101 protein-coding genes (2 of these 101 only partly in view) are annotated in these 112,683 nt (G+C 71.1%); 47 read left to right on the top strand and 54 right to left on the bottom strand.

The features are described from left to right. A protein-coding gene (locus tag MUN74_RS11090) for an EamA family transporter (protein ID WP_244852139.1) crosses the window boundary here: on the bottom strand, window positions 1-726 show its 5' portion. The gene continues 180 nt to the left of window position 1, outside the view; only the first 726 of its 906 coding nucleotides appear in the window; it begins with the start codon at window positions 724-726; its stop codon lies off the left edge, out of view. Continuing rightward, window positions 723-1,328, bottom strand: coding sequence for a helix-turn-helix domain-containing protein (locus tag MUN74_RS11085; RefSeq protein WP_244852138.1), 606 nt, complete (start codon window positions 1,326-1,328; stop codon window positions 723-725). The genes MUN74_RS11090 and MUN74_RS11085 overlap by 4 nt, the downstream gene beginning before the upstream one ends. Before the next feature lie 162 nt (window positions 1,329-1,490). Here MUN74_RS11085 and MUN74_RS11080 point away from each other — a divergent pair, with 162 nt between their 5' ends. Beyond that, window positions 1,491-2,348: a VOC family protein gene (locus MUN74_RS11080; protein WP_244856430.1), complete on the top strand. Its 858-nt coding sequence runs from the start codon at window positions 1,491-1,493 to the stop codon at window positions 2,346-2,348. Window positions 2,349-2,881: 533 nt separating this feature from the next. Here the strand turns inward: MUN74_RS11080 and MUN74_RS11075 are convergent. From MUN74_RS11075 to MUN74_RS11065, 3 genes are all read right to left on the bottom strand, one after another. Then, window positions 2,882-3,400 (bottom strand): hypothetical protein, encoded by a 519-nt coding sequence (locus MUN74_RS11075; RefSeq protein WP_244852136.1) that lies wholly within the window; start codon window positions 3,398-3,400, stop codon window positions 2,882-2,884. A gap of 310 nt (window positions 3,401-3,710) precedes the next feature. Next, a complete protein-coding gene (locus tag MUN74_RS11070; RefSeq protein ID WP_244852134.1) occupies window positions 3,711-3,947 on the bottom strand; it encodes a hypothetical protein in 237 nt (78 codons plus the stop codon). 57 nt (window positions 3,948-4,004) lie between these two features. Next, complete coding sequence (locus MUN74_RS11065; protein WP_244852132.1) at window positions 4,005-4,394, bottom strand: DUF4190 domain-containing protein; 390 nt, start codon at window positions 4,392-4,394, stop codon at window positions 4,005-4,007. A 198-nt stretch (window positions 4,395-4,592) separates the two neighbouring features. Between MUN74_RS11065 and MUN74_RS11060 the strand changes: the two genes are divergently transcribed. Next, window positions 4,593-5,291 carry an MOSC domain-containing protein gene (locus MUN74_RS11060; protein ID WP_244852130.1) on the top strand — a complete coding sequence of 233 codons (699 nt, stop codon included), beginning with the start codon at window positions 4,593-4,595 and terminating at the stop codon, window positions 5,289-5,291. Window positions 5,292-5,387: 96 nt separating this feature from the next. On the opposite strand, the gene MUN74_RS11055 is transcribed toward MUN74_RS11060, so the two are convergent. Further along, window positions 5,388-6,029, bottom strand: a complete 642-nt coding sequence (locus MUN74_RS11055; RefSeq protein WP_244852128.1) for a TetR/AcrR family transcriptional regulator — start codon at window positions 6,027-6,029, stop codon at window positions 5,388-5,390. 310 nt (window positions 6,030-6,339) lie between these two features. On the opposite strand from MUN74_RS11055, the gene kynA reads away from it, so the two are divergent. Genes kynA through MUN74_RS11040 form a run of 3 tightly spaced genes read left to right on the top strand, consistent with a single transcriptional unit; the run spans window position 6,340 to window position 9,433 of the window. Then, entirely contained in the window at window positions 6,340-7,131 is a 792-nt protein-coding gene (kynA, locus tag MUN74_RS11050) for a tryptophan 2,3-dioxygenase (RefSeq protein WP_244856429.1), read from the top strand. Window positions 7,132-7,133: 2 nt separating this feature from the next. Beyond that, window positions 7,134-8,177: an amidohydrolase family protein gene (locus MUN74_RS11045; protein ID WP_244852127.1), complete on the top strand. Its 1,044-nt coding sequence runs from the start codon at window positions 7,134-7,136 to the stop codon at window positions 8,175-8,177. A 32-nt stretch (window positions 8,178-8,209) separates the two neighbouring features. Then, complete coding sequence (locus MUN74_RS11040; RefSeq protein WP_244856428.1) at window positions 8,210-9,433, top strand: kynureninase; 1,224 nt, start codon at window positions 8,210-8,212, stop codon at window positions 9,431-9,433. A 3-nt stretch (window positions 9,434-9,436) separates the two neighbouring features. On the opposite strand, the gene MUN74_RS11035 is transcribed toward MUN74_RS11040, so the two are convergent. Both MUN74_RS11035 and MUN74_RS11030 read right to left on the bottom strand, forming a co-directional pair. Further along, window positions 9,437-11,023 (bottom strand): DHA2 family efflux MFS transporter permease subunit, encoded by a 1,587-nt coding sequence (locus MUN74_RS11035; RefSeq protein WP_244852125.1) that lies wholly within the window; start codon window positions 11,021-11,023, stop codon window positions 9,437-9,439. Between the two features lie 31 nt (window positions 11,024-11,054). Then, complete coding sequence (locus MUN74_RS11030; RefSeq protein WP_244852123.1) at window positions 11,055-11,630, bottom strand: PadR family transcriptional regulator; 576 nt, start codon at window positions 11,628-11,630, stop codon at window positions 11,055-11,057. Between the two features lie 218 nt (window positions 11,631-11,848). Between MUN74_RS11030 and MUN74_RS11025 the strand changes: the two genes are divergently transcribed. The 4 genes from MUN74_RS11025 to MUN74_RS11010 all read left to right on the top strand — a co-directional run bounded on the left by MUN74_RS11025 (window position 11,849) and on the right by MUN74_RS11010 (window position 14,090). Continuing rightward, on the top strand, window positions 11,849-12,223 hold the full coding sequence (locus MUN74_RS11025; protein ID WP_244852121.1) for a hypothetical protein: 375 nt from the start codon (window positions 11,849-11,851) through the stop codon (window positions 12,221-12,223). A 110-nt stretch (window positions 12,224-12,333) separates the two neighbouring features. Further along, window positions 12,334-12,666 carry a phosphoribosylformylglycinamidine synthase subunit PurS gene (purS, locus tag MUN74_RS11020; RefSeq protein WP_244852119.1) on the top strand — a complete coding sequence of 111 codons (333 nt, stop codon included), beginning with the start codon at window positions 12,334-12,336 and terminating at the stop codon, window positions 12,664-12,666. A 14-nt stretch (window positions 12,667-12,680) separates the two neighbouring features. Next, window positions 12,681-13,379 carry a phosphoribosylformylglycinamidine synthase subunit PurQ gene (gene purQ / locus MUN74_RS11015; protein WP_244852117.1) on the top strand — a complete coding sequence of 233 codons (699 nt, stop codon included), beginning with the start codon at window positions 12,681-12,683 and terminating at the stop codon, window positions 13,377-13,379. Window positions 13,380-13,574: 195 nt separating this feature from the next. Further along, on the top strand, window positions 13,575-14,090 hold the full coding sequence (locus MUN74_RS11010) for a tetratricopeptide repeat protein (RefSeq protein WP_244852116.1): 516 nt from the start codon (window positions 13,575-13,577) through the stop codon (window positions 14,088-14,090). 123 nt (window positions 14,091-14,213) lie between these two features. On the opposite strand, the gene MUN74_RS11005 is transcribed toward MUN74_RS11010, so the two are convergent. The 5 genes from MUN74_RS11005 to MUN74_RS10985 all read right to left on the bottom strand — a co-directional run bounded on the left by MUN74_RS11005 (window position 14,214) and on the right by MUN74_RS10985 (window position 20,824). Beyond that, on the bottom strand, window positions 14,214-15,362 hold the full coding sequence (locus tag MUN74_RS11005) for a M14 family zinc carboxypeptidase (RefSeq protein WP_244852114.1): 1,149 nt from the start codon (window positions 15,360-15,362) through the stop codon (window positions 14,214-14,216). Window positions 15,363-15,614: 252 nt separating this feature from the next. Beyond that, a complete protein-coding gene (locus MUN74_RS11000) occupies window positions 15,615-16,349 on the bottom strand; it encodes a flavodoxin family protein (RefSeq protein WP_244852112.1) in 735 nt (244 codons plus the stop codon). A gap of 89 nt (window positions 16,350-16,438) precedes the next feature. Beyond that, window positions 16,439-18,079: a GMC oxidoreductase gene (locus MUN74_RS10995; RefSeq protein WP_244852110.1), complete on the bottom strand. Its 1,641-nt coding sequence runs from the start codon at window positions 18,077-18,079 to the stop codon at window positions 16,439-16,441. Then, window positions 18,076-19,041: a diacylglycerol kinase gene (locus MUN74_RS10990; protein WP_244852108.1), complete on the bottom strand. Its 966-nt coding sequence runs from the start codon at window positions 19,039-19,041 to the stop codon at window positions 18,076-18,078. Before MUN74_RS10990 ends, MUN74_RS10995 begins: the two co-directional genes overlap by 4 nt. A gap of 1 nt (window position 19,042) precedes the next feature. Beyond that, a complete protein-coding gene (locus MUN74_RS10985) occupies window positions 19,043-20,824 on the bottom strand; it encodes an FAD-binding oxidoreductase (RefSeq protein ID WP_244852107.1) in 1,782 nt (593 codons plus the stop codon). Between the two features lie 20 nt (window positions 20,825-20,844). On the opposite strand from MUN74_RS10985, the gene MUN74_RS10980 reads away from it, so the two are divergent. Beyond that, a complete protein-coding gene (locus tag MUN74_RS10980) occupies window positions 20,845-21,441 on the top strand; it encodes a TetR/AcrR family transcriptional regulator (protein WP_244852106.1) in 597 nt (198 codons plus the stop codon). Then, window positions 21,408-23,057, top strand: coding sequence for a glycerol-3-phosphate dehydrogenase/oxidase (locus tag MUN74_RS10975; protein WP_244852105.1), 1,650 nt, complete (start codon window positions 21,408-21,410; stop codon window positions 23,055-23,057). The genes MUN74_RS10980 and MUN74_RS10975 overlap by 34 nt, the downstream gene beginning before the upstream one ends. Window positions 23,058-23,119: 62 nt before the next feature. On the opposite strand, the gene MUN74_RS10970 is transcribed toward MUN74_RS10975, so the two are convergent. From MUN74_RS10970 to MUN74_RS10960, 3 genes are all read right to left on the bottom strand, one after another. Further along, complete coding sequence (locus MUN74_RS10970; RefSeq protein ID WP_244852104.1) at window positions 23,120-28,309, bottom strand: family 78 glycoside hydrolase catalytic domain; 5,190 nt, start codon at window positions 28,307-28,309, stop codon at window positions 23,120-23,122. A 183-nt stretch (window positions 28,310-28,492) separates the two neighbouring features. Continuing rightward, complete coding sequence (locus tag MUN74_RS10965) at window positions 28,493-29,962, bottom strand: catalase (protein ID WP_244852103.1); 1,470 nt, start codon at window positions 29,960-29,962, stop codon at window positions 28,493-28,495. Between the two features lie 131 nt (window positions 29,963-30,093). After that, window positions 30,094-30,522 carry a Fur family transcriptional regulator gene (locus MUN74_RS10960; protein ID WP_244852102.1) on the bottom strand — a complete coding sequence of 143 codons (429 nt, stop codon included), beginning with the start codon at window positions 30,520-30,522 and terminating at the stop codon, window positions 30,094-30,096. A 151-nt stretch (window positions 30,523-30,673) separates the two neighbouring features. On the opposite strand from MUN74_RS10960, the gene MUN74_RS10955 reads away from it, so the two are divergent. Further along, on the top strand, window positions 30,674-32,275 hold the full coding sequence (locus tag MUN74_RS10955; protein WP_244852101.1) for an AMP-binding protein: 1,602 nt from the start codon (window positions 30,674-30,676) through the stop codon (window positions 32,273-32,275). 39 nt (window positions 32,276-32,314) lie between these two features. On the opposite strand, the gene MUN74_RS10950 is transcribed toward MUN74_RS10955, so the two are convergent. Continuing rightward, window positions 32,315-32,848: an adenine phosphoribosyltransferase gene (locus MUN74_RS10950; protein ID WP_244852100.1), complete on the bottom strand. Its 534-nt coding sequence runs from the start codon at window positions 32,846-32,848 to the stop codon at window positions 32,315-32,317. Window positions 32,849-32,955: 107 nt separating this feature from the next. Here MUN74_RS10950 and MUN74_RS10945 point away from each other — a divergent pair, with 107 nt between their 5' ends. Continuing rightward, the gene (locus MUN74_RS10945) at window positions 32,956-33,468 is read left to right on the top strand and encodes a DUF3817 domain-containing protein (protein WP_244852098.1); all 513 of its coding nucleotides are present in this window, start codon (window positions 32,956-32,958) and stop codon (window positions 33,466-33,468) included. A 191-nt stretch (window positions 33,469-33,659) separates the two neighbouring features. Next, window positions 33,660-34,484, top strand: coding sequence for a shikimate 5-dehydrogenase (locus MUN74_RS10940; protein ID WP_244852096.1), 825 nt, complete (start codon window positions 33,660-33,662; stop codon window positions 34,482-34,484). 197 nt (window positions 34,485-34,681) lie between these two features. On the opposite strand, the gene MUN74_RS10935 is transcribed toward MUN74_RS10940, so the two are convergent. After that, a complete protein-coding gene (locus MUN74_RS10935; RefSeq protein ID WP_244852094.1) occupies window positions 34,682-35,881 on the bottom strand; it encodes an MFS transporter in 1,200 nt (399 codons plus the stop codon). 317 nt (window positions 35,882-36,198) lie between these two features. Continuing rightward, window positions 36,199-36,624: a hypothetical protein gene (locus tag MUN74_RS10930; RefSeq protein ID WP_244852093.1), complete on the bottom strand. Its 426-nt coding sequence runs from the start codon at window positions 36,622-36,624 to the stop codon at window positions 36,199-36,201. Between the two features lie 267 nt (window positions 36,625-36,891). On the opposite strand from MUN74_RS10930, the gene purL reads away from it, so the two are divergent. From purL to MUN74_RS10915, 3 genes are read left to right on the top strand one after another with little or no spacing between them, the layout of a single operon-like run. Beyond that, a complete protein-coding gene (purL, locus tag MUN74_RS10925; RefSeq protein WP_244852092.1) occupies window positions 36,892-39,225 on the top strand; it encodes a phosphoribosylformylglycinamidine synthase subunit PurL in 2,334 nt (777 codons plus the stop codon). Window positions 39,226-39,229: 4 nt separating this feature from the next. Next, window positions 39,230-39,760: an NUDIX hydrolase gene (locus tag MUN74_RS10920; RefSeq protein WP_244852091.1), complete on the top strand. Its 531-nt coding sequence runs from the start codon at window positions 39,230-39,232 to the stop codon at window positions 39,758-39,760. After that, window positions 39,747-40,151 (top strand): hypothetical protein, encoded by a 405-nt coding sequence (locus MUN74_RS10915; protein WP_244852090.1) that lies wholly within the window; start codon window positions 39,747-39,749, stop codon window positions 40,149-40,151. Before MUN74_RS10920 ends, MUN74_RS10915 begins: the two co-directional genes overlap by 14 nt. A gap of 54 nt (window positions 40,152-40,205) precedes the next feature. Here the strand turns inward: MUN74_RS10915 and MUN74_RS10910 are convergent, their stop codons facing one another. The 11 genes from MUN74_RS10910 to MUN74_RS10860 form a co-directional block, all read right to left on the bottom strand. Then, on the bottom strand, window positions 40,206-40,832 hold the full coding sequence (locus MUN74_RS10910; protein ID WP_244852088.1) for a VIT1/CCC1 transporter family protein: 627 nt from the start codon (window positions 40,830-40,832) through the stop codon (window positions 40,206-40,208). A gap of 81 nt (window positions 40,833-40,913) precedes the next feature. Beyond that, a complete protein-coding gene (locus tag MUN74_RS10905) occupies window positions 40,914-41,456 on the bottom strand; it encodes a hypothetical protein (RefSeq protein WP_244852086.1) in 543 nt (180 codons plus the stop codon). Between the two features lie 49 nt (window positions 41,457-41,505). Continuing rightward, on the bottom strand, window positions 41,506-42,684 hold the full coding sequence (locus tag MUN74_RS10900) for an alcohol dehydrogenase catalytic domain-containing protein (RefSeq protein WP_244852084.1): 1,179 nt from the start codon (window positions 42,682-42,684) through the stop codon (window positions 41,506-41,508). Window positions 42,685-42,693: 9 nt separating this feature from the next. Continuing rightward, entirely contained in the window at window positions 42,694-43,497 is an 804-nt protein-coding gene (locus tag MUN74_RS10895; protein WP_244852083.1) for a phosphonatase-like hydrolase, read from the bottom strand. After that, the gene (locus MUN74_RS10890) at window positions 43,494-44,726 is read right to left on the bottom strand and encodes a TIGR03364 family FAD-dependent oxidoreductase (protein WP_244852081.1); all 1,233 of its coding nucleotides are present in this window, start codon (window positions 44,724-44,726) and stop codon (window positions 43,494-43,496) included. Before MUN74_RS10890 ends, MUN74_RS10895 begins: the two co-directional genes overlap by 4 nt. Then, the gene (gene phnE, locus MUN74_RS10885) at window positions 44,723-46,399 is read right to left on the bottom strand and encodes a phosphonate ABC transporter, permease protein PhnE (RefSeq protein ID WP_244852080.1); all 1,677 of its coding nucleotides are present in this window, start codon (window positions 46,397-46,399) and stop codon (window positions 44,723-44,725) included. Before phnE ends, MUN74_RS10890 begins: the two co-directional genes overlap by 4 nt. Next, on the bottom strand, window positions 46,396-47,268 hold the full coding sequence (phnC, locus tag MUN74_RS10880) for a phosphonate ABC transporter ATP-binding protein (protein ID WP_370647380.1): 873 nt from the start codon (window positions 47,266-47,268) through the stop codon (window positions 46,396-46,398). Before phnC ends, phnE begins: the two co-directional genes overlap by 4 nt. 69 nt (window positions 47,269-47,337) lie before the next feature. Beyond that, the gene (locus MUN74_RS10875; protein ID WP_244852077.1) at window positions 47,338-48,273 is read right to left on the bottom strand and encodes a phosphate/phosphite/phosphonate ABC transporter substrate-binding protein; all 936 of its coding nucleotides are present in this window, start codon (window positions 48,271-48,273) and stop codon (window positions 47,338-47,340) included. A gap of 175 nt (window positions 48,274-48,448) precedes the next feature. Further along, a complete protein-coding gene (locus MUN74_RS10870; RefSeq protein ID WP_244852076.1) occupies window positions 48,449-48,649 on the bottom strand; it encodes a hypothetical protein in 201 nt (66 codons plus the stop codon). Then, complete coding sequence (locus MUN74_RS10865; protein WP_244852075.1) at window positions 48,646-49,584, bottom strand: SDR family NAD(P)-dependent oxidoreductase; 939 nt, start codon at window positions 49,582-49,584, stop codon at window positions 48,646-48,648. Before MUN74_RS10865 ends, MUN74_RS10870 begins: the two co-directional genes overlap by 4 nt. A 13-nt stretch (window positions 49,585-49,597) precedes the next feature. Beyond that, a complete protein-coding gene (locus MUN74_RS10860; protein WP_244852074.1) occupies window positions 49,598-49,933 on the bottom strand; it encodes a chorismate mutase in 336 nt (111 codons plus the stop codon). Window positions 49,934-50,045: 112 nt separating this feature from the next. On the opposite strand from MUN74_RS10860, the gene MUN74_RS10855 reads away from it, so the two are divergent. From MUN74_RS10855 to MUN74_RS10845, 3 genes are all read left to right on the top strand, one after another. Next, on the top strand, window positions 50,046-50,237 hold the full coding sequence (locus MUN74_RS10855; protein ID WP_244852073.1) for a hypothetical protein: 192 nt from the start codon (window positions 50,046-50,048) through the stop codon (window positions 50,235-50,237). Window positions 50,238-50,529: 292 nt separating this feature from the next. Further along, window positions 50,530-51,132 carry a hypothetical protein gene (locus MUN74_RS10850; RefSeq protein ID WP_244852072.1) on the top strand — a complete coding sequence of 201 codons (603 nt, stop codon included), beginning with the start codon at window positions 50,530-50,532 and terminating at the stop codon, window positions 51,130-51,132. After that, window positions 51,129-51,560 (top strand): hypothetical protein, encoded by a 432-nt coding sequence (locus MUN74_RS10845; RefSeq protein ID WP_244852071.1) that lies wholly within the window; start codon window positions 51,129-51,131, stop codon window positions 51,558-51,560. Before MUN74_RS10850 ends, MUN74_RS10845 begins: the two co-directional genes overlap by 4 nt. A gap of 10 nt (window positions 51,561-51,570) precedes the next feature. Here the strand turns inward: MUN74_RS10845 and MUN74_RS10840 are convergent, their stop codons facing one another. The 6 genes from MUN74_RS10840 to MUN74_RS10815 form a co-directional block, all read right to left on the bottom strand. After that, window positions 51,571-52,893 (bottom strand): FtsX-like permease family protein, encoded by a 1,323-nt coding sequence (locus tag MUN74_RS10840; protein ID WP_244852069.1) that lies wholly within the window; start codon window positions 52,891-52,893, stop codon window positions 51,571-51,573. Beyond that, window positions 52,890-53,654: an ABC transporter ATP-binding protein gene (locus tag MUN74_RS10835; protein ID WP_244852068.1), complete on the bottom strand. Its 765-nt coding sequence runs from the start codon at window positions 53,652-53,654 to the stop codon at window positions 52,890-52,892. The genes MUN74_RS10840 and MUN74_RS10835 overlap by 4 nt, the downstream gene beginning before the upstream one ends. A 157-nt stretch (window positions 53,655-53,811) precedes the next feature. Then, window positions 53,812-54,582 carry a hypothetical protein gene (locus tag MUN74_RS10830; RefSeq protein ID WP_244852067.1) on the bottom strand — a complete coding sequence of 257 codons (771 nt, stop codon included), beginning with the start codon at window positions 54,580-54,582 and terminating at the stop codon, window positions 53,812-53,814. Next, a complete protein-coding gene (locus MUN74_RS10825) occupies window positions 54,579-55,484 on the bottom strand; it encodes an ABC transporter ATP-binding protein (protein ID WP_244852066.1) in 906 nt (301 codons plus the stop codon). Before MUN74_RS10825 ends, MUN74_RS10830 begins: the two co-directional genes overlap by 4 nt. Beyond that, window positions 55,481-55,849 carry a GntR family transcriptional regulator gene (locus MUN74_RS10820; protein ID WP_244852065.1) on the bottom strand — a complete coding sequence of 123 codons (369 nt, stop codon included), beginning with the start codon at window positions 55,847-55,849 and terminating at the stop codon, window positions 55,481-55,483. Before MUN74_RS10820 ends, MUN74_RS10825 begins: the two co-directional genes overlap by 4 nt. Before the next feature lie 167 nt (window positions 55,850-56,016). After that, window positions 56,017-56,916 carry a DMT family transporter gene (locus tag MUN74_RS10815; protein ID WP_244856427.1) on the bottom strand — a complete coding sequence of 300 codons (900 nt, stop codon included), beginning with the start codon at window positions 56,914-56,916 and terminating at the stop codon, window positions 56,017-56,019. A gap of 237 nt (window positions 56,917-57,153) precedes the next feature. Here MUN74_RS10815 and lpdA point away from each other — a divergent pair, with 237 nt between their 5' ends. Next, entirely contained in the window at window positions 57,154-58,551 is a 1,398-nt protein-coding gene (gene lpdA, locus MUN74_RS10810; protein WP_244852064.1) for a dihydrolipoyl dehydrogenase, read from the top strand. Between the two features lie 69 nt (window positions 58,552-58,620). Further along, on the top strand, window positions 58,621-58,929 hold the full coding sequence (locus tag MUN74_RS10805) for a hypothetical protein (protein WP_244852063.1): 309 nt from the start codon (window positions 58,621-58,623) through the stop codon (window positions 58,927-58,929). 13 nt (window positions 58,930-58,942) lie between these two features. Here the strand turns inward: MUN74_RS10805 and MUN74_RS10800 are convergent, their stop codons facing one another. Then, the gene (locus MUN74_RS10800) at window positions 58,943-59,215 is read right to left on the bottom strand and encodes a hypothetical protein (protein WP_244852062.1); all 273 of its coding nucleotides are present in this window, start codon (window positions 59,213-59,215) and stop codon (window positions 58,943-58,945) included. 474 nt (window positions 59,216-59,689) lie between these two features. Here MUN74_RS10800 and MUN74_RS10795 point away from each other — a divergent pair, with 474 nt between their 5' ends. After that, window positions 59,690-59,887 carry a hypothetical protein gene (locus MUN74_RS10795; RefSeq protein WP_244852061.1) on the top strand — a complete coding sequence of 66 codons (198 nt, stop codon included), beginning with the start codon at window positions 59,690-59,692 and terminating at the stop codon, window positions 59,885-59,887. Window positions 59,888-60,014: 127 nt separating this feature from the next. On the opposite strand, the gene MUN74_RS10790 is transcribed toward MUN74_RS10795, so the two are convergent. After that, window positions 60,015-61,679, bottom strand: a complete 1,665-nt coding sequence (locus MUN74_RS10790) for a solute symporter family protein (protein WP_244852060.1) — start codon at window positions 61,677-61,679, stop codon at window positions 60,015-60,017. After that, window positions 61,676-62,056, bottom strand: coding sequence for a DUF485 domain-containing protein (locus MUN74_RS10785; RefSeq protein ID WP_244852059.1), 381 nt, complete (start codon window positions 62,054-62,056; stop codon window positions 61,676-61,678). The genes MUN74_RS10790 and MUN74_RS10785 overlap by 4 nt, the downstream gene beginning before the upstream one ends. A gap of 206 nt (window positions 62,057-62,262) precedes the next feature. Here MUN74_RS10785 and MUN74_RS10780 point away from each other — a divergent pair, with 206 nt between their 5' ends. From MUN74_RS10780 to MUN74_RS10760, 5 genes are all read left to right on the top strand, one after another. Beyond that, complete coding sequence (locus MUN74_RS10780) at window positions 62,263-63,453, top strand: sensor histidine kinase (RefSeq protein ID WP_244852058.1); 1,191 nt, start codon at window positions 62,263-62,265, stop codon at window positions 63,451-63,453. Then, entirely contained in the window at window positions 63,450-64,205 is a 756-nt protein-coding gene (locus MUN74_RS10775; protein WP_244852057.1) for a LytR/AlgR family response regulator transcription factor, read from the top strand. The genes MUN74_RS10780 and MUN74_RS10775 overlap by 4 nt, the downstream gene beginning before the upstream one ends. Beyond that, a complete protein-coding gene (locus MUN74_RS10770) occupies window positions 64,202-64,624 on the top strand; it encodes a DUF485 domain-containing protein (RefSeq protein WP_244852056.1) in 423 nt (140 codons plus the stop codon). The genes MUN74_RS10775 and MUN74_RS10770 overlap by 4 nt, the downstream gene beginning before the upstream one ends. Further along, a complete protein-coding gene (locus MUN74_RS10765; RefSeq protein WP_244852055.1) occupies window positions 64,621-66,099 on the top strand; it encodes a sodium/solute symporter in 1,479 nt (492 codons plus the stop codon). Before MUN74_RS10770 ends, MUN74_RS10765 begins: the two co-directional genes overlap by 4 nt. Before the next feature lie 70 nt (window positions 66,100-66,169). Continuing rightward, the gene (locus tag MUN74_RS10760) at window positions 66,170-66,910 is read left to right on the top strand and encodes a sulfite exporter TauE/SafE family protein (protein ID WP_244852054.1); all 741 of its coding nucleotides are present in this window, start codon (window positions 66,170-66,172) and stop codon (window positions 66,908-66,910) included. A gap of 35 nt (window positions 66,911-66,945) precedes the next feature. Here the strand turns inward: MUN74_RS10760 and MUN74_RS10755 are convergent, their stop codons facing one another. Continuing rightward, a complete protein-coding gene (locus MUN74_RS10755; RefSeq protein ID WP_244852053.1) occupies window positions 66,946-67,590 on the bottom strand; it encodes a TetR/AcrR family transcriptional regulator in 645 nt (214 codons plus the stop codon). Between the two features lie 260 nt (window positions 67,591-67,850). On the opposite strand from MUN74_RS10755, the gene MUN74_RS10750 reads away from it, so the two are divergent. The 6 genes from MUN74_RS10750 (at window position 67,851) to MUN74_RS10725 (ending at window position 75,772) form a co-directional block, all read left to right on the top strand. After that, window positions 67,851-69,509 carry an ABC transporter substrate-binding protein gene (locus tag MUN74_RS10750; RefSeq protein ID WP_244852052.1) on the top strand — a complete coding sequence of 553 codons (1,659 nt, stop codon included), beginning with the start codon at window positions 67,851-67,853 and terminating at the stop codon, window positions 69,507-69,509. 64 nt (window positions 69,510-69,573) lie between these two features. Continuing rightward, window positions 69,574-70,455: an ABC transporter ATP-binding protein gene (locus MUN74_RS10745; protein WP_244852051.1), complete on the top strand. Its 882-nt coding sequence runs from the start codon at window positions 69,574-69,576 to the stop codon at window positions 70,453-70,455. Next, complete coding sequence (locus MUN74_RS10740; RefSeq protein ID WP_244852050.1) at window positions 70,452-71,255, top strand: ABC transporter ATP-binding protein; 804 nt, start codon at window positions 70,452-70,454, stop codon at window positions 71,253-71,255. The genes MUN74_RS10745 and MUN74_RS10740 overlap by 4 nt, the downstream gene beginning before the upstream one ends. Further along, window positions 71,252-72,235 (top strand): ABC transporter permease, encoded by a 984-nt coding sequence (locus tag MUN74_RS10735; RefSeq protein ID WP_244852049.1) that lies wholly within the window; start codon window positions 71,252-71,254, stop codon window positions 72,233-72,235. Before MUN74_RS10740 ends, MUN74_RS10735 begins: the two co-directional genes overlap by 4 nt. Before the next feature lies 1 nt (window position 72,236). Then, window positions 72,237-73,412 (top strand): ABC transporter permease, encoded by a 1,176-nt coding sequence (locus MUN74_RS10730; RefSeq protein WP_370647291.1) that lies wholly within the window; start codon window positions 72,237-72,239, stop codon window positions 73,410-73,412. 56 nt (window positions 73,413-73,468) lie between these two features. Then, window positions 73,469-75,772 (top strand): exo-beta-d-1,3/1,6-glucosidase, encoded by a 2,304-nt coding sequence (locus MUN74_RS10725; RefSeq protein ID WP_244852048.1) that lies wholly within the window; start codon window positions 73,469-73,471, stop codon window positions 75,770-75,772. 37 nt (window positions 75,773-75,809) lie between these two features. Here the strand turns inward: MUN74_RS10725 and MUN74_RS10720 are convergent, their stop codons facing one another. Further along, window positions 75,810-76,436, bottom strand: coding sequence for a GNAT family N-acetyltransferase (locus MUN74_RS10720; protein WP_244852047.1), 627 nt, complete (start codon window positions 76,434-76,436; stop codon window positions 75,810-75,812). Between the two features lie 120 nt (window positions 76,437-76,556). Between MUN74_RS10720 and MUN74_RS10715 the strand changes: the two genes are divergently transcribed. After that, entirely contained in the window at window positions 76,557-76,775 is a 219-nt protein-coding gene (locus MUN74_RS10715; RefSeq protein ID WP_244852046.1) for an antitoxin, read from the top strand. Window positions 76,776-76,941: 166 nt separating this feature from the next. Continuing rightward, window positions 76,942-77,748, top strand: a complete 807-nt coding sequence (locus tag MUN74_RS10710) for a hypothetical protein (RefSeq protein WP_244852045.1) — start codon at window positions 76,942-76,944, stop codon at window positions 77,746-77,748. Between the two features lie 55 nt (window positions 77,749-77,803). Here the strand turns inward: MUN74_RS10710 and MUN74_RS10705 are convergent, their stop codons facing one another. From MUN74_RS10705 to MUN74_RS10690, 4 genes are all read right to left on the bottom strand, one after another. Then, a complete protein-coding gene (locus MUN74_RS10705; RefSeq protein WP_244852044.1) occupies window positions 77,804-87,232 on the bottom strand; it encodes a DUF5979 domain-containing protein in 9,429 nt (3,142 codons plus the stop codon). Window positions 87,233-87,358: 126 nt separating this feature from the next. After that, on the bottom strand, window positions 87,359-88,645 hold the full coding sequence (locus tag MUN74_RS10700; RefSeq protein WP_244852043.1) for an adenylosuccinate synthase: 1,287 nt from the start codon (window positions 88,643-88,645) through the stop codon (window positions 87,359-87,361). A gap of 1 nt (window position 88,646) precedes the next feature. Then, entirely contained in the window at window positions 88,647-89,126 is a 480-nt protein-coding gene (locus tag MUN74_RS10695) for a DUF3151 family protein (RefSeq protein WP_244852042.1), read from the bottom strand. 266 nt (window positions 89,127-89,392) lie between these two features. Further along, window positions 89,393-90,853, bottom strand: a complete 1,461-nt coding sequence (locus tag MUN74_RS10690; protein WP_244852041.1) for a S8 family peptidase — start codon at window positions 90,851-90,853, stop codon at window positions 89,393-89,395. Between the two features lie 279 nt (window positions 90,854-91,132). Here MUN74_RS10690 and argG point away from each other — a divergent pair, with 279 nt between their 5' ends. From argG to MUN74_RS10670, 4 genes are all read left to right on the top strand, one after another. Continuing rightward, window positions 91,133-92,557, top strand: coding sequence for an argininosuccinate synthase (gene argG / locus MUN74_RS10685; RefSeq protein WP_244852040.1), 1,425 nt, complete (start codon window positions 91,133-91,135; stop codon window positions 92,555-92,557). Window positions 92,558-92,705: 148 nt separating this feature from the next. Further along, the gene (locus tag MUN74_RS10680; RefSeq protein WP_244852039.1) at window positions 92,706-93,392 is read left to right on the top strand and encodes a TetR/AcrR family transcriptional regulator; all 687 of its coding nucleotides are present in this window, start codon (window positions 92,706-92,708) and stop codon (window positions 93,390-93,392) included. After that, window positions 93,389-94,066, top strand: a complete 678-nt coding sequence (locus MUN74_RS10675) for a P-loop NTPase family protein (protein ID WP_244852038.1) — start codon at window positions 93,389-93,391, stop codon at window positions 94,064-94,066. The genes MUN74_RS10680 and MUN74_RS10675 overlap by 4 nt, the downstream gene beginning before the upstream one ends. Further along, on the top strand, window positions 94,063-96,021 hold the full coding sequence (locus MUN74_RS10670; protein ID WP_244852037.1) for a YhgE/Pip domain-containing protein: 1,959 nt from the start codon (window positions 94,063-94,065) through the stop codon (window positions 96,019-96,021). Before MUN74_RS10675 ends, MUN74_RS10670 begins: the two co-directional genes overlap by 4 nt. A 62-nt stretch (window positions 96,022-96,083) precedes the next feature. Here the strand turns inward: MUN74_RS10670 and MUN74_RS10665 are convergent, their stop codons facing one another. The 6 genes from MUN74_RS10665 to MUN74_RS10640 all read right to left on the bottom strand — a co-directional run bounded on the left by MUN74_RS10665 (window position 96,084) and on the right by MUN74_RS10640 (window position 100,646). Then, window positions 96,084-96,428, bottom strand: coding sequence for a hypothetical protein (locus MUN74_RS10665; RefSeq protein WP_244852036.1), 345 nt, complete (start codon window positions 96,426-96,428; stop codon window positions 96,084-96,086). Between the two features lie 172 nt (window positions 96,429-96,600). Then, window positions 96,601-97,623 carry a magnesium and cobalt transport protein CorA gene (locus MUN74_RS10660; protein WP_244852035.1) on the bottom strand — a complete coding sequence of 341 codons (1,023 nt, stop codon included), beginning with the start codon at window positions 97,621-97,623 and terminating at the stop codon, window positions 96,601-96,603. A 3-nt stretch (window positions 97,624-97,626) separates the two neighbouring features. Next, window positions 97,627-98,259: an MSMEG_1061 family FMN-dependent PPOX-type flavoprotein gene (locus MUN74_RS10655; RefSeq protein WP_244852034.1), complete on the bottom strand. Its 633-nt coding sequence runs from the start codon at window positions 98,257-98,259 to the stop codon at window positions 97,627-97,629. 9 nt (window positions 98,260-98,268) lie between these two features. Continuing rightward, window positions 98,269-98,898, bottom strand: a complete 630-nt coding sequence (locus MUN74_RS10650; protein WP_244856425.1) for a TrmH family RNA methyltransferase — start codon at window positions 98,896-98,898, stop codon at window positions 98,269-98,271. Between the two features lie 74 nt (window positions 98,899-98,972). Continuing rightward, complete coding sequence (locus MUN74_RS10645) at window positions 98,973-99,734, bottom strand: SDR family oxidoreductase (protein WP_244852033.1); 762 nt, start codon at window positions 99,732-99,734, stop codon at window positions 98,973-98,975. Window positions 99,735-99,908: 174 nt separating this feature from the next. Further along, window positions 99,909-100,646, bottom strand: coding sequence for an alpha/beta fold hydrolase (locus MUN74_RS10640; RefSeq protein WP_244852032.1), 738 nt, complete (start codon window positions 100,644-100,646; stop codon window positions 99,909-99,911). A gap of 285 nt (window positions 100,647-100,931) precedes the next feature. Here MUN74_RS10640 and MUN74_RS10635 point away from each other — a divergent pair, with 285 nt between their 5' ends. Next, complete coding sequence (locus MUN74_RS10635) at window positions 100,932-101,390, top strand: GNAT family N-acetyltransferase (RefSeq protein WP_244852031.1); 459 nt, start codon at window positions 100,932-100,934, stop codon at window positions 101,388-101,390. Window positions 101,391-101,455: 65 nt separating this feature from the next. Here the strand turns inward: MUN74_RS10635 and MUN74_RS10630 are convergent, their stop codons facing one another. Further along, on the bottom strand, window positions 101,456-102,406 hold the full coding sequence (locus tag MUN74_RS10630) for an alpha/beta hydrolase (RefSeq protein ID WP_244852030.1): 951 nt from the start codon (window positions 102,404-102,406) through the stop codon (window positions 101,456-101,458). Window positions 102,407-102,646: 240 nt separating this feature from the next. On the opposite strand from MUN74_RS10630, the gene MUN74_RS10625 reads away from it, so the two are divergent. Then, window positions 102,647-103,600 (top strand): alpha/beta fold hydrolase, encoded by a 954-nt coding sequence (locus tag MUN74_RS10625; protein ID WP_244852029.1) that lies wholly within the window; start codon window positions 102,647-102,649, stop codon window positions 103,598-103,600. Here the strand turns inward: MUN74_RS10625 and MUN74_RS10620 are convergent. Then, entirely contained in the window at window positions 103,578-104,207 is a 630-nt protein-coding gene (locus MUN74_RS10620) for a sigma-70 family RNA polymerase sigma factor (RefSeq protein WP_244852028.1), read from the bottom strand. The two genes, MUN74_RS10625 and MUN74_RS10620, sit on opposite strands and share 23 nt — an antisense overlap. 77 nt (window positions 104,208-104,284) lie before the next feature. After that, the gene (locus tag MUN74_RS10615) at window positions 104,285-107,050 is read right to left on the bottom strand and encodes an AfsR/SARP family transcriptional regulator (RefSeq protein ID WP_244852027.1); all 2,766 of its coding nucleotides are present in this window, start codon (window positions 107,048-107,050) and stop codon (window positions 104,285-104,287) included. A 229-nt stretch (window positions 107,051-107,279) separates the two neighbouring features. Here MUN74_RS10615 and MUN74_RS10610 point away from each other — a divergent pair, with 229 nt between their 5' ends. From MUN74_RS10610 to MUN74_RS10590, 5 genes are all read left to right on the top strand, one after another. Continuing rightward, window positions 107,280-108,707, top strand: a complete 1,428-nt coding sequence (locus MUN74_RS10610) for an Nramp family divalent metal transporter (RefSeq protein ID WP_244852026.1) — start codon at window positions 107,280-107,282, stop codon at window positions 108,705-108,707. A 129-nt stretch (window positions 108,708-108,836) separates the two neighbouring features. Then, window positions 108,837-110,150: an ATP-binding protein gene (locus MUN74_RS10605; protein ID WP_244852025.1), complete on the top strand. Its 1,314-nt coding sequence runs from the start codon at window positions 108,837-108,839 to the stop codon at window positions 110,148-110,150. A 144-nt stretch (window positions 110,151-110,294) separates the two neighbouring features. Continuing rightward, a complete protein-coding gene (locus MUN74_RS10600; protein WP_244852024.1) occupies window positions 110,295-110,612 on the top strand; it encodes a hypothetical protein in 318 nt (105 codons plus the stop codon). A gap of 10 nt (window positions 110,613-110,622) precedes the next feature. After that, on the top strand, window positions 110,623-111,324 hold the full coding sequence (locus MUN74_RS10595; RefSeq protein WP_244852022.1) for a metal-dependent transcriptional regulator: 702 nt from the start codon (window positions 110,623-110,625) through the stop codon (window positions 111,322-111,324). Between the two features lie 144 nt (window positions 111,325-111,468). Then, on the top strand, window positions 111,469-112,683 hold the 5' portion of the coding sequence (locus tag MUN74_RS10590; protein WP_244852021.1) for a serine hydrolase domain-containing protein. Its footprint extends 147 nt past the window's final position; only the first 1,215 of its 1,362 coding nucleotides appear in the window; the start codon lies at window positions 111,469-111,471; its stop codon lies off the right edge, out of view.

Genomic DNA, 112,683 nt, shown 5'->3' with positions numbered 1-112,683 from the left:
CATGAGCGTGCCGAAGGCGGTGTGGGTCATGCGACGCAGGGCGAGCATCTCGAGCCCGAACGGGATGACCGGTGAGAGCAGCGCGAGCCCGGCGGCGACGAGCAGCACCCACCACTCGAAGTGGCCCGACACCTGCGGTACGCCGACGAAGGCCGTGACGATCGCGGCGATCGGGATCGTGATCGAGAGCCCGCTCACGCCCGAGAAGCGGTCGCCGACCTTCTGCGTGAGCAGGATGTAGACGCCCCAGCCGGTTCCGGCGAGCGCGGCGAACCCGACGCCGACGAGGTCGATGTCGCCGTGCCAGGGCTCCGTGAGCAGCACGACCCCGGCGAGCGCGAGCACCGGCCACACGAGCATGCGGCGGCTTCGGCTTCGGATCGCCGCCACGGTCAAGGGACCGAGGAACTCGATCGCGACGGCGGTGCCGAGCGGGATCCGCTCGACCGCCGAGAGGAACGACACCATCATGACGCCGGTGGCGATGCCGAGCCCCACGAGCGGCAGCACATCGACCCGGCGGATTCGGCGCAACGGCGGCCGCGCGATCAGGATGAAGAAGATCGCGCCGAAGGCGAGCCGCAGCCACGAGGTGCCGGCCGCGCCGAGTTGCTCGATGAGCGGCACCGACAGCGCGTTCGTCGCCTGGATCATGAGCATCGCGGCGACGGCCATCGTCCAGGGCGGCACCCGGTCGGTCGCACGCCGGTCGGTCGCGCCCGTCATGACGTGGCCTCCCGATGGGTCGTGCCGACGCCAGGTTCGAAGACCGCGAGCGAGAAGCGCGCCGGCCGGTCGCCCGGGTTCCCGTAGGCGTGGTCGACGTCGCCCGGAAAGGTCAGGGCGTCGCCGACGGCGAGTGCGTGGGTGGCGTCGCCCACCTCGATGACGAGCTCGCCGTCGAGCACCTGCAGCAGCTCACGCGTGCCCGTCGAGTGCGCCTCGCTCGCGTGCCGCTCGCCGGCCTCGAGCGTCCAGTCCCAGAGCTCGACGACGTCGGGCGACTCGGTGCCGGCGACGAGCACACCGCGGCCGCCGCGGCCGCCGGTCCAGAGCGCGGCGCCGGTGCCGTGGCGGGTCAGCTTGACGACGTCGGATGCCGCGGCCCGAGGGTCCACGAGGGCGGGCAGGCCGATGCCGAGCGCGTCGCTCAGCCGCAGCAGCGTGCCGACGCTCGGGTTCACGGCGCCCTGCTCGACGTTGACGATCATGCGACGGCTGACGCCGGCCTCGGCGGCGAGGCGGTCGAGCGTCCACTCGCGCGCCTGTCGCTCGTCGCGCACGCGCTGCCCGATCGCGAGCGCGAGCGTCTCCGTCTCGCCATCCATGAGTGCATGATAGTGCACTGGATGGCTCTCGCTGGTCGGGTGGCCCCCGACGCCGCGACTCGAGTGATCGGAATACATTCGTCGCGGCATCCGTTACCATTAGTTGTGCTTACAACTAACGGGGCGCCCGAAGGCGCCGGACTGCTGGCCGCCGACACCGGCATGGGCGCGGTGACGCTGCGCGTCGCCGACCTCGACGGCATGATCCGCTACTACCGCGACGGCGTGACGCTCGACCTGCTCAGCCACGACGGACCCGTCGCCGTGCTCGGCCGCGGCACCACGCCGATCGTGATCCTGCAGCACGCGCCCGAGCTCAAGCACGCGTCGCCGCGCGATGCGGGGCTCTTCCACACCGCGATCCTCTTCGATACCCGCGAGGCGCTCGCGACGGCGATCTACTCGGTCGCGTCGCGCTACCCCGGCACGTTCACGGGCAGCGCCGACCACCTCGTGAGCGAGGCGTTCTACTTCACCGATCCCGAGGGCAACGGCGTCGAGCTGTACTTCGACCGCGACCGCTCGCAGTGGAGCTGGGTGCACGGCACCGTCGAGATGGCGACCATCTACCTCGACCCCAACGGCTACCTGCGCGACCACCTCGGCGAGGCCGGTGCCGTCGCCGCGGCGATGACGGATGCGACGCCCGACGCCCGCCTCGGCTCGGCGATCGTCGGGCACGTGCACTTGTCGGTCGGCGACGTCGCGAGCGCCCGCGAGTTCTACGTCGACCGGCTCGGCTTCGAGACGACCGCCGAGATGGGCGACCAGGCGCTCTTCGTCTCGGCCGGCGGCTACCACCACCACATGGCGATGAACACCTGGAACAGCCGCGGCGCAGGCAAGCGCGGGCTCGCCCTCGGCCTCGGCAAGGTCGAGATCGTCGTGCCCACGGCCGACGACCTCGGCGAGCTCGGCGAGCGCATGGAGCACTTCAAGGTCGGCACCCGCGATGACGGCCGCACCCTGTCGTTCGACGACCCGTGGGCGAACCTCGTCGAGGTGCGGGCGGCGAGTTAGTCGGCCCGATCCAGACGGATCGCGACGGGAGAGTTCATCACTCCGATGGCCTCAACCCATCCGGAGCACGACCGCGAGCACCCACGACACGGCGCCGAGCACGACGGCGACGATGCCGATCGAGGTAGCTGAATGAGCGTCGAAAGCCAGAATCTCAGCCGGTACGAGAACCTAGCCCTGAGGCATCCCGACCGGTCGAGTCACGAACGCCGCCGTTGCGACCCCACGATTCGGAGGGCCCGGCGCCATGTGACCCCGCGCGGTGCTGCTGAGCACGAGGGCGAGGAAGCCCAGCGCGATCGCAACGATCAGGACGAACGCCGCGATCGCAGCCCCGCAGATGCCCACTTTGAGCGCGACGATACGGCCGCCGCCGGTCGCCCACTTTCTGCTCCGCCGGTTCGCCGTCGGGGCCGGTCAGCGGCGGCTGTCCGGCCAGGTTTCGCGCCGCGTCCCGTTACGCAGGGTGGACATGTTTGATTTCGTACGTACATTTGCCCGCTGAGCTCGCAGTCGCGCCGTCAGCACGCTCGTCACGCTCGTTCGGTGACGCGGCTCAGCCACTGCACGAACCGATCCGAGTCGATACCGGTAGATCTGTGGCTCGCGGCAACGGCATCGATGTCGATCGTCGTTCCTCGGATCTCCACCTTGCCGAGCGAAGCGACCGACCCTCGCGATTCGACGAGCTGGTGCCCATACGTCGCGACAAGCCGATCGATATCAATGTTGGTGCGGAGTTTCGGATCCTCGGTGCTGAACCCCATGATCACATGGCGCTGATAAGCAACGTTCGTCTTGCCCCAGACAAAGAACTCCCATCGAAGCGTCGGATGGCGCTCGATCATCACCTCCCCGAGAAACAACGCCACGTCGTGTGTCACCGAATACCACGCCGGCAGCAGGAAGCCCGGTCGCTCGGGATCAGCTTCGACACTCGCGAGAAACCAGTCGTTGAGGCGCTGAATCGCGGCATCATCTGTGGCGAGCATCACTCCGTTGCCCTCCACAAGGCGTCCGAGCGATTCGATACGCGCGCTCCGAGTTTCCATGCAACGCTCGAATTCTCGCCTTGCCGCAGCCCTCGTTAGCTCGTTCAGAGGTTCGCTTGCCACCGGTCGATACGACTCGTAGTCATGCCAGTCAGGACTCAATCTTCCAGCCTCCAAGGGATACCGTTGCGTTTCTGCTCAGCGGCGAGAGGCCCGGTGGGGCCGATCTTCCCACAGGGCGAATGCCTCCGGCTGCACCGACCGCGCTCGACCAGCTCGACTCCGACGAACGCGCTAGCATCAGCGCGCTCATCGGAAGCGCCCTCCTACGCCACCAAGGCCCGCCGCCTGGCGCAGACCAGCTGGCTTCCTACTCGGGCCGGTAGGTCACGCGCAGGACCTCATTGAGCCGGTCTCGCAGTTCTGTAGCCTGCGCTGGAGTCACGCCGAGCCGGAGGCCGAACTCCCACTTGTCGACGGCTTCCAGCGCCTCGTTGATCGCTCCGGCCATGGTCGCCAGCTCGCCACGAGTGGTGGCGACGACCAACTCGTCGTCGGCGACTTCTTCCTCGCCGATCCGCGATGAGTCTGGGTGCAGGATCTTCATCGGGTACCTCAGTGGAGATTCAGGAAATAAGCGATCGGGAGCGCGACGAGGATGCCATCAACCCATCCGGAGCACGACCGCGAGCACCCACGACACGGCGCCGAGCACGACGGCCACGATGCCGATCACGAACGCCGCCGTTGCGACCCCCCGACCCGGGCGGCCGGGAACCATATGACCCCGCGCGGTGCTGCCGAGCACGAGGGCGAGGAAGCCCAGCGCGATCGCGACGATCGGGACGAACGCCGCGATGACGACACCGAGGATGCCCGCGATGAGCGCGACGATGCGACCGCCGCCGGTCGCCCACTTCTGCTCCGCCGGCTTGCCGTCGGCCGCGATCAGCGGCGGCTGGCTTGCCATGTTGCGCGCCGCGTCTTCGAGCGGCCCGGATGCCTCGGGCTGAGGCGCCTCCCCGGGAGCCGCCGCGTTCGTGTCAGACGTCATTTCTTCCTCCGTTCGATCGCACGCCTTCGTGCGTCGTCGGCCGACCGTAAGGGATCCGAACCGACGCCGCCAATACCCCACAAATGGGGGTGGTCGATCGGGAACCGAATCACTGGTGCCGGACATATCACTCTGGTGGAGTCCGCCTGCGCTCGGCACCGCACAGCCGATCGGAAGTCGCCCCGATAGGCTGCCTCGATGAACTACCCGCTGCGCTCGATCCGTCGGTACCCCGTCAAGGCGATGGGCGGCGAAGCCCTCACCGAGGTGCCGCTCGACGCGCGCGGACTCGTCGGCGACCGCGGGTTCGCCGTCGTCGACGCCGACGGCAAGTTCGCGTCGGGCAAGAACACGCGCCGGTTCCGGCGGCGCGATGCGGTGTTCGAGTACTCGGCATCCACGACGGCGGATGCCTCGGTGCAGGTGCAGCGCGGCGATCACGGGCTGTGGCTCGTCGGTGAGTACGAGCTCGACACCGACCTCAGCGAGCGGATGGGCGCGGACGTGCGCGTCCTGCCCGAAGGCGATGTGCCGATGCAGGACGGCGGGCAGATCTCGATCATCGGCACGGCGTCGCTCGCTTGGTGCGCCGAGCACTTCGGCATCGATGCCGACCCGCGACGGTTGCGCGCCAACCTCGTCGTCGAGACCGACGAGCCGTTCGTCGAGGAGTCGTGGCTCGGACGTGAGCTCACGATCGGCCAGGCGCGGCTGCGGGTGGTCGAGCGCATCGAGCGCTGCCGCACCGTGGATGTCGCTCAGGACGGCACGAGCGCCGAAGGACGGCTGCTGAAGCCGCTGACGAAGGCGCGCGAGATGTCGCTCGCGGTGTACGCCGATGTCGTGGTGCCGGCGGTGCTGCGGGTGGGCGACGGGGTCGAGGTCGCGACGGACTGAGGTCGATCGGGGCGTGGTCTCGATACGCGCCCTCCTTCGTCGGGCGCTACTCGACCGACGGGTTTCGAGACGCTCCTTCGTCGCTCCTCAACCCGCTCAGCGCTTGGGGCCCTTCGCGTGCGACATGTCGTGGAAGGCGGCGAACTCCTGCGACGGGGCCGGCATGGGCGTCGTGCCCGGCCGGGCCCGCAACCCGTCGAGCACGATCGTGAGCTGACGGCGCCAGAACGGCAGGTACCCGCCACCGTACTGGCCGAGCGAGCCGAGCATGTCGACGAGGATGCTGAGGTCGACGGCCGTGACGTCGTCGCGCAGCGCGCCCTCGGCCTGGGCGCGCGCGATCATGCCGTTGACGAGCGGCTCGAACTCGATGCCCGGCTTGTGCGACGGGTCGAGTTCGGCGACGCGACGCATGACGGCGGGCAGGTAGGGCGAGTCCGCGACCCACCCGCCGAGCCGCTCGACGTACAGCTCGACCGAGCGCCAGCCGGTCTCGGCGCCGAGTATCTCGGGCGCGAAGTCGTGCAGCTCGGCGACCGCGTGGTCGTAGAGCTCGCGCACGAGCGCGTCGCGGTTCGGGAAGTGCCGGTACACCGTTCCGGCCCCGACGCCCGCGCGCACCGCGAGCTCGTCGAGCGGCGCGTCGATTCCCCGCTCGGCGAAGAGTCGCCGAGCTTCGGCGAGCAGGCGCTCGTGGTTGCGCCGTGCGTCGCGGCGTGACGATGCCGACGAGGTCATCGCTTCACTGTACGCGGTTCCTCACGTATGATTCGGAGGGTCGTCTCCGTTTACCCGAAGAACGGGACGCCGTTCCTTCACGGGGGAGTGGAGGACGCGACGCGGCGGGCATGATCCGGTCGATCCGGTGGGGGGCCCGTCGCGTCGGCTTCGGGTTGAGGCTGGTGGCCTCGATACGCTCCTTCGTCGCTACTCGACCGACCGTGCCGCATAGGCTGGTCTGGTGACACAACACGAAGGCGTGAGCGACGGCGTCGAGGCGAACACCCGAACGATCGAGTCGACGGTCGTCACCGACTTCAGCGATCGCATGAGCTACGGCGGCTATCTCGACCTGCCGACCCTGCTGAGCGCGCAGCGCCCGATCTCGCGGCCCGAGCACCACGACGAACTGCTGTTCATCATCCAGCACCAGACCACCGAACTCTGGCTGAAGCTCGTACTGCACGAGCTCGAGACCGCCCGCGACCTGCTGCGCGCCGACGAGCTCGGCCGGGCGCTCAAGTGCATCGCGCGCGTCAAGCACATCCAGAAGACCCTCACCGAGCAGTGGTCGGTGCTCGCGACCCTGACGCCGGCCGAGTACGCGCAGTTCCGCGGGGTGCTCGGCAATGCGAGCGGGTTCCAGTCGTACCAGTACCGCGCCGTCGAGTTCGTGCTGGGCAACAAGAACGCGAAGATGCTGCAGATCTTCGAGGCGGATGCCGCGGCCACCGCCCTCCTCCGCCATGCGCTCGAGTCGCCCAGCCTCTACGACGAGTTCCTCCGGTTGCTCGCGCGGGCGGGCTACCCGATCCCGGCGAGCGTGCTCGAGCGCGACGTAACCCTGGCGTGGACCTTCACGCCCGAGCTCGTGCCGGTGTTCGCCGAGATCTACGGCAACACCGACGAGCACTGGTCGGCGTACGAGACCTGCGAGGAGCTCGTCGACCTGGAAGACAACTTCCAGCTCTGGCGGTTCCGCCACCTGAAGACGGTCGAGCGCATCATCGGCTCGAAGACCGGCACGGGCGGGTCGAGCGGCGCGCCGTTCCTCAAGCGCGCGCTCGAACTCACCTTCTTCCCCGAGCTGTACGCCGTGCGCACCGAGATCCCCGGCTGACCATGACCGGCGCAACGCTCGACCTCGGACCGTCCGCCCGGGCGGCGCGCCGCTCGCTGGGCGGCGAGCACGCCGGCGAGACGGGCATCGCACTGCCGCCGTTCATCGACCACCACGTGCACCTCATGCTCGTGCCGAGGTCGTCGCTGCGCGACTCGGCACTCGCGGGCGTCGTCGACCTGGGCGCACCGCTCCCCCTCGTCGGCGCCGAACTGCGCCGCGACGGGATGCCGCGACTCGACGTCGCCGGCAACTTCCTCACCGCTCGCGGGGGCTACCCGATGGGTCGCGCCTGGGCCGCACCCGGATGCGCGCGCGAGCTCGACCCCGAGCCCGCCGACGGGCGGGCCTGGCTGCCCGGCGCCGCCGAGACCGCGGTGCGCGAGCAGCACTCGTTCGGGGCATCCGTCATCAAGGTCGCGCTCAACCGCGTCGCCGGACCGGTGCTCGATCGCCCCACCCTCGACGCCGTCGTGGGCACCGCGCACGACCTCGGACTGCCCGTCGTCGCGCACGTCGAGGGCGACGACATGACCCGGCTCGCGGTCGACGCCGGCGTCGACGTGCTCGCGCACACTCCGTTCACCGAGATCGTCGACGACGGGCTCATCGCCCGGGCGGTCGCGGCCGGGCAGCGCTGGATCTCGACGCTGTTCGTCGCCGGCTACGGCGAGGCGACCCCCGACGCCGTGCGCGCCGCCGACAACCTCGGCCGCTTCCATCGCGCCGGCGGGCGCGTGCTCTACGGCACCGACCTCGGCAACGGCGAGCAGCCCGCCGGCCTCAACCCCGCCGAGCTCGCGCTGCTGCTCGGCGCCGGCCTCGCGGCATCCGACGTCATCGACGCCCTCGCCGACCCGTGGCCGCGCGCAGAGCAGCCGCAGGGGGTGGCGACCTTCATCGCGGGCGAGCCGCCCGCCGATGCGGACCGCCTGCCCGACTGGCTGGCGAGCGCGCGCGTCGTGCCGGCCGAAGACCTGGAGTACCTCGCGGCCCCACCGCCCCTCGACGACCCCTCCCGCACCGACCGACTGGAAACGTTGTGACCCTCGACCCGAACCTCGCCTTCGCCCGCCGCATGGACCGCGCCGACGGGCTCGCCCACTACCGCAAGCGGTTCGTCGGCGCCGAGACCGACCTCGTCTACTTCGACGGCAACTCGCTGGGTCGGCCGCCGGTGTCGGCGGTCGAGCGGGTCGAGCGGTTCCTGCGCGAGGACTGGGGCGGGCGCCTCATCCGCGGCTGGGACGAGGCATGGCTGCAGTTGCCGACCGAGATCGGCGACCGGATCGGCCGCGCGGTCATCGAGGCGAAGGCCGGGCAGACGGTCATCGGCGACTCGACGACGGTGCTGCTGTACAAGCTCGCCCGCGCGGCCGTCGACGCGCAGTTCGCACGCGACCCCGCACGCCGCGAGATCGTGATCGACACCGACAACTTCCCGACCGACCGCTACGTCGTCGACGGCATCGCCCGCGAGCGCGGCATGCGGCTGCGGTGGATCGACGTCGACACGTCGTCGGGCGTGACCCCCGAGCAGCTCGCCGAGGCGGTCGGCCCCGAGACCGCGCTCGTCGTCGTCTCGCACGTCGCCTACCGGTCGGCGTACCTCGCCGACGCGCCCGAGCTCACCCGCATCGCGCACGACGCCGGCGCGCTCATCCTCTGGGACCTCTGCCACTCGGCCGGATCGGTGCCCGTTCGCGCCGACCACTGGGGCTTCGACCTCGCCGTCGGCTGCACCTACAAGTACCTCAACGGCGGGCCGGGCTCCCCCGCGTTCGCCTACGTGCGCGACGACCTGCAGGCGGTGCTCGAACAGCCGATCCAGGGCTGGTGGGGCAACGCCGAGATGTTCATGATGGGTCCCGACTATCAGCCGGTGCCCGACATCCGCCGATTCACGAGCGGCACCGCCCCGATCGTGGGCATGCTCGCGATGGAGGAGACCCTCGCCATGATCGAGGAGGCCGGGATGCCGGCGCTCCGCGCGAAGTCGGTCGCCCTCACCGAGTTCGCGATCTCGCTCGCCGACGAGTGGCTCGCCCCGCTCGGCGTGACCCTCGCCTCCCCCGCCGACGCCGAGGAGCGCGGCGGCCACGTCACCCTGCACCACGACGCGATGCGCGAGGTCACGGCCCGACTCTGGCAGCGCGACGTGATCCCCGACTACCGCGACCCGGGGGGCCTCCGCATCGGGCTCTCGCCGCTGTCGACGAGCTTCGAAGAGGTGCACCGCGGCCTGGATGCCACGCGCGAGGTCCTCCGCGAGGTGCTCGCCGAGCGGGCCGGGCTGGCGTAGCGGCTACTCGGCGCGAGCGGCCTCTGCCGCGGCATCCGCGTTGCTGCTCTTCGGCGCTGCGGCGGGCGCGCCCGGCGCACCGGACCCACCCGGCGCACCGCTCTCGGCGGAGTCGCCGTTGCCTCCCCAGGCGACCGTGACCTTGGGCTTCGCGAAGAAGAGCACGACGAGCGCGCCGACGCCGAAGCCGATCACCGACAGCCAGAGCGACTGGCTCATCGCGGCGGTGAAGCCCTCGGCGACCTGCGGCGGCAGCTCGCCGCCGCCGTGGGCGCCCTCGCCGCCGAAGCCCGCGCCGCCGCCGTAGCCGGGCAGCTCGGCCGCGAGCCGCGCGTTGAGCAGGGCCGTGATCGCGGCCGAGCCGAGCACCGAGCCGACCTGGCGGGTCATGTTGTAGACGCCCGATCCGGCGCCGGCCTGCGAGCGCGGCAGGTTGCGCGTCGCCGACGAGCCGAGCGGGGCGAAGACGCCCGTGATGCCGACGCCGAGCAGCGCGTTCGGCAGCAGCAGCAGCCACAGGTCGGTGTCGGGCGTAAGCCACAGCGATGTCCACGCGAGCGCGCTCGCGACGATCGTGAACCCGGCGAACGCGACCCACTTCGGGTTGACGCGGTCGGTGAGCTTGCCGATGAACGGCGCCATCACGCCCGAGACGACCGCCATCGGCAGCAGCATGAGCGCCGCCTGGGTCGGGTCGAGACCACGGCCGATCTGGTAGTAGAACGCGAGCGGCAGCGGCATCGCGGTGATCGCGAGGCCGACGAGCGAGATCGCGACGTTCGAGAGCGAGAAGTTGCGGTCGCGGAACAGCCCGAGCGGTAGCAGCGGCTCGGCCTTGTTCACCGCCTGCCACACGACGAAGCCCGCGAGCACGACGATGCCCGTGATGATGAGGCCCCACACCGTGATCGGCCCGGTGATCGTGCCCCAGTCGTAGGTCTCGCCCTCCTGGATGCCGAACACGACGAGGAACATGCCGACGCCGCTGAGCACGACGCCGAGCCAGTCGAAGCGGTGCTGGTGGGTCTCGAGGTTCGGCACGAGCCGCAGTGCGAGGAAGAACGCGACGATGCCGACGGGCACGTTGACGAAGAAGATCCACTCCCAGCCGAGGCCGTCGACGAGCACGCCGCCGAGGATCGGGCCGACGAGCATCGCGATGCCGGCGACCGCGCCCCAGAGACCCATCGCGGTGCCGCGCTGGTTGGGCGGGAAGATGCGCGTGATGACCGCCATCGTCTGCGGGGTCATGAGCGCGGCGCCGAAGCCCTGCACGGCGCGGGCCGCGATGAGCATGCCGATGTCGCCCGAGAATCCGCACCACAGCGACGCGAGCGTGAACACGACGAGACCCGTGAGGTAGATGCGCTTCGGCCCGAACCGGTCGCCGAGTCGCCCGGTGATCAGCAGCGGCACGGCGTAGGCGAGCAGGTACGCGCTCGTCACCCAGAGCACCGCGGTGATGTCGGTCTGCAGGTCTTCGAGGATCGCCGGGTTCGCGATCGACACGATCGTCGAGTCGACGAGGATCATGAAGAACCCGAAGACGAGGGCCCACAGCGCGGGCCAGGGCTTGAAGGTGCGTTCCATGGGTGGAACCTTCCGGTCGATGGTGGATGCCTCAGTGGCGGTGCTTCGCGGGCCAGGCGAGGGCGCCCGAGCCGAGGTCGTCGATGGTCTGCTCGAGCCAGGTCGCCTCGGCGGCGAGCAGGGCCCGGCTGTAGTGCAGGTCGAGCACGTACGCGGTCGGCAGCTCGCGCTCGGCGATGCGCTCGAGCGACCCGTCGATCGCGGCGAGCACCTCGCGGATGGAGTCGAGCCGCTCGCCGAGGAGCTCGACGACTTCGCCCGCGGGCAGGTTGTGCGCCTCGCCGATGGCGACGGGGAACTCGGGGAATTCGTTGACGTGCCGACGCAGCATCGCGGTGATCGTCTCGCGGAGCGCCTCGCGTCCGGTCTCGGTGATCGCGTAGACGGTGCGCTCGGGCCGGTTGCCCTGCCGTTCGACGACGACCTCGTCGATGAGCCCGTCGGCCGCGAACCGCTCGACGGCACGGTAGACCGAGCCGGGCGAGACCTTGACGACCTTGTCCTCTTTGCGTTCGAGCATGAGCTGGTACATCTCGTAGGCGTGCATGTCGCGCTCGACGAGCAACGCCAGCACCGTGACGCCGAGCGGCGAGAGCGTCGTGGTCATGTCGCTCCCTCCGCGGCATCCCGATCAAATATTCCGCTCGGAATAATACGCACGGAATTCCGCGCTGGCAATCCCCGCCGTAGGGACCTCCCCCCACCGCGATAGCAAGGCGCGCGGCCGGCGGCAACCCCCTCGCCCGAATCGGACCGCTCGGAGGTCGCGAGCGTACGATGGCGCACCTCGACGAGATTCGAGAATGCTCGAGAAGGGAGCCCCCGATGACCGGCACCGAGCGAGAATTCGACATCGACCCGCGCCTCACCGCCGAGCGGGCCGCGTACCGCGCCGCCGACCTGGCCGAGGATCTGGCCGAGGAGACCGGCGAGCGCGTCGACGACCTGACCGATCAGGTCGAGGACGCCGCCGACGCCGTCGGCGACGTGCTGCGCGACGTGCGCGAGACCGCGACCGACGCGATCGACGCGATCACGACCCAGGCGGGCGTCGCCGCCTCCGAGGCACGCGAGGTGCTCGACGACGGCGTCGCGTACGTCAAGGCGCGATACCGCGAGAACCCCGGCGTCGTCATCGCCGTGGGGGCGGCCGTGGTCGTCGGCGTGGTCCTCGTCGTCAAGGCGCTCACGCGGCGCTGACCGCGAGGCCGGATGCCTCGCGCGGGCGTCGCCCGCCCGGGGCATCCGTGGTCGCGCGCGCCCGGTAGAATCGAGGCATCCACACCCTCGACACCGGACGGAGAACCGCGGTGCCCACCATCGTCGTCGACGTGATGCCCAAGGCCGAACTGCTCGATCCCCAGGGGAAGGCCGTCGCCGGCGCCCTCGCCCGCACGGGCCACACCGGGTTCTCCGGGGTGCGCATCGGCAAGCGCTTCGAACTCACCGTCGACGGACCGGTCGACGACGCGCTGCGTGCGAACGTGCAGCAGATCGCGGAGGAGATCCTCTCCAACCAGGTCATCGAAGACGTGGTCGGCATCCACTACGAGGTCACCAACGCTGAGCTCGCCGAAGAAGCGGCCGAGGCCGGCACGGTCGCGGGCGACGGCTTCGGCGCCCCCGCGGGCGAGACCCACTGACGGGCGGCGTTCGCATGCGTATCGGCGTCATCACCTTCCCCGGCTCGCTCGACGACCGCGACGCGCAGCGCGCGGTGCGACTCGCGGGCGGCGAGCCCGTCGCGCTCTGGCACGGCTCGCACGACCTCGAGGGCGTCGACGCGCTCATCCTGCCCGGCGGCTTCAGCTACGGCGACTACCTGCGCTGCGGCGCGATCGCCTCGCTCTCGCCGATCATGACCGAGGTCGTCGCGGCTGCGAACGCCGGCATGCCGGTGCTCGGCATCTGCAACGGCTTCCAGATGCTCACCGAGGCGGGACTGCTCGAGGGCGGGCTCATCCGCAACGACCACGGCTCGTTCATCTGCCGCGACCAGGTGCTCACCGTCGAGAACCCGTCGACCGCCTGGACCGCCGACTTCGAGGTCGGCCAGCAGATCACGATCCCGCTCAAGAACGGCGAGGGCGGGTTCATCGCCTCTGACGAGACGCTCGACCGGCTCGAGGGCGAGGGCCGCGTGGTCTTCCGCTACGTCGACGTGAACCCGAACGGATCGCTGCGCGACATCGCCGGCATCACGAACGCCCGCGGCAACGTCGTCGGCCTCATGCCGCACCCCGAGCACGCGGTCGAGCCCGGCTTCGGCCCCGACACCGCCGCCGCGATGCGGTCGGGCGTCGACGGACTCGGCTTCTTCACGAGCGTCGTGAAGCGCGCGCTCGTCGACGCGTAGGCCGGGCACTCGCGGGCACGCCGCGGCACGTTCGGTGCGCGCCGCGGTCGCCTCGCAGCCTCGGCCCGCTCGCTTCTGGAGGAAGAACCGCTCGACACGCCGCATCCCGGTCACGACACGCCGCCGCGAGAGCGAAAGTTCCTACACAGGGTCAGCCCGAGTGCGTGCCGCGCACGCGTGAGCGATGATGGGCGGATGCCGCAGCCCACGCCGCCCGAACTGCACGCCCGACTCGCCGAGATCTTCGCGGCGCGCGACCGGGCGAACATGCAGCCCACGATCGAGGCGTTCCTCGCGGTGCTCGTAGAGCACCCCGACGAGCCCGAGGTGCTCTACGAAGTCGGCGGCGCGTACGACACCGCCGGTGAGGAAGAGACCGCGGCGGGCTACTACGAGCGCGCGATGGAGGCGGGCCTCGACGGGGATGCGCTGCGCCGCTGCCTGCTGCAGTACGGCAGCACGCTGCGCAACCTCGGTCGACTCGACGAGTCGCTCGCGGTGCTCGAACGCGCTCGTGCCGAGTTCCCCGACTCCGACTCGCTGAAGGTGTGGCACGCGACGAGCCTGCACGAAGCCGGCCGCCACGACGCCGCGTTCGCGATCATGCTCGGGCTCGTCGCCGACCGGGTGCGCACCGACGAGCTGCTCCGCTACGAGGCGGCGCTGCGCGGCAACGCGACGTTCCTCGCGGAGCGCGACGCGCGGAGCTGAACGAGCGGACGACCCCGCGCGACGGACGGGCCGTCGGGTCGCGCGGCTGCGGCCGGCCCCGATGTTCGGGACCGGCCGCCGCCGGAGCACGCATCGATCGCGCGCGCGTCAGATGTCCGGGCCTCAGAACGACGCGGGGATCACTCCGCTGTCGGTCTGGTACGCGGTCACCGGCGCGTGCGGGATCTCGTCCCAACGAGCCGGGTCCTCCTGCTGCACCTCGCCGGTCGCCATGCCGACGAGCAGCTCCTGCAGCGCGAGCACGTTCTGCTTGATCGACTTGCCGCGCGCCTTCTGGCCGAGGCTGCCGTCGGAGGTGTTGCCGCTCGTCTCGAAGAAGATCGCCGGGTTGCTGTGCCCCTCGGGGTTCAGCCCGTCGTGGTTCAGTCCGAGCATCATCGCCGAGACGACGCCGCCCTTGATGTCGATCTCGATGCCACGACCGACGTCGTATCGGTCGATGTTGACGAAGCCGTACTTCGAGAGCTCGTCGTACACGTGCACCTGCATCTGGCGGGTCAGCACGTCGTAGGCGCCGCCCTGGACGCCGGGGAGCGTCGGCCCGCCGGGGGCCAGTGAGACGCCGAGCGACAGGGTGACCTCGTCGCCGTCGCCGCGCTCGGTCTTGAGCCCCTGGTGGTGGACGTCGACGGCGAACGCCGGGTCGACCATGGTCCAGTACTCGTAGTACGCCTCCGACTCGGCGGCCTCGAACTTGCCGACGGCCCAGTCGCGGTTGAGGTCGATCCGCTTCTCGGTGCCGTCCTGCAGCACCGTGTGACGGATGTTGAGCTCCGAGCCGTCGGGGTTGTACATCGGGATGACGTGGAAGGTGTACGTGTCGCGCAGCAGCTGCCACTCGGGCGATCCGTTGGTGCCGAGCTCCTTCAGCACGGCGAGGAGCGAGTCGGTGCCGTAGGGCTCGTTGCCGTGGATGCGCCCTTGCAGCCAGACGGCCTCGGGGCCGTCGCCCACGGTCGCGACGTAGAGGTCGCGCCCCGATTCGGTCGTGCTCACCGCCGTTCCGGCCTCGGCGAGCGTGAAGGCATCGAGCCCGAAGCGCGACGTGGCCTCGAGCTTGCCGAGCTCGGCGACGAGGTCGTCGTAGTCGAGGATCGCGGAGGTGTTGGTGTTGCCGTTCGGCGACGGGAAGTTCGCGTCGGCGACGGCGGGCGACCCCGCGACGAGCGGGGCGCCGAGCGCGAGTGCTGCCGCTGCGGCGAGCGTGATCGAGCGTCGGTTGCGTGAGTGGGACTTCGGGCCGTTGGTCATGTGCTTCTCCTCATCGAGATGGCATGGCGCGTCTGCGACACGAATCCGAGGTTGGATCCGTCACGGACCGTCCCCCCAGACGTATGGGCAGCCTACGGAGCGGTGTTGGCACGTTTCAAGAGCCGGACGTCCAGATTGTTCAACGATCTTCGCCCCGATCGTCCCGTCGGTGATCCCAGGACCATCCGATGAGGGTCTGTCAGATCGTGACCCCCAGACGCCGGTCTGGCGCCGAGCGAGTCCGCGCCGCGGTCACCGGTACTCGGGGTTCTCGTCGTACGGGTTCACCTCGAACCCGTAGTGCTCCCCCGCGTTCCACTCGGCGCGGATGTTGCCCCCGACCGGGAACCCGCCCGCGTCCTTCAGCAGCCGCGCGAGGTGCAGCAGGTTGTACGTCATGAACGTCGTGTTGCGATTGGTGAAGTCGTTCTCGGGACCGCCCGAGCCGGGGTCGAGGTAGCTCGGGCCGGGGCCCGCCTCGCCGATCCAGCCGGCGTCGGCGCCCGGCGGGATCGTGTACCCGACGTGCTGCAGGCTGTACAGGATGTTCTGCGCGCAGTGCTTGATGCCGTCTTCGTTGCCGGTGATGACGGCGCCGCCGACCTTGCCGTAGAACACGTACTGGCCGCGGTCGTTGAAGAGCCCGCTCATCGCATAGATGCGCTCGATGAACTTCTTCGTGATCGACGAGTTGTCGCCGAGCCAGATCGGCCCGCCCACGACGAGGATGTCGGCCGCCTCGACGAGTGGCCACACCTCGTCGGGCCACGCGTCGGTCGCCCAGCCGTGCTCGCGCATGTCGGGGTAGACCCCGGTCGCGGCATCCACGTCGACGAACCGCAGGGTGTCGACCTGCACGTCGTGCTCGCGCATGAGTGCGATGCTCGCGTCCATGAGGCCCTGGGTGTTGCTCACCTCGGGACTTCGCTTGAGCGTGCAGTTGACGAAGAGGGCTCGCAGGTCGCTGAAATCCGGCAGCTCGGCCATGGGCGCGATGCTACTCGCGTGCCTGCGGCGCCGACAGGGGGTGAGGATGCCGCGGGCACGCCGCCCACGGCATCGAACCCGGCCGCGACTCAGCCGGCGAGCAGTTGCTCCTGCGAAGGCCGCTCATCGACGGCGCTCCGCCGCGGCCAGTGCGACAGCGCGCGCTCGGCCATGGCCGTGATCGTGAGCGACGGGTTCACGCCCGGGTTCGCAGGCACGGCCGCGCCGTCGACGACATGCAGGCCCGGATACCCCCACACGCGGTGGTACTGGTCGACCACACCGCGGTCGGGCGAGCCCGAGACGACCGCGCCACCGAGGAAGTGCGCCGTGAGCGGGATGCCGAAGACCTCGGGCCACGACCCCCGCGCCTCGGTGTGCAGGCCGCCCGCCGCCTCCATCTGCGCAGCGATCGCCTCGGCGGCACGGTGCGCCCCGGGCAGGTGACTCGGGTTCGGCTCGCCCTCGCCCTGCGCGCTCGTGAGCACCCGGCGGCCGAGGCGGCGCCGCAACGAGAGCGTGAGCGAGTTGTCGGCGGTCTGCATGACGAGCGCGATGATGCCGCGCTCGCTCCAACGGCGTAGCGACCCCAGCCGAAGGGCCGTGAGGGGATGCCGCAGCGCGCCACCCACGAGCGCACCGAGCCGTGCACCGAGCGATCGGTCGCCCGGCACCATGCCGGTCGCGAGCGCACCCATCAGGTTCGAGCCGGGCCCGTAGCGCACGTTCTCCACGTGGGTGCGCTCGTCGACGTGGAACGACGTCGTGATCGCGACGCCGCGCGCGAGGCCCAGCTCGCCGGGCACCGACACGGCGACGGCGCCGTCGAGCGCCTCGGAGTTCGTGCGGGTGAGGCGGCCGAGCGCGTCGGAGAGGCGGGGCAGCACCCCGGAGTCCTTCATGCGGTGCAGCAGCTGCTGCGTGCCCCACGTGCCGGCGGCGAACACGACCTGCTCGGCGCTCACGGTGCGGCGGCCGCGACCGAACCACGCACCGCTGCGGGCAGTCGTCACGTCGTACCCGCCGCCCGCGCGCGGCCGCACCTCGACGACGGTGCGGAGCGGTTCGATCGTCGCGCCGAGGCGTTCGGCGAGCGCGAGGTAGTTCTTCGCGAGCGTGTTCTTGGCACCCACCCGGCAGCCCACCATGCAGTTGCCGCAGAGCGTGCAGCCCGTGCGGTCGGGCCCCTCGCCGCCGAAGAACGGATCGGGCACCGTCTCGCCGGGGGCGCCGAAGAACACCCCGACCGGCGCACGCCGGAACGAGTCGCCCACGCCGAGGTCGTTCGCGGCGCCCTGCATGATCCGCTCGACGGGGCCCTCGTGCGGGTACTCCTCGACGACGCCGAGCATGCGCTTCGCGGTCGCGTAGTGCGGGGCGAGCTCGTCGTGCCAGTCGGCGAGGTCGGCCCATTGCCGGTCAGCGAAGAACGCGGGGCCCGGTTCGTAGAGCGTGTTCGCGTAGTTCAGCGAGCCGCCGCCGACGCCCGCACCGGCGAGGATCATCACGTGCGGCAGCTTGTGGATGCGCTGCACCCCGTAGCATCCGAGCGCCGGCGCCCACAGGTAGCGGCGCACGTTCCACGACGTCTTCGCGAAGTCGTCGTCGGCGAAGCGGCGCCCGGCTTCGTAGACGTGCACGCGATACCCCTTCGCCGAGAGCCTGAGCGCGGCGACCGAGCCGCCGAAGCCCGAGCCGACGATCACGACGTCGTGGTCGAAGGCGGTCATGCGGATGCCTCGGGGTCGGCGTGCACTTCGCCTGCGGAGGCCTCAAACGCTGGCGCTTCGTCGGCGGGCACGAGCACCGTGAGCGCACCGGACACGACGCGGATGCTCGCCCGGCCCGTGCCGACGCGCTCGCCGTCGGCGTAGACGATGAGCCCGGGGGCGTCGACGTCGACGGTCGCGACGCGGGACACCGTGACTTCGGGACGCTCGACGTGCGTGCCACGCAACAGCAGCGGGAAGAGCCGCACGAGCTTCGCCCGGCCGAGCGGTCCGACGTGGGTGACGTCGAGCAGGCCGTCGGCGGGGTCGGCGTCGGGACACACGGGCATGCCGCCGCCGTAGCTGCGGGTACTGCCCACGGCGATGAGGGTGCCGGGCGCCGGCTGTCGCGTGCCGCCGTCGAGGCCGACGTCGAACGCGGTGGGCTTCAGCCGCGCGAGCTCGATGAGCAGGGCGAGGTAGTACCGCGCCCGTCCGCGCGGCCAGCGCAGGCGGTTGGTGCGCTCCGCGACGTGGGCGTCGAATCCGATCGCCGCGACGGTGAGGAACCGCCGGATCCCGGCCGACGACTCGATCTCGCCGACGTCGATCGCGCGCGATCGTCCGTGCACGGCGAGCTCGGCGGCAGCGGCTGCCGCCCCGGCACCCTCGAACGGCAGCCCGAGCGCGCGGGCGAGGTCGTTGCCCGTGCCCGCCGGCACCAGCGCGATCGGCACGCCCGACCCGACGACCGCGTCGAGCACCGACGAGAGCGTGCCGTCGCCGCCGACGACGACGAGCGCGCGCGGCCGGCTCGCGACCGCCTCGTGCGCGAGCCGCTGCGTGTCCTCGACGGAGTCGCCGCGGTGCACCCGCACCTCCGTCGCGAGCTGCTCGAGCCGTTCGACCGCTCGCGCCGCGGCATCCGCCCCGCGCCCGCGACCCGAGGTCGGGTTGACCAGCACCGAGATGTGGCCGGCCACGTCAGGCGTTCCCGGTCGTCGTGGGGGCGGCGGCGGATGCGGCATCCCGCGTCTCGCCCGGCGGAGTGCCGACCGGCGCAACCGGCGGTGCCGACGCCGCACCCACGAGCAGCGCACCCGGGTTCATGATGCCCGCGGGGTCGAGCTCGGCCTTGACCGCGCGGAGGATGCGCAGGCCGACCGGCCCGACCTCACGCTCGAGCCACGGGGCGTGGTCGCGACCGACGCCGTGGTGGTGGCTGATGGTGCCGCCGCCCGCCATGATCGCGTCGTTGACGGCGGACTTCACCGGTTGCCAGCCGGCGAGCTGGTCGCCCTTCAGTACGGCGAGGATCGTGAAGTAGAGCGCGGCGCCCGTCGGGTAGACGTGCGAGACATGGCAGAGCACGAGCGACTTCGCGCCGAGCGCGGCGAAGCCGTCGGAGATCGCGGCGGTCACCTCGCGCTTCAGCCGCTCGAGGTTCGACCAGGTCGTCGCCGTCTCGAGCGTCTCGCAGAAGACGCCGTGGTCGAGCAGCGCGTCGCGCAGGTACGGGGCGTTGAACCGTCCGTGCACCCATTCCTCCGCGGCGGCGGGGCCGGTCGAGGTGCCTCCGGCCTCGCGGAGCACCTGCGCCGTGCGCACCTGCCGCTCGGCGGCGAGCTCGGCGTCGCCCTCGAAGACCGTGACCGCGCTCGCGCCCTTGGCGAGCGCCTTGCCGATGCGGCCGACCTGGGCGAGCGAGACACCCGTCTCGGCCTCGTCGGAGAGCCGGATGACGGTCGGCCCCGTGCCGAGCTGCGCGACCCGGCGCAACGCGTCGGCGCCGGTGGCGAAGTCGGGGAAGGTCCACGCCTCGGCGAGCCGCACCGCGGGCACTGGGCGCACGCGCAGTCGCACCTCGGTGATCACGCCGAACGCGCCTTCGGAGCCGAGGAAGAGCCGCAGCAGGTCGGGGCCGGCGGCCGATCCCGGCGCACGGCCGAGGGCGAGTTCGCCGGTCGGGGTGGCGACGCGGAGGCCAGTGACCATCGCGTCGAAGCGCCCGTTGCCGGCCGAGTTCTGGCCCGACGAGCGCGCGGCCGCGAACCCGCCGAGCGTCGCGTACCGGAAGCTCTGCGGGAAGTGCCCGAGCTCGAACCCGTGGTCGCCGAGCAGCCGCTCGGCCTCGGGGCCGGTCGTGCCGGCGAGGAGCACCGCCTCGCCGCTCGTCTCGTCGAGGGAGACGAGCCCCGTCAGCCGCCGCAGGTCGAGCGCGACGACCCCGCGATGCGCGCCGCGCTCGGGGTCGAGGCCGCCGACGACGCTCGTGCCGCCGCCGAAGGGCACGACCGCGAGGTCTCGCTCGCCCGCGACGCGCAGCACCGCGGCGACCTGGTCGTGGTCGGCGGGCGAGACGATCGCGTCGGGGGCGCCCTGTCGTCGGGCCCGTCGACGCAGCAGGTCGGGGGTCGAACGGCCGCCGGAGTGACGGATGCGCGACTCGTCGTCGATCGCGAGATGCCCGGCGCCGACGACCGCGGCGAGCGCGGCGAGGTCGTCGTCGTCGAGCCGAGTCGGAGCGAGCTCGACGTCGTCGAGCGCGACGGCGGGCTCGGGCTTCGGCACGCGACCGAGGACCATCGGCAGCAGGGCGCGCACCGCGAGCGGGAGCTCCTTCGCCTTGGCGGGATCTCCCCAGCCGTTCCAGCGCATGGGAGCGGGCTCCTCGCGGGCTCTCACAGCACCGGCCGACTGGCCGTTCCAGCGCATGGGGGGTTCACCGGCGGGCTTCACGGGCGCCCTGTCGTCACCATCGACCATGCGTTACAGTGTGACACATCATGGAAGATCGTCAAGTGCTCGAGCTCGACCGTCCGGTGTGGGACGAGACCGAGTCGCGCATGCTCGACGCCGCCGCCGAGCTGATCTCGGCACGTGGCGTCGGCGGAGTCACCGTGGCCGAGGTCGCGCGCAACGCCGGCGTCAGCCGGCCGACCGTGTACCGGCGCTGGGCGAGCGCCGACGAGATCGTGCGAGCGACCCTCGTGCGGGCGACCGTGGCGCTCATCGAGCGGTTCCCCGAACCCGCGACCTCGCGCGACGAGATCGTGCGCGACGTGCTGCGCTTCGCCGAGCTCTTCCGCGCCGACCCGCTCTTCGGCCGGCTGCTCGAGCGCGAGCCCGAGGTGTTCACCCGCTACACGCTGCAGCGCATCGGCACGAGCCAGCGCGTCATCCTGCAGTGGATCTCGGTCGCGATCGCCGAGGCCCAGCGCGGCGGCACCGTGCGCGAGGGCGCGCCGGGCGACCTCGCCGTCATGCTGCTGCTCGTCGCCCAGTCGGCGATCCTCTCCCACGACACCGTCTCCGCCCTCATCGACGAGCCGCATTGGAGCAACGAACTTTGGCACGCCCTCGACGGACACCTGCGTCCCTGACCTCCTCCCCCGCCCCGGCGCCGGCGCACTCGTCGACGCTCGACGCCGCACGGCGCCGCCGCGAGCTCGAAGCGCTCGCCGACCGCACGACGCCGGTCGACGTGCTCGTCATCGGCGGCGGCGTCACCGGCGCGGGCGTGGCCCTCGACGCCGCGAGCCGCGGCCTGTCGGTCGTGCTCGCCGAGGCGCACGACCTCGCGTTCGGCACGAGCCGGTGGAGCTCGAAGCTCGTGCACGGCGGCCTGCGCTACCTCGCCACCGGCGACGTCGCGGTCGCCCGCGAGAGCGCCGTCGAACGGCACGTCCTGATGACCCGGGTCGCGCCGCACCTCGTGCGCAGCCTCCCCCAGCTGCTGCCGTTCACCGCTTCGACGTCGTCGAAGCAGCGGGCGATGGGCCGCGTCGGGCTCGGACTCGGCGACGGGCTGCGCATGCTCGCGCGCACGCCCGCGAGCGTGCTCGCGCACCCACGACACGTCGGCACCGCCGAGGCGCTCGCGCTGGCGCCCGGGCTGCGACGCGAGGGCCTGCGGGGCGGCATGCTCTCGTTCGACGGGCAGCTCGTCGACGACGCCCGGCTCGTCGTCGCCCTCGCCCGCACCGCTGCGGCCCACGGCGCGACCGTGCTCACCAGAGTTCGCGTCTCGGATGCGACGGCCGACTCCGCGACGCTCACCGACACGGTCACGGGCGAATCCCTCACCCTCCGGGCCCGCGCGGTGGTGAACGCCGCGGGGGTCTGGGCCGGCGAACTCGACCCCGGCATCCGGATGCGCCCGAGTCGCGGCACGCACCTCGTGCTCGACGCCGCCGTGCTCGGACACCCGACGGTCGCGCTCACCGTGCCGCATCCCGGATCGGTCAGCCGGTTCGTGTTCGCCCTGCCGCAGCAGCTCGGTCGCGTCGTCGTCGGACTCACCGACGAGGAGGCGCCCGGGCCGATCCCCGACGTGCCGCAGCCCGAGGAGCAGGAGATCGACTTCCTGCTGCGGACCATCTCGTCGGCGCTCGCACGCTCCCTCGGGCGCAGCGACGTGCTCGGCGCGTTCGCCGGCCTGCGCCCGCTCATCGACACCGGCGGCAACGGCGGCGGCACGGCCGACATCTCCCGACGCCACCACGTCGCGGTCTCGGCGTCGGGACTCGTCAACGTGCTCGGCGGCAAGCTCACGACCTACCGCGCGATGGCGCGCGACGCGGTCGACCTCGCCTGCCGGCACGCCGGCCTCGATGATACGGGCTGCCGCACCGCCGAGCTCGCCCTCGTCGGTGCACCGGCGTCGGCCGTGCCGTTCGCCGGCGCCGACGCGGCGCCGGCCGGGCGATCGACGGCGGCTCACGACGGCGAAGCGCCCGCCTCGCTCGCGGCCCGCTTCGGCGCCGAGGCATCCACCGTGCTCGCCCTCGCCCGCTGCGACCGCCCTGCCGACCGCGTCGCGCCGGGCATCGATGTCACCCGCGCCGAGATCGAGTTCGCGGTGGGGGCAGAGGGCGCGCTCGACGTCGACGACGTGCTCGACCGCCGCACCCGCATCGGGCTCGTCGCCCCCGACCGCGAGCGCGCGCACGACGCGGTCGCGGAGTTGGTCGCGGAGGCGACGGCCCGGCTCAGCTGACACGACGACGGGCCGGACACCTCACCCGAGGCATCCGACCCGTCGTCCGACGAGCGCGATCGTCAGCCGAGCTCGAAGGCCTGCACCTCCGCGAGCTGCAGGCGGTAGTAGCCGAGTCGGCCCTCCTCGGCGGTCGGCCGGCCGAGCTCGGTGACCGCGAGCCGCACGTGGCGCGCCTGCACGGTGTCGAACCGGTAGGTCTGGGGCCGCGGGCCCGGGTCGGCCTGTCCGGTCACCTGCTTCACGGTCGTCCAGTTCACGCCGTCGTCGCTCACCTGCAACGCGAACGCCTTCGGGAAGTGCGCACCGTCGGTGCCGTCGGCCGCGGGGTCGTCGGCGGTGGCGGTGCGCGGGTAGACGACGACGGTGTTCACCGGCTTCGCCTCGCCGAGGTCGAACGCGACCCACTGGTCGACGCCCGTCTGCGAACGGTCGGGACCGTTCGACGTGTAGCCCTTCGCGCCACCCGCGACGCTCTCGCGCTTGCCGTCGACGAGGTTCGCCGTGCTCCACGCGGGCGCCGACTGCAGGCTCGTGCGGGCGGTCGCGACCGAGCCGGCGAGCACGTTCGCGGCGGCGTCGAGACCCGGCGTCGCCGGCAGCACCCAGACGTCGGCGATCGAGGGGTCGTAGCCGCCGTCGACGTCCTGGAAGCGCAGTCGCACCTTGCCGTCGGCCGTCGCCGCGGACGGCTCGACCAGGAACTGGTAGGCCATCGTTCCCGCGCCGCCAGCCGTTCGGGCGTAGCGCTGCTCGAACACCGTCGCACCGTCGGCCGACACGTCGTACGTCTTCTGACGCGCCCCGTCGAACGTCTCGACCGCGCGCACCACGAACGGTTCGCCCGCCGGCACCGCGACATCGAACTCGAACCAGCCGCCCGGATACGACGTGTGCGTGTAGCGGCGGGTGAGGCCCGCCTCGCTCGAGGTGCCCGAATGCTCGGAAGCCGTGAGGCCGTGCGAGCGCTCCGACTGCGCGAGGCCGAGGTCGACGTGGTCGACGACGATCGCCGGGGCGTTCGTCAGGCCGACCGCGAGCGTCGCCGAACCGCGCTCGTCGGTCGTCGAGCCGACCGACGCCGTGAGGGCGACATCGCCTGCGGTCACCGTGTACGGCACGCTGACCTCGACGGATGCGGCTGATGTCGCTCCGGCGGCGAGGTCGACCTCGGCCGTCGCCGCGCTCCAGCCCTCGGGGCCCTCGACGCGCAGGGCGCCCGTGCGAGCGTCGTCGCTCAGGTTCGCGAGGTCGACCGTCACCGCGACGACGTCACCGGGATGCGCCGCCGCCGGCTCGACCGTCACGGCCTGCACCACGACCGGGGCCGACACCACGAGCTCGGCATCGACCGGGATCTCGACGTCGGTGCCCTCGTATCGGTAGTTCAGCGAACCCGTCAGTCCGTAGCGACCGGGCTCGGTACCTGCCGGCACCGTCACGTCGAAGTCGAACGTCGAGGTCGCGCCCGGCGCGAGCTGCGGCAGGCGCCGCTCGTCGACGGCGGTGACCGTGAACCCGTCGTCCGAGACGAGCTCAGCCTCGACCTGACCCAGCTTCTTCTTTCCGGTCACCTCGACCGCGATGCTCGCGCGTGCCACGTCGCCCGGGAAGACCCCGTCGGCCGGAGTCGTGAGCGAGACCTCGGCGCCGGCGAGCGTCGCACAGGCCTGCGTGAGCTTCGCCGCCGCCGGTTCGAGGATCGCCTGCAGCGCGTCGGCCGTCTCGACGGCGAGCGCACCATGGTCGACCTCACGGTCGAGGTACGCGGAGATCGACTGGATCGCGCTCAGCGCCTTGTGCGCCGCCGCGGCGGTGCGCAGGTCGCGGTCGCGACCCTTCGCGTCGCCGACGTACGCGTCCCAGGCCCTGTCGGCGCGCTCGGCGAAGGTGTCGGCGTACTCGGTGAGCGCCTCCGCCTGCTCCGCCGAGAGCGAGCCGGCTTCGTCGAGTTCCTCGACCTTCGCGTCGAACGCGGCCGCCGAGTCACGGGTGTCGCCGAGGCGGCCGAGCGTCGCGTCCTGGCCGAACGCGTAGTCGCCCGATCCGACGGTGAACACGGCCGCGCCGTTCTCGTACCGCGAGAACTCGACGCCCTCCGCCGACGTGGCGGGCACGCCGCCCTCGGTGATCGCCCACCGGCTCGACGTCGGAATGCGGATCTCGGCCGTCGCGTTGGCAGGCACCGTCACGTCGAGGCGCATCGTGCCAGAGGCATCCGTTCGCCAGTCGGAGACGACGGTGCCGTACGGGGTCTCGAGCTCGTAGTCGACCGTGTCGACCCCCGCGCCCGGCTGCGGCGCCACGAGCACCTTGCGGTAGCCGGGCTCGAGCGCGGAGACGCCGGCCATCGTGCGGTACACCCACTCACCCACCGCGCCGTAGGCGTAGTGGTTGAACGAGTTCATCTCGACCGGTCCGAACGAACCGTCGGGCATGATCGAGTTCCAACGCTCCCAGATCGTCGTCGCGCCCTTGCCGATCTCGTAGCCCCACGACGGGTAGTCGGTGTTCTGCAGCAGCGTGTAGGCGATATCGGTGCGGCCGATCTTCGTGAGCGCCGGCAGCAGGCCGTCGACGCCGAGGAAGCCCGTCGAGAGGTGGTTGCCGCGTCGTGCGAGCGTCTCCTCGAACTGCGTGGCGACCGCATCCTCGAGCCCCTCGGGGATGAGGTCGTTCATGATCGTCAGGATGTAGGCGGTCTGCGAGTCGCCGCGCACGGTGCCGTCGGCCGAGACGAACGCCGCGACGTAGGCCGCCTTGATCGCCTCGTACCGCTCCGAGTACTCGGCGGCGACGTCGTCGTGCCCGAGCGCCTTCGCCATCTCGGCGAACTCGCGCGTGCCCTTGGCGAGGAACGCTGTGTCGATGACCGTGGCCGGGGTGTCGTCGTCGAGGTTCAGCCAGTCGTTGTACCCGCCGACGTTGCGGATGTGGCCGACGGCGCTCGCGTCGAGGTAGTCGACGTATCGCTTCATCGAGTCGTAGCTGTCGGCGAGCACCTGGGTGTCGCCGTACGCCTTCCAGATCGAGTACGGCACATGCACGCCGGCATCGGCCCAGCCCGCACGACCGTAGCCACCGTCGAACCGGCCCGGGATGATCGGCGCGACGCCGGGGAAGGAGCCTTCGGCGTTCTGCGTGTCGCGCAGGTCCTGCAGCCACTTCGTGAGGAACAGCTGCGAGTCCATGTTGTAGTTCGCGGTGTTCGCGAAGACGTTGATGTCGCCCGTCCAGCCCATGCGCTCGTCGCGCGCGGGGGTGTCGGTCGGGATCGAGAGGAAGTTGCCGCGCTGGCCCCAGAGGATGTTGCTCTGCAGCTGGTTGACGAGCGCCGAGTTCGTCTCGAGCGATGCGGTCTGCTCGTTGTCGCTGCCGACGACGACGCCCGTGATGGCGGACGCCGCCGGTGCCTCGTCGACGCCCGTGATCTCGACGTAGCGGAAGCCGTGGAACGTGAACTTCGGCTCCCACGTCGCCGTGCCGTCCTCGCCGAACGTGTAGTAGTCGGTCGCCTTCGCGCTGCGGAAGTTCGCGGTGTAGAGCGAGCCGTCGGGATTCAGCACTTCGGCGACCCGGATGCGGACCGTCTGCCCGGCCTCACCGGTGAGTTTCACGCGCACGTGCCCGACCATGTTCTGCTCGAGGTCGTAGACGTGCACGCCGTCGGCCGGGCTCGGCAGGGCCTTCGCGTCGAGCTCGTCGACGACCCGCACGGGCGGAGCGGTCTGCGGCTCGAGCTTCGCTGTGGCCGAGGGGCGCACGACCGCGTGCGACCAGTCACCGTCGTCGTAACCCGCCTCGGCCCAGTCGCCGACCTCGGCCGCACGCCGTGCGTCGTAGGCCTCGCCGTCGAGGAGGTCGGCCGACGTCGTCGGACCGTTCGTGGTGCGCCAGTCGTCGCCGGTCGCGACCACGTCCTCCGAGCCGTCGGTGTAGCGGATCCGGAGCTGGGCGATGAGCGACGTGTCGCTGCCGTAGATCGAGTCGCCGAACATGGCGACCCGGCCGGCGTACCAGCCGTTCGCGACCTCGGCCCCGAACGCGTTGTCGCCGTCCTCGACGAGGTCGGTGACGTCGTAGCTCTGGTACTGGATGCGCGTGTTGTAGTCGGTCCACCCGGGGGCGAGCTCCTGGTCGCCGACCGGCTCGCCGTTGAGCTGGAGTTCGTAGAGACCACGTGCGGCGGCGTAGACGCGGGCCGAGGCGACCTCCTTGTCGACGTCGAAGTCGGTGCGCAGCAGCGGCACGTCGGCGCCGTAGGCGTACCAGGCGTCGGTGTCGCCCGAGACGACGAGGTCGCCGCCCTTCAGCGTGCCGCCCGTGAACGTGCGGTCGTTCGCCGGGAAGTCCGTCTCGAGCAGCACGTCACCCGACTTCGAGGTGACCTTCGCCGCGGAGACCGTGCCGGTCTCGGCACCGCTCGTGCGGAACCCGACGAGGCCGGCCGCGGTGTGCGTGGAGACCGTGCGGGTGTCGAGCACGGCCCCGTCGACCTTCGTCGTGATCGTCGACCCGTCGACGGTGATCGAGTAGTCGTGCTTCGCAGCGAAGTCGAAGCCTGCGGGGAACGGCGTCGCCGAGAGCACCGTGTAGGCGCCGTTCGACTTCACGTGCGGGCGCAGCGACTTCGAGCTCTCGCTGAGCTGCCACATGTAGGCGTTCGATCCGTCGCGGCCGCGGAAGTAGACGCCGAGGGCGCCCGAGATCTTCGACGCGGTGAAGGTCAGCGTCGAGTTCGTCCATGCAGCCGGGATCGAGGTGTCAGCGCCGATCCAGGCGGCGCCGTTCCAGTCGTCGAGCGAGGCGAGGGCCGTCTCGAACGAGGCGGGCTTGCTCCAGTCGGTCGCGCGCCCGTCGCCGTCCCACACGCGAACCTGCCAGGCGTAGCGGGTGGCGCCCTCGAGGTCGGGGCCGCCGTAGGGCACCTCGACCGAGGTGCCCGACTCGACGCGGCCGCTGTCCCACACGTCGGGCGATTCGAGCGCGCCCGCGCTCGTGGCGACACGCACCTGGTACGCCGACTGGGTCACCCCCCGACCGGCCGAGGCGAGCTGCCAGCTCAGCTTCGGGGCCGCGAGCGGGATGCCCAGCGGCGATTTCGCGGAGTTGGTCTCGAGCCCGCTCACCGTCACCGCGGCGGCCTGCGTCGACGCCGCGAAGGCGGCCGTCGGTGCTGCCGAGATGACCGAAGCGAAGACCGTGCCGGCGACGAGCATGCCGGTCGCTGTACTGCGGAATTTGGATCGCACGCGTTTCTCCTCATTGATGAAACGTTTCAATCAGTTGCTGACAGTCGGAGCCTATCCAGCGCCCGGTGCGACGGTCAAGACCCGACCCCCGATGTCGTCGCCCTGCGCAGCGCCGCGCACACACGCCGACGGGCCGGACACCTCACCCAGAGGCATCCGGCCCGTCGTTGCAGATCGCGGCGACTACGCGGCCGCGCCGTCCTCGGCGGCCACCGCGTAGGCCGCGCGCAGCACCTGGCCGAGCCCGGCGTCGACGTTCGTCCAGTACTGGAAGAACCGCTCACGGATCTCGTCGATCGTGATCGCCCGCGCCTGGCCGAGCAGGGTCACCTGCAGGCGCTCCTTCGCCTCGGCCGAGTAGACGTCGCGGTAGAGCGTGCCGGCCTGGCCGAAGTCACTGTCGTCGGCGCGCAGGGTGTACGCGGTGCGCACGAGCTCGCCGTCGCCCTCCCACGAGCCCTCGCCGGCTGCATCGGCCGACGCGGCCGGTCCGCCGAACGAGTTCGGCGCGTACACCGGCACGCTCGGCGCGTTGTAGTGGTGGCGCTGCGCGCCGTCCTGCGAGTAGTTCGCGACGGGCGCCGCGTGCGGGGCGTTCACCGGCAGCTGGTTGTAGTTCGTGCCCACCCGGTAGCGCTGCGCGTCGGGGTAGCTGAATACGCGCGCCATCAGCATCTTGTCGGGGCTGATGCCGATGCCGGGCACCGTGTTCGCGGGCGAGAACGCCGCCTGCTCGATCTCGGCGAAGAAGTTCTGCGGGTTGCGGTCGAGGGTCAGCGTGCCGACCTCGATGAGCGGGTAGTCGGCATGCGGCCACACCTTCGTGAGGTCGAACGGGTTGAACCGGTAGGTCTTCGCATCCTCGTACGGCATGACCTGCACGAAGAGGTCCCACTGCGGGAAGTCGCCGCGCTCGATCGCCTCGTACAGGTCGCGACGGTAGTGGTCGGCGTCGGCCCCTGCGATCGCCTCGGCATCTGCGGGGTCGAGGTGCAGGTCGCCCTGGCGCGAACGGAAGTGGTACTTCACCCAGAACCGCTCGCCCTCGGCGTTCAGCCACTGGTAGGTGTGCGAGCCGAAACCGTGCATCTCGCGCCACGACTGCGGGAGGCCCCGGTCGCCCATGAGGTAGGTGACCTGGTGCGCCGACTCGGGCGAGAGGGTCCAGAAGTCCCACTGCATGTCGGCGTCGCGGAGGCCCGAGCCCGGCAGGCGCTTCTGCGAGTGGATGAAGTCGGGGAACTTGATGGCGTCGCGGATGAAGAACACCGGGGTGTTGTTGCCCACGAGGTCGTAGTTGCCCTCGGTCGTGTAGAACTTCAGCGAGAAGCCGCGCACGTCGCGCCACGTGTCGGGCGAGCCCTGCTCGCCCGCGACCGAGGAGAAGCGCAGCAGCGTCTCGACGCTCGAGCCCGGCTGGAAGAGCGCCGCCCGCGTGTACTGCGAGACGTCGGCCGTGACCTCGAAGCGGCCGAACGCACCGCCGCCCTTCGCGTGCACGATGCGCTCGGGGATGCGCTCGCGGTTGAACTGCGCGAGCTTCTCGACGAGGTAGCGGTCGTGCAGCACGGTCGCGCCGTCGGCGCCGACGGTGAGCGAGTGCGCATCGCTCGCGACCGGGGTGCCGGTCTGGGTGGTCGTGTGGTTCGTCATGCGTTCGTCCTTCGTTCGTTGGCGGGCGGGTGACGATGCCGTGCCGGGGCACGGCGACGAGCACGCCGGGAGGGCGCGCTCGTCTCCCGCCGGGCAGGGCCGGCGGAAGCGGTGGGTTCGGATGCCGCGGGCTAGGCCGCCGGCTCCGCTCGGCAGTTCGCGCAGAGGCCCCAGAACGTGACCTCTGCGGTGTGGATCGCGAAGCCGCCCGCGTCGCTCGGTTCGAGGCACGGCGGCTCGCCGACGACGCAGTCGACGTCGACGACGGTGTGGCACCTCGTGCACACGAGGTGGTGGTGGTTGTCGCCGGTACGGCCCTCGTAGAGCGCGGGTGACCCGGCGGGCTCGATGCGGCGCAGGAGGCCGGCGGCCGTGAGCGCGGCGAGCACGCCGTAGACGGCCTGCAGGGACGTCGTCGGCAGGGTGGGGCGCACCCGCTCGAGCACGGTCTCGGCGTCGAGGTGGCCGGGGCCCGACAGCGCCTCGAGCACCGCCGTGCGCGGTGCGGTGACCTTCAGGCCGGCCGCGCGCAGGCGCTCGGGGGCCGTGGTCGTGTGCATGCCTTCACGCTAGCAGTTGTTTTGAATCGCTCAAAACAACACGCGGGCACTTCCGCTCGGGCACTTCCGCTCGGACGCACCGTGAAGCAGGATGAGTCCCACGCCCGGTCGACGGCGATCGGCGCGCACGATCGTGATCGAAGGAGATCGCATGGCCGAGAGCCCCCGCCCCGCAATCGACATCCCGAACGTGTCGGTCTTCGACTTCCTGTTCGGCGACCTCGACGAGAGCCGGCTCGACGCGGTCGCGATCATCGACGGCACGAGCGGTGCGACCACGAGCTATCGCCAGCTCGTCACGCACATCGGGCTCTTCGCCGGGGCGCTCGCCGAACGCGGCATCCACGTCGGCGACGTCGTCGGAGTGCTGTGCCCGAACGTTCCCGCCTTCGCGACCGTGTTCCACGGCATCCTGCGCGCGGGCGCCACCGCCACGACCATCAACTCGCTCTACACGCCCGACGAGATCGAGAACCAGCTGCGCGATGCCGGAGCACGGTGGGTCGTCACCGTGAGCCCGCTGCTGCCGGGCGTGCTCACCGCGGCCGAACGCCTCGTCATCCCGAACGAGCAGATCATCGTGCTCGACGGAGCCCCGGGGCATCCCTCGCTCGCCGAACTCCTCGGCGAAGGCAGGCCGGCGCCCGAGGTGAGCTTCGACCCCGCCACGCACCTCGCCGTGCTGCCGTACTCATCGGGCACCACCGGGCGGCCGAAGGGCGTCATGCTCACCCACGGCAACCTCGTCTCGAACGTCGCGCAGTGCCAGGACTCGATCGGCCTGAACGACGACGACCGCGTGCTCGCCGTGCTGCCGTTCTTCCACATCTACGGCATGACCGTGCTGCTCAACTTCGCGCTGCGCCAGCGGGCCTCGCTCGTGACCATGCCGAAGTTCGACCTCGTCGACTTCCTGCGCGTCGTCAGCGAGCACCGCACGACGTGGGTGTTCATCGCCCCGCCGATCGCGGTCGCCCTCGCGAAGCATCCGCTCGTCGACCAGTACGACCTGTCGAGCGTGAAGGTCGTGTTCTCGGGGGCGGCGCCGCTCGACGGCGCCCTCGCCGAGCACGTCGCCGAACGCCTCGACTGCATCGTCTGCCAGGGGTACGGCATGACCGAGACGAGCCCGGTCACCCACGTCATCCCCGTCGACCGCCCCGACCTCGACCGGTCGACGATCGGCATGCTGCTCGCGAACACCGAGGCCCGGCTCCTCGACGTCGAGACCGGTGAGGATGTCGCGGTGCCGGCGTCGCCCGACGAGGCGAGCGCACCGGGCGAGCTGCTCATCCGCGGCCCGCAGGTGATGCAGGGGTACCTGAAACGACCCGACGCCACGGCCGAGATGCTCGACGCCGAGGGCTGGCTGCACACGGGCGACGTCGCGACCGTGACCGCCGAAGGGGTCTACCGCATCGTCGACCGGCTCAAGGAGCTCATCAAGTACAAGGGCTACCAGGTGGCACCGGCCGTGCTCGAGGCCGTGCTGCTCGAACACCCCGCGATCGCCGACGCCGCCGTCATCGGCGTGCTCGACGACGACGGGCAGGAGGTGCCGAAGGCGTTCGTCGTGCTGCAGCAGGGCGCGTCGCTCGACGCCGACGCGGTCATGCAGCACGTCGCGGCCCACGTCGCCCCCCACGAGAAGGTGCGGGTCGTCGAGTTCATCGAGCAGATCCCGAAGTCGGCCTCGGGCAAGATCCTGCGCAAGGACCTGCGGGCGCGCGAGGCGGCGGCGAACGCAGGCTGAGCGGCGCCGATGCGCCCGGTGGTCGAGTAGCGAGCGGGCTCAGTACTGCAGCAGGCTGTAGACCTCGAGGTCGGTAGGCAGCGCGGCGCGGCCACCGAGGCCGTCGAGCTCGATCGCGACCGAGACGCCGGCCACGCGCCATCCCGCCCGCTCGACGAGTCGCGCCGCGGCGCCCACCGTGCCGCCCGTCGCGAGCACGTCGTCGACGACGAGCACGCGGGTGCCGGGCGGCAGCTCGCCCTCGTGCACCTCGAGCGCAGCGGTGCCGTACTCGAGCGCGTACTCCTCGGTGAGCACGGCGCGCGGCAGTTTGCCCGCCTTGCGCACCGGCAGCACGCCGACCCCCGCGGCGACCGAGGCGGCCGCCGCGAGCAGGAACCCCCGCGCCTCGACGCCCGCGAGCACGTCGAACGTGCCGGCGAACGGGGCCGTGAGCGCCTCGGCGAGCGCGTGGAACGCCTCGCCGTCGGCGAAGACCGGGGTGAGGTCGCGGAACAGCACACCCGGCTCGGGGAAGTCGGGGATGACGGCGAGCCGGGACTCGACGAGGGCGCGGGTGTCTTGCTCGTTCACCGTGGCAGCCTACTCCGGCGTCGGCATTTCAAACCTTCGACGGATGCCGCGGGCCATGCGCCCTTGCGAACATGGAAGCATCCCCCGATGTCTGGAGACTCGACCGCATGACCACCTCCCCCGCCACGAGCGCCACCCCCGCCGTCGCCGCGCCGCGCAGCCCGCTCACGCCGAAGCGCCTCTACCGCTGGCTCGCGCTCGCCGAGGTCGTCACCTGGACGATCCTGATCGTCGCGATGATCCTGAAGTACGCGGCGGGCATCGAGTGGGCCGTGCTCATCGGCGGCTCGATCCACGGTTTCGTGTTCCTCGCGTACGCGTTCCAGTCGGTGCTCGTCGGCGTCAACCAGCGCTGGAACGTCGGCCGCATCGCCTTCGCCGTGCTGACCGCGATCGTGCCCTACGCCACCGTGCCGTTCGACCTGTGGCTCGTGCGCAAGGGGCACCTCGAGGGCGACTGGCGCTTCGAGGCGACCGACCACCCGGCCGACGGCAACTGGGTGAACCGCCTGCTGCGCTGGTTCCTCGCCCGGCCGCTGCTGCTCACGGTGGTCGCCGTCGCCGGCATCGCCGTGCTCTTCGCGGTGCTGCTCATGATCGGCCCGCCCAAGGTCGGCTGAGCCCGCCCGCAACCCCGGCCCAACCGCCCCACGCTTCTGCCCTGCCGCGCCCCGCCCTGCCCCACCCCGCCCGCCTCCGGCCGCGACTCGCCAAAAGGTGCTGTTCATTGCGCGATGAGCAGCATCTTCTGGCGACTCGCGCGGGCGCCACGCGGGCGCCACGCGGGCGTCGCGCGGAGGATGATGGACGCATGCCCATCCTCAACAAGGACATGCAGGTCTGCATCTCGCTCGCCGGCCGCCCGTCGAACCTCGGCACGCGATTCCACAACTTCCTCTACGACGAGCTCGGCCTGAACTTCATGTACAAGGCGTTCACGACCGACGACATCGAGGGTGCGGTGCGCGGCATCCGTGCGCTCGGGTTCCGGGGTGCGAGCATCTCGATGCCGTTCAAGGAGGCGGTGATCCCCCTCATCGACGTCGTCGAGCCGTCAGCCGCGGCGATCGAGTCGGTGAACACGATCGTCAACGACGGCGGCGTGCTGACGGGGTCGAACACCGATTTCGAGGCGATCGCGCAGCTCATCGCCGACAACGCGCTCGACCCGTCGTCGCGCGTGCTCGTGCGCGGATCGGGCGGCATGGCGAAGGCGGTCGTCGCGGCGTTCCGCGACGCGGGCTTCGCGCACCTCACGGTGCTCGCGCGCAACCCCGAGCTCGGCCCGGCGCTCGCCGCGCAGTACGGCTACGAATGGGTCGCCGACGACCCCGCGCCGGGCAGCGCCGACATCATCGTGAACGTCACCCCGCTCGGCATGCAGGGGGCGGATGCCTCGGCGCTGGCGTTCTCCGATGGGCACATCGCCGCGGCATCCGTGGTGTTCGACGTCGTCGCGTTCCCGGCGGAGACCCCGCTCATCCTCGCCGGGCGCGCCGCCGGCAAGACCGTGATCTCGGGCGCCGAGGTGCATGCGCTGCAGGCGGCGCGGCAGTTCGAGCGCTACACGGGCGTCGCGATCACGCGCGAGCAGATCGCCCGCGCAGCCGCCTTCTCCCGCGAAACGGCGGGTTGAGGAGCGCGCGCCTCGCCCCGGTGGTCGAGTAGCGCGCGACGAAGGAGCACGCGTATCGAGACCCCGTCACCGCGCACTCGCCCCAGCTTGTGTAGGAACTTCTCGCCGACACGCCGTGCGTCACCCACCGACTCGCCGCCGTCGAAGCAGAAGTTCCTCCACTGCGGATTCGGGCTCGCATGGGGTTTCGAGACGCGTCAGCGATGCACGCGGTTGACGAGCGCCGTCCAGACGAGCGCGATCGTCGAGCACGAGAGCAGCGCGACGAACACCCACGGCAGCGCGGGCAGGCCGAGCACGCCGTAGAGAGCCGCGCCGAGCAGCGCTCCGCCGCCGATGCCCGTGTTGAACGCGGTCGTGTAGAACGACGCCGCGGCGTCGCGGATCTTCGCCGACGCCGAGTGCAGCAACCGGGTGTTGAGCATCGTCGGCAGGGCGCCGAACGCCGTGCCCCAGAGCAGGAAGCTCGCGAGGCCGACGACGGGCACGTCCGGGAACGCCGCGAGCCCCGCGGCACCGAGCCCCGTCGCGACCATCGCGACCACGAGTCCGACGGTCGGACGGCGCCCGAGCACGGCGCCCGCGAGCACGAGGCCCACCGCACCGGCGATGCCGTAGGCGAGGAGCATCGGGCTGATGGCGCTCGACGGCAGCCCCATCACGTCGGTCATGTACGGCGCGATGTACGTGTAGAAGGTGTACATGCCGACCATCGCGACCGCCGTGATGAGGCACACCACGATGACGGGCACGAACGTCGGGTCTTTGCGGATGCGCACGGGAGCGGCATCCGCCTCGCCCGCATGGTGCCGCACCGGCGGCAGGAAGCGCTGTACGAGCAATGCGCCCACAAGGGTGAGCACGCCCACCGACGCGAACGCGAGGCGCCAGCCGAAGGCCTGGCCGAGCGCGGTGCCGAGCGGCACGCCGAGCACGAACGCCGCCGACCCGCCGGCCACGCTGATCGAGACCGCGCGGGCGAGCTGCTCCTTCGGCACGAGGTGGCCCGCGTACGCGCCGACGACCGACCAGAAGAGGCCGTGCGCCGCGCCGCCGATGACCCGGGTCGCGACGACCATCGGGTAGTTCGGCGCGACCGCCGTGAGCAGGCAGCTGAGTGCGAGCACGCTCAGCGTGATCACGATCAGCGTGCGGCGGGGCACCCGCTTCGTGAGCGCGGCGAGCGGCACGGTGAGCACGACGACGGTCGCCGCGAACACCGTGACCAGTACGCCGATGAGCGGCTCGCCGACCTGGAGGCCGCTGCTCATGTCGGGCAGGAGGCCCGTCGGCAGCATCTCGATCGTGACCGAGAGGAACACGGCCGCGGCGAGCACGACGAGCCCGAGCCACGGGAACGGCGGCGCGGGCGTGACGGAGGGAACCGATGACGTCATTGAGAGACCTGCAGCGGATGGCGTACCCGCGGGCGGCGGCGGCGGGGCTCCGCGAGATGCCGGCGGCGGGTCGACTGCGCGCCGATGTGCGCGCCCAGGGTCGACGAGGATGCGACGACCGCCGTCCATCTTACCGGCGAGTGCGCGGCGGCGTCCGAGACGGCCGACGAGGATGCGACGACCGCCGTCCATCTCACCGGCGGGTGCGCAGCGGCCTTCGAGACGGCCGATCGAGGCTGCGACCACCACCGCCCATCTCACCGGCGAGTGCGCGACGGCGTTCGCAGCCTCAGGGATAGAGGGCGGCCGCCCCGTGCTCAGCGCACGAGCGCGCTCAACCAGATGATGAGGAGCCCGAGGCTCGCCGTGACGACCGCGCTGACCAGGCGCAGGTACCAGGGGCTGCCGCGGCGGGCCGAGGCCGTGAAACCGATGACCGCGAGCACGGCGACGCCGACCCAGAGCGCCGCGTAGTAGGCGACGTACTCGTCGAGCACGCCCACGACGGCGAGCAGGAGGAAGATCACCGGCAGCACCATCGCGGCGATGAGCCCGGTGGTGTGGCGCATCGACCGGCGGGCCGCGGTGAACACGGCTCGGAGCCGGGGCTCCCGGTCGCCCTCGCGAGCGAGGATGCCCGAGTACACGTGCGCGAGCCAGAACACGCCGACCGAGCCGAGCACGAAGAGCAGCACCTCGAGGTCGGTGTCGTCGTTCCAGCCGACGGCGATGACGGCGCTCACGAGAACCGTGCCATGGATCGCGTGCTCGGTGCGGAAGGTCGAAAACACTCTCCGAACCGGCGTGCGGATGCTGCTCATCACGGCTCCCCTCGGCCAGACGAACGGGGTCGGTGCTCGGATCGGAGCCTACTCGCGGCTCGCCGACCCCACCATCATCGGGCCGCCGCACCGCCCGGCCTGCTCACCTGAGCACGGCCGGTAGACTGGCACGGTCAGGCATCCGCCCGCGGCATCCGCCTCGCCGCCGTTCTCTGGAGCTCGCCACTCGTGACCGCTGAATCCCCCGCCACCATCGCTGCCCCCACGACCCCGGTGCTCGACACCGTCGAGGTCGCGGCCGCGACGCCCGAGAAGGAGCAGCCGTACGCCGCGCTGGGCCTCAAGCCCGACGAGTACGAGCGCATCCGCAACATCCTCGGCCGCCGCCCGACGAGCGCCGAGCTCGCGATGTACTCCGTCATGTGGAGCGAGCACTGCTCGTACAAGTCGTCGAAGATCTACCTGCGCCAGTTCGGCAAGAAGGTCACGCCCGACATGAAGAAGAACCTCATGGTCGGCATGGGCGAGAACGCCGGCGTGCTCGACATCGGCGAGGGCTGGGCCGTCACCTTCAAGATCGAGTCGCACAACCACCCCTCGTACATCGAGCCGTTCCAGGGCGCCGCGACCGGCGTCGGCGGCATCGTGCGCGACATCATCTCGATGGGCGCCCGCCCCGTCGCCGTCATGGACGCGCTGCGCTTCGGTGACATCGAACACCCCGACACCGCGCGCGTCGTGCACGGCGTGGTGAGCGGCATCAGCTTCTACGGCAACTGCCTCGGCCTGCCGAACATCGGCGGGGAGACCTGGTTCGACCCGACGTACCAGGCGAACCCGCTCGTCAACGCCCTCGCGGTCGGCGTGCTGCGTCACGAAGACCTGCACCTCGCGAACGCCAAGGGTCAGGGCAACAAAGTCGTGCTCTTCGGCGCACGCACGGGCGGCGACGGCATCGGCGGCGCCTCGATCCTCGCCTCTGACACGTTCGCCGAGGGCGGCCCGACCAAGCGCCCCGCGGTGCAGGTCGGCGACCCGTTCGCCGAGAAGGTGCTCATCGAGTGCTGCCTCGAGCTGTTCCAGAACGACCTCGTCGAGGGCATCCAGGACCTCGGTGCGGCGGGCATCTCGTGCGCCACCTCCGAGCTCGCCTCCAACGGCGACGGCGGCATGGCCATCGTGCTCGACGACGTGCTGCTGCGCGACCCCACGCTCACGCCTGAGGAGATCCTCATGAGCGAGAGCCAGGAGCGCATGATGGCGATCGTGAAGCCCGAGAAGCTCGAGGGCTTCCTGAAGGTCGTCGAGAAGTGGGACGTCGAGACGAGCGTGCTCGGTGAGGTCACCGACACCGGTCGCCTCAGCATCATGTGGCACGGCCAGGAGATCGTGAACGTCGACCCGCGCACCGTCGCCGTCGACGGCCCCGTCTACGAGCGCCCGGTCGCCTACCCGACGTGGATCGACGCCCTGCAGGCCGACACGGCCGCGAAGCTCGATCGTCCGGCGACGCCCGACGAGATCCGCGAGCAGTTCCTGAAGCTCGTCGGCTCGGCCAACCAGGCGGATGCCGCGTGGGTCACGAACCAGTACGACAAGTACGTGCTCGGCAACACCGCGCTCTCCTACCCCGATGACGCCGGCATGGTGCGCGTCGACGAGGAGTCGGGTCTCGGCGTCTCGGTCGCGACCGACGCGAACGGCCGCTACTCGCAGCTCGACCCGCGCCAGGGCGCGAAGCTCGCCCTCGCCGAGGCGTACCGCAACGTCGCCGTCACCGGTGCCGTGCCGATGGGCGTCAGCGACTGCCTCAACTTCGGCTCGCCCGAGAACCCCGAGGTCATGTGGCAGTTCTCCGAGACCGTCGAGGGCCTGAGCGACGGCTGCCTCGAGCTCGGCATCCCGGTCACGGGCGGCAACGTGAGCTTCTACAACCAGACCGGCGACGTGCCGATCCACCCGACCCCGGTGATCGCGGTGCTCGGCGTGATCGACGACGTCGCCCGCCGCATCCCGAGCGGATGGCAGGACGACGGCCACAACATCTACCTGCTCGGCGACACGAAGGCTGAGCTCGACGGCTCGGCCTGGGCCGGCGTCGTGCACGGCCACCTCGGCGGTCGCCCGCCGGCGGTCGACCTCGCCGCCGAGAAGACGCTCGCCGAGCTGCTCTCGGCCGCGACCATCGAGGGCCTCATCGACTCGGCCCACGACCTCTCCGACGGCGGTCTCGCGATCGCCCTCGCCGAGGCCGTGTCGCGCTTCGGCGTCGGCGCCCGGGTGTTCCTCGGCGAGGTCACGGGCGACGCCGAGATCGACCTCGCGACCGCGCTGTTCAGCGAGTCGACGGGCCGCGTCATCGTCACGGTTCCCCGTGAGGACGACGTGAAGTTCCGCGGACTCTGCGAGGGTCGCGGCTACCCCGTGCGCCGCATCGGCGTGACCGACGCCGCATCGCAGTCGCTCGAGGTGCAGGACGCGTTCACCGTCTCGGTCGACGAGCTGCGCGGCATCAACCGCGCCCCGCTCGCCGACGCGTTCGGGCCGGTCGTCGGCTACTGACGCCATGACCGGCACCGATCACTACACCGACGCGTACGCGTCGACGCACGGCCGGTTCACCGTCGTGCCCGCCGCGTACGTGCTGCTGCGCCGCACCGGTGCCGGCGGCGACGAGGTGCTGCTGCAGCTGCGCCGCGGCACGGGCTACTACGACGAGCACTGGGCGTTCGGGGCAGCGGGCCACGTCGAGGCGGGCGAGTCGCTGCCGACGGGCGCTGCGCGCGAGGCGCTCGAAGAGCTCGGCGTCGAGGTCGCTCCGAGCGCGCTCGAGCTGCTCACGCTCATGCACCGCACCGACGGCTCCGGACGGCCGATCGAGCAGCGCTTCGACGTGTTCTTCCAGGTGTGCGAGTGGTCGGGCGAGCCCCGCATCGTCGAGACGCAGAAGGCCGCAGCCCTCGAGTGGTTCGCCCTCGACGCGCTGCCCGAACCGGTCGTGCCTCACGAGCGGCAGGTGCTCGAGGGCCTGCGCGACGGGCGGCTCGAGCCGGTCAGCGTCTTCGGGTTCACGGAGGCGTCGCATGCAGGGCAGTGACTACGTGCTCATGGGCTGGGTCGCGGGCGGCGCGATCGTCGTGTTCGCGATCATCATCCTCATCGGGGTGATCATGCGCGCCGTGAAGGCACCGCCCGGGCAGCGCATGCGCGAGGCGTTCGGCCCGTTCGCCGGTGCCGGTGAGAAGTACCAGGAGCTGCACACCGGCCAGGAGGGCCTGCGCGACTCGATGATGCGCACCATCCAGGAGCAGAGCCAGCAGGGCGGCGAGCGCGACGCCGACGGCGATCGCGATCCGGCCGCGGGCCGCGGCGCAGGTGAGGGCGAGAACGCCGGCGCAGGCGTCGATGAGTCCGCTCACGACGGCGAGAACGGCGCTGCGGATGTCTCCGGCGAGGCCGGCGAGCCGCCCGCCGAGCCGAGGCCCTGAGGCGTCCGGCGGTCGGTTCGGGCGCGGCCCGGGCTGCCGCGGAGCGGGTGCCGCTCAGAAGATGAGCACACCGGCGAGGTAGCTGAGCAGCATCGTCGCGGCACCGATGCCGATCGTCCTCGTGAGCGCACGGGGCACCGATGTCCTCGCGGAGACGGCGACGAGCATGCTCGTGACCGCGAGCGACACGAGGACGGCGACGAAGACCGCCCAGGACTCCCACGCGGCGGGATAGGCGAGCAGGATGAGCAACGGCAGTGCCGACCCGCTCGCGAGCGCCAGCGCGTTCATCGCCCCGCCCGCGAGGGGCTGGAGTGCGCGCATCGGTTCCGTGATCCCGTGCTCGGTCTCGAGGTGGGCCGCGAGCGGTTCGTGGCGGTGCATCTCGCTCGCGACCTCCTCCGCGAGCGGCCCGGGCACGCCCCGCTCCTCGAAGTGCTCGGCCAGGTCGGCGAGCTCATCGGCGTCGTCACTCGCGAGGTCGCTCGCCTCGTCCGCGATGAGTGCCTGCTGGGCGTCGCGCTCCGCCGCGAGCTCGGCGTACTTCGAACCGAAGCCGGCGACGGCGCCCGCGACCATCGCCGAGACGGAGGCGACGAGCAGGGTGGTGCTCGAGGCACCGGCTCCGGCGAAGCCCTGCAGCACGCCAGCGGTGCCGATGATGCCGTCGTTGGCGGCCACCACGAATTCACGTGCACCCTCGCTCCGGTACCACCTCACAAGCGCCACCCTAGCGACCGGCCGCAATCGGCGGCTGGGGCCTCAGGCTCCCGCGGGTGGTTCGACGAGCAGGCCGACCCGGTCGGCGAGGTACCGCTCGAGCTCGGCGAGCGCGTCGGGCTGGTTCGGGTTCCAGCGCACGAACGCGTCACCGTCGCGCACGACCAGCGGCCCCGAGACCCCGTCGCGACCGAGCGTATCGAGGTCGACGGGTGCGGCATCGAAGTCGACGGTCTCGCCCTCGGCGATGCCTCCGCGCACAGCGGCGGCCTGCCATGCGCGGTGCTCGGCGACGCTGTCGGCGAGCACGCTGCGTCGCGCGGGCAGCTCGGCACGTACGACGTGTCCGGTGGCGTACGCCGAGCCGTCGGACGCGACGAGCAGCACGCCGAGACGCCACACACGGCCGAGCTGCGCCATCCGCGGCGCCCTGGCGATGCCGAGCACGCGCTTCGGCTCGACGAGCTCGGCGAGCACTTCGGTGCGCGCGCCCGCTGCGGCGAGGCTCGCGGCGGCCGCGGCGAACGACGCCCGAACCCGCTCGATCACCGCTCCGGCCGACGCCGACCCCGTGGCATCCGTCATGCCACCATGGTGCCGCGTGCGCCGGGCGGAGCGGTAATCGATCGGCCCCTCAGCCGCGCTCGACCGGATGCGGCACGGTACGCCGCCCCGGCGCGACGCCGACCCGCACGTACTCACCCGTCGCCGCCTCGGCGAGGGCGCGATCGAGCTCGTCGAGCCCGTGGGTGATGCCGACGAGCTCGTCGAGCGGCAGCGACCGCCACGACCGCTCGAGGAAGGCGACCGCCCGCTCGAGCTGCGCGCCCGTGTAGTTGTGCACACCGGTGATCGTCACGAGCCCGCGCACGAGCCGTTCGGGGTCGAGCCGCAACTCGGTGCCGGGCGACACGCTGCCGACGAGCACGGCGACGCCGCCGACGCCGACCGCGTCGACGGCCGCACGCACGGCCGGGGCCGCACCCGACGCCTCGACGGCGACGAGCAGCTCGGGGATGCCGCGGGCTGCGAGGCGCTCGATCACCGTGTCGAGGTGCTCGGGTCCGCCGCGTGGCGCCCGCGGGTCGGCCACGAGCGCACCCAGTCGACGGGCGAACTCTCGCCGCGAGGCATCCGGTTCGGAGACGATCACCTCGGCACCGGCCTCGCGCGCGATCGCGGCGACGCTGAGCCCGATCATGCCGCCGCCCGTGACGAGCACGGCGTTGCCGGTGAGCGGCACGTGCGCCGAGGCCGCGTCGAGCGCGGCGACGGCGGTCGCGGTCGCGCACGAGACGGGCGCGGCGACGAGGGCCGGAAGCTCCTCGCTCACGCGCACCACGGCGGTGCCCGACTTGAGCTGCACGTGCGTGGCGAAGCCGCCCGAGAGCTCCCAGCCCCGGTGCACCCGCTCGTGGCCGTACTTGGCGAGCGCCCGGCACTTCTGCTCGAGTCCGCGCCGGCAGCGGTCGCAGTCGCCGCAGCTCACCGCGACCGACCACACCACGCGGTCGCCGAGCTCGAGCGCCGAGCCGTCGGCGCGCACCGCACCGTCGCCGACCGCGACGATGCGACCGACCTGCTCGTGGCCGAGCACGAGCGGCGCCGGCGCCGGCCGGTCGCCGCGCACGGTGTGCACGTCGGATCCGCAGACGGTCGCCAGCTCGACCTCGACGAGCGCCTCACCCGGCGACAGTCGCACGCCGGGCGCCGCGAGCGCCTCGTGCGCCCGGCCCGGTTCGTACCAGACCATCGCGACCGGGGCGGGTCGCAGCAGCAGGTCGGGCCCCGCGACGCGCACGACGGTGTGCATCGGCTCCCCCTACTCGCCGTGCAGGCCGAGCAGCGCCGGCAGTTCGGCGACGCTCGCGATGACGGCGTCGGCCCCGGCGGCCTCGAGCGAGTCGCGGTCGTGCGCGCCGGTCAGCACGCCGACGACGAGACCGGCGCCTGCAGCGACGCCCGACTCGATGTCGCTGACGGTGTCGCCGACGACGACCATCGCCTCCACCGAGCTCGTCTCGGTGCGCAGCAGCGCGGTGAGCGGCAGGTCGGGGTACGGACGTCCGCGCCCGGCGTCGGCGGGCGAGAGGGCAAGATCGGCGAGCCCGCGCCAGTCGAGCGCGTCGAGCAGGGCGTCGCGCGTGACGGGCGAGAACCCGGTCGTCAGCACGACGGAGGCACCGGCGTCGCGCAACCGCGTGATCACGCGCGCCGCACCTGGGATCTCGGCCACGCCCTCGCTCGCGACGAGCTCGGCGTAGGCGCCCTCGAACTCGGCGTTCGCGTGCTGGGCCGCATCCTCATCGCCGTCGGCGAGCACCCGGAAGACCTCGATCTTCGACTGCCCCATGGTGTCGCGCACGTACTGCAGCGCCTCATCGAAGTCGCCGCCCTCGGCGATGATGCCGCTGCGCTCGGCGGCAAGCGCGAACGCCCGCTCGACGACGCCGTCGTCGACGACGGTCGTGCCGGCCATGTCGAGCACGATGAGCTCGATCTCGCCGTCCTCGTCGTCGAGGTCGTCGGGGTCGGCGAGCTCCGCGGCCTCGTCGAGCTCTGCGAGCTCGTCGTCGGTCTCGAGCCCGAGCTCGGGGCGCGTCTCTTCGCGGGTGTCGATGGTCATGATCGGCCTTCCTGGGTGGTGGTCTGGGTGGCGGGATGCCCCGTCGCGAGCCCGTTCGACGCGGGTTCGCCGTCGAGGGCGCGGTGCACGACGTGCTCGGCGAGGCCGAGCCCGCAGGTCATGCCGATGCCGGTCGTCGCGGCGACGACGTGCACGCCCGGTTCGACGCGTTCGACGAGGAACTCGTCAGGCCCCGACGCGTAGACGCCCTGCCACCGTTCGATGACCCGGGGGCGCGCCACGCCGAAGAGCTCGGCGGTCACCTCGAGCAGCGCGTCGAACGCCGACTCCCCCTGGAACGGCTCGATCGCCTCGCCGCGGGAGTGGGTGTCACCCACGATGAGCGACCCGTCGGGCAGCTGCGTGTACATCTGGTTCAGGTCGAGCGCCGCGAGGTCGGGGCGTTCGGCGTGCAGGCGCTCGCGCAGCCGGGTCGCGGCATCCGTCGCGGCGAATGCGCCGTACCGCACGAGCGACCAGCCCGTGAGCAGCGGCGCCTCGAGCGGTGCCGACAGCCTGGCCGAGACGCGCAGCATGTCGAGCCCGCAACGCACGATGCCGTGCGCCTCGGCGAGCTCGGGGTAGAGCAGGTCGACGTCGTGGTTGACCGCGACGACGACCTCGCCGGCCTCGATCGGCCCGCGGCTCGTCTCGACGACAGCCGCGCCGCCGCCGACGGCACGTGAGCCCCGCACGCGGCCGACGGCACGTGAGCCCCGCACGCGGGCGACGTTCGTGCGGCGGTGGAACTCGACGCCCGACGCCTCGAGGCGCGCGGCGATCGCGCCGAGCGCCTGGCGCGGGTTGGCCTGCAGGTCGCGCGGCAGGTGCGCGCCGCCGGCGAGCGAGCCCGGTGCGGCCGGGATGCGGCGGGATGCCTCGGCGGCGTCGAGCAGCTCGACCTCGTCGCCGCGCAGCGCCGCGAGCTCTCCGAGCACCGCGAGCTCGTCGTCGGCACGGGCGGCGACGAGGGTGCCCGACTCGCGCAGCCAGACGCCCGCGTCGCGGGCGAGTCCGAGCCAGATCTCGCGCGAGGCGAGGGCGAGTTCGCGCGCACGACCGTGCTGGGGCGTAAAGCACAGGTGGCCGAAGTTGCGGATCGACGCGCCGGTCGGCTCCGACCCCCGTTCGATCACGACGACCCGCTGACCGCGACGGTGTGCGGCGAGCGCGGCGCCGAGGCCGACGACCCCCGACCCGACGACGGCGACATCGAACGTGCGGCTCATCGGAACACCCGCCGCATCCACATCGCGACCCCCTCCACGACGAGCACGGTCACGAGGATCATGAGCACAATCGCGGTGACGACCTGGTAGTTCGATCCCTGTCCGGCGTTGAGCAGGTAGTAGCCGATGCCGCCGCCGCCGACGATGCCGAGGATGGTCGCTGCGCGGACGTTCGTGTCGAGCAGGTAGAAGCCGTGCCCGATGAGCGCGGGCGTGCCCTGCGGCAGCGTCGCGGAGGCGTACACCTGGCCGCGACTCGCGCCGGTGGCGGCGAGCGCACGCTCGGGTCCGGCCTTCACCTCCTCGAACGAGTCGGCGATGAGCTTGCCCGCGAGGCCGATGCCGCCGAACGCGAGCGCGAGGGTGCCGGCCTGGGCGCCGAGCCCCGTGATGACGATGAGCACGATGGCGAGGATCACCTCGGGCACGCCGCGGATGGCGACGAGCAGGAACCGCATCGACGTGCGCGTCGTGCCGTTCGGCGCGACGTTGCGGGCCGCGAGCGAGCCCACGACGACCGAGACGACGAGTGCGAGCAGCGTCGCGGCGAGCGCGATGCCGATGGTCTGGCCCATCGCCCCGAACATGGTCTCCGCGTCGTAGCTGCCGAAGCCCGGCGGCCAGAACTGCACGGCGACCGCGGGGATCTTCGCCCACACGGTGACGAGGTCGCCCCACTGGATGTCGCAGATGGCGATGCTGCCGACGACGACCGCGGCGGCGATCCACCCCCAGACGACATTGCGCACGCGTGATCCGGTCCACGGACGTCGGATCGCGGCATCCGGAGTCGAGGCCGTGAGCGGCCCGCCCGAGGAGCGGCCGCCCGTGAGCATCGCCTTGCGCACCGCGCTCGAGATGATCTCCATGACGACGCAGAGGGCGAACATGACGATCGCGATGCCGATGCCCAGCGAGTAGTTCAGCGACTTGAAGGCGAACGACATCTCGAGGCCGAGCCCCGCGACGCCGACGTAGCCGAGCACGACCGACCCGCGCAGGTTGATGTCGTTGCGGTGCAGCACGGTCGCGACCCACGAGGGCAGCACCTGCGGCAGGATGCCGCTCGTGAACTCCTGCCACCTCGAGCCGCCCGCCGCGCGGATGGCGAGCCGCGGCCCCTCGTCGATCTGCTCGATGGCGTCGGCGAAGAGCTTCGAGATCATGCCGATCGAGTGGATGCCGATCGCGAGGATGCCGGGCAGCGTGCCGAGCGAGAACATGAGCACGAACACCATCGCGAGCACGACGTCGGGCACCGCCCGGGTGAGCACGCTGATGAAGCGTCCGAGGGCGCGCCAGCCGGGGCCGGGCGTCGTGTTCGCGGCCGAGAGGTAGGCGACGGGCACCGAGATCACGGCGGCGAGCAGGGTGCCGCAGAGCACGAGGCCGACGGTGAGCGCGGTGAGGTACGCGAGCTCGGCCGGCTCAGGGAAGGTGATGGGGCCGACGCGGGCGAAGAATCGCTCGGCGTTGTCCCAGCTGTCGATCATGCCCGAGATCGAGATGCCCGACTGCGCGACGGCGACGACCGCCAGGCCGACGATCACGACGAGCGTCAGCGCCGCTGCGATGCGCTCGGGCGAGACGACGCGGCGCGGCGCGCGCTCGGCGATCGAACCGCCCGGGGATGCCGCGGCCGGCCGTTGCTCCGGGGCGAGGAGTGCGGTCATCGTCCGGCGGGCTCCGGTTCGGCGGCGAGGTGCTCGCCATCGAACAGGTCGGGCACCGTGGTCAGCTCGCGCTCGATCGCCTCGAGCTCGGCGGTCGCGGTCGCGACCCGGCCGTAGATCTCCATGACCTCGGCCTTCGAGAGCCCCTCGGCCGGCGTGTCCAGCACGACCTCGCCGTGACGGAGACCGACGATGCGGTCGCCCCACGCGAGGGCGAGGTCGACCTGGTGCAGGCTGCAGACGACCGTGAGCCCGGCGTCCATCGCGATCTCGCGGATGAGCGCCATGACCTGCTCGCTCGACTCGGGGTCGAGCGAGGCGACGGGCTCGTCGGCGAGCAGGATCTCGGGGTCCTGCATGAGGGCGCGGGCGATCGCGACCCGCTGCTGCTGGCCGCCCGAGAGGGTGTCGGCGCGCTGGTAGGCGCGGTCGAGCAGGCCCACCCGGTCGAGGTGGGTGAGGGCCGCGAGCTTCAGTCGCCGCGGGTAGCTCCAGAGCCCGAGGCGCGGGCCGCGCACCTCGGCGAGGGCCCCGGTGAGCACGTTCTCGAGCACCGTGAGCGACGGCACCAGTTCGAACTGCTGGAACACGAAGCCGATGCGGCTGCGCAGGGCCCGGAGGCGCCGGCCCGACAGGCGCGGCACCTCCTGGCCGAGCACGCGCACGGAACCGGAGGTCGGGGTCTCGAGACCGTCGAGGTGACGCAGGAGCGTCGACTTGCCCGACCCCGAGAGGCCGAGGAGCACGACGATCTCGCCCTGGGAGACCTCCAGCGAGGCATCCCGGAGCGCGATCGTCGACCCGAACGCCTTGGTGACACCCGCCACCTCGATGACCGGTGCGCCCTGGCTGCCGGCGGTCTCGTTCATGTCCTCGTCCGTTCGTTGCATGTCCGTCTCCGTGTCCGTGCGCGCGCGTCGCGATTCAGCGGTCGGGCGTCAGCCCTGGCACTGCTCCGCTTCGGTCTTCTCGCAGATGTCGCGGATCGTGTCGTAGTACTCGTCGTCGACGGGCACCGTCGCGTAGAACACGCTGCGGAAGCCGTCGCTGTCGGCCGACTTCACGCCCGAGGCGATGATGTCGTCGATCGTGACCTCACCGAGGATGTCGGTGAGCTGCGACGTCAGCTCGTCGGGCAGGGTGTCGGAGACGACGATCGGGGCACCGGGGACCATGGTCTCGGCGACGACCTCGACCTTGTCGCTCTTGGCGACCTCGCTGTCCTCGGCGAAGCCGGCCTCGCACTCGACGCCCTCACCGGTCTTCGTGACCGAGACGTCGTGCTTTCCCGCGAACACCGGCGTGATGTCGGTCTCGGGGTCGATGCCCGCCTCGAGCAGGTTGTAGGTCGGGAACAGGTAGCCCGAGGTCGACGACGGGTCGACGAAGCAGACCTTCTTGCCCTTGAAGCCGGCGAGGTCGGTGATGTCGGAGCCCTTGGGCACGATGGCCTGCGAGTAGTAGCCGGGCTCCTGGCCCTCCGCGGTGACGATCGACGAGATCGGCGTGATCGCGGCGCCGTTGTTCGTCGCGGTGACGTAGGTGAAGCCCGAGAAGCTCGCGACGTCGATCTTGCCGGCGACGGCGGCCTCGATGAGGGCGGCGTAGTCGGTCGACTCGTGGTACTCGACCGTCTTGCCGGTCTCGGCGGCGATGTAGTCCATGAGCGGCTGGTAGTTGGTCTCGGTGTCGACCGAGTCGGGCACGACGCCGAAGACGAGCGTGTTCTCGTCGACCGCGAACTTCGCCTCGCTCGAGCTCGACGCGGTGTCGCCGGTGTCCTCGGCGGCGTTCGCCGAGGTGCAGGCCGCGAGGCCGACGGTGAGGAGGGCCGCTGCTGCGACGGCCGTCCAGCTCTTGGTGATGGTGTGCATCGGAGACCTTTCGTGTACGCCGGCCCGGCTCTCGGGCGCTGGCGGTGCGTGTCCGATGCCTCACGGTAGGCAGCAGGCGCCAACGCCCGGGGTCGCCGCGGTTACCGGTCGGTGAACCGGGCGCGGCGGGTCGGCGACGCGGTTCCGATCGGGATGCCGCGGCGACGCGTCGTGGTCAGCGGCGCAGTCGTGCCGGGCCGAGCGCGGCGCCGAGGCCGACCAGGATGACCGCCGCGAACAGCAGGCCGTAGCGCGCGCTCACGAGCGCGATGAGGGCGAGCACGATGCCGACGGCGATCACGATCCGGGAGAGGATGCGGCGCACCGTCGGCCGCGAGAAGAAGCCGCGACGCTCGTCGCTCTCGGGACCGCTCATCTGCCGAGTGCGAACGTCGTGCCCGTCGCCTGCTCGGCGAAGGCCCAGACGCGCGCAGCGATCTCGGCGTCGGTGGAGGTGCGGGTCGGATGCTGCAGCACGGGCCGCCCCTTCACGAGGTACCGCGGGCCCCAGAACTGGCCACCCTCGGCCTCGGGTGCGGTGAGCGCGTGCAGGGTGGCCTCGGCGCCGCGATGCTTGCCCTGCGCCCACGGGGCCTGCAGCGCATCGGCGAAGCGAGCGCCCGCGGTCGGCTCGTTGACCCCGGGCACGCGCGGGGTGCGTCCGCTGATCGAGTAGCCGGGGTGGGCGACGAGGCTCGCGATCGGCAGCCCCGATGCCCGCAGCCGCCGGTCGAGCTCGAACGCGAAGACCTGCGTCGCGATCTTCGACTGCGCGTAGGCCCGCCAGAAGTCGTAGCCCCGCTCGAGCTGCAGGTCGTCGATGCGGAACGTCGAGAGCTTGCTCGACAGCGACCCGAGCGACACGATGCGGGCCCCGTCGGCGAGATGCGGCACGAGGTCGGCGAGCAGGGCGAAGTGGCCGAGCACGTTGGTCGCGAGGACGAGCTCGTTGCCGTCGGGCGAGGTGAGCCGCGCGCCGGGTGTGTGCACCATGCCGGCGTTCGCGACGACCCCGTCGAGCGGCGGCCGGTGCCCGAGACGGCGGGCAGCGGTTCGCACGGAGTCGAGCGACGCGAGGTCGACGACGAGCGGTTCGAGGGCCCCCTCGACGCCGTTCGGCGTGCGCGCCATGGCGTCGGTGATCGCGGCCAGCGCAGCCTCGATGCGTTCGGGGCTGCGCCCTGCGAGCGTCACGTGGGCGCCGGCGCCCACGAGCCGGGCGGCGGTGAAGAAGCCGAGGCCCGCATTCGCCCCCGTGACGAGATACCGCTTGCCGACCTGCGACGGCAGCGGCGCCGGATACCAGTTCACCGTGCGCCGGTGCTCACAGCCCGCGCTCGGCGTTGCCGCCGTTCGCGAGCTCCTCGTGGTGCTGGATCACCTCGGCGACGACGAAGTTGAACCACTTCTCGGCGAAGGCCGGGTCGAGGTGGGCGTCTTCGGCGAGCGAGCGGAGTCGTGCGATCTGACGCTTCTCACGGTCGGGATCGCTCGGCGGCAGCCCGTGCACGGCCTTCAGCCGGCCGACCTGCTGGGTGAACTTGAACCGCTCGGCCAGCAGGTGGATGAGCGCGGCGTCGATGTTGTCGATGCTCGATCGGATGCCGAGCAGCTCGCTCATCGCGGCGTCGCGGTCGTCGAATGCGGCATCGTCAGTCATGCTTCGAGCGTACTTCGCACGGCAGGGGTCGCGCGAAGTCGCAGGACACCCGACGTCGCCGGTGGCGCGTCGGGGCGCTCGGGGCGTAGCGTCGGGCGCGGAGGTGGTCGCGATGGGTGAACGCAGCGGCGGCAACAGTGCGGTGGTCGGCGGGGGCGCGATCTACGGCCTCGGCATCTTCGGGGCGTGGTTCTACTTCTTCGGCCAGGCCGACGGGTTCTGGGAGGTCGTCTGGGCGTTCTTCCAGGGGCTCCTGTGGCCCGCGTTCATGGTCTTCGACCTGTTCACGACCCTGAACCGCTGACCGCGCATCGGGTGCGACGACCCGGCGGGACGGATCCGGAACCTTTCCGGGCGCTCCGGACATATACGTGTAGACGGCATGCCGCTGCAACGAAGGACGAGGACGCCCAATGCGCACAGACCGCACCGATGCGATCAGTTCATCGCCCCGCCCGCGGGGTCCACGAAGGACCACCGTCTGGCGCATCGCAATCCCTGTCGCATCCGTATTCGCGCTGACCGCGTGTACCGCGCAGCCCGCCGTCACCGACCCGACGCCGACCGATCCGGCCTCCGCCATCGTCGGCATCGAGATGCCCGACCTGGCGCCGTACCCCGAGCCCGACCCGCCGCTCAGCGAGGCGGAGTCGGAGGCGAAGCGGCTCGCGGACGCCGACGCGCGCTGGCAGGGCGTGCTCGCGACCTACCCCGATGCGGTGCGGCCGCAAGTCGCGTTCGAGGGCTACGTCACCGAGGAGAACCGCAACGACGTGCTGCGCGACTGTTACGAGGCGGCCGGCCTCGAGATCTCCGAAGGGCGGACGTCGGGCAACACCGACGGGCCGCCCGACTCCATCGGCTGGTCGGGCAGCGACGAGGACGACCTGATCGCGGGGTATGCGTGCGACACCGCCCACCCGACGAAGATCACGAACCCCGGCCCGAACGACCTGGAGCTCGGCTGGGTCTACGACTATCTCACCGAGTTCTACGGCCCGTGCCTCGCCGCGAACGGCATCGAGGTGGCCGAGCCGCCCGGACGCGAGGTCTGGGTCGACACGTATCCCGGGTTCGTCTGGTTCCCGTCGTCGGCCGATGACCAGCGATTCATGGACCGCGAGATGGATGCCGCGTTGCAGGAGGCCTGCCCCGATCCCGAAACCTACGTGCTGACGGTGCTGAGGCCGGCCGAATGACGACGGCCGAATCCCCCGACCCCGCACGGCGGACGACGATCCGGATCGTGGTCGCTGCCGTCGCCGTGGTCATCGTCGGCACGTGGCTCCTCTACGTGGCGGTGAGCCACCTGTTCGTGACCGAGGGCAGCGTGCCGCCCGCCTCGTTCGGCACCGAGCTGCCGGCGGGCGCGACGGTGCGCTCGAGCGAGAAGGACTGCGCGTCGGGCGGCTGCTGGCTCGTGGTGAACATCGATCCTCCGGAGGGCCGGTCGGCGCGACAGCTCGCCGCGGACATGGGCATCGAGGAGGAGCGGTGCACCCTCTCCCCGACCCTCAACCTCCTCTCCGTGTGCGTCACTCCCATGTTCGGCCCGGCACAGGACTCGCCGAACGCTCCGCTCCTGGTTCACCTCCGCTATTGGTCACCGGTCGGCTCGTCGCTCTAGACGGCAGCGCTCAGGATGCCGCGGCCGAGGTGCGTGCGAGCATCGGCCGGGTCGCCGCGAGTCCGAGCCAGACGACTCCGATGCCGGCCGCGAGCACGGCGGCCACGACGACGAGGGCGAGCGGCTGCACGATGAGCGCGGCACCGGTGAGCGGCAGCATCACGAACGCGGCGACGAGCGCCGAGCCGATCGCGGTGATGCGCAGCGGCGACATGACCGAGCGGCGACGGGCGGCGTCCATCGTCGACTCGGGCATGCCGAGCATGTCGAGCGAGCGGTAGAGGTCGCGGCGGTCGAGGATACCGGCCGCCTGGTTGACGCCCACCGAACAGGCCACCATGAGGAACGACCCGATCACGGTGATGAGGATGCCGGTGCGGATGTCGGCGAACAGCTCGAGCGACTCGCGGTCGGCGCTGGAACCTGCGAGGTCGACGATCGCGAGGCCGACGCCGGCGAAGACCGCCATGAAGCTCGTCATCGCGACGCCCGACACCTGCCGCCAGGCGGCCTTCGGCGATTCGAGCACGGTCCTGGCGGCGAGCAGCTGCGCGGGGCGCTTCGCCCGCCGGGCCTGCCCCTTCGCGACGAGTCGGATCACCCACGGCCCCACGAGGTTGAGCACGGCGAGCGTGCCGCCGAAGCCGACGGCGAGGATCGCGACGAGCACGATCGCCGAGCCGGCGACCTGCAGCATGCCCATGAGCGCGAACGACGCGAGCACCACGACCGCGCCGATCACGAACCGCAGCCACGAGAGCTTCGGCGCGTCCTGCCGGGTGCGCACGCCGAGCGGCGAGATGACGACCTTGCGCAGCCCGAGCACGGCGCTGACGGCGGCGAGCGCGACGACGCCCGCGACGACCCCGGCGAGCACGGGCCAGCCGAGCAGCACCCCGTCGACGCCGAGCGGCTCGCCGCGGAACGGCACGAGCGCGAGCAGCGGCACGATCACGAAGTAGAGCCCGACGCCCACCACGCCGCCGGCGAACGCGAACACCGCCGACTCGACGACGGCGAGCGTCGACACGGTCGAGGGCGTGGCGCCGAGCAGGCGCAACGTCGCGAGCCGGTCGTCGCGGCGGCGTGCCGACAGCCGGGCCGCGGCCCCGCCGAGCGAGGCGAGCGGCACGACGAGCAGCACGAGCGCGACCACGGCGAGCAGTTGGTAGGTGAAGGCGACGTCGTCGGTCCACGTCCAGAACGTCTGCGCGCCGCCGATGACGGTGAGCAGCAGCGCCGTCACGATCGCGAAGGCCGTGACGGGCAGCGCGAGCGTCGCGACGCCCGCCGACCCCGGGCGGGCGAGCAGCCAGGCGACCCGCGCGATCACGCCGGCACCCCCGATGCGGCGCCGGCTGCAGCATCCGCCCCGGTCGAAGCCGCCTGCGCCGCCGCGGCACCGGCGGGCACCCGCTCGCCGACGATGCGGCCGTCGCGCATGTCGACGATGCGCGAGCACCTGCCCGCGACATCCGCATCATGGGTGACGAGCACGAGCGTGCGGCCCTGGCCCGTGGTGGAGTCGAGGAGCGCCTGCATGACGTCGGCCGAGGTCGCCGAGTCGAGTGCGCCGGTCGGCTCGTCGGCGAACACCACGGGTGCGCCCGTGACCTGCGCGCGGGCGATCGCCACGCGCTGCGCCTGTCCGCCCGAGAGCTGGCCGATGCGGCGGTCCTCCATGCCGGCGAGCCCGAGGGCTGCGAGCCAGCCGCGCCCGTACTCCTCGGCTCTCGCCCGCGGCATCCCGTTCAGCATGAGGGCGAGCGAGACGTTCTCGACGGCGGTGAGCTCGGGGATCAGCAGGCCCTGCTGGAACACGAAGCCGAACGCCTCGCGGCGCAGTCGCGACCGCTCGCGCTCGCCGAGCGCGGTGACGTCGACGCGGCCGGCACCCGAGAGGAACGAGACGGCTCCGGAGTCGGGCGGCACGATGCCGGCGAGGCAGTGCAGCAGGGTCGTCTTGCCCGATCCCGAAGCACCCATGATCGCGAGCGATTCGCCGGTGCGCACGCGCAGGTCGACACCCGCGAGGGCCCGGGTCTGGCCATAGGTCTTGACGAGGCCGGATGCCTCGAGCACGAAGGAACTCATACCCTCGAGCCTGCCGGGGCCGGGCACTGAGGCGCGTCGGGCGCGAGTCGCATCTCGCGGCCGACGCGTCATCCCTGCGGATGATCCCGGGTCGTGCATGCGGCGCGGCATCCGTTCCCCCGATCGGATGCCGCGCCGCGGTCTCGAACGCGCTGGATCAGCGCGGCGTGGCCCGTCTGACCACGAAGTACCCGGCGAGCCCCGACACCACGGCGAGCGCGAGGACGATCCCGAAGACGCCGCCGATGCCGATCGTCGCGAGCCACGACGCCAGCTCGGGGCCCGACCCCGTCAGCATGACCGTCGCGACGAACACGAGCACGACCGCGAGCACGCTGAAGAGCAGGGTCATCATGCCGCGCATCCGCCAGCGCATGTACACCGTCGTGATGCCCGCACCGACGAAGAGCACGAACAGCTGCAACGAGAAGGTCGTGAAGAAGTCGAACCACCAGCCCGACTGGCCGTACCAGAGCGCGTCGAACATGCCGGCGCCGATGAACCAGCCGTCGGTCGCGATCTCGACCTGCACGAGCGTTGCGATCGCGACTGCCATCTCGGTGGAGACGAAGAGGAACATGAGGCTCATGCCGAGCCAGTAGTCGCGGCGCGTCGACCCGAAGCCCAACGCGAACGAGAGCGTGTACGCGACGGCCTGCACGCCGACGACGACGAGGTACCACTGCGGCGAGAGCACGGCCCAGCTGTATCGGAACCCGTCCTCGGCGTCGGAGATGCCGGACGCGCGGAGGATGAGGGCGATCAGCATGGTGATCACCCAGGCGCCGCCGAGGATCATCCACGGGATGCCGAAGAAGATGGTGGGGTTCACGGCGAGCAGGCGCACGATGCGCCAGATCTCGCCCGGCCGCACGCGGCCGGTCGGCATGGTCCCGCGTTCGGCGGGTGCGGTGGCGACGGCGGTCATGCTGCGGCCTCCTGTTCGGACGAACCGGCGAGATCGGTGCCGGTGAGGTGGACGATGAGCTGCTGGAGCGAGACCGGCGCGAGCTCGAGGCCGAGTTCGGCGGCGCGCACGCGTTCGGTCTGGTCGAGCCGGCCGTCGATCGTGACCGAGGCGAGTCCGCCGAGGCGTTCCCGCCCGATCACCGGGCGGTCGGCGACGAACTCCTCGACGACGGCGCTCGCTCCGGCGATCGTGGTCGCCGACCCGCGCACCTCCTCGGCGTCGCGGTCGAGCAGGATGCGGCCCTGGTCGATGAGGATGATGTGCTCGAGCAGGTTCGCGACCTCGTCGATCAGGTGCGTCGACAGCACGATCGTGCGGGGGTGCTCGGCGTAGTCCTCGAGGAGCCGGTCGTAGAAGATGTGCCGCGCGACGGCGTCGAGGCCGAGGTAGGGCTCGTCGAAGAAGGTGAGCGGCGCACGCGAGGCGAGCCCGACGATGACACCCACGGCCGACAGCTGCCCGCGGCTGAGCTTCTTGATCGGGCGGTTGAGCGGCAGCCGGAAGTCGGCGACCAGCCGGTCGGCGAACTCCTGGTCCCAGTTCTCGAAGAACCATGGGGCGGACTTGAAGACGTGCCGGGGCCGGAAGTCCTCGGGATAGCGCTGCGCCTCGGCGATGAAGCAGAGCCGGCGCAGCACGTCGGCGTGCTCGGCGGGGGTGCGCCCGAAGACTTCGAGCTCGCCCCCGTTCGGGAAGAGCTGCCCGGTGAGCAGCTGCATGATCGTGGTCTTGCCGGCGCCGTTGCGCCCGAGCAGGCCGTAGATGCGGTTCTCCTGGAGGGCGAAGTCGACGCCGTCGAGGGCGGTGAAATCGCCGTAGCGCTTGGTGAGCCCGGTGACGCGGGCCACGGTGGCCGTCATGATGCGGTCCTCTCGGATCGGAGTGCGGCGAGCATGCCCGCCAGGTCGTCGATGTCGATGCCGAGCTTCTCGGCCTCGACGAGGAGGGGTCTGAGGTACTGGGCGCTGAACTCGGCTCGCCGCCTGACGATGAGGCGCTCGCGGGCGCCCGTGGTCACGAACATGCCGATCCCCCGTCGCTTCTCCACGAATCCGTCGTCGACAAGGCGGCTCACTCCCTTCAGTGCAGTGGCCGGGTTCACCCGCAGGAAGGTCGCGAACTCGTTGATCGACGGGATCTGCGAGCCCTCGGGCAGCGATCCGTCGATGATGTCGTTCTCGAGCTGTTCGGCGATCTGGATGAAGATCGGACGCGAGTCGTCCATTCCGGCCCATCTGGTGCTGATGCGAACGGTGCGTTCGCATGTTGGTTAGTTACTACAGTAACTAACCAACCATCCTCGCCGGGATCTGTCAACCCTCGAGTCGGTCGAGTAGGCGCGCAGCGCCGTATCGAGACCACGCCACCGGTGGTCTCGATACGCGCTTCGCACTACTCGACCGACCTCCGGCGACCGAGCCGCAGCCGCCCCTGCGCCAGCAGAATGCCGAGCAGCACGAGCGCGGCGCCGAGCGGCTCGTGCCAGCTGAACCGCTCGCCGAGCAGGAGCACCCCGAGCGCGACCCCGACGACCGGGGTCACGTACGTCACCGTCGAAGTGCCCGTCGGCCCCCACGCGCGCAGCACGTTGATGTTCCAGATGTAGGCGAGCCCGGTCCCGAGCACGCCGAGCGCAGCCAGCGAGAGGCCGACCGTCCAGTCGAGCTCGATCGGCCCGATCGCGAGCCATGGGGTGAGCGCGAGCATGACGACGGCCGCCACGCCGATCGACAGGAACGCGAACGTCGCCGGCGCGATCGGCCGGTGGCTGAGGAACTTGCGCTGGTACGCGAACGTGAACCCGTAGCAGGCGGTCGCGACGAGGCAGGCGAGCTGGCCGGCGAGGCTGCCCGTGAGCGCGTGGTACTGCCACGGTCCGATCACGACGACGACGCCGAGGATGCCGATGCCGACGCCGATCCACTTGCTGAGTCCGAGCCGCTCGACCCTGAAGGCGAGGGTCGCCATGAGCGCCGTCATGATCGGCGTCGTCGCGTTGTAGATCGACGCGAGGCTCGACGACACGTACTGCTCGGCCCACGCGAAGCACAGGTAGGGGATCACGCACGTCGTGAACGAGACCACGAGGAAGTGCACCCACACGATCGGCTCGCGCGGCAGTACCGGACCGGGCGTGCCGTCTGCCGCAGGCACGCGCGGCCGGGTGACCGCGACGATCACGCCGAGCGCGAGCGCCCCGAGCACGACCCGCGACCAGGCGATCTGCCCGAACGAGACCCCGCCGAGCGCGACCTTCATGAAGAGGAAGCTGGCGCCCCACACGAGCCCCATCGCGAGGAACTGCACCCAGGTCGACAACCGCTTGGGCTTCGCCCCCTGAGCCTGTCGAAGGGGGGATGCCGCGGCCGGGGTGTCGGTCTGCTCGGTGGTGCTCACCCGTCGAGGCTACGGCGGTCCGCCGGGCACCGGAACGGCTGGCGAACTCCCTGTCCGGAATCCGCCGAAGAACGGCAGCCTGCGGCATCCGACCCCTCGAAACCGGCGGCGCGCGGGCATAGGCTGGCGGCCATGAGCGAATACGACGTCGTCCTGCTCGGTGCCGGCCCCGGCGGATACGTGGCCGCGATCCGAGCCGCCCAACTCGGCCTGAGCGTGGCCGTCATCGAAGAGAAGTACTGGGGCGGCGTGTGCCTCAACGTGGGCTGCATCCCGTCGAAGGCGCTCCTGCGCAACGCGGAGCTCGCCCACATCTTCCACGACCAGGCCGCCACGTTCGGCATCTCGGGCGACGTGCACTTCGACTTCGGCGCGGCCTTCGACCGCAGCCGCCAGGTGTCGGAGAAGCACGTCAAGGGCGTGCACTTCCTCATGAAGAAGAACGGCATCACCGAGATCGACGGGCGCGGCGTCTTCACCGGGCCGAACACGATCGACGTGACGAAGGCCGACGGGTCGGTCGAGCAGGTCTCGTTCCGCAACGCGATCATCGCGACGGGTTCGCAGGTGCGGCTGCTGCCGGGCGTTCAGCTCTCGCAGAACGTCGTCACGTACGAGACGCAGATCCTCACGCGCGAGCTTCCCCGCTCGATCGCGATCGTCGGCGCGGGCGCCATCGGCATGGAGTTCGCGTACGTGCTGCGAAACTACGGGGTGCAGGTCACGGTCATCGAGTTCCTCGACCGTGCGCTGCCCAACGAGGACGTCGAGGTCTCGAAGGAGATCACCCGGCAGTACCGCAACCTCGGCATCCCGATCCTCTCGTCGACCAAGGTCGAGACCGTCGTCGACGACGGCACATCGGTCACGGTCACGTACACCGGCGCCGATGGTCAGCCCGGCTCGCTCGTCGCCGACAAGGCGCTCATCTCGGTCGGGTTCGCCCCGAACGTCGACGGCATCGGGCTCGAGGCGGCGGGCGTGCAGCTCACCGAGCGCGGCGCGATCTCCATCGACGAGCGCATGCGCACCAACGTGCCGCACATCTACGCGATCGGCGACGTCACCGCGAAGCTCATGCTCGCCCACGTCGCCGAGGCGCAGGGTGTCGTCGCCGCCGAGACGATCGGCGACGCCGAGACGATGGAGCTCGGCGACTACCGCATGATGCCGCGTGCGACCTTCTGCTCGCCGCAGGTCGCCTCGTTCGGGCTGACCGAGCAGCAGGCCCGCGACGAGGGCTACGACGTGGTCGTGGCGAAGTTCCCGTTCTCGGCGAACGGCAAGGCGAACGGCCTCGGCGACCCGGTCGGGTTCGTGAAGCTCGTCGCCGACAAGCAGCACCTCGAGCTGCTCGGCGGGCACCTCATCGGCCCCGACGTCTCGGAGCTTCTGCCCGAGCTCACGCTCGCCCAGAAGTGGGACCTCGGCGCGCTCGAGCTCGCCCGCAACGTGCACACCCACCCGACGCTGTCGGAGGCGCTGCAGGAGGCGTTCCACGGCCTCGTCGGGCACATGATCAACATGTAGCGCGGCGCGACGTCGCCTCGCCCATTCGGGGGACTCGCCACGGGGCATCCCGCGACCTATGCTCGCGCCATGGACGATCAGAACCCGTGGGGTACCGCGCTCGGCCTCTTCGGATCGATCTGCCTCGTACTGGCGTTCATCCTGTTCGGGCTCTCGCAGACCTCGGACTCCTTGGCGACGTCCGGCCTCAGCGGAACGCAGCTCGGCATCGCCGCCTGGTTCGGCCAGGCGGGCGTGACCTGTCTCGTCGGATTCCTCGTCGTCCGCGCGTTCGGCTGGCAGGCCGCGCGACGAGGCGACCAGGCCGGGATCACCGCCGACGTGCCGGACACGACCCGCGACGACGCCACGTCGCACGCGCGGCCCGCAGCAGACTGACCCCCGAGAGCGGTCAACGCCCGGGTGCGCTCGATCGCTCGCGATTCCGGGTTCGGAACGCTCCGATGATCATCGCCGCACCTGCCCACAGAATCGCCACGCCGGTGAGGATCAACGCGAGCGCGGGGAGGCCGTCGATCCAGGGGTAGGGGCCCTCGATCCTCTCGTCGGGTGAGCCGGCGATCGCATCGGCCTGGTCGAAACCCAGGACCAACAGGACGAACGTGATAACGGCGAGCACCCCCGCGAGCACCCACGCGACGATGATTCCCTTTGTCTTGAACATAGTTAGCTCAGCCCCCTCGTTGCACGGCAGAATCGCCGCCCAGAATCGCCGGAATCGCCGTGTTCCGAGTCCACGAACCAGGGTTCGACGTCTTGCCTGTACTCACCGGACGCCAGTCATCGTGGCACAGGAAATCGACTCGTCGTGAGCGCTTGGGGGCGCGTGGCGGCGAAGCGCGGCGCGAATCGAGCCCCGAGGACCGCGGCGTATCCACGAAGAAGCAGACTGACCCTCGAATCCGCCACCTGGGCGGTCAACCGTAGCGGGTCTCTACTCCCGGACCGAGGGTCAGTCTGCCGTCGGAGTACGCCCCCAGCGTCCCGACTCCTTCATCACACACCGGGCGCACCACGCGGTACACCCCCTTGACAAGAAGAGGGACCGGCCCCGAAGCGGCTTCGGGACTCCGGCTCCTCCGTCCTTGCGGTTTCGCGGGCGCGATCCCATGATCGACGTGATGGAAAGGCGGTAACCATGAAGTGGCTGCTCATCATCGTCGGCGTGCTGCTCGCCCTGATCGGCGCGGTGTGGACCCTCCAAGGCGTCGGGATCCTGCCCGGCTCCGTCATGAGCGGGGTCACGCTGTGGGCGATCGTCGGCCCGATCGTCGCGGTCGTCGGGCTCGGCCTCGTCGGCTGGGGCATCGCCCGCCAGCGCCGCTCTCGCTCCTGACGTGAAGCGGGCGGATGCCGCGACCTGAGTCGCCGCATCCGCCCGATCGGTTCGACGCGGTTGGGACAGGCGAATGCCGCCGCGTCGAGTCTCGTCCGGCGGCGGGCCCCCACCCGCCGCCGGAACTCTAGTGCTGCGTCGCCTTCTCGGCGCCGACGCCCGTGAGCGAGCGCACCTCCATCTCGCTCTGCTTGAGCGGGTCTTCGGTGCCCTTGTCGAGCACGGTGCCGAGCCAGCCGAGGAAGAACGCGAGCGGGATCGAGATGATGCCCGGGTTCGACAGCGGGAAGAAGGCGAAGTTGATCTCCGCGGTCTTCAGCATCGAGGTCTCCGAGCCCGAGACGACGGGCGAGAAGATGATGAGGAGGATCGCCGACGCGAGGCCGCCGTACATGCTCCACAGGGCACCCTTCGTGGTGAAGCGCTTCCAGTAGAGCGAGTAGACGATCGTCGGCAGGTTCGCCGACGCGGCCACGGCGAACGCGAGCGCGACGAGGAACGCGACGTTCTGCCCGTTCGCCCCGATGCCGCCGATGATCGCGACGATGCCGATGATGACGACCGTGCGACGGGCGACCTTGACCTCGGCGCCCGGCTCGGGCTTGCCCTTCTTCACGACCGACGCGTAGATGTCGTGCGCGAACGACGCCGCCGCCGTGATCGTGAGGCCCGCGACGACCGCGAGGATCGTCGCGAACGCGATCGCCGAGATGAGACCGAGCAGCAGCGGTCCGCCGAGCTCGAACGCGAGCAGCGGGGCCGCCGAGTTCGGGCCGCCGGGCGCTGCGGCGATGGTCGCGGGGCCGACGAGGGCCGCGGCGCCGTAGCCGAGCACGAGCGTGAACACGTAGAAGATGCCGATGAGCCAGATCGCCCAGACGACCGACTTGCGGGCCTCCTTCGCGGTCGGCACCGTGTAGAAGCGCATGAGCACGTGCGGCAGGGCCGCGGTGCCGAGCACGAGCGCGAGGCCGAGCGAGATGAAGTCGACCTTCGACAGGTCGGAGACGCCGTACTTGAGGCCGGGGTCGAGGATCGCCGGGTTCTCGGCCACCTCGACCGCGTTCTCGAGCAGCGCCGAGAAGTCGAAGCCGTTGAGCGCGAGCACCCACACCGTCATGACGCCGGCGCCCGCGATCAGCAGGATCGCCTTGATGATCTGCACCCAGGTGGTGCCCTTCATGCCGCCGATGAGCACGTAGAGGATCATGAGCGCGCCCACGACCGTGATGACGACGGCCTGGCCGAGCTGGTCGCCGACGCCGAGCAGCAGCGAGACGAGCCCGCCGGCGCCGGCCATCTGGGCGAGCAGGTAGAAGAAGCAGACGACGAGCGTGGTCGTCGCGGCGGCGATGCGCACGGGCTTCTGCTTCAGCCGGAACGAGAGCACGTCGGCCATCGTGAACTTGCCCGTGTTGCGCAGCAGCTCGGCGACGAGCAGCAGCGCGACGAGCCACGCCACGAGGAACCCGATCGAGTAGAGGAACCCGTCGTAGCCCGTCATCGCGATCGCGCCGACGATGCCGAGGAACGACGCCGCCGACAGGTAGTCGCCCGCGATCGCCGAGCCGTTCTGCCCGCCCGTGAACGAGCGGCCGGCGGCGTAGTAGTCGGCCGCGGTCTTGTTGTTGCGGCTCGCACGGAACACGATCACCATCGTGATCGCGACGAACGCGGCGAAGATCGCGATGTTGAGCCAGGGCTCGCCGGGCGAGGCGGCGGGTGCGGCTTCGGCGATGACTCCGGTCGAGACGGATGCGGCGGCGGATGCCGCGACTGCGGTGAAGCTCATCGTGCGGCCTCCTCGGCTGCGGGGGCGACGAACTGCCCCGACTCGATCTCGTCGCGCAGCGTCTCGGCGCGCGGGTCGAGCTTGCGGTTGGCGTAGCTGACGTACCAGGTGGTGACCGCGAAGGTCGTGACCACCTGCGCGAGGCCGAGCAGCATCGCGACGTTCACGTGCCCCCAGACGGGCGTCGACATGAAGTCGTGCGCGTAGCTCGCGAGCAGCACGTAGCCGAAGTACCAGACGAGGCAGGCGCCGAGCACGGGGAAGACGAACTTCCGGTGCGTGTGGCGCAGCTCTTGGAACTCGGGGGATCGTTGGACTGCGGGGTAGTCGACGGGTGGGGCCGTCTGCTGCTCCGCGCTCAGGGCGTCGTTGCCCATGGCGTCTCCTTCATCGGGGGTTCGCTGTTCTCAGGAGGTCGACGGGCGGGCGCCCGTCGCGTTCGGTGTTGCCGTGGCCGAGTCTCGTCGCGCGGGCGGCCGGCGTGGGGCGAGCGCCGCTCGTCGTCGACGAACGGCGCCGTCGGTGCGACGAACGGCAGGGATGCCGCCGCCCGCCGTGCGGCGAGGCGATTACGCTGGCGTGCATGCCCGAGTCGATGCTGCTCGCCGCCGCCGTCGGCGTGGCCGCGGGTGCGCTCGCCGTCGGGCTCGTGATCTTCCTGCGACGCATCGTGCTCGCCTCGAAGGAGCTCGGCACCGACGCCGAGCAGGCGACCTACCAGACCCTGCACCTCGCCTCGCGGGCGGCCGAGCACCTGCGCGGCGGGCTCGAGGGCCCCGACGCGCAGCGCGCCGGCAAGCACCTGCGCGCGCTCCTCGGCTGCGACAGCCTCGCGCTCGCCGACCGCACGGGCGCGATCGCGATCGACGGCGACGACGCCGTGCGCCCGGTCGCCGAACGGCTCGCGGCCGAGGCGCTCGCGAGCGGGCGGGCGACGGTGCAGCGCCGCATCCCGATCGGGGCGTGGGAGACCGACGCGGTCGCCGCGCCCGTCGTCGGCGGCGCCGGCCCGGTCGGCGCGATCGTCGCGTTCGCCTCCCCCGTGCGGGCGGGCCTCGTGCGGGCGACCGGCGAGGTCGCCGACTGGGTCGCGGCCCAGGTCGAGCTGGGCGAACTGGATGCCTCGCGCGCGGCCCTCGCGGAGGCCGAGGTGAAGGCCCTGCGAGCCCAGATCAGCCCGCACTTCATCTACAACTCGCTCAACGCGATCGCCTCGTTCATCAACACGGACCCGCAGAAGGCCCGCGACCTCGTGCTCGAGTTCGCGGACTTCACGCGGTACTCGTTCCGCCGGCACGGCGACTTCACGACCATCGCCGAGGAGCTGCGCTCGATCGACGGCTACCTCAAGCTCGAGCGCGCCCGGTTCGGCGACCGGCTGAAGGTCACCCTGCAGATCGCTCCCGAGGTGCTCTCGACGGTCGTGCCGTTCCTCTCGATCCAGCCGCTCGTCGAGAACGCCGTGCGGCACGGGCTCGAGTCGAAGGAGGGCGGCGGTCGCATCACGATCGAGGCAGCCGACTCGGGCGCCTACGCCGAGGTCACCGTCGAGGACGACGGGGTCGGCATCGACCCCGAGGCGCTCGCGAGCGTGCTCGCGGGCGGCCCCGCCGACGGTGAGCACGTGGGCCTGCGCAACGTCGACGCCCGGCTGCGCCAGGTCTACGGCGACGAGCACGGCCTCGTCGTCGAGACGAACCTCGGCGCGGGTACCCTCGTGCGCATGCGCGTGCCCAAGGCCGGTCCGCGTCGTGATGGGAGGATCGCACCATGATCTCCGTGCTCATCGCCGACGACGAGCAGCCCGCGATCGACGAGCTCGCCTACCTCCTGCGGCAGGACCCGCGGATCGGCACGATCCACCAGGCCTCCTCGGGATCCGAGGCCATCCGGCTGCTCGCGCGCGAGCCCGTGGATGCCGCATTCCTCGACATCCACATGCCGGGCCTCACGGGGTTCGACCTCGCGCGGGCGCTCGCGCGCTTCGAGCAGCGCCCCGTGCTCGTGTTCGTGACCGCCGACGAGGAGGGCGCGCTCGAGGCGTTCGACCTCGAGGCCGTCGACTACCTGCTGAAGCCCGTGCGCACCGAGCGACTGCACCGCTCGGTCGGACGGGTCGTCGAGGCGATCACCGCGGCCGGCACCCGCGCCACGGGCCGCACCGCGCCCGAGGCATCCGCCCCGCCCGAGATGATCGCGGTGACGCTCGGCGGCACGACGCGCATGATCCGCCGCGACGACGTGCGCTACGTGCAGGCGCAGGGCGACTACGCGCGGCTGCACACCGAGGAGGCGAGCTACCTCGTGCGCGTGCCGATGGCCGACCTCGAACGGCAGTGGGCCGACGCGGGATTCGTGCGGGTGCACCGGTCGTACCTCGTGGCCCTCGCTCACGTGCGGCGGGTGCGGCTCGGCGCCGACCACCCGAGCGTGACGGTCGGGCAGGCCGAGCTGCCCGTGAGCCGGCGCCTCCTGCCGGGCCTGCGCGAACGGCTCGAGCAGGCGACCCTGCGAGCGCGGCCGTGAGCGACGAGGGTCTCGAGCCGGTCGCGGCGCCTCAGCCCGTCGAAGGGGCGCTCCCCACTCGACCAGCGGGCAGCAAGCGGGTGCGGGTGACCGCGCCGCAGGCGGGCGGGCCGCCACCGGCGCCGACCGTCGGCGGCGGCACGAGCGACGTGCAGGGGCTGTACGTGCGCTCGCTCATCCGGTCGCAGTTGCGCCTCGCGGTCGTCGTGGCCGTCGGGTTCATGGTCGCGACCGCGCTCTTCGTGGTCGCGATCGCACTCGTCCCCGACCTCGACCGCGCGTTCGTCTTCGGCGTGCCCGTCTCGTGGCTCCTGCTCGGCTTCGGGCTCTACCCCCTCGTCATCACGGTGGGCGTGCTCTACGTGCGTGCGGCCGCGCGCAACGAGGCCCGCTACCGCGCCCTCGCGGAGGACTCGTGAACCCCGCGATCGGCTACATCGCGATCGCCGCGGTCGCCCTCGTCTCGGCGCTCATCGGGTTCTACGGACTGCGCGTCTCGCGCACGACGAGCGACTTCTACGTCGCGAGCCGCACCGTGCGCCCGTGGTGGAACGCCTCGGCGATCGGCGGCGAGTACCTGTCTGCGGCGTCGTTCCTCGGCATCGCGGGGCTCATCCTGCTGACGGGCGCGTCGGCGCTGTGGTTCCCGATCGGCTACACGGCCGGGTACCTCATGCTGCTGCTCTTCGTCGCGGCGCCGCTCCGGCGCAGCGGCGCGTACACGATCCCCGACTTCACCGAGGCCCGGCTCGAGTCGCGGGGCGCACGACTCGTCACGAGCGTGCTCGTGATCGTGGTCGGCTGGTTCTACATCGTGCCGCAGCTGCAGGGCGCGGCGCTCACGGTGCGCATCACGACCGGCCTGCCGGCGTGGGCGGGATCGGTGGCGGTCGCGGTGATCGTCGCGGTCGTCGTCGCTGCGGGCGGCATGCGGGCGATCACGTTCGTGCAGGCGTTCCAGTTCTGGCTCAAGCTCACCGCGCTCGCCCTGCCCGTCGTCGTGCTGCTCATGGTGGTCGGCGGCGGCTCGCCGTCGGCCGAGCTCGCGGCCGCGATCACCCCCGCCGAAGCCTTCCCGGCGAGCGCGGGACCTGCCGACCTCGACGTCTACCGCACGATCTCGCTCATGGTCGCGCTGCTGTTCGGCACGCTCGGGCTGCCGCACGTGCTCGTGCGCTTCTACACGAACCCCGACGGCGTCGCCGCCCGGCGCACCACCGTGATCGTGCTCGTGCTGCTCAGCGTGTTCTACCTCTTCCCGACCACGTTCGGCCTGCTCGGCCGCGTGTTCGCGCCCGACCTCGCCGCACCGGGCAGCGCCGACGCACTCATCCTGCTGCTGCCCGACCGGCTCGTGCCCGGCATCGTCGGCGACCTGCTGACGGCGCTCGTCATCGCGGGCGCGTTCGGCGCGTTCCTCTCGACCTCGTCGGGGCTCGTCGTCTCACTCGCGGGCGTCATCAGCCAGGACCTGTTGGGCGGCCGGGTGCGCGGGTTCCGGATCGCCGCGATCGTGTCGACCGCGGTGCCGCTCGCGGTCGCACTCGCGACCGAGTCGAGCGGGCTCGCCGGCAGCGTGGGGCTCGTGTTCGCGTTCACGGCGTCGACCCTGTGCCCCATGCTCATCCTCGGCATCTGGTGGCGGGGCCTCACCGCCCGCGGGGCGATCGCGGGCATGCTCACGGGTGCCGTGCTGTCGGCCGCGGCGATCCTCGCGGGCGGCCCGCTCGGCGACGCCGTGCCCGCGCTGCGTCCCTTCCTCGAGCAGCCCGCCGCGTGGACCGTTCCACTCGCTGTCGTCGTGACCGTGTTCGCCTCGCGCGGCGATCGCCGCGGCATCCCGCGCGGTGTCGATGCGTACCTGACTCGGTTGCACGTGCCCGAGCGGGGCTGAGCCGGGGCCCGTCCAGGGGCCGCCGAGCCGGAACGACGGGATCCTGCCGAACGACGCCTAGACTTGCCCGGTGCTCCTGCCCGTCGCCCTCTCCGTGCTCGTCGGCGCGGCGTCGCAGCGCATCACCGGCATGGGGTTCGCGCTCATCGCGGCGCCCGCGCTCGTCATCCTGCTCGGGCCGTTCGACGGCGTCGTCGTCGTCAACCTGTGCGCCGTGCTCTCGTCACTGCTCATCCTGCCGCGCGTGTGGCGGCAGGTGGAGGGGCGCAGGCTGGCCTGGCTCCTGCCACCGGCGATCCTCGGCACCGTCGCCGGCGCGATCGTCGCCGCGAACGTGCCGGGGCCCGTGCTGCAGGTCGGGGTCGGGCTGCTCGTGGTCGTCGCCCTCACCGTGACCCTCGTCGTGACCCGCACCGCGCACACGGCGACCGGGCCGGCTCCCGCGATCATCGCGGGCGCCGCCTCGGGGTTCATGAACGCCTCGGCCGGTGTGGGCGGGCCGGCGCTCAGCGTCTACGCCGTCGCGACCCGCTGGCCGCAGGTCGGCTTCGCCGCCACCGCGCAGGTGTACTTCATCGTGATCGGCTCGGCGGCCCTGCTCGGCAAGTTCATCGCGACCGGGTGGACGTGGCCGTCGCTCGACCCCGCGGCCTGGCCGTTCGTGATCGGGGCGCTCCTCGTGGGTCTCCTGATCGGCGAGTGGCTCTCACCCCGGGTGAGCCATCGGGTCGCCCGGCTCGCGGTCATCGTGATCGCGTACCTCGGCGGCACCGCAGCGCTCGTCGACGGCGCACTCGAGCTGCTCGGGTGACGCGCCCGCCCGGCCCGCGGAGCGCTGCGAGCGGCTCAGACGTTCGTGCGCACGAACGGCGGGCGCGGGTCGAGCACGGCGGCGACGATCGCCTCGATCGCGAACTCGGTCGCCTCGGCGAGCTCGACCGCCTCGGGCTCGTGCAGCCACTGCACCTGCAGCCCGTCCATGACGGCGATGATCGCATTGGCGGCATGGGCGACGACATCGGCGGCCGGGTCGATGCCGCGCTCGGCGCAGACGACGCCGAAGGCCTCGATCACCTCACCGCGCAGCGTGCGGTAGCGCTCGGCGAAGTACCGCTGCGCGGGGTGCGCGTCGGTCACCGACTCACCCGAGAGCACGACGAACGCCTGCACGATGCCGGCCCGTTGTGCGTTGGCGAAGGCGGTCCGCACGAGGTGGCGGAAGAGCTCGATGCCGCCGGGGATGTGCTGCTCCTCGAGGTCGGCGACGTCGGTCTGGTCCCGGTAGGTCAGCACCTCCATGAGCAGCTGGTCCTTCGACCCGAAGTGGTGCAGGATGCCCGCGTGCGTCATGCCGACCTGGTCGGCGATGTCGGCGAGGGTGCCGTTCGTGAAGCCCTTGCTGCCGAACACCTCGGTCGCGGCGCGCAGGATCTCGCGCCGCTTCGCGAGCGTCTCGGGGCGCGACTTGGGGCGCTTGGCAGTCGTCGACACCTCGCCCCCTCTCGCTCTCGGCGACCGTCGTCGGTCGACCTTCCGACCGGTAAGTCTACGGGCCGCGACGGCGTCGACGGCGCACATCGGGCGCCGAACGGACTCGGGGTTTGCAAATTGCTTACTTGTCAGTAAGGTAATCGTCGAGCACCACGAACACTGCGACAGCGACGTCCACGAGCGCCCTCAGGCGCCCGGTTCTCGCCGAGCAATCACATCCCGATCCGGCACCGGCCGGACCGAACCCTGAGGAGACAGCAGTGAGGCTGAAGCCCGCATTGGTGGCCGCGAGTGTCGCGGCCGCGCTCGTGCTCACCGGATGCACGAGCGGAAACTCGAACGAAGGCGGCCCCGAGGCGGGCGCCGCCCTCACCATCGCCAAGCCCGACGGCCCCATCACGACCGAGGGCAACAACCCCTGGATCAGCGACTCGTCGGCCATGCGCCTCGGCTACGCGAACGCGATCTTCGAGCCCCTCGGCATCGTGAACCTCGTCGACCCGAGCGCCGACGTCGTGCCCTGGCTCGCGTCGGACATCGCCTGGTCCGACGACTACACGTCGGTGCAGCTGACGGCGCGCGACGGTGTGACGTGGAACGACGGCGAGGACTTCACCGCAGAAGACATCGCGTTCACGTTCGAGCTGATCAAGGGCAACCCGGCCCTCGACACGAAGGCGCTCGGCATCACCGACGTGTCGGTCGACGGCGACGTCGCCACGGTCACCTTCGCGAGCCCGATGTTCGTGAAGCAGGACAAGGTGCTGCACACGCTCATCCTCCCCGAGCACGTCTGGAAGGACGTCGACGACCCGACCACGTTCGTCAACGAGGACCCGGTCGGCACCGGGCCCTACGTGCTCGACACGTTCGACAGCCAGGCCGTCGAGCTCACCGCACGTGACGACTACTGGGGCGGCGAGCTCGCCGTGCCGACGCTGTACTACGTCTCGTACGCCGACAACACGGCCCTCACGACCGCGCTCGCGAACGGCGACGCCGACTGGGCGCAGGCGTTCATCCCGAACGTGCAGTCGGCCTACCTCGACAAGGACCCCGACCACAACGTCTACTGGGCGGCCGCGGGCCTCGGCACCGACTCGATGTTCGTGAACACCACGACGAAGCCGTTCGACGACGTCGCGTTCCGCCAGGCCGTCAACCTCGTGGTCGACCGCCAGAAGCACCAGGAGATCGCCCGCGAGGGCGGCGTGCCCGAGCTCACGAGCGTCACGGGCCTGCCCACCCCCGCCGGCGACGCGTACATCGCCGACGAGTTCCAGGGCGAGGACTACTCGGTCGACGTCGACGCCGCGAAGAAGATCCTCTCCGACGCGGGCTACACGTGGGACGGCGAGACGCTCGTCGACCCCGACGGCGAGCCGGTGACCTTCACGCTCACCGTGCCGCAGGGCTGGAACGACTACGTGACCGGCATCAGCCTCATCTCCGACTCCGTCAAGGAGCTCGGCGTCGAGGCCGCCGTCGACACGCCCGACGCCGACACCTGGTGGGCGGCGAAGAGCGAGGGCGACTTCCAGGCCATCCTGCACTGGACCGACTCGGGTGCCACGCCGTACGACCTCTACAGCGACCAGATGGACGGCCGGTTCCTGAAGCCGATCGGCGAGGCCGCCGACTTCAACTTCGGCCGCTTCGACAACGCAGAGGCCACCGCCGCGCTCGACGAGTACGCGACGGCGACCGACGACGCGACCCGCGCCGCCGCACTCGAGACGGTGCAGAAGATCTTCGTCGACCAGGTGCCGACGATCCCGATCGGCACCCGTCCCTTCATCGGCCAGTACAACACCCGCAACTACGTGGGCTGGCCCGGCGAGGACGACCCGTACGTGCCCGCAGACCCGACGCAGCCGACCTCGGTCCTCATCCTGACCAAGCTGCAGCCGGCCGACTGATCCACCCCATCGGGAGCCGGGCCGGGGACGGCCCGGCTCCCGCACCACGTGAGAGACACCTGACATGAGCGACGACGCCCTCCTCAGCATCACCGACTTCAGCGTCACGTACGAGAGCGATCCGCCCGTCGAGGCCGTGCGCGACGTGACCCTCGAGCTCCGCCGCGGCGAGATCCTCGGCCTCGCCGGCGAGTCGGGCTGCGGCAAGACCACCCTCGCCTACGGCGTGCAGCGGCTGCTGAAGCCCCCGGCCGTGATCACGGGCGGCGAGGTCGTCTTCCACGACGCATCGGGCGAGGACGTGTCGATCGGCGCCCTGACCGACGACGAGATGCGCCGGTTCCGCTGGAACAAGGCGTCGATGGTCTTCCAGGGCGCGATGAACGCACTCAACCCCGTGCTGCCGATCGGCCGGCAGCTCGCCGACGTCTTCACGACGCACCGGCCCGGCATGAGCCGGGCCGAGCGCACCCGCGAGTGCGGCGACCTGCTCGAGATCGTCGGTGTCGGCCGCGAGCGGCTGAAGTCGTTCGCCCACGAGCTCTCGGGCGGCATGCGCCAGCGCGTGATGATCGCGATGGCGCTCGCGCTGCGACCGCAGCTCATGATCATGGACGAGCCCACGACCGCCCTCGACGTGCTCGTGCAGCGCGACATCCTGCGCAAGATCTCCGAGCTGCGCCACGAGTTCGGGTTCTCGGTCGTCTTCATCACCCACGACCTGCCGCTCCTCCTCGAGATCTCCGACCGCATCGCCGTGATGCGCGAGGGCCGCATCGTCGAGCTCGGCGCCGCCGAGCGGCTCTACCGCGCCCCGCAGCATCCCTACACGCGAACCCTGCTGAGCTCGTTCCCCAGCCTGACCGGCGACCGCGGCGACTTCGTGCGCGCCACGACGAACGCACCGCTCACCACCTCCACCGCCGCCCAGGAGGTCACGGCATGACCGTCCTCGAATTCCGCCACGTCACGAAGCGCTACCGCGTACGCGGTGCCGGCCAGATGCTCGCCCTCGACGACGTCGACTTCACGCTGCGCAGCGGCCAGACGCTCGCGCTCGTCGGCCAGTCGGGCAGCGGCAAGTCGACCATCGCGAAGATCATCACCCAGCTCGAACGCCAGAGCGAGGGGCAGGTGCTGCTCGACGAGCAGCCGATCCCGCGCTCGGGGCGCGCACTGCGCCGGTACCGCGCGCAGGTGCGCATGGTCTTCCAGGACCCGTTCGCCTCATTGAACCCGTACCACACGATCCGCCACCACCTCGAGCGGCCGTTGCGGCTCGACCGTGTGGTGCCGCGCGACGAGGTCGACGCCGAGGTGCACCGCCTCCTCGACCGGGTGCGCCTCGACGCACGTGTCGTCGACCGCCGGCCCCACGAGCTGTCGGGCGGCCAGCGCCAGCGCGTCGCGATCGCCCGCGCCCTCGCGTCGCGGCCGAGCCTCCTCGTCGCCGACGAGCCCGTGTCGATGCTCGACGTGTCGATCCGCCTGGGCGTGCTCAACCTGCTCGCCGAGCTCCAGCGCGAGTCGCAGCTCGGCGTGCTCTACATCACCCACGACCTCGCCACCGCTCGTCACTTCAGCGACGAGATCATGGTGCTCCACCACGGCCGCGTGGTCGAGCGCGGCCCCGCCGATGACGTCATCCTGCGCCCGACGCAGGAGTACACGCGCGCCCTGCGCGACGCCTCCCCCGACCCCGACCGCCATTTCGCGGCCCCGAGCACCCAAGGAGCCCGAGCGTGAGGTTTATCGTCCGACGCGCCCTGTTCTACCTGTTCACCGCCTGGGCGGCGATCACGATCAACTTCTTCCTGCCACGCATGATGAAGGGCGACCCGGTCTCGGCCTTCCTCGCGAAGAACCAGGGCAAGATCAGCCCCGAGGCGGCAGCGGCGCTGCGCACGCTGTTCGGCCTCGACCAGGAGACGCCGCTCTGGCAGCAGTACCTCGACTACTGGCGCCTGCTGCTGTCGGGCGACCTCGGCCGCTCCTTCTCGCACGGCCTCTCCCCCGTGACCGACGTCATCGCGGTCGCCCTGCCCTGGACGATCGGTCTCGTCGGCCTCGCCACGATCATCTCGTTCATCCTCGGCACGGGACTCGGCGCGTTCATCGGCTGGCGGCGCGGCAGCCGGGCCGACGCCGTGCTGCCCATCGCGACGTTCTTCTCGACGGTGCCGTACTTCTGGATGGGCCTCATCGCGATCGCCGTCTTCTCGACGACGCTCGGCTGGTTCCCCGCCTCGCACGCCTACGACAAGGGCGTGACGCCCGGGTTCAACGCCGAGTTCATCGGCAGCGTCATCTACCACGGCATGCTGCCCGCGCTCACGATCGTCGTGGCCTCGCTCGGCGGCTGGATCCTCGGCATGCGCAACATGATGATCACGGTCCTCGACGAGGACTACATCACGGTCGCGCAGGCGAAGGGCCTGCCCGAGCGTCAGGTCGTCACGGGCTACGCCGCCCGCAACGCGATGCTGCCGCAGCTGTCGAGCTTCGCGCTCTCGCTCGGCTTCATCGTCGGCGGCACCCTCGTGATGGAGCTCGTCTTCTCGTACCCGGGCGTCGGCAAGCTGCTGCTCGACGCGACGAACGCCAAGGACTACCCGCTCATGCAGGGCCTGTTCCTGGTGATCACGCTCGCGGTGCTCGCGGCGAACATCCTCGCCGACATCGCCTACGCGATCCTCGACCCGCGCGCCCGCCAGCTGGAGGCCTGACATGACGATCCCCACCACGACCGCGCTGCGCGAGTCCGCCCCCGCGGGCTCGCGACCGGGCCGCAACATGTGGAAGCGCATGGGTGCCTCGTTCTCGATGTTCCGCAACGGCAAGTCGCTGACGGGCCTCGCGATCCTCGCCTTCTTCACCGTGCTCGCCGTCTTCGGCGACCTCATCGCCCCGTACGGCCCGCTCGAGAAGGACTACTCGGCGCTCAAGCAGCCGCCGTCGCCCGCGCACTGGCTCGGCACCACCCACATGGGCGAGGACGTGCTGAGCCAGATCATCTACGGCACCCGCGGCGTGCTCGTCGTCGGATTCCTGGCCGGCATCATCGCGACCCTCATCGCGATCGTCGTCGGCGTGACCTCGGGCATGCTGGCCGGCTGGCGCAGCGAGTCGCTGTCGATGCTCACGAACGTGTTCCTCGTCATCCCGGGCCTGCCGCTCATGATCATCATCGCCTCGCAGTACGAGAACCCGAGCCTGCTGCTCATCTCGGCCGTGCTCGCGATCACCGGGTGGGCGTGGGGCGGACGCGTGCTCCGGGCGCAGACGATGTCGCTGCGCAGCCGCGACTTCGTGCAGGCGGCGCGCGCCAATGGCGAGCCGCTCTGGCGGGTCATCGCGGTCGAGATGCTGCCCAACCTCATGGCGATCATCGCCTCGAGCTTCGTCGGCACGGTGACCGCCGCGGTGCTCGGCCTCACGACGCTCGCGTTCATCGGCGTCATCCCGATCACGAACCTCAACTGGGGCACGATCCTGTTCTGGGCGCAGCAGAACGGCGCCTTCCCCGACTACTGGTGGTGGTACGTGCCCGCGGGCCTCTGCATCGCCCTGCTCGGCACCGCCCTCGCCCTCATCAACTTCGGCATCGACGAGTACGTCAACCCGCGCCTGCGCTCGGCGGGCGAGCGCGCCCGGGCGATGCGCAAGCAGGGCCTCAGCGCGACGAGCGCGGTCACCGCGGTGCGCGCGCCGGCGGCCTCGGGCGACGCGGATGCCCCGGGCGAGGCGCCGTCCGCGGCCGCCACGCCGCCCGCTCGCGACGCGGGGCAGCACCCCGCGCCCGTCGCCGAGCCCGCCGCATCCGCGACCGCCGACACCACCGCACCCGCAGACGCGGCCGCAGCCGCCGCGCCCACCGCCGAGCAGGAGACCGCGAACGCATGACCGACATCGATCTCCGCGTCCAGCCGACCCCAGCACCTTCGAGGAGCATCCCACCCGTGACCGCCCTGCCGCTGCACGACGACGCCCCCGCCTTCCGCGATCCCGCACTGCCCATCGCCGAGCGGGTCGCCGACCTCCTCGCCCGCATGAGCGTCGAGGAGAAGGTCGGCCAGATGCTGCAGCTCGACGCCCGTGACGACATCGACGACCTCGTGCTCGGCAAGCACGTCGGCTCGATCCTGCACGCCTCACCCGAGCGGCTCGAGCGCGCCCACGAGCTCGTCGCGCAGACCCGGCTCGGCATCCCGCTGCTCGTCGGCGAGGACTGCATTCACGGGCACTCGTTCTGGGAGGGCGCCACGATCTTCCCGACGCAGCTCGGCATGGCCGGCAGCTGGAACGCCGACCTCGTCGAGCGCGCCGCCCGCGCCACGGCGGTCGAGGTCGCGGCCACCGGCATCCACTGGACCTTCTCGCCCGTGCTCTGCATCAGCCGCGACCTGCGCTGGGGCCGCGTCGACGAGACCTTCGGCGAGGACCCGCACCTCATCGGCGAGCTCGCCTCGGCGATGGTGCGCGGCTACCAGGGCGACGGGCTCGACGACCGCCGGGCGATCCTCGCGACGGCGAAGCACTTCGCGGGCTACTCCGAGACGCAGGGCGGACGCGACGCGAGCGAGGCCGACCTGTCGCGGCGCAAGCTGCGCTCGTGGTTCCTGCCGCCGTTCGAGCGGGTCGCGCGCGAGGGCTGCCGCACGTTCATGCTCGGCTACCAGACGACCGACGGCGTGCCGATCACGCTCAACGAGTGGCTGCTCACCGACGTGCTGCGCGGCGAGTGGGGCTATACGGGCTCGCTCATCACCGACTGGGACAACGTCGGCCGCATGGTGTGGGAGCAGCAGATCCAGCCCGACTACGCGCACGCCTCGGCGGCGACGGTCAAGGCCGGCAACGACATGATCATGACGACGCCCGGCTTCTACCGCGGCGCGCTCGACGCGATCGAGCAGGACCTCCTCGCCGAGCACGAGCTCGACGCGGCGGTCGCCCGCGTGCTCACCCTCAAGTTCGAGCTTGGCCTCTTCGAGGACCCGCGGCATCCCGACCGCGAGCGCATCGCCACCGAGATCGCGACGGCCCGGCACCGTGCGCTCAACCTCGAGCTCACGCGGCGGTCGCTCGTGCTGCTCGAGAACGACGGGCTGCTGCCGCTCGGCGGCGGCTTCGAGGCGGATGCCTCGGGGCGGGCGATCGCCGGCGACGAGGCATCCCGCACGATCGCGGTCGTGGGGCCGCTCGCCGACGACGCGCAGACCCAGCTCGGCGACTGGGCCGGCAGCTCGGGCCAGGCCGGCTGGCTCGACGGCCAGCCGCGCGAGATGATCACGACCGTGCTCGACGGGTTCCGCCGCTACGCGCCCGCCGACTGGACGATCACGCACGCCCGCGGCGCCGACGTGCTCACCCTCGAGCAGGACCCGGCGGGGGCGACCTTCCCCGACGGCCAGCCCCGCCCGCAGATCGTCGTGCCCTCACCGCCCGACGACACCCTGCTCGCCGACGCGGTCGCGCAGGCGGAGGCCGCCGACGTGGTCGTCGCCGTCGTGGGCGACGTCATCGAGCTCGTCGGCGAGGGTCGCTCGACCGCGACGCTCGAGCTCATCGGCGGCCAGATCGCGCTGCTCGACGCGGTCGCCGAGGCGGGCACGCCGTTCGTCGTCGTGCTGCTCGCGTCGAAGCCGCTCGTGCTGCCGCCCTCGGCGCACAAGGCCTCGGCGATCGTCTGGGCCGCCTCGCCCGGCATGGAGGGCGGACGAGCGATCGCCGAACTCGCACTCGGCCTCATCGAGCCGAGCGGCCGCCTGCCGATCTCGTTCGCCCGCCACGTCGGCCAGCAGCCGACGTACTACAACCAGATCCGCGGGCAGCACGGCGACCGCTACGCCGACCTCACCCAGTCGCCGGCGTGGGCGTTCGGCGAGGGCCGCTCGTTCACGACGGTCGAGTACGGCGCGCTTCGCCTCGAGGCCGACGAGCTCTCGGTCTCCGACACGGTGCGCGCGACGATCGAGCTGCGCAACACCGGCGATCGGCCGTCCCGCGAGACGGTGCAGGTCTATGTGAGCGACACCGTGACGTCGGTCAGCTGGGCCGGCAAGGAGCTCAAGGCCTTCACCCAGGTCGACCTCGCGGCCGGCGAGACGGCGATCGTCGAGCTCGAGTTGCCCGTCGCAGCGTGCTCGATCGTCGACGCGCGCGGCGAGCGCATCGTCGAGCCCGGTGCGTTCGAGTTGCTCGTCGGGCCGTCGTCACGCGACGCCGACCTGCTCCGCGCCCCGTTCACCGTGGTCGGGTAGCCGAGGGCCGCCCGCACCCCGCCCGCGTGCCCTCCCGTCAGTCGAAGGTCGCGAGCCGGGCCTCGAGCCCGGCTCGCACATCGGGCCATTCGTCGATGATCACCGAGTAGACGGCGCTCGACCGCCACGTGCCGTCGGCGCGGCGCTTGTCGCGACGCATGACGCCGTCGAGCTTGGCGCCGAGCTTCTCGATCGCGGCGCGCGAACGCTCGTTCACCGAGTCGGCCTGGATCTTCACGCGACCGAACCCGTGCGAGAACGCGAGGTCGAGCAGCAGCAGCTTCGTCTCGGGGTTGACGGCCGTGCCCCAGACCTTCGGGTGGTACGCCGTCCAGCCGATGTGCGTCGACTCGTTCGCGACGTCGAAGTCGGCGAGCTTCGTCGCGCCGACGATCTCCTCGTCGCCCGATCCGCCGACGAGGCGCACCGTGAAGGGCCGCGCCGCATCGTCGGCGAGGTAGTAGCGCCGCGCCCACTCGATGAACGCCGCGCTCCCCTGCGGCAGCCCGGCCGGTCCGCCGCCGAACCCGCCTGCGAACACCTCGGGACGCGCGAGCGGCCCGTGGAGCTCGGGCAGGTCGGCCTCGACGAGCGGGGTCAGGAGCACGAATCGCCCCCGCAGTTCGGTCGGAGCGGGAACGGTCGCGGTGGGAGCAGCGGTCACCCGTCCGAGTCTGCCACGGCGTCGTCAGCCCGCGGGGCGAGCAAGTCGGGGGCTTTCCACGAGGGCGCAAGGCGTGCAACGATGACGAGGCACACGACACCCGAACGAAAGGTGGGGGCGATGGGTTCGATCGACGATGTCACGAAGGCCGCGCAGGACTTCATCGAAGACAACAAGGAGAAGATCGGCGAGGCGCTGAAGAGCGAGCAGGCCGAGGGCGTGAGCGACAGCGTGCTCGACAGCGTCGCCGACCTCGCCAAGAAGGTCACGGGCGGCAAGTTCGACGAGCACATCGACGGTGCTCGCGACGCCGCCGACGGGGCCGTCGGCAACGAGTAACCGGCAGAGCCGGAACGCCGGTCGCTGGGCCGGCAGGACGAGGGGCGGATGCTGCGGCATCCGCCCCTCGTCGCACCTCGCCACAGGACGATTGGATCGACTGCGCTGCCGCCCGGCCGCGCGCGGCGGATGCTGGGTGGAGGGCTGCGCTCGGGATCGAGGCGAGATGGGTTCGAAGCAACGATCATCGACGTCCGTCGTCTTCGTGGCGAGCGTCGCGTTGCTGTCCGCCTGCACCGCGTCGCCCGCGGTGCCACCCCCGTCGACACCCCCAGCAGCGGCGACGGCGCTCCCCGTCGGCAGCGAACCCGTGACCCTCGACCCGGCCGACTTCACGAGCGACATCGACAACCCGTACTGGCCCATGAAGCCGGGCACGCAGTGGGTGTACCGCGAGACCGACCCCGACGGGGACCTCACCGTCCGGGTGACCGCGACCTCCGAGACGAAGGTCGTCGCGAACGGCGTCGAGGCGCGGGTCGTGCGCGACACCGTGAGCCGCGGGGTCGACATCGTGGAGGACACCTTCGACTGGTACGCGCAGGACCAGGCGGGCAACATCTGGTACCTCGGCGAGCAGACCGCCGAGTTCGAGCACGGCGAGGTCGCGTCGACCGAGGGCAGCTTCGAGGCCGGAGTCGACGGGGCGCAGGCCGGCGTCGCCCTGCCGGCCGACCCGCAGCCGGGCATGGCCTACCGACAGGAGTACCTCGAGGGCGAGGCGGAGGACGCCGGAGCCGTGCTCGGCGTCGACGAGCTGGTCGAGGTGCCGTACGGTGCGTTCACCGGTGCCCTGCTGACGAGAGACACGACGCCGCTCGAACCCGACGTCGAAGAGCTGAAGTTCTACGCCGCCGGAGTCGGACCCGTGCTGACGCTCGCGGTATCGGGCGGCGCGGGCCGCGAGGAGCTCCTCGACGTGCGCACCGTCGCCGCCGACACCGGCACCGGCCCGCTCGGCATCGCCTACTGACGACGAGGGGCGGATGCTTCGGCATCCGCCCCTCGGTCATGCCCGGGTGCTCGGACTAGGCCTGCCGCCGGCGACGCCGGATCACGACGAACGCGATGGCCGCGAGCCCGCCGCCGACGAGCAGCAGCGCGAGCGTCAGCCGCGCCTCGATCCCGTCGACGCCCGTCGACGGGATGTGCGCCTCGAACCGGTTGTCGATCGTGATCGTCACGACGTCGTCGGTGCCGACGACGACCGGGTTCGCCTCGGTCGCGCTCACCGTCACGGCGACGGCTCCGCCCGTGTCGGTCTCCTCGGCCCAGCAGTCCGCCCCGACGGGCAGGTCGCCGAACGTCTTCGTCTCGCCGGCCGTGATCGAGACCGTCTCGTCGAGCGCCACGACGTCGGGGTTGCCCTCGCCGCGGTCGAGCACGCACATGAGCGCGATCTCGAACGTCTTGCCGGCGGCCTGGTCGGTTGCGCCCGACACCGTCTTCTCGAGTTCGAGCGCGCCGTTGTCGAAGGTGTTCGTGGCGGTGAGCGTCAGCCGCTGCGCGGTCGGCGCCTCCACGACGATCGCCGCGTCGTCGTACGAGTCGAAGTCGACGCTCGAGGCGGTCGCGCCGCCCGTGTCGGTCTCGACCCCGAAGCAGTGCGTGCCGAGCGGCAGCTGCACGGCGACGCCCTCGGCATCGACGATCTCGACCGTCTCCCCCGCGGTCAGCTCGACCGGTGCGTCGTAGAGCGTGACGAGCGTGTCGTCGACCTCGACCTGGCAGGTCACCTGCACGGTGAACACCGTGTCGGCCACCCACGCGGCGTCGGCGGCGTCGCCGTCGACCTCCTTCGTGAGCTCGACCGTGCCGAGCGAGAACTCGTTGACGAAGCCCGCGGTGACGACGGTCTCGACGCCCTCCTCGGCCTGGTCGGCGATCGTGACGGTGACCGGCGCCGCCGGCTCGTCGGCGTGGCCCGGGTCGGTCTCGGTCACGACGCACTCGGCACCGACGGGGATGCCGGTGATCGTGTCGCTCGTGAACGGTCCCTCGCCACCGTCGCTCTCGACGACGAGCTCCTGGTCGACGACCGTCTGCTCCTCGTAGGTGCAGACGACCTGGAAGGTGAACTCGTCCTCCGAGAACGCCGGCGCCCCGGGGCCCGCGACGTGCTTGAGCACGTTGAGCGCACCGGTGCGGAAGTCGTTCACGATGTCGACCTGCACGGGCTCTGCGCCCTCGCCCGAGTCGTCGCCCACGACGAACGTCTCGGGCGTGACGGTCGACTCGGTGGCTCCGCCGTCGTCGATCTCCGACACCCGGCACTCGGCCCCGGTCGGCAGGTTCTCGACGAGCCACACGTCGCCCGGAGCATCCTTCGTCAGGGTGTGGGTGCCGTCGTAGACGGTGTCGGGGTCGGCCGCCGGCAGGGTGCAGACGAGTTCGACCTCGAAGTCGCCGAAGGTTCCGCCCCAGGCATCCGCCCCGGTGCCGGTGACCGTCTTCACGACCGATGCCGACCCGACCGTGTAGTGGTTCGTGACGGCGACGACGTTGACGAGCTGGTCGTCGACGTCGGGCTGCAGCGTGAACTCGGCGCTCGTGGCCGAACCGAGGTCGTCGTCGGCGCCGTTCTGCGTCACGACGATGGTCGTGTCGGCGGCGTCGCGCTGCTCGGTCTCCTCGACGGTGCAGTCGGCGCCCGCGGGCAGGCCCGTGTAGGTCTGCTCGCCGCCGTCGCGGAGCAGGAACTCGTCGTCGAGCACGGTCTCGCCCTCGAACACGCACGTCGCGGTGAAGCGGTAGATCGAGTCGTACTCGATCGGTTCGCCGTTCGCGTTCGCGGCGCCGCCGTTGTCGACCGTCTTCGTGACGACGAACCCGGCGTCGGGGAAGACGTTCGTCACCGTGATGGTGATGGGCGTCTCGCCGCCGTCGACGACCACGGGGTCGTCGGCCGTCGCGCTGATCTCGATCGTCCAGGCGCCCTGGCCGTCGGGCTCCTCGGCGTAGCAGTCTGAGCCGATCGGGATGCCGGTCAGCGTCGCCTGCTCGCCGCCCTCCAGCTCGACCGGCTCCTGGTCATACGTGACGATCGGGTCGTTGTCGGGCCCGCGGTCGAGCGTGCAGGTCACGAGGATCTCGAAGGTCTTGTCCTCGGCGTACGACGCGGCGTCGCCGTCGAGTGCCTTCTCGATCACGAGGTCGGCGAGATCGAAGGTGTTCGTCGCGGTGAGCCCGAGCGCCTGCGGCTCGTCGCCGTCGTCGGCCACCACGATCACGGCGTCGTCGAACGAGTCGTGGTCGACGCTCGAGTCGGTCGCGCCGGCATCGTCGGTCTCGTCGCCCCAGCAATGCGTGCCGATCGGCAGCAGCACCGGGTCGCCCGTCGCCGGGTCGGTCACCGTGACCGTCTGGCCGCCCGTCACCTGCACGTCGCCCTCGTAGACGGGCGTGCCGCCGTCGGTCACCGCGCAGGTCACGTGCACCGTGTAGGTCGCATCGACGACGTCGGGGTCGTCGGATGCCTCGCCCGCGAGTTCCTTCGTGACGGCGATCGTGCCCGCCGAGAAGTGGTTGTCGAGCTGGGCCGTGGCCACTTGCGCCGCGCCATCGACCTCGTCGGGGATGGTCACCATGACCGGCTCGGGCAGCGCATCGGCGCCGCCTGCGTCGGTCTCGGTGATCTCGCACTCGGTGCCGACGGGAAGACCCGTGACGGCCTCGCTCGTGAGCGGTCCGGCGCTGCCGTCACCCGTGATCGTGAGGTCGCCCTCGCCCACCGTCTCGCCCTCGTACGTGCAGACGTAGTGGAAGACGAAGTCGACGTCGCTGCTGAAGCCCGTGCCCGGGCCGGACACCGTCTTCGCGATGTCGAAGCCGCCGACCCGGTAGTCGTTCGTGACCGTGACCTCGATCGGGTCGCCCTCGGTGCCGCCGACCCCGATCACGACCGGCTGGTCGGGCGAGACGACGACCTCGGTCGCGCCGCCGTCATCGGGCTCGGTCACGGTGCACTCGGCACCCGTGGGCAGGTTCTCGACGGTCCACGTCTCGCCGTCGGCGATGGTGTGCGTGGCGTCGTAGACGGGGTTGGTGGTCGCCTGGTCCCACGTGCAGACGAGCCGCACGTCGAACGAGTCGGCCGCCCAGTCGTCGGCACCGGCACCGGTCACGTCCTTGGTGATCGCGATCGAGCCGACCGTGTAGGTGTTCGTGACCGCGAGCGCAGTGACGTGCTGCTCGCTCTCGTCGTCGGGCAGGATCGTGAAGTCCGCCGTCGTGCCGTCGACGGGCTCACCGGCCGTGCCATCCTCGGTCACCACGATCGACGTCGACGTCGAGCCGGCCGTGTCGGTCTCCTCGACGGTGCAGTCTGCCCCGACGGGCAGCGCGTCGAACGTCTCGGTGTCGCCGTCGTGCAGGGTGAACTCCTGCTGGTCGGCCGGCACGACCTCCTCGCCGAGGAAGGTGCAGCTCGCCGTGAACGTGAACTCGGGGTCGTACGCGATCGGATTGCCGTCCTGGTCGAGGGCGCCGCCGTCGACGACGCTCTTCGTGACCGAGAAGCCGCCGAGCGCGTAGGTGTTCGTGACCGTCACCTGCTCGAGCTCGCCCTCGTCGGGAGCCGGGTGGTGGATCGACGTGTTGCCCGTGAGGTCACGACGCGCGGTCACCTCGCCCGAGGTCGTCGCGTCGGCACCCGCCGGGTCGTAGGTGACCGTCGAACCCTGCGAGGGGACCTCCTGCACGATGCAGTCGGCGTACATCGGCAGGTTGGTGCCCGTGCCGTAGTCGACGACCGTGCCGTCGGCGGGCACCGTCACCGGGTTCGCCGGGCCGCCGGTCGGGTCGACGAGCGTCACCGCCTCCCCGCCAGAGGTGCACTGGACGCCGAAGTCGTAGGAACCGGGCAGCGGGGCCGTCCAGCCGTCGGGCACGTCGACGACCTTCTGCAGCGCGATCTCGCCCGTCGGCACCGCGACGCCCGAGCGCACCGGCTCGACCGGGCCCTGGTAGATCTCCTGCGCGTTGTAGTCCGCGCGCGATCCGGCGGCGACGGCGTTCCACGCGATCGGCAGGCCGTCCGCGGACGCGTTCGGCACGTTGTATGGGGTCCGCGTCTGGAAGGTGATGCCACCGGATCCCTGGGCCCGGAGGTTCTCCGGGCCGGGCCAGGTCACGACGAGCTTCAACGCCTTCGCCTGGGCGAGTTCGGCCTCGGGGGTGGCGTTCGTGAACGAGATCCACTGACGACTGCTGACGTCGGCGTAGCACGGGTCGGTCGTCGGGATGTCGCCCGCCCTCGCGCTCCACTCGATGTCCTTCGCGTTGCAGGTGCGATCGGGGACCGTCGTCAGGTAGTACAGGTCGAAGACCGCACCGTCGACCGGCGCCGAGACGTTCCCGATGAAGACCGGCGACCACTGCGACCCGCGGCTGGTGCCGACCGTCACGCCCGTGTCGCCGACCGCGGGGAGCACGTCGATGCCCGCGACCGCCTCGGCCGGGACGTTTCCGAGGTTGGTGAACCCGATGGTCCACGTCTCCACGCCGCCGGGTCGCGTGATCGGCACGCAGTTGTTGCGGTAGAAGCCCGCGATGACCGAGTTGGGCTCGGCGCAACCTGCAGCATCCCCGGTCGTGTTGAGCACGCCGAGATCATCGAAGTTCGGGTCGCCGGCGGCGGCACCGGGGACCCCGGCACCGCTGCCCTTGACGCTCTTGACGAGCGCGATCGGCGCGGCGGCGGTCGGGTTCACCGTGGTGTTCGACGAACATGCCTCGACGTCGGTGACCTGGGGGTTGACGACGGTCGCGTTCGACGTCGAGTCGCACGTGTCGAACTCCCGGTCGCTCGTCGCGGTGATCGTGTTGCCCACCGGGGTGCCGGGCGCGAGCCCCTGGCGGAACTGCAGCGCCGCCCCGATGACGAGCACGTCGCCGGGATCGAAGACGAAGCCGTCGGGCACCGTGATGGTGACGAGACCGGTCGCGGTGTCGAGGCTCCCCGCGAAGCCGGAGGCGTCGAGCACGGTGCCGTCGGCCGCGGTCAGCGTGAACGAGAACGTCGGGTCGACGTTCGGGCGCGGGATGAGCAGCGACCCCTGTGCGTCGGTCGCGACCTGGTCGGTGAGCTCGAGACCCGTGATCGGCCACTGCCCCGTATTCGTGATCCGCATCCGGTACGGGATGTTGCCCGACGGCGGGAACTGCTGGGAGGCCGAGCCGCCCTGGCCGTTGCCGGGCGTCTTCACGACCTTGATGCCGTTCGCCAGGTGCTTCAGCACCGTCGCATCCGTCGCGTCGTCGTCGGCCGACCAGTTGGACTGGCCGTTCGTCCACGAGCCCTCGCCGTGCACGTCGACGGTGTCGGTCGTCGTACCGGGCGCGGTCTCACCTGGAGCGATCGGCACCGGAATGCCGGGCTGGGTGGTCGGCACGGGGGTGTCGGTCTCGCCGTTCGGGCCGGAGCGCAGGTCGACCAGTTGGTTCGCCGTGAACGTGATCGGCACGACCGGGTTGATCGGGTTCTCCCAGTTCGACTCGGCGTCGTCGACGCGGAACTCGAACCGGAGGCCCACGACGTCGCCCGCGGCGACGCCGCTCGGCAGCACCGGGTCGACGAGACCGCTCGAGTCGGCGTCCTGCCATTCGCCGACCGTCCAGCAGTCGGTGAGGTCGGTGTCGCCGTCGCAGGTCTGGCTCAGCGTGTTCGTGCCGCTGTCGTACGCGTACTCGACTCCGGTGAGCGCGGAGACGCGGATCTGCCGGACGGGCGTCGGCAGGGTCGTCTGCGGGAACGACGCGAACTCGAACTGGTTCCAGAACGTCGGGTCGTCGTCGGTGATCGTGAGCACGGTCGTGCGCACATTGCCGGTCGGCTGGCCGGTGAGGCCGATCGTGTAGCCCTCGCGCGGCTCGTTCTCGACCCGGTCGTTGTTGTTCGCCGACGTGGGCGGCGTGTCGATGGTCTTCTGCGCCACCACACCGTAGCTCGCCGCCGCGAATGGGAGCGTGTCGGTTGCGGTGCCGGTCGCCGTGTCGATGGCGGGGTTGCCGCCCGGGCGGTCCACCTGGGCGCCCGCGACGTTGGTGACGAGGTCGGCCGTCGTCACGGGGTTGGCCGGGTTGCTGCGCTCGGTCTGGCGCAACTGGTAGGTCAGTACCACCGAGGCGATCGCCTTCGACTCGATCGCCACGTCGTCGGCGTCGGTGTGCACGACCGAGAAGGCGATGACGTCGGCGAGCTCGTCCGGCGTGAGCGCGAGTGCCTCGGCGATCGTGTAGTCGGTGGTCGCGCCACCCTCGCGCGTGAGCGTCACGGTCGACTCCGTCGCCGCGTCGGGCACCGTGATCGTGTCGATCGCGTAGAGGTTCAGGAACTCGTACGTGTTCGTCGGGCTGCCCGGCGCGGGGTCGGCGATCGCGAGGGTCTGCACCCCGGCCTCGGTCTCGTTGCGTGCGGTGATCGTCGCGTTGACGAGGGGGTAGCTGTCGGCCGGCGTCGTCTCCGGCGGGATCGGCAGGTTGTCCTGATCGAACTGCTTGGTGACCGAGACGTTCACCGTCGAGTCGAGGATCGTGATGAGGTCGGAGTCGGTCTGGTCGATTGGGTTCGGCCCCTCGCCCGAGATCTCGGCCGTGTTGTCGACGACGCCGGGCTGGCCGGAGTTGAAGTCCTCGGTGTGCAGCGTGCCGGTCACGGGACCGCCGTCGCTGCGCTTGAAGTCGCGCAGCTCGAACACGAGGTCGAGATCGCGGTCGTGCCCGTACGAGGGCGCGACGCCGGAACCCGCGGTCGGCTGGCCGGCACCGCCGCGGTGCGAGCCCTCCGCATACGTGAGACGGACGGCCCGCGTCGTCAGCTGCTCGTCGGCCGACAGTTCATACCCGGGGAACGCGCCGTCGCAGGCGGTGCCGTCGCCGCACGCCGCGGCCGTGACGTCCACCCACGCGCCCGTGCCGGTGCCCTCGTCGAACTCGAACAGCTCGACCTTCGATACCCGGTCGTACTGCATCGACGCATCGCTCGCCGAGTCGATCGGGGCGATCTCGACGAGGTTCCAGGCGTCGAACGCCGACTGGGCGATCGCCGTGTCGTCGTAGTCGGGGCCGGCGGTCGGGTCGTCGGTGATCGCGACGCTGTCGAACGGCACCCCCTCGGTCGACCAGGAGATGCGGGCGGTGCGCCGGTCCTCGCTGAACGCGAAGAGCGGATCCGAGGCGTCGACGATCCAGTGCTTCTCGAAGAGGTCGGGCCCCTCGCCGCCGTCGATCGGCTTGAGGTCGATCTCGTCGCCGTCGGTCGCGGTGTTGTCGTCGGGGGTGACGTCGTTGTCGTTGTGCACGTCGGAACGCGCCTCGTTCGGCACGGTCAGCGGGTCGGCCGCCGCCGCGGCATCCGCGACCGAACCGGAGCCGTCGCGGAACTGGTCGCGTGTCTCGACGGTGATCGACGGGGCTGCCTGGAAGCCCGGCGGCAGGAGCTCGCCCTCCTTCGGCGTGTAGACGAACTGGATGCCCTGGATCTGGTCCTGGGTGACGGGTGCGGTGCCACCGGGCACCGAGAGCACGAGCGTGCCCGCGCCGTCGAGCTGTCCGCCGGGCAGCGGCACCCATGCGGTGCCGTCCCAGTAGTTGACCTGCAGGTCGGCGTTCGCCGGCACGCCGGCGACGATCTGGGTGAGGTCGAAGGCGTTCCAGAACGGGTCGATCGCGCCCGACGGGTCGGCCGGATCGCTGATGACGAGGACATCCGAGCCGACCGTCGAGGCGTTGGGCCCCTGGTCGTTGACGTGCGCGATGAAGCTCACGTCGGTCGTCGAGCCCGGCACCGCCCACTGCTCGTCGCGCGCGATGTTCTTGTCGATCGTCGTCGAGACGCGACCGGGCTGGCGCGTCACGTCGTCGCTCGCCGAGTCGTCGCCGCTCTTGCCCGTCTGGTCGGTGACGATCGAGGTCGTCTCGTTGGTCGTCGTCACGTCCTCGCCGTCGACGGGCTGGGCGATGACGTCGAAGGGCACGGTGGCGGTCGCGTTCTGGATGATCGGACCGGTGAACGTCACCGTGAACCCGACGACCTCGGCGGTGTCCTCGAGCTCGGGGTCGGGGAGCGTGTTCGGGGTGTCCGCGGTGAGCGTCTCGGTCTGGCCGTCGGCGTACACGTACGTGATCGACGCACCGGTCGCGTTCGGCGGCCAGGTGACGCCGCTCGTGAAGCCGTCGAACACGAGCCCCTGATCGGCGAGGTCCGGCTGACCCGGAGTGGGCTCCTGGATCACCATCTGGGTCACCGGCCGGAAGCCGTTCGTCGCCTCGATCGTCGCGGTCGTCTGCTGACCGGCGAGGAGGTTCGGGTTGGCGAAGTTCTTCGTCACGTCCACGAAGGGACCGGTGTTCGAGATGACCACGTCGCCGGCCGCGGTCTTCGGCGTGCTCGAGTCGCCGTGCACCACGACGTTCGACGAGGCCGTGTTCGGAACGGTGACCGACTCGTCGAGGGGGAGGTCGAGCACCTGGTCGTTCGTCTCGGCCCCGATGCCGATGCTCGCGGGTTCGTCGCCCGACGGCGGCAGCTGGTCGCCGTTCGAGTTGCTGAAGGTGAACTTCAGGCCCTTCACGTCCGCCGGCGGAACGCCCGCCGGGATGCCCGACGGGTCGGCCGGGATCGGCCCGGGCCCGTACGCCGAGGTCCAGTTGCCGTCGGCGTCGAGCCACTCGATCTCGACCTGGTCGGCGCCGGCGGGCGGGGTGATCGAGGTGATGCCGGTGAAGTCGAAGTAGCCGTCGAACGGGCTCGCGACGCCCGCTGCCGGGTCCTGCACGACGATCTCGTCGACCGATCGGTTCGACGCGTTGCCGCCGCCGATCGTGTAGTCGACCGGCTGGTCGGGCAGCGCGGGCACACCGGGGGTGCCGTCGGGCTGGTGGTCGTCGACCGACTTCGTGACCGTCGAGTCGAGTACCTCGGGCACCGCGATGGTGATGGTCTCGCTCTCGGAGACCGGGAGCGCGTTGTCGGCGGTCGCGTTCGCCGTGTTCGTGATGTCGACCCCGTTGTAGTCGGCGCTGATGTCGGCCGGGATCTGCACGAACACCGTGATCGTGGCCTTCTGGCCGGCCGGCTGCCCGGTGCCGTCGCCGCCGAGCGAGGTGAAGTCGACCGTGAAGTTCGTACCGTCGACCGCGACGGTCGAATCGCCGCCGCCCGAGACCTCGACGGCCGGGTCGATGCTCTGATCGAAGACGAGCGGCGCGGGCAGGGTGTCGGAGAGTTCGGCGTTGATGCAGGTGTCGACCAGGTTGCTGTTGCAGGTCAGCTCGATCGTGTAGCTGAACTGGTCGCCCGGGTTGTACGGCGAGTTGTTCGGGTTCACCGACTTCTCGAGGATCAGTTCGGCGTCGTCCTCGGCGGCGAAGGCGGGTGCGAGCGCCGCCGGCGCCGTGAGCCCGACGGCCAGGAGCGCTGCCGCGAATCCTGCGAGTGTACGACGGACGATCGACATCTACTCCCCCTTGCCGCGGCTCGGGAAAGCCGCTTCGGGTGCGCGGTAGCGCGCGCGCCCGATTTCGACACTATCGGGGGCGGATGCCGCGGGGGAACCCTCCGGGAGGCCGAGTGGAGCGTCGCGTCAGCCGAGCAGATCGTGCAGCTGCACGATCTCGTCTCGGCCGGGCCCGACGCCGATCGCCGAGATGCGCGAGCCGCTCATCGCCTCGAGCGTGCGGACGTACGCCTGCGCGTTCGCGGGCAGGTCGGCGAACTCGCGGGCGCCCGAGATGTCCTCGGTCCAGCCGGGGAACTCCTCGTAGATCGGCTTCGCGTGGTGGAAGTCGCTCTGCGAAACGGGCACCTCGTCGAAGCGCTCACCGTCGACGTCGTAGGCGACGCACACTGGGATCTTCTCGATGCCGGTGAGCACGTCGAGCTTCGTGAGCACGAAGTCGGTGACGCCGTTGATGCGCGACGCGTAGCGGGCGATGGGGGCGTCGTACCAGCCGGTGCGGCGCTTGCGACCGGTGGTCGTGCCGAACTCGTGGCCCTGCTCGGTGAGGAAGTCGCCCCACTCGTCGAACAGCTCGGTCGGGAAGGGGCCCGCGCCCACGCGGGTCGTGTAGGCCTTGATGACCGCGATGACCCGGTCGATGCGATTCGGGGCGATGCCCGAGCCGGTGACGGCGCCGCCCGACGTCGCGTTCGACGAGGTGACGAACGGGTACGTGCCGTGGTCGACGTCGAGCATCGTGGCTTGGCCGCCCTCGAAGAGCACGGTCTCGCCGGCCTCGAGCGCGCGGTGCAGCAGCAGCGACGTGTCGGTGACCATCGGCCGCAGGCGGTCGACGTACGAGAGCAGCTCGTCGACGATCTCGTCGACGCCGATCGCCCGGCGATTGTAGACCTTCACGAGCAGGTGGTTCTTCTGGTCGAGGGCGCCCTCGACCTTCTGCCGCAGGATGTTCTCGTCGAAGAGGTCTTGCATGCGGATGCCGACGCGGTTGATCTTGTCGGCGTAGCTCGGGCCGATGCCGCGCCCCGTCGTGCCGATCTGACGCTTGCCGAGGAAGCGCTCGGTGACCTTGTCGAGCACGCGGTGGTACTGGGTGATGAGGTGGGCGTTGGCCGAGATTCGCAGCTTCGAGACGTCGACGCCACGGGCCTCGAGCCCCTCGAGCTCCTCGAAGAGGACCTCGACGTCGACCACGACGCCGTTGCCGATGACGGGGGTGACGCCCGGCGTCAGGATGCCCGACGGCAGCAGGTGCAGCGCGTACTTCTCTTCTCCGACGACCACGGTGTGACCCGCGTTGTTGCCGCCGTTGAACTTGACGACGTAGTCGAGGCGCGAGCCGAGCAGGTCGGTCGCCTTGCCCTTGCCCTCGTCGCCCCACTGTGCACCGATGAGTACGGCTGCGGGCATGTCAGCGCTCCCCTTCTGCCGGCTGCTCGGCCGGAACGATCGTGATGAGCTGGGTCGGCGTGAACTCGCTCGCGATGCGGGCGGGAGCCTCGGCATCGGCGCTGCGCAGCTCGTCGGCGAGCGCTGCGGCGCGGTCGGCGAGACCGAGCGACTCGGCGGCGCGGCGCTGCGTGTCGAGCGCGCGCAGGTAGGCCCGGTTGGGCTCGTCGGCCCACGGCACTGCGGTGCCGGGCTGCCAGCCGGCGGTCGCGAGCTGCTCGCGGGCGAGCTCGGCGGATGCCGCGGCGAAGGCGTACGCCTCGAGGGGGCGACCCTCGGAGTCGGCGAGGTCGGCGAGCTCGGCCCAGGCGAGGGGCGATGCGGGATGCTCCGAGACGATGCCGGCCACGGCGGCGCGATCGGCCTCGGCCAGCGCCTGACGGACCTCGGGTTCGTCGGCGAGCGCCGCGTCAGGCCCGGGTGCTGATTCTTCGGGAGTCACACTCCACCTTATCGCGGGCCCCATTTCACGCCGGTTACGCCGGGTCGGCCGAGGAGGGCGAAGCCCGTATCGAGACCTCCCCGGCCGGTCGGTCGAGTAGGGCGAAGCCCGTATCGAGACCTCCCCAGCCGGTCGGTCGAGTAGGGCGAAGCCCGTATCGAGACCACCACCCCGACGATACGCAACGAGGGGCCGGGCCTCACGGCCCGACCCCTCCCGCGGTCTCGATACGCTCCTTCGTGGCTACTCGACCACCGGGCGTCGCATCACTTCACGACGTTGAACGCGTTGACGTTGCCCGCGCCGTAGAACCCGTTGCGCGCACCGCCCGTGCAGGTCGCCTCGTAGCCCGGCAGGTTGGGAACCGGGTTGTAGACGCCGGGCGGGCAGGCGATCGGCGTCGCCGTGCGCTCGAGGAACGAGGCGAGCTGACCGGGGTTCATGCCGGGGTGGGCCGACACGGCGAGCGCCGCGACGCCGGCCGCGTGCGGCCCGGCCATCGAGGTGCCCTGCTTGTAACCCCAGCCGTTCGTCTTGGTCACCGTGTTGAAGGTGGTCGACAGCACGGCGTCGGCCGCGATCGACGGCGCCCCGCCGTTGCGGAACCGTGCGTCGCCGCCGGGAGCCGTCACGTCGACGACGCCTTGGCCGTACGACGAGTAGTAGGCCTTCTGCTCGGTCGGGCCGACGGCCGAGACCGTCACGACGCCGGCTGCCTCGGCCGGCAGGTCGCGGCACGCACCGTTGATCGTCCGGTCCTCGACGGGGTAGCTGCCGTCGTTGGGGCTGCCCGAGTCGACGAACTTGTGCTGCAGGTCGACGTTGCTGTTACCCGCCGACGCCACGGTCAGCGTGCCCTTCGACGCCGAGTAGCGCAGCGCGCGCTGCACGGCCTGCCAGACCGGGCGCTGCCGCGGGTCGTTCACGCAGTTGAACTCCCACGGGTCGATGAAGTAGCTGTTGTTGGTGACCGGCATGCCGTGGTCGGCCGCCCAGAGGTAGCCGCAGATGGCCGCTTCGGGGTAGATGAATCCGTCGTCGTTGACGACCTTGACCGAGGCGACCTTGACGCCCGGCGCGACGCCCGCGATGCCGACGCCGTTGATCGCGGCGGCGATCGTGCCCGCGACATGGGTGCCGTGGTCGGAGGTCGTCGGGTTCCACGCCGCCTCGCTCGTGTCGACGACGCCGCCGATGCACGAGGCGCTCTGGTCCTTGGCGATCTGCGAGGCGAGATCGGGGTGGGTCGACGAGATGCCCGAGTCGAGCACGCCGACGACCACCGACGAGTCACCGGTGGTCACGCCCTGCGCCTCGGCCACGTCGATCTGCTTCATGTCCCACTGCAGGCCCCACAGGGGCTCGCCCGTCGGGTCGCCCGCAGCCTCGACGCTCGCCGAGTCGACGGCAACGGTCTCCTCGTCGTCGACGAGAGTGGTGCCGAGCCCGTCGGTCATCGCGACCTCGAGGCCGCCGCCTACGCGCGATGTGAAGTCGCCGGCCGACGACCGCGCGAGCACGACGCCGATCTGGTCGTAAGCGGCGACCACGGTGCCGCCTGCGGCAACGACGCGCTTCTGCGCGTTCTTCGTGTCACCGCCCTGCGAGCCCACCACGAGGTAGCTGTGCTCCTGGCCGTCTGCCATGGCCGGGGTGCCGGCCGCGCCCAGAAGGCCGATGGCGAGGGCCGCGGTGCACACCGCGGCTCCGATCACCTTGCGATTCATTCCCTGTCTCCTTCGAAGGGTCTGGATGCACGATCGACGATGTCGACCGGGACCGGGCGGTTCGCGATCTGCGGGTGCACCGGCATCGTCGCCGGCGCCCGCCCGATCTCGCGAGCCTATCCACCGGCATCCCCCGACGGCAGTCCCCCGGAATCCCGGGCGCGTCCCCCGATGCCGGCCGATCCGGCTCCGCCGTCGCCACTCGCCCCGGTCGAGCGGCCCCGGCCGCGGCATCCGCCCCGATGTCACGCGCGCCGGCGCCCAAGTAGGCTGGAGGGCATGTCGAAGGTCCTCACGTCCCTCCCCGTCGGCGAGCGCGTCGGCATCGCCTTCTCCGGAGGTCTCGACACCTCCGTCGCCGTCGCGTGGATGCGCGAGAAGGGCGCGGTGCCGTGCACGTACACGGCCGACCTCGGCCAGCCCGACGAGCCCGACGTCGAGGCCGTGCCCGGCCGCGCGCTCGAGTACGGTGCCGAGCTCTCGCGCCTCGTCGACTGCCGCGCCGCCCTCGTCGAGGAGGGCCTCGTCGCCCTCGCGTGCGGTGCGTTCCACATCCGCTCGGGCGGCAAGACCTACTTCAACACGACCCCGCTCGGTCGCGCGGTCACGGGCACGTTGCTCGTGCGCGCCATGATGGAGGACGGCGTCGACATCTGGGGCGACGGGTCGACCTACAAGGGCAACGACATCGAGCGGTTCTACCGTTACGGCCTCATGGCCAACCCCCGCCTGCGCATCTACAAGCCGTGGCTCGACTCGGCGTTCGTGACCGAGCTCGGCGGCCGCCAGGAGATGAGCGAGTGGCTGCAGGAGCGCGACCTGCCCTACCGGGCGAGCGCCGAGAAGGCGTACTCGACCGACGCGAACATCTGGGGCGCGACGCACGAGGCGAAGGTGCTCGAAGAGCTCAACGCCGGCATCACGACCGTCGAGCCGATCATGGGCGTCAAGTTCTGGGACGACTCGGTCGAGATCGCTCCCGAAGACGTCACGGTGCGCTTCGAGGAGGGCCGCCCGGTCGCGATCAACGGCGTGCGCTTCGACGACGCCGTCGAGCTCGTGCTCGAGGCGAACCGCATCGGCGGCCGTCACGGCCTCGGCATGAGCGACCAGATCGAGAACCGCATCATCGAGGCGAAGTCGCGCGGCATCTACGAGGCGCCGGGCATGGCGCTGCTGCACCTCGTGTACGAGCGGCTGCTCAACGCGATCCACAACGAGGACACGATCGCGAACTACCACAACGAGGGCCGCCGCCTCGGCCGCCTCATGTACGAGGGCCGCTGGCTCGACCCGCAGTCGCTCATGCTGCGCGAGTCGATCGTGCGCTGGGTCGCCTCGGCCGTCACGGGCGAGGTCACGGTGCGCCTGCGCCGCGGCGACGACTACACGATCATGAACACCGAGGGCCCGGCGTTCAGCTACCAGCCCGAGAAGCTCTCGATGGAGCGCGTCGGCGACGCGGCCTTCGGCCCCGAAGACCGCATCGGCCAGCTCACGATGCGCAACCTCGACATCGCCGACTCGCGTTCGCGCCTCGAGCAGTACGCGCACCTCGGCATCGTCGGCGGCGCGACCGCCGCACTCGTGGGCGACCTCGCCGAGGGCCAGGCCTCGTCGATCGCCGCGGCCAGCGACGATGCCGCGGATGCCGCGACCGACGCCGCGATCGAGGCGGCCGCGTTCGACCTCGGCACCGACTGACGTTCGGCGGCTCTCTGAGCCGTTCGGTCTCGCGAGGCCCGACTCATCGACCTGCGCTTCCGCAGCGCAGACCGGCGAGTCGGGCCTCGTGCTGTGAACCCGCTGAACTAACTTGCACACCGTTGTGCAAGTTCGGTACCATCGACGCATGCCGTCCGTCACCGACGCGGAGCGCCGCGCGCCCCGCAGGGACGCGGCCGAGAACCGCGAATCCCTCCTCATCGCCGCCGCGACCACGCTCGCCGCGGCCCCCGACGCCCCGCTCGAGGCGATCGCCGCCGCCGCCGGCCTCAGCCGTCGCGCCGTCTACGGCCACTTCGCCGGGCGCGACGAGCTCGTGCTCGCCCTCATCGAGCGCGGTACCGCCCGCCTGAACGCCGTCGCCTCGACCGTCGAGCACGAGTCGACGCCCGTCGCGATCGCGTTGCTCGGCTCACGCCTGTGGGGCGTCGTCGAACACGTGCGACTGCTCGCCGGCATGGCGCTCTCCGCGCCCTACGTCGAGCGGGTCGCCAGCGCGCTCGCCCCGGTGCGCGAACGACTCGCGCTCCTCGTCGCCCGCGGCGTCGTCGACGGCACCGTACGCGACGACCTGCCCCAGCCGCTCGTCGCCCGCCTCATCGAGGAGTCGGCGCTCGCCGTGCTCGTCGAGTCGGGCCGCACCGGCATGCCGCAGGCCGAGGGCCGGCGCGCCGTGATGCTCTCGGTGCTCGGCACCGCGGGGCTCTCGTGGCACGAGGCGGGCACGCTCATCGACACCACCCCCGAGCTCAGTCGGCCGGCGACCGACGCCCCCGCGCTCACCGACCCCGCCACCTCCGAGGAGCCGGCATGAGAATCGAACTCCGCGACGTCTCGAAGGGCCGCGACGGGCAGGCGCTCGGCGCCACCACCGTCGGCTACGAGTCGGGGCGTGCGACGCTCGCCCGCGCCGAGACCGAGCAGCGCCCCACCGTGCTCGGCCTCATCGCCTCGGGTCGGATGCGGCCCGACTCGGGCGCCGTCACGATCGACGGCAAGGCGGATGCCTCGGCCATCCGCCGCCGCATCGCCCTCGTCGACGCCCCCGACGTCTGCGATCCCGCACCGAACGTGACCGTCGCCGGCGTCGCCGCCGAGGAGCTCATGTTCGCCGGCGTTCCCTCGAACCCGGTATCGGTCTCGCGCTGGCTCGCCCAGCTCGATCTCGAGCACGTCGCCCGCACGCCGATCGCCAACGTCGAGCCGCAGACGCGGCTACGGCTGCTCACCGAGCTCGCGCTCCTGCGCGAGGGCGTCGAGGGCCTCGTGATCGTGTCGCCCGACCGCCACGGCGGCGACCCGACCGAGTGGTGGGGCCTCGCCAAGCAGCTCGCCGACCGCGGCTTCGCGGTGCTCGTGATCGCGGGCGACGCGTCGGCGGCCGCCATCGGGGCGGCGGCGATGATCGCCCGCATGCACGGTCCCGACTCCCCCGAGGAGTTCGACGACGCCGACACCCTGCCGCTCGCCGAGGGAGGCATCGCGTGAAGATCCCTCAGATGATCGCCGCCGAGTTCCGGCGGCTGACCTCGACCAAGATGTCGGTGATCGCACTCATCGCGCTCATCGCCGTGCCCGTGCTCTACGGCGGGCTCTACCTCTGGGCGAACCAGGACCCGTACGCGAAGTTCGCCGAGGTGCCCGTCGCCCTCGTCGTCGAGGACGAGGGCGTGCCCGCCTCGACGAGCGCGACCGGCGACACGACCGAGGCGCGCAACGTCGGCGAGGAGATCGCCGACGAGCTCGTCGCCGACGGCGCCTTCGACTGGCAGCGCGTCTCAGCCGACGAGGCCGAAGCCGGGCTCGACGAGTCGCGCTACGACTTCGCGATCACCTTCCCCGCCGACTTCTCCGACGCGCTCGCCTCGGTGCAGACCGACGACCCGCGACAGGCCGAGATCGTGCTGTCGACGAACGACGCCAACAGCTACCTCGCGGGCACGATCGGCAAGCAGGCGGTCGAGAAGATCCGCGCGACGATCGCCGAGAAGGTCGGCGAAGAGGCGGCGTCGACGCTGCTCGACTCCATCTCGACGATCCGCGGCAAGCTCGTCGAGGCCGCCGACGGTGCTGCGCAGCTCGCCGACGGCGCCGGTCAGGCGGTCGACGGGGCGGCACAGCTCCAGACCGGCGCGACGAAGCTCGCCGACGGCAATGCGCAGCTCGCGACCGGGTCGGCGCAGCTCGCGACGGGCACGCAGCAGCTCGCCGACGGCACCGCGCAGCTCGCGACCGGGTCGGCGACCCTCGCCGACGGCGCCGCACAGGTGGCCGACGGCAACGCCCAGCTCGCGGCATCCGCCGACCGGGTGGGAGCGGCCGTCGCCGATGCCGCGGCCGCGGTGCCCGAAGCCCGTACCGACATCGAGGCCGCCCTCCAGGCGCAGGGGCTCGACCAGGCGACGATCGATGCCGTGCTCGCGCGCCTCGACGTCGTCGGCGACCGCATCACGACCGGCAACGAGAAGGTGCAGTCCGTCGTCGGCGACATCGACCGGCTCGCCGACGGCAGCCGCCAGGTCGCCGACGGTTCGGCCGAGCTCGCCGCCGGGGCGAGCACCGCGGCGACGGGCGCCGCACAGGCGGCGAGCGGCGCCGCACAGCTGTCCGACGGGGCGGCGCAGGCCGCGACCGGTTCGGCGCAGCTGCGCGACGGCGTCGGCACCCTGCAGACCGGACTCGGCAAGCTCGCCGACGGTTCGACCGAGCTGCGCGACGGCCTCGACGAGGGCGCGAAGCAGATCCCCGACTCGAGCCAGTCGACGCGCGACGCGCAGGCGTCGACGATCGCCGACCCGATCACCCTCGAGACGAGCTCGCTCGCGCAGGCGGGCAACTACGGCGCCGGGCTCGCCCCGTTCTTCGCCGCGCTCGCGGGCTGGATCGGCATCTACGCGCTCTTCCTCATCGTGAAGCCCATCTCGCGACGTGCGGTCACGGCGCTGCACTCGCCGATCCGCATCACGCTCGCGGGCTGGCTCACGCCGGGCCTGCTCGGCGCGGTGCAGATGGGCGCACTCTACCTCGTGCTCGCCTTCACGCTCGGCTTCCAGATGCACCACCCGTTGGGCGTGGTGGGCACGATGATCTTCGCGTCCGTGACGTACGCCGCGATCATCCTCGCGCTCAACGTCTGGCTCGGGTCGGTCGGCCAGTTCATCGGGCTTGTGCTCATGGTGCTGCAGCTCGTCACGGCGGGCGGCACGTTCCCGTGGCAGACGCTGCCCGAGCCGCTCGCGGCCCTGCACCACGTGCTGCCGATGGGCTACGTCGTCGACGCGATGCGGCAGTTCATGTACGGCGGCGACCTGTCGCGCGCGGCGGCCGACTTCGGCGTGCTCGCGATCTGGCTCGTCGGGGCGCTCGTGATCTCGGCGATCGGCGTGACCCGCATGACCCACTTCCGCACCCTGCGCGACCTGCAGCCGAGCCTCATCGGCTGAGTCGTTCCGATCGGGGATGCCCCGGGGCCGGCGCGGCCCCGGGGCATCTGCGACCGGCGCGATCACCCGCGCGGCGGGCCGCCCGCGACGCAACCGTTCTCGGCGAAGTCGGGATCCCCACGACCCTCGAACCACGTCGGCGTGCCATGGTCGTCGTACCAGAAGCCCGGGTAGACGTCCTCCTCGTCCTGGTGCTTCGCATGCGCCTTGACGACGGCGAGCTTGTCGGTCTCGATGTAGACGTACGGGTTCTTGGCGCTGTGCGTCGCGTGGCAGTACGGAACGCGGTGGTCCCCGTCGACGGGCGAGCTGGCGTTCGCCGCCGCCCCGGCGCCGAGCAACGTCACCGCGAGGAACGGTAGTGCGGCTGCACCGGCGACGAGCCGGCGCGTGAGTGCTGTTGACATTTCGGAGTCTCCCCTCGGACTCGGTATCCGCCCAGCGAACACCGCATCACGTGTCGCGGCAATCCCGAGAACGGGGTACAGCGCGCGCGTGACGGACCCGGGGAATCGGTCGACGTGTCACGTCCGGAGTTCGCCGACGGGGGACAATCCACGCGTCATGCGGAGCGCGAGCTCACAACCAGTGCCGGGACTTGAAGATCAGGTAGAGCACGAACCCGGCGACGAACATGAGCAGGAGCGCGAAAGGGTAGCCGAAGAACCAGCCGAGCTCGGGCATGTGCCGGAAGTTCATGCCGTAGATGCTCGCGACGAGCGACGGCGCGAAGAAGATCGCCGCCCAGCTCGAGATCTTCTTCGTCTGCTCGCTCTGCGCGATCGCGACCTCGTTCTGCCGCTGCGCGACGAGGGTCGCGTGCACGCTCAGCGCGTTCTGCAGCGTCTGCCGATACTCGTCGACGCGCTCGGTGATGCGGATGATGTGGTCGAGCACGTCGCGGAACGCGCGCCGCAGCTCGAGCTCGTCACCCTCGGGCTCGGACGCCGTGGCCGCGGCGTCGCCGAGCTCGTCGCGGATCGCCTCGACCATCTCGCGGAGCGGTTTCACCGCGCGCTGGAACTCCATGACCTCGCCCGAGAGGTCGTAGATGCGCCGCGCGACGGCGGCGTCGCCGCTGAAGAGCTGCTCCTCGATCTCGTCGATGTCGTTCTCGAGGCCCGCGACGACCGGCACGTACTCGTCGACGATCTGGTCGACGACGGCGTAGAGCACGCCGACCGGTCCGCGGGCGAGCAGCTCGGGTGCGGCCTCGAGGCGGGCACGCACGCTCGCGAGGTCGGGCTTCTCGGCGTGGCGGATCGCCACGACGAAGTCGGCACCGACGAACAGGTGCACCTCGCCGAACTCGACCCGCTCCTCGGCGTCGAGGTAGCGCGCGGGTCGCAGCACCACGAACCGGATGCCGCCGTAGCGCTCGAGCTTGGCCCGCTGGTGTCCGGCGAGCGCGTCCTCGACGGCGAGCTCGTGCAGGCCGAACTCGTCGGCCACCACCCCGAGCTCGGCCGCGTCGGGGCGGTACAGCCCGATCCACGCGAAGCCGTCGGGCTCCGCCTGCAGCGCCTCGAACGTGTCGGCGAGCGCGGTCGGCGAGGCGACGCGACGGCCGTCGACGTAGATCGCGTTGTCGATGACCGTCATGGTCTAACCGTAGATGCGCTCGGCGTAGCTCGGGCCGTAGTACTCGTCGAGTCGCTCGATCGACTCGTCGGGCCGCTCGAGCGTCTGGGCGATGACCGCACGTCGCGGCGCGGCATCCGGTGCCCAGGCGTCGGGCTGCCACGTCTTCGACCGCAGGAATGCCTTCGAGCAGTGGAAGAAGACCTCCTCGATGTCGACGACCGTCGCGAGCACGGGCCGGTTGCCGCGCACGACCATGTCGTCGAAGAACGGCGCGTCGCGCACGATCGTCGCGCGCCCGTTGATGCGCAGCGTGTCGCCGCGGCCGGGGATGGCGAACAGGAGCCCCACCCGCGGGTTGCGAAGCAGGTTGTGGAAGCCGTCGGCGCGGCGGTTGCCCGGGCGTTCGGGGATCGCGATGGTCGCGTCGTCGAGCACGAGCGCGAAGCCGGCCGGGTCGCCCTTCGGCGAGACGTCGAGCCGCCCCTCGTCGTCGCTCGTGGCCATGAACGCGAGCGGAGCGGCCGCGAGCCAGGCACGGTCGATCTCGTGCAGGCGCGGGCGCGTCTTGTTCGCCGCAGCCGGCAGCGGCGTGCCGACGATCGCCTCCAGCTCGTCGACGGTCGTGACGGCGATGCCTCGCGCGTGATCGGTCATGCCGCCACGCTACTCCGCGGCTGCGCCGGGTCCGAACGCGTGCGTGAGCACCCACGAGTGCATGGCGATCGCCGCGGCCGCGCTCGCGTTGAGCGAGCGGGTCGAGCCGAACTGCGTGATCTCGACGAGGGCGTCGGCCGCGGCGGCCGCCTCCTCCGAGAGGCCGGGTCCCTCCTGGCCGAAGAGCAGCACGCACCGCTCGGGCCAGGCGAAGGCCTCGATCGGCACGGCCCCCTCGAGGTTGTCGAGCGCGATCACGGGCAGCGACTCCGCCCGCGCCCACTCCGCGAACCCCGCGACATCGGGGTGGTACTGCACGTGCTGGTAGCGGTCGGTGACCATCGCGCCGCGCTTGTTCCAGCGACGTCGCCCGATGATGTGCACGGTGTCGGCCGCGAACGCGTTGGCGCTGCGCACGATCGAGCCGATGTTCATGTCGTGCTGCCAGTTCTCGATCGCGACGTGGAACGGGTGTCGACGTTCGTCGAGGTCGGCGACGATCGCCTCCATGCGCCAGTAGCGGTAGCGGTCGATGACGTTGCGCGTGTCGCCGGCCGCGAGCAGCTCGGGGTCGAAGCGGGGGTCGTCGGGCCACTCGGCCTCACCGCCGGGCCACGGGCCGACGCCGTGCTGCGGCATCGTCGCCTCGGGTTCGGATGCCTCGGGGCCGACCTCGTCACTCACACGTGCAACGCTATCCGGCTTCCGCAGCGTCAGTGCATCTGGTCGGTCGGGCGGACGAGGATCTCGTTCACTGAGACGTGCTCGGGCTGACCGAGTGCGTAGACGATCGCCGCGGCGATGTCGTCCGGACGGAGCGTGCGCATCGACGCGGCTATGTCGGCTGCGGCCGTCCGCATCGTCGGATCGGTGATGTGGCTCGTGAGCTCCGTGTCGACGAAGCCGGGTTGGATCACGATCACCCGGACGCCGCGACGGGTGACCTCCTGTCGCAACGATTCCGAGAAGGCGCTGATACCGAACTTCGTGGCAGCGTAGACCCCGCTGCCGAGCGAGGCGGAACGCGCCGCCGTCGACGATACCTGCACGACCGCCCCCTTCGTCTCGAGGAGGTGGGGCAGCGCGGCATGGACCGCGTACATCGACCCGAGCAGGTTCGTCTCGACCATGCGCTGCCACTCGCGCACGTCGGCCCCGAGGATCAGCCCGCTCTGCATGAGCCCAGCGTTGTTCACGAGCACGTCGAGGCGGCCGAATCGTTCGACGGTCTCGGCCACGGCATGCTCGACCGAGGTCGGGTCGGTGACGTCGAGCCGCATCGTCGTGACCTCGCCGGGCGCGGACTCGACGAGCGCCGCGAGGCGATCGACGCGGCGGGCGCCGATCGCGAGCCGCGCCCCGGCGCCCGACAGTGCCAGCGCCGTCTCGCGGCCGATGCCCGACGACGCTCCGGTGACGAGCACGACCTTCCCGGCGAGGGGGCGGCGGCCCTCGAACGAGGCTTCGGAGTTCATGCGGATCCTTTCCGCGGAGCAGGACTCCGCACTGTGCTGTTCCCGGTGCGCGGGTGCGCGAGGCGGGAGCCCCTCCGCGGAGCAGGACTCCGCACTGTGCTGTTCCCGGTGCGCGGGTGCGCGAGGCGGGAGCCCCCGCGCACCCTGCGCGATGGCGCGATCTCGGGCTGCGGACTACGCGACCGCTCGCTCGCCGGCCACGCCGCGAACCGCGTCGAGGATCGTCGCGGCCACGGCCTCGGGCTGCGAGACGCTGATGGCGTGCGAGGCCCCCGCGATCTCGTTCGTGCCTCGCGAACCCGCGCGATCCGCGCCGGCGCGGTGCACCGCGGCGGGGATGTTGCGGTCCTCGCTGCCGAAGACGTGCCAGGACGGGCGGTCCTTCCACCCGGGGTTCGACGCCTGCACGGCGTCGGTCAGGGCGGCTTCGGTCACCGGGCGCTGGGTCGCACCCATCAGGCCGGCGACCTGCACGGGGACATCTGCCGCGAACTGCTCGCGGAACACGGGGCGGCGGATGACGAACTCGATACCGCCGGTCGAGATCGGGTGGGCGTCGAGCGCGTCGCCCAGCGTGGAGCCGGGCTCGCTCGCCGACAGCGAGAAGGCACTGTCGCCGGGCTCCGGCACGAACGCGGCGGCGTACACGAGCCCCACGACCTGATCGTTGCCGGCCGACGCCTCGCTGATCACGAGACCGCCGTACGAGTGGCCGACGAGCACCACGGGCCCGTCGATCGAGGCGATCACGTCGCGCACGTAGGCCGCATCGCCCGCGAGGCTGCGAAGCGGATTGGCGACCGCGACGGAGGTGACCCCCTCGGCGTACAGCGCCGCGATGACGCCGTTCCAGCTGGCGGACTCCGCGAAGGCGCCGTGCACGAGCACGACGGTCGGATTCTGTTCTGACATGGCTGTTCCCTTCTCGTCCGCACCCGCCGACTGCGGACGCGATACCAGCTGAGACCGGGTGAGTCGGCGCGGTGTGACGCCCCCGCGGGTTCGACGGCTCTCGGTCACAACTCCCGTGTCCGCTCGGTCATCGCTCGTGACAGGGCTCGGCCGAGTCGTGGGAGAAGTGCGGGAGTACCGGGTTTCAGGCGGCCTTCCCAGGAGGCAGCGCCAAGCAGATCACGGCTGGTCCCACCCGCCGCCGAGCCCTGTCGAGACCAGTTGTCCGAAGGAAGTGAGGATGCGATGAACGCAGGCAACGACGTCAGGCCGGTCGAGTACCCCGATTCGGCCGGGTATCCCGATGGCAACGGCTTCCTCGACGAAGGCACCGTGGCCGTCGTCGACGAGGCGACCACCCGCGACGTCCGCGAGGTCGATCGGCCGTCGGCGGACGCCGACTCGGAGGTCAGGGTGCTCCATCACGCCGACCAGCAGGTCTACGCCGCGATCATCTCCGGCAGGCAGATCGCGACCTTCCGCTACGACGTCGTGGGCGACCGCATCATCGTGCTCACGACGACGGTCGCACCCGAGTTCCGCGGGCGCGGCATCGCAGCCGACCTCATCGCCGACGCGCTCGACGACCTCCGCGAACGAGGGCTGCCCCTCACCGTGCGGTGTCCCGTCGTCGCGGCGTTCATCGCCCGGAACCCCCAGTACGCGGATCTGGTCGTGACGGGGCGGGAGCATCTCGAGGTGTGAGCTCCACTGAAGTGGAACCGCTCGACCCGGTGGGCACGTTCGCCCACCGGGTCGACCGACCATGATCAGGCCCGGCCGAGGGCCTTCCGGAGCACGTGCACCGACTGCTCGACAGCCGCCGTGACGGCGGGCGACGTCCGGAGAGGGTTCAGCATCATGAAGTCGTGCAGGGTCCCGTTGTACCGCACGCTCGTCGTGCGGACACCGGCGTCCGAGAGGCGTCGCGCATAGGCCTCGCCCTCGTCGCGGAGCACGTCGTTCTCGTCGGTGATGAGGAACGCCTCCGGGAGGCCCGACAGCTGTTCGCGCGTCGCACGCAGCGGCGAGGCCGTGATCTCGCTCCGCTTCGCGACCTCCGGCAGGTAGTTGTCCCAGAACCAGGCCATGGCGGCCGCGGTCAGGTACGGGCCGTCGGCGAACTCGCGGTAGCTGTCGGTGTCCTGCGCGGCATCCGTCACGGGGTAGTAGAGCGACTGATGCACGAACGACACGTCGCCGCGCTGCTTCGCGAGGATCGTGACCGCCGCGGTCATGTTCCCGCCGACCGAGTCGCCCGCCACGGCGAGACGGGTCGCGTCGAGGCCGTTCTCGGCACCGGAGCTCGTGATCCACCGAGCGGTGGCATAGGCCTGCTCGACAGCGACCGGATACTTCGCCTCCGGAGAGCGGTCGTACTCGACGAAGACCACCGCGGCGTCGACTCCGACGGCGAGCTCGCGCACGAGCCGGTCGTGCGTTGCGGCGTTGCCGATGACCCAGCCGCCGCCGTGGATGTAGAGGATGGTCGGCAGCAGCCCGGTCGAGCCGATCGGCTTGACGATCCGCACCCGCACGTCACCGACGGCGGCCGGTAGGGTGATCCACTCCTCGTCGACGTCGGGCTTCGTGATCGGCGCCGACTGGAGGTCGTCGAGGACCTTCCGGGCGCCGTCCGGGCCGAGCTGGTAGAGGAACGGGGGTGTCGCGGTCGCATCGGCGATCGCCTGCGCCTCGCTGTCGAGGATGTGCGTATTCATGATCGGTACCTTTCATGTGGAGTCGTTCCGAGGGAGGGCATCCGACGGATGCTCCTGCCCTCTACGACCGGGCGGCATGTCGCACTGTGACGCCGTCCGCACCGGGGCAGCCCGACTCGGCCATCGGGCGTCACGACCGCGCGCCCTGCCCGGTCGAAGCTCGTGCGAGGTCCCGTCCGGGACCCGCGGGCCCGCCACGACCACCGAGGCCCGAATCTCGGAGCAACGAGGAGAACACCCATGGGCGCAACACGCCGGCTCGAGCCGCTGCGACACGTCGAGACGACGCACCTCGACGTCGCCTACTTCGAGGCTGGGCCGGTCGACGGCCCGCCGGTGCTGTTGTTGCACGGGTTCCCCTACGACGTCCACAGTTACGTCGAGGTGGCACCGGCTCTCGCCGACGTCGGCTTCCGCGTCATCGTGCCCTACCTGCGCGGCCACGGCGACACCCGGTTCCTCGACACCTCCGTGCCGCGCAGCGGGCAGCAGGCCGCGTTGGGGCAGGACGTGATCGAGCTCTTGGATGCCCTCCGCATCCCGCAGGCGATCCTCGCGGGATACGACTGGGGCGGGCGGGCCGCGTGCGTCGTCGCCGCGCTCCGACCAGAGCGTGTCACCGCACTCGTCTCCGTGAACGGCTACCTCATCCAGGACATCAACACGTCGATGCGACCCATTCGCCCGGACCTCGAAGCCGGGTTCTGGTACTTCTTCTACTTCCTCACCGAGCGCGGCCGTGCCGGGCTGACCGAGAACCGTGACGGCATCGCAGAGGTGATCTGGCGCCGGAACTCCCCCGAATGGCAGTTCAGCGACGCCGAGTTCGGTCGTGCTGCCGCATCATTCGACAACCCCGATTTCGTCGACGTCGTGATCCACTCCTATCGGCACCGGCTCTTCCACGCGCCCGGCGCACCGGAGTACGCCCGCATGGAGGCGCAACTGGCGCTGCTTCCCTCGATCGCCGTGCCGACGATCTCACTCGACGGGCTCGCCGACGGCAACTTCCCTGCGCGCGACGCCACGGCTGCAGGCGCGCGGTTCGTCGGCCCGTACGAGCATCGACAGGTCGCGCACGCCGGCCACAATCTCCCGCAGGAGGCGCCGCTCGAGTTCGTCGACGCGATCCGCAGCGCAGCGGCGCTCGCGGCAGGACGGCTCGGCCGGATCACGCAGGCGAGAGCCGGGTGAGCGCGACCTCGAGTGCGGTCGCGTCACCGCCGCGGGCGGCGTTCCGGAGGGCGCGGAGAAGTCGCCGATGGACTTCCGGATCGACGACGCATTCGCGGGCGACTGCGAGGTGCTTGCGAGCACGACTGACGAGTTGCCGCGCGGCGACCTCGGTCGTCTCGATGACGGCGGCGATGCGCGTGTAGGGGTAGTCGAACCCCACCCGCAGCACGAAGGCCGCACGCTCAGCCGGAGTGAGCCGCTCGAGCATGAGGTACGTCGCCAGTTCGAGCGCCTCCGCGTGCTCGACCGCGGCGCCGGGGTCGCCGGCTCTCGCCGCCTGCTCGACGGGCAACGGCTCCACGCATGTCTCGTGGCGGAACCGCGCGCTCTGCAGCACGTTGATCGCCGCGCGCGTCGTGGTGGTGGCCAGAAACGCCATCGGCTCGCGCACGCGGGCGCGGTCGCACAGCTGCCAGCGCAGCCACACGTCCTGCACGACGTCCTCGGCTTCGGCGGCGCTGCCGAGGATGCGGTACGCGATGCCGAAGAGCCGGCGTCGACCCTCGATGAAGACCGTCAGTCCGGAATCGGCGTCGAGCGCCGGGGCGAGTGCGGTTGATCCCATGGATCACACACAATCGGGAGGGCGTGCAGCACGAGTGCACTGCCAGTGCATGCGAAGCGCAGGCGGATGCACAAACCTCAGGAGGCCGGGCGGCGCTCCATCTCGGCGAGCGCGTCGCGGATCCAGGGCCGCAGGATCCCCGTCTCGTAGTCCTTCGTCATGAAGTCCTCGTGGTCGCGCACGAGGCGATCGAACCGTTCGCTCGCCTCGTATGCCTGATCTCGGTGGCCGGCTCCCGCGGCGGCGATCGCCGTCACCATCGCGCGGTACGCCTGGACCATCACGTCGAGCGAGTCACGCGTGGTCTCGACGAGTTCGAGGGCTTCGGCGAACTCTCGCCGCCTGGCGTGGACCATCGCCTGGTAGACCGCCACGTACGGAGCCAGGTAGTCCGACTTGGACGCGGCCACGTGCTGCCCCGCCTCGGCGGTGAGTGCGGCCAGTTCGTCGGTGGTGCCGAGGACCAGCACAGCGTAGGCGTGGGTGACGAGCGAGATCGCGAGGATGTCGGATCGTCCCGACCGGCGAGCAGCCGCAACGGACTCCCTGGTCAGCGCCAATCGGATCGACGGATCCGCCCGGATATGCCCGAGGTTACGGAGCGTGTTCGACTCGCCCACGTGGTCGCCCCAGGCGCGATAGGTCGCGAGCACCAACTCGAAGTGGCGCTCCGCTTCCGCTTCGTCCCCGCTCATCCCCAGGTTCACTGCGAGATCCCGTCGGAGCTCGACCTCGAGGCGCTCGTCTCCGCACCGCTCGGCCGCCTCGGTGGCCTGCGCGATCGCGTCGATCATCACGGACGGGGCGTCCACCGCCTGACGTATGGGTCGCCAATCCAGTGCGATCAGCGCAGCCTCGCGGTCGAGGCCGAGTTGAAGCGCGACGCCGAACGTCTCGAGCACGGCCTTCCGCTCCGCGAGGTACCATCGGACGGCGTCATCTGATGACTCGAAGCCGGTGATCGCCTCCGCCACCGGTGCTGGTGACTCCACATCGACGACGGCCGGCCTGCCGAAGGCCAGGTAGGCGCGTCGCGTCATGTGGACGTAATGTCCGACGAGTCGTCGTTGCGCGTCCACTCGTTCATCGGTGCCGGCAGCCAGCTCGTGGGCGTATGCGCGGAGCAGGTCGTGCACGGCGAACTCGCCCTTCGCGACGGCCACGAACATGTTCGCGCCGACGAGTTCGGCGAGCGTCGCCGAGGTGCGAGCAAGGTCGAATTCCGCGATACTCGCGAGCGCGGCGCGTGGGTGGGTGACGCCGGGGTGCACGGAGGCCAGCCGGAACAACCGGGCGGCGTCCTCCGACAGCTCGCGATACGACCATTCGAACGTCGATCTCAGGTCGTTGTCCGCGTCGAGCGAGAGGACGTCGAGCGCGGATGCCGCGGCCGAGAGCCCGTCGGCCACCTCCTGCATCGCCTCGCGAGAACCGGCCGCCGAGGCTGCGGCGAGGGCGAGCGCCAGGGGCAGGCCACCGCAGGATGCGACGATCGAATCGATCGACGCCGGATCCGACTGCATGCGGGTCTCCCCCAGCCTTCTGGCCAGGAGGCGCCTCGACTCCTCGTCGGTCAGCCGGCGCAACGGTACGGGCACCGCCCCGTCTTGGACCACCATGCCCAGGAGGTGCGTTCGACTCGTGATGATCACGAGGCACCCCGGGACCCCGGGCAGCAGTGATCGTGCCTGGTCGGCGTCAGCGGCATTGTCGATCACCAGGACCATCCGTCTTCCACCGATGGCGCGGCGATACGCCTCTCTCAACGGCGCGTCGCCGCCCTGGATGCCCGCGACGGACCCGCCGAGGTCGGCCAGCAACTGCCCGAGCGCCTCCGTGTCGGACAATGCCTCGCCCGGCGGCGCGTACCCCCGCAGGTTGATGAACAACTGCCCGTCGGGGAACCGGTCGGCGACCGCGTGGGCCCATTGCACCGCGAGCGTCGTCTTGCCGATTCCGGCCATGCCGCTGATCGCGAGGATGGCGGGCTCGCCGCGCAGCGCGGCCGCCGTGGTCTCCTCGAGCAGATCACGGATGCCAGGCCGGTCGACGACCGCAGCCGGCGCGAGCGGAAGCCTCCGCGGAACGTTCGCACCGGTCGCATCTCGTTCGTCGCCGCTCAGGACGTCGTCGACCGCGGCCTGCAGCTCGGCGCTCGGAGCGATGGACAGCTCCCGCCAGAGGCGCCGTCTGGCGACGTCGTACACCGCGATCGCGTCAGCGCGGCGGCCACTGCGGGCGAGCAGGGTGACGAGCCGGGCCTGCAGGCGCTCGTCGAGGGGCGCGTCGGTCGCGACCCGCTCGATCGCGGCCGTCAAGGCTGACGGATTGCGGAGCTCGAGCGCGCAGTCGGCTGCATCGATCGCGAGGGCGACCCGGTCCCGCTCGATCGCGGCGAACGCAGGTCGCGCCAGCGTCTCCCACCCGAGTCCGCTGAACGGCGATCCGGCGGCCAGCCCGAGCGCCTCGAGGTACCGGGACGACGCGTCGGCACCTTCACGTCGGCGGGCTTGTTCCCAGAGCCCGGCGACGAGATCGAGGTCCGACCGTACGACTGCGGTATCGAGCCGGTAGCCCTCGCCCGCCCCGAGCACCGCGGTGCCGGTTGCTCGAGGCGGCAGCTCCGGTTGGAGCAGACGTCGCAGCTCGCCCACGTGTCGCTGCACCTGGTTGACCGCGGTCGACGGCGGCGCGTCGCCCCACAGCGAGTCGACGAGATCGCCGATCGAAACCGTCCTGCCGCGGGCGGCGATGAGGCTCGCAAGGATCAGGCGTTCGCGGGGCGGTCGATGCGCGAGATCGGCCTCGGGGCGGCTGAGGCGCATACCGCCGAAGACCAGCACCGAGACCGTCTGTTCGGTGTGGCCTGAAGGAGTTGAAGATGAGGTCAACGCACCCGCCGATCGACCCACGAGGCGTGAGCGGCACCAGAGTATCGATCCGACAGAGATTTCGGAGCGTCCAGGCGCTTTGTGTCACAAAACCGCGCGCCGTTGTCGGACCGGCACCGGCCATCCCCGCGGATTCTCGATCACAGTTTTCGGTCCACCGAAATCTTGCTATCTTTTAGGTATGCCGAAAACGCTCGACGACGAGACCGAGCCCACGACCACCGTCCGCCCCGAGAACCCGAGTCGGGGCGGGCGGCGTCGTGGCGAGGCATCCCTGCCGCATGTCGCCTGGCTGATCGGGCCGGCCCTCGTCGCCGGTGTCGCCTACCTCGATCCCGGCAACGTCGCGAGCAACATGACCGCGGGCGCCCAGTACGGGTACCTGCTCGTCTGGGTCGTCGTGCTCGGCAACGTGATGGCGTGGCTCATCCAGTACCTGTCGGCGAAGCTCGGCATCGTCACGGGGCGCAGCCTCCCCGAGGTGCTCGGCGGCCGCATCCGCAACCGGTGGGGTCGGCGGGCGTACTGGCTGCAGGCCGAGATCGTCGCCATGGCGACCGATCTCGCCGAGGTGATCGGCGGCGCCGTGGCGCTCAACCTGCTCTTCGGCGTGCCACTCGTCTGGGGCGGGCTCATCACGGGCGCCGTGTCGATCGCGTTGCTCGTGCTGCAGTCGCGTCGCGGCCCGCGCACGTTCGAGTTCGTGATCATGGGGCTGCTCGCGATCATCACGATCGGGTTCACCGTCGGCGTCTTCGTCGCGCCGCCCGACCCCGCCGGACTCGTCGGCGGTCTCGTGCCGCGTTTCGCCGACGCAGGCTCGGTCCTCCTCGCTGCGTCGATCCTCGGCGCGACGATCATGCCGCACGCGATCTACGCGCACTCGGCGCTCTCGCGCGACCGCTTCGCGAAGCGGGTCGGTACGCAGGTCCCGCAGGGTCCGCGAGCCGCGCAGGTCCCGCAGGCCTCGCGGCCCCCGCGACCGGGCGGGTTCGGCATCCGGCACGGGGCGGATACCTCGCCCGAACTCCTCCCCGGCACCGCGACGCACGTGCCGACCGACCTGCTCGTGCGCGCGACCCGCTGGGACGTGTCGATCGCGATGGCGATCGCGGGCACCGTGAACCTCTGCATCCTGCTGCTCGCGGCCGTGAACCTCGCCGGGGTCGCCGGCACCGACAGCCTCGAGGGCGCGTACGCCGCGCTCGACACGGCACTCGGTCCCGCCATCGCGACGCTCTTCGCGGTGGGCCTGCTCGCCTCGGGGCTCGCCTCGACCTCGGTCGGCGCGTATGCCGGCGCCGAGATCATGCACGGGCTCCTGCACGTGCGGGTGCCGCTCATCGCACGGCGGCTCGTGACCCTCGTCCCCGCGTTGCTCATCCTCTGGCTCGGCTTCGACCCGACCCTCGCTCTCGTGCTCAGTCAGGTCGTGCTGTCGTTCGGCATCCCGTTCGCGCTCATCCCGCTCGTCTCGCTCACCGCAAGGACCGGCGTGCTCGGACGCTGGCGCAACCACTGGGCGACGACCGCGGCCGGCATCGCCTCGTCGGTGTTCCTCATCACGCTCAACGGCCTGCTGCTCTGGCTCGTCTTCACCGGGGCGTGACCCCAGAACTGCTGCAGAACTTTCCGTCGGCGCAACACTCCACGTTCTTTCCTCCGCGGGCGACGTCACACAACGATCCGGGCGCGAGCCGTCACCTACGCTGCTGGGACCCCACCGACGGAGGACATCATGCCGAGCTGGCGCCTGCGCGAATTCCACAACGACGACCTCGACGGCATCCTGCACCTCTGGGAGGCGCAACGGCAGTCGTCGCACGAGCCCGTCTACGACCTCAGCGAGGTCATCGCCTCATGCCAGATGGACCACGCCGTCGTCGCCGTGCACGCCGATGAGGTCATCGGCGCCGCCGTCGGCCGGGCCGCCCACGACCAGGGCTGGGTCGTCTTCTTCGCGATCGCCGACGACTGGCGACACCGCGGCATCGGTTCGGCGATGCTCGCCGCCCTCGAGAAGCGCATGGCCCCGCACGGGCTGACGAAGCTCTCGGCGCTCATCCCCGAGAACGAGAGCCGCGTCGACGCGTTCGCCAACCAGGGTTTCGAGCTCAAGCACCAGTTGCGGTACTTCGAGCGTCGCATCCCGGTGCAGCGGCAGGAGCTGAGCTCGCTCGCCGAGCTCGGCGGACGGCTCCTGCCGCGCACCCTGTGGGAGTCGGTCGCGGGCATGCGCCGCGAGAAGGAGATCCTCGAGCAGCGTCTGGTGCTGCCACTCGCCGAGCCCGACCTCGCCGAGCGCTACGGCGTCGTGCCGCCGCGGGCCGTCGTGCTGTTCGGCCCGCCCGGCACGGGCAAGACGACGTTCGCCAAGGCGATCGCCTCGCGGCTCGAGTGGTCGTTCGTCGAGGTGTTCCCGTCGCGGCTCGCCGCCGAACCGGGCGGACTCGCGGGCGCGCTGCGCGACACGTTCACGAAGATCGCCGAACTCGAGCACGCGGTCGTGTTCATCGACGAGGTCGAGGAGATCGCCGCCCAGCGGTCGGGCGAGCCGCCGTCGCCGCTGCAGGGCGTCACGAACGAACTGCTGAAGATCATCCCCGCGTTCCGCGAGCAGCCGGGGCGCCTGCTCGTGTGTGCGACGAACTTCATCCGGGCGCTCGACAGCGCGTTCCTCCGGCACGGCCGGTTCGACTACGTGATCCCGATCGGACTGCCCGACGACGCGGCCCGCCTCGCGATCTGGCAGCGCTACGTGCCCGAGCAGATCGCCCAGTCGGTCGACCTCGACCTCCTCGTCGAGCGCACGGCGGGCTTCTCCCCCGCCGACATCGAGTTCGCCGCGCGCAGCGCGTCCCAGCGGGCGTTCGAGACGGCGGTGCGCAACGGGGCGGGCGCGGATGCACCGGCGGGTGGCGACGCCCACGCCGAGCCCACCGGACCGACGACCGCCGACTACCTCGACGCGATCGCCGGCACGCGCACGACCGTCTCGCAGGAGACGGCCGACGCCTTCCTCGAGGACATCGAGCGGCTCGCGCGCGTCTGAGACCTCGCCCGCGGCATCCCCCGCCGCCGTGTCGAATCGGTCTGCTTCCCGTGCGCCGAGCACGGGATACTGGGGCGTGGACTCCGAGCTCCCCGAGCGCGGCTTCTCTGGATGTGTTTCGAACGGATGCGACGAGGAGCCGGAATGACACGAGCGCAGCAGACGACACTCGGCGTGCTCGGCGGGCTTGCACTCGTCGGCCTGAACATCGCCGTCGTCGCGTTCTACGCACTCTGGCAGATCGCGGACACCGCTGCGATCAACCGCACGGAGTCCACGTCCGGGTTCGACGCGTCGCAGCTACTGCCGAACTCCATCCTGTTCTGGCTGGCAGCCAATGCTTCGCTGATCCTGCTGCTGCTCCTGGACGTCGTGGTGATCGTCGTCGTTGCGATGCTCGTGAACGCGAATCGTAGGACTCCGGCTCTGGCGGTCGACGACCGGAGATGGGGCCGCGGCTAGGCTGGGGCCGATGCCGGCCAGCAAGAATCCCGCGATCGAGGACTACCTCAAGACGGTGTACGCGCACACCGAGTGGCAGCCCGACCCCATCACGCCCAAGGCGCTCGCCGACAAGCTCGGCGTCGCCCCGTCGAGCGTCACCGAGATGGTCAAGAAGATGGCGGCGCAGGGGCTCATCGCGCACGTGCCCTACGGCCCGCTGAGGCTCACCGACGAGGGACGGCTGCGCGCGCTCGCGGTCGTGCGGCGGCACCGGCTCATCGAGACCTGGCTCGTGCGCGAGATGGGCTACCAATGGGACGAGGTGCACGACGAGGCCGAGGTGCTCGAGCACGCGCTGAGCGATCGCCTGCTGGAGGCGATCGACCTGCGACTCGGCCGCCCGGCCCGCGACCCGCACGGCGACCCGATCCCCGCGGCCGACGGCACGATCGCGACCGAACCGTTCCTGCGCCTCGACGGTGCGCCGGCCGGCCACACCGGCCGGGTGCTGCGCATCAGCGACCGCGACCCAGACGTGCTCCGCTCGCTCGCCGCCGCGGGCGTGGCACCGGGCGTCGGCATCGAGATCACGACCGTGGATGCCGCGGGCGAACGGGTGCTCGTCACCGTGACCCCGATCGACGCCGACGACTCGACGGGGGCCACGGCCGAGGCATCCTCGATCGAACTGGCCGCTGAGGCGGCCGCCGAGATCTGGGTGACTGGCTGACACCGCCGCCACGATCCACATCGCTCCGGCTGCCATTCCGCCCTTCGGTCAGCGACGCACAATACCGCGCGCCGACGCGACTGACGGCCTGTGGAATCCCCAACCGATGGCGCCGGATGCCCGGGCTGCTGTTACCATCCCGCGGTGCGCATTCTCCGCCGGACACTGGTCGTCCTCCTCGTCATCGTGCTCCTTCTCGTGGCGGCGGCCGTCGCCGTCTATTGGTGGCAGCGACCGATGCTGCGCACGGGCACGGGCTACGCCGCGCACAACGCCTGCGCCGTGACCGAGGTCGCCGGGCGCGACGATCCGGCGAGCGACCTGCCCGACAACCCGCTCGTGCCGTATCTGAGCGTCGACGTCGACCGCGACGAGGCCGTCACGACGGGGTCGCTCCTCGGCGTGCTCGCCGCGCAGAAGGCATGGTTCACGCCCGGCTTCGGCTGCACCCTCGCGGGCGATCGACCCGACCTCGGCGAGGCGACCGAGATCACGAGCGAGGGCAACCCGTTCGCGGATGCCTCGGCGCCGGCGTCATCCCCCGAGCTCGATGCCGCGATCGCCAAGGCCTTCGGCGACGACCTGCCGGCCGCCGACGCGGACGCGCTCGGCACCCGCGCCGTCGTCGTCGCGAAGGGCGGCGAGCTCGTCGCCGAACGGTACGCAGGCGGCTTCGACGCCGAGACTCCGCAGCTCGGCTGGTCGATGTCGAAGAGCGCGACCGACCTGATGACGGGCATGCTCGTGCAGCAGGGCGACGTCTCGCTCGACGACGACCACCTGCGCCCCGAGTGGACCGACGGCCGCGCGGACATCACGATCGAGAACCTGCTCAGGATGACCAGCGGCCTCGAGTGGGACGAGACGTACGACCTCGGCACCCCGATCACGCAGATGCTCTACAACGAGGAGGACATGGGCGGCTACGTCGCGAGCCTCCCCCTCGAGCACGAGCCCGGCACGTTCCAGGAGTACTCGAGCGGCTCGACGACGCTCCTCTGCTCGGTGCTCACCGAGCGCACCGGAATCGGCGCCGACCTGCCCCGCCAGACCCTCCTCGGTGCGCTCGGCCTCTCGTCGGCGACGTTCGAGCCCGACGCCGTCGGCACGCCCGTCTGCTCGTCGTACCTCTGGGCGACCCCGCGCGACTGGGCGACGATCGGCCAGTTCGCCCTGCAGAACGGCAAGTGGAACGGCGAACAGCTGCTGCCGACCGACTGGATGGCGCGTTCGCTCGAGGTGAAGCCGGTCGACGAGACCGACGACCCCGGCTACGGCATGGGCTGGCGTGTGAACACGCTGCCCGACGGCAGCCTGCGCTGGCCCGGTCTGCCCGCCGACACCTACTACGCGTCGGGC

This window comes from Agromyces sp. H17E-10 (genome assembly GCF_022919715.1).
Lineage (GTDB): Bacteria > Actinomycetota > Actinomycetes > Actinomycetales > Microbacteriaceae > Agromyces.
This window is presented reverse-complemented; position numbering and strand designations above follow the sequence as displayed.

What these genes read in the sequence shown, in the direction of transcription:
- MUN74_RS10960 (WP_244852102.1), bottom strand. Translation starts at nt 30,522, where the DNA reads ATGCACACGACCACGGCCCCCGAGCGCCTGCGCGCGGCCGGCCTGAAG.
- MUN74_RS10780 (WP_244852058.1), top strand. Translation starts at nt 62,263, where the DNA reads ATGCCCGAGTCGATGCTGCTCGCCGCCGCCGTCGGCGTGGCCGCGGGT.
- MUN74_RS10650 (WP_244856425.1), bottom strand. Translation starts at nt 98,898, where the DNA reads ATGCCGCAGCACGGCGTCGGCCCGTGGCCCGGCGGTGAGGCCGAGTGG.
- MUN74_RS10855 (WP_244852073.1), top strand. Translation starts at nt 50,046, where the DNA reads ATGGGTGAACGCAGCGGCGGCAACAGTGCGGTGGTCGGCGGGGGCGCG.
- MUN74_RS10775 (WP_244852057.1), top strand. Translation starts at nt 63,450, where the DNA reads ATGATCTCCGTGCTCATCGCCGACGACGAGCAGCCCGCGATCGACGAG.
- MUN74_RS11010 (WP_244852116.1), top strand. Translation starts at nt 13,575, where the DNA reads ATGCCGCAGCCCACGCCGCCCGAACTGCACGCCCGACTCGCCGAGATC.
- MUN74_RS10995 (WP_244852110.1), bottom strand. Translation starts at nt 18,079, where the DNA reads ATGACCGCCTTCGACCACGACGTCGTGATCGTCGGCTCGGGCTTCGGC.
- argG (WP_244852040.1), top strand. Translation starts at nt 91,133, where the DNA reads ATGTCGAAGGTCCTCACGTCCCTCCCCGTCGGCGAGCGCGTCGGCATC.
- MUN74_RS10920 (WP_244852091.1), top strand. Translation starts at nt 39,230, where the DNA reads ATGACCGGCACCGATCACTACACCGACGCGTACGCGTCGACGCACGGC.
- MUN74_RS10640 (WP_244852032.1), bottom strand. Translation starts at nt 100,646, where the DNA reads ATGTCAGAACAGAATCCGACCGTCGTGCTCGTGCACGGCGCCTTCGCG.
- MUN74_RS10605 (WP_244852025.1), top strand. Translation starts at nt 108,837, where the DNA reads ATGCCGAGCTGGCGCCTGCGCGAATTCCACAACGACGACCTCGACGGC.
- MUN74_RS10980 (WP_244852106.1), top strand. Translation starts at nt 20,845, where the DNA reads ATGGAAGATCGTCAAGTGCTCGAGCTCGACCGTCCGGTGTGGGACGAG.
- MUN74_RS10635 (WP_244852031.1), top strand. Translation starts at nt 100,932, where the DNA reads ATGAACGCAGGCAACGACGTCAGGCCGGTCGAGTACCCCGATTCGGCC.
- MUN74_RS10985 (WP_244852107.1), bottom strand. Translation starts at nt 20,824, where the DNA reads ATGGTCGATGGTGACGACAGGGCGCCCGTGAAGCCCGCCGGTGAACCC.
- MUN74_RS10665 (WP_244852036.1), bottom strand. Translation starts at nt 96,428, where the DNA reads ATGTCAACAGCACTCACGCGCCGGCTCGTCGCCGGTGCAGCCGCACTA.
- MUN74_RS10955 (WP_244852101.1), top strand. Translation starts at nt 30,674, where the DNA reads ATGGCCGAGAGCCCCCGCCCCGCAATCGACATCCCGAACGTGTCGGTC.
- MUN74_RS10830 (WP_244852067.1), bottom strand. Translation starts at nt 54,582, where the DNA reads ATGACCGCCGTCGCCACCGCACCCGCCGAACGCGGGACCATGCCGACC.
- MUN74_RS10675 (WP_244852038.1), top strand. Translation starts at nt 93,389, where the DNA reads ATGAGAATCGAACTCCGCGACGTCTCGAAGGGCCGCGACGGGCAGGCG.
- MUN74_RS10705 (WP_244852044.1), bottom strand. Translation starts at nt 87,232, where the DNA reads ATGTCGATCGTCCGTCGTACACTCGCAGGATTCGCGGCAGCGCTCCTG.
- MUN74_RS10620 (WP_244852028.1), bottom strand. Translation starts at nt 104,207, where the DNA reads ATGGGATCAACCGCACTCGCCCCGGCGCTCGACGCCGATTCCGGACTG.
- MUN74_RS11065 (WP_244852132.1), bottom strand. Translation starts at nt 4,394, where the DNA reads ATGACGTCTGACACGAACGCGGCGGCTCCCGGGGAGGCGCCTCAGCCC.
- MUN74_RS10710 (WP_244852045.1), top strand. Translation starts at nt 76,942, where the DNA reads ATGGGTTCGAAGCAACGATCATCGACGTCCGTCGTCTTCGTGGCGAGC.
- MUN74_RS10790 (WP_244852060.1), bottom strand. Translation starts at nt 61,679, where the DNA reads ATGAGCTTCACCGCAGTCGCGGCATCCGCCGCCGCATCCGTCTCGACC.
- MUN74_RS10715 (WP_244852046.1), top strand. Translation starts at nt 76,557, where the DNA reads ATGGGTTCGATCGACGATGTCACGAAGGCCGCGCAGGACTTCATCGAA.
- MUN74_RS10805 (WP_244852063.1), top strand. Translation starts at nt 58,621, where the DNA reads ATGGACGATCAGAACCCGTGGGGTACCGCGCTCGGCCTCTTCGGATCG.
- MUN74_RS10730 (WP_370647291.1), top strand. Translation starts at nt 72,237, where the DNA reads ATGACGATCCCCACCACGACCGCGCTGCGCGAGTCCGCCCCCGCGGGC.
- MUN74_RS10700 (WP_244852043.1), bottom strand. Translation starts at nt 88,645, where the DNA reads ATGCCCGCAGCCGTACTCATCGGTGCACAGTGGGGCGACGAGGGCAAG.
- MUN74_RS10655 (WP_244852034.1), bottom strand. Translation starts at nt 98,259, where the DNA reads ATGACCGATCACGCGCGAGGCATCGCCGTCACGACCGTCGACGAGCTG.
- MUN74_RS10795 (WP_244852061.1), top strand. Translation starts at nt 59,690, where the DNA reads ATGAAGTGGCTGCTCATCATCGTCGGCGTGCTGCTCGCCCTGATCGGC.
- MUN74_RS10690 (WP_244852041.1), bottom strand. Translation starts at nt 90,853, where the DNA reads ATGAATCGCAAGGTGATCGGAGCCGCGGTGTGCACCGCGGCCCTCGCC.
- MUN74_RS10845 (WP_244852071.1), top strand. Translation starts at nt 51,129, where the DNA reads ATGACGACGGCCGAATCCCCCGACCCCGCACGGCGGACGACGATCCGG.
- MUN74_RS11035 (WP_244852125.1), bottom strand. Translation starts at nt 11,023, where the DNA reads ATGGAACGCACCTTCAAGCCCTGGCCCGCGCTGTGGGCCCTCGTCTTC.
- MUN74_RS10625 (WP_244852029.1), top strand. Translation starts at nt 102,647, where the DNA reads ATGGGCGCAACACGCCGGCTCGAGCCGCTGCGACACGTCGAGACGACG.
- MUN74_RS11055 (WP_244852128.1), bottom strand. Translation starts at nt 6,029, where the DNA reads ATGACCTCGTCGGCATCGTCACGCCGCGACGCACGGCGCAACCACGAG.
- phnC (WP_370647380.1), bottom strand. Translation starts at nt 47,268, where the DNA reads ATGAACGAGACCGCCGGCAGCCAGGGCGCACCGGTCATCGAGGTGGCG.
- MUN74_RS11005 (WP_244852114.1), bottom strand. Translation starts at nt 15,362, where the DNA reads ATGACCAACGGCCCGAAGTCCCACTCACGCAACCGACGCTCGATCACG.
- MUN74_RS11025 (WP_244852121.1), top strand. Translation starts at nt 11,849, where the DNA reads ATGACCGGCACCGAGCGAGAATTCGACATCGACCCGCGCCTCACCGCC.
- MUN74_RS10895 (WP_244852083.1), bottom strand. Translation starts at nt 43,497, where the DNA reads ATGACCATCGACACCCGCGAAGAGACGCGCCCCGAGCTCGGGCTCGAG.
- MUN74_RS10785 (WP_244852059.1), bottom strand. Translation starts at nt 62,056, where the DNA reads ATGGGCAACGACGCCCTGAGCGCGGAGCAGCAGACGGCCCCACCCGTC.
- MUN74_RS11000 (WP_244852112.1), bottom strand. Translation starts at nt 16,349, where the DNA reads ATGGCCGAGCTGCCGGATTTCAGCGACCTGCGAGCCCTCTTCGTCAAC.
- MUN74_RS11030 (WP_244852123.1), bottom strand. Translation starts at nt 11,630, where the DNA reads ATGACCACGACGCTCTCGCCGCTCGGCGTCACGGTGCTGGCGTTGCTC.
- MUN74_RS10600 (WP_244852024.1), top strand. Translation starts at nt 110,295, where the DNA reads ATGACACGAGCGCAGCAGACGACACTCGGCGTGCTCGGCGGGCTTGCA.
- MUN74_RS10860 (WP_244852074.1), bottom strand. Translation starts at nt 49,933, where the DNA reads ATGACTGACGATGCCGCATTCGACGACCGCGACGCCGCGATGAGCGAG.
- MUN74_RS10800 (WP_244852062.1), bottom strand. Translation starts at nt 59,215, where the DNA reads ATGTTCAAGACAAAGGGAATCATCGTCGCGTGGGTGCTCGCGGGGGTG.
- MUN74_RS10900 (WP_244852084.1), bottom strand. Translation starts at nt 42,684, where the DNA reads ATGCACACCGTCGTGCGCGTCGCGGGGCCCGACCTGCTGCTGCGACCC.
- MUN74_RS10680 (WP_244852039.1), top strand. Translation starts at nt 92,706, where the DNA reads ATGCCGTCCGTCACCGACGCGGAGCGCCGCGCGCCCCGCAGGGACGCG.
- MUN74_RS11070 (WP_244852134.1), bottom strand. Translation starts at nt 3,947, where the DNA reads ATGAAGATCCTGCACCCAGACTCATCGCGGATCGGCGAGGAAGAAGTC.
- MUN74_RS10905 (WP_244852086.1), bottom strand. Translation starts at nt 41,456, where the DNA reads ATGACGGATGCCACGGGGTCGGCGTCGGCCGGAGCGGTGATCGAGCGG.
- MUN74_RS10820 (WP_244852065.1), bottom strand. Translation starts at nt 55,849, where the DNA reads ATGGACGACTCGCGTCCGATCTTCATCCAGATCGCCGAACAGCTCGAG.
- MUN74_RS11085 (WP_244852138.1), bottom strand. Translation starts at nt 1,328, where the DNA reads ATGGATGGCGAGACGGAGACGCTCGCGCTCGCGATCGGGCAGCGCGTG.
- purQ (WP_244852117.1), top strand. Translation starts at nt 12,681, where the DNA reads ATGCGTATCGGCGTCATCACCTTCCCCGGCTCGCTCGACGACCGCGAC.
- MUN74_RS10595 (WP_244852022.1), top strand. Translation starts at nt 110,623, where the DNA reads ATGCCGGCCAGCAAGAATCCCGCGATCGAGGACTACCTCAAGACGGTG.
- MUN74_RS11080 (WP_244856430.1), top strand. Translation starts at nt 1,491, where the DNA reads ATGGGCGCGGTGACGCTGCGCGTCGCCGACCTCGACGGCATGATCCGC.
- MUN74_RS10610 (WP_244852026.1), top strand. Translation starts at nt 107,280, where the DNA reads ATGCCGAAAACGCTCGACGACGAGACCGAGCCCACGACCACCGTCCGC.
- MUN74_RS10825 (WP_244852066.1), bottom strand. Translation starts at nt 55,484, where the DNA reads ATGACGGCCACCGTGGCCCGCGTCACCGGGCTCACCAAGCGCTACGGC.
- MUN74_RS10835 (WP_244852068.1), bottom strand. Translation starts at nt 53,654, where the DNA reads ATGAGTTCCTTCGTGCTCGAGGCATCCGGCCTCGTCAAGACCTATGGC.
- MUN74_RS10745 (WP_244852051.1), top strand. Translation starts at nt 69,574, where the DNA reads ATGAGCGACGACGCCCTCCTCAGCATCACCGACTTCAGCGTCACGTAC.
- MUN74_RS10645 (WP_244852033.1), bottom strand. Translation starts at nt 99,734, where the DNA reads ATGAACTCCGAAGCCTCGTTCGAGGGCCGCCGCCCCCTCGCCGGGAAG.
- lpdA (WP_244852064.1), top strand. Translation starts at nt 57,154, where the DNA reads ATGAGCGAATACGACGTCGTCCTGCTCGGTGCCGGCCCCGGCGGATAC.
- MUN74_RS10815 (WP_244856427.1), bottom strand. Translation starts at nt 56,916, where the DNA reads ATGGGGCTCGTGTGGGGCGCCAGCTTCCTCTTCATGAAGGTCGCGCTC.
- MUN74_RS11075 (WP_244852136.1), bottom strand. Translation starts at nt 3,400, where the DNA reads ATGGAAACTCGGAGCGCGCGTATCGAATCGCTCGGACGCCTTGTGGAG.
- MUN74_RS10870 (WP_244852076.1), bottom strand. Translation starts at nt 48,649, where the DNA reads ATGAGCGGTCCCGAGAGCGACGAGCGTCGCGGCTTCTTCTCGCGGCCG.
- phnE (WP_244852080.1), bottom strand. Translation starts at nt 46,399, where the DNA reads ATGACCGCACTCCTCGCCCCGGAGCAACGGCCGGCCGCGGCATCCCCG.
- MUN74_RS10875 (WP_244852077.1), bottom strand. Translation starts at nt 48,273, where the DNA reads ATGCACACCATCACCAAGAGCTGGACGGCCGTCGCAGCAGCGGCCCTC.
- MUN74_RS10890 (WP_244852081.1), bottom strand. Translation starts at nt 44,726, where the DNA reads ATGAGCCGCACGTTCGATGTCGCCGTCGTCGGGTCGGGGGTCGTCGGC.
- MUN74_RS10940 (WP_244852096.1), top strand. Translation starts at nt 33,660, where the DNA reads ATGCCCATCCTCAACAAGGACATGCAGGTCTGCATCTCGCTCGCCGGC.
- MUN74_RS11045 (WP_244852127.1), top strand. Translation starts at nt 7,134, where the DNA reads ATGACCGGCGCAACGCTCGACCTCGGACCGTCCGCCCGGGCGGCGCGC.
- MUN74_RS10915 (WP_244852090.1), top strand. Translation starts at nt 39,747, where the DNA reads ATGCAGGGCAGTGACTACGTGCTCATGGGCTGGGTCGCGGGCGGCGCG.
- MUN74_RS10965 (WP_244852103.1), bottom strand. Translation starts at nt 29,962, where the DNA reads ATGACGAACCACACGACCACCCAGACCGGCACCCCGGTCGCGAGCGAT.
- MUN74_RS11060 (WP_244852130.1), top strand. Translation starts at nt 4,593, where the DNA reads ATGAACTACCCGCTGCGCTCGATCCGTCGGTACCCCGTCAAGGCGATG.
- MUN74_RS10630 (WP_244852030.1), bottom strand. Translation starts at nt 102,406, where the DNA reads ATGAATACGCACATCCTCGACAGCGAGGCGCAGGCGATCGCCGATGCG.
- MUN74_RS11040 (WP_244856428.1), top strand. Translation starts at nt 8,210, where the DNA reads ATGGACCGCGCCGACGGGCTCGCCCACTACCGCAAGCGGTTCGTCGGC.
- kynA (WP_244856429.1), top strand. Translation starts at nt 6,340, where the DNA reads ATGAGCTACGGCGGCTATCTCGACCTGCCGACCCTGCTGAGCGCGCAG.
- MUN74_RS10935 (WP_244852094.1), bottom strand. Translation starts at nt 35,881, where the DNA reads ATGACGTCATCGGTTCCCTCCGTCACGCCCGCGCCGCCGTTCCCGTGG.
- MUN74_RS10850 (WP_244852072.1), top strand. Translation starts at nt 50,530, where the DNA reads ATGCCCGACCTGGCGCCGTACCCCGAGCCCGACCCGCCGCTCAGCGAG.
- MUN74_RS10945 (WP_244852098.1), top strand. Translation starts at nt 32,956, where the DNA reads ATGACCACCTCCCCCGCCACGAGCGCCACCCCCGCCGTCGCCGCGCCG.
- MUN74_RS10740 (WP_244852050.1), top strand. Translation starts at nt 70,452, where the DNA reads ATGACCGTCCTCGAATTCCGCCACGTCACGAAGCGCTACCGCGTACGC.
- MUN74_RS10660 (WP_244852035.1), bottom strand. Translation starts at nt 97,623, where the DNA reads ATGACGGTCATCGACAACGCGATCTACGTCGACGGCCGTCGCGTCGCC.